This is a genomic window from Sheuella amnicola (genome assembly GCF_010499255.1).
Lineage (GTDB): Bacteria > Pseudomonadota > Gammaproteobacteria > Burkholderiales > Burkholderiaceae_B > Zwartia > Zwartia amnicola.
Genome location: NZ_JAAGRN010000011.1, coordinates 1 through 98,523, shown reverse-complemented (window position 1 = coordinate 98,523; position 98,523 = coordinate 1). Strand labels below are relative to the sequence as shown.

The following is a 98,523-nucleotide window of genomic DNA, read 5'->3' as shown; positions in this document are numbered from 1 at the left end:
TTCCGCTGAGGGAGTACGTCAGGGTCGCACCCTGATCCACATCGCTCGCCACAGCCGTATAGACCACGGTTGAAGTCGAGACGTTTTCCTCAACGGAGGCCGTGGCACCCGAGGTAAACGTCGGGGCATTATTCACAGGACTGATAGGAGTGGACTCAACCGTAGTTATAGCCTCTTGTAAAGGCACAGACGGCAAAACTAATTCAGTTGATGTAAGTTCCTGCGCAATAGCTTGAGCGATAGGTTGAACGACTGGTTCATTCTCTGATGCTAAAGGAACAGGATTTACAACATCCGGAACGGACTCCGGAATAAGCGACTTAGTAGCCGCTGCTTCGGGTGAGACTGGTTCATTATTTGTAGTTGCAGGCTCTGTCGCATTTTCTGGTGCGGCCGCAGTTGTGGCGTTTCCAGGACGCCCACTTGATGAGTTGATCGAGGGATTGATGGAACTAGCCTCGCTTGCTGATACTGACAAGTTTTCCATGTCAGATGGCGCCGTTGCAATCTCCTCACTTCCTACAACAGGAAGGGGCGTCACTACGAATTCAGTCCCGGATGTATCGACACGAGGATTGGATTTATTTCCTGTGCTGACAACCCCTTCACTGTCTATGGTTGAATCTGACCCAACCGCAGTTTGCTCCACAAACGAGTCCGTTGTCTGCGTCACGTCGTTGTATAGACTTGGACTATCTTGAGTAGGCGCATTTGGCGTAGTGACTGGCGAGTCAATACGAGCAGCATTATTCTGCGTCACCGAAGACTGTTCTGCCTCATTCGGTTGCTGCAAAGAAGTCAAATTATCAAGTGTCTGGGCATCTTGCGACTGCTGTGAACTTGAAGTGTTTGCGTCTGCCATTTCGTGCCTCTGATTTCAGCTCAAGAATCCTAAAAATGGAATCCTGCAGATACACTTTACGGGCTTGGCACAACATAAACAACACGATAAATGGTTATATAACTTTAGTATAGTAATGACCAGCAATTTAATCAGCCAGTCAATCTAAATTTTTCTTATTATGCTGGTAAAATTTATACTAAAGTTATAGCTATTAAGTGGATATATAAATGAATCAGTGCAAATAAGGATCTTTCAACACATTTTTGTAACACTGAACAAAATCACTCGCATTTTTTTTATGCTCAGAACAAATTGATGCAACTTTCGCTGTTCGCTGTACCAGTTCATTTTGATCAAGTCTATTCGGACTTTTTAGCGACTCATACTCCAAAGTTCGGTGTTCAAGATAGTTTGGGTCAAAACCAACCAACCCGTAGAACGACATCTCACGAGCACTCAATCTGTACACGCCTTTCTTTTCATGCGCTTGCATAACACGAAATAAATCTGCAGGCATACCCATTTCCGCAAAATAAAAGGCGGCGTCTCTTTCAAAATCCTTCATCATTTTCTCTGCGGCCTGATCTTTTGAAACATCGACCTCTTTGAGAACTTTAGCATCCGCATCACTGATGGTAATACGACCTCGATGTATTCCAACGGTATAGGCGGAAGCTCCTCGAACCACTCCACTTGCCAAGACATAGGTGCAAGCGCTCAGGCATTGTCCTGTTACGAATATATGAGCTTTGGACCGACGCAAAATGCGACCAATCTTCATCGCGGCATTGCCATCACCACCAGAAGAATCAAGTAAAACAATTAAACCAGCCGGGCGAGGATCTCCTTGAACCTGATCAACTGAAGCTCGAACAGACTCGAGTACTTTATTTGAAATTGATCCTTCAATCCGAATCACTAAGACCTTCTGACTTTTTGCGTTAGCACCTACTTGAGCCCAAACAGGTTCAAGGCTTGCAGACAATAACAAGAGAAAAATCAAAAGGATCGGCATTAGGTTGCAATCCACACTACGGCAAAGATAAACTTAACTTATGAATTGCCTGTGCTGTCGTCAAGTCTCTGAATTGAAAACCACCACCGGAACGAGGGGCGACCAACCCAGACATAGTCAATTCATTCAAACACATCTGAGTTTGATGATGTTTGTATTTTAATTCTTCCAGGCATTCATCTATGGCACTCTCCGGATGACTGGCAGCTAATGTAATCAGCGCACGAGATTCTACGGACAAGCTATCTATGAGCGCCTGCAAATCAACTCGAATTTGATCAGGCAAAAGATCAAGATCAGGTACTTTCATAGAAAACACACGTGACATAGGCATATTAGTTGGTCTCGGCCCAAGTAAACGAATCGTTGTTTGAGCAGTGCCTGATTCTCTTAGATTGGCAACGACAAACAGAATTCTATGCGACATCAATGAGTCAATACCGCGTTCACCAAGTAGACTGGCTAAGGCATCCAGTGCTTTGAACCCATAGACCTGAACGACCAACATTCCCTGATTAGCGCAGTCGGCAATCATGGCACCGACGCGCTCACCGCTTGTACTCTGGGAGTAGAATTTATCATCATCAACACCCAGATCCGAAGCCACAAGCTCGATCTGACAAGCCAAGCTTGAGATCAATCGATCACGACGGCCATTTGCAGGAAAGCGCAAGCGAAGCATTTTGAATTTTCTGTGGGCAGCTGCATTTCCAATTGCATCAATCAAAGAAGTTGTCGCAGCCGGCGGCCAAGATTCAACAGCAAGCCATTGTGCGACTCCGCTTTCAACTGTTTCAAAAATCTGATCAAGAAATGGCATACCCATCCAACGCGACCTAACATCAAGCAAGGGCATACCAACCTGGCCAAGTGCACAAATCCCTTGAAGGCGTTGCTGATCTACCAAGTGATTAGGAAAATTCACCTTAACATTGAGCCACGGCACACTCAGTGGAGCCAGTTTCTGTGTAGACGCATCGGCAAGAGGACGACCAATACTCCTTGCATATCTGGCAAGCATTGCCGCCATTCGAAAGGAGTCTGCAGCTAACAACTCCGTTGTTTGATCAGCAACAATCTCAGCTCGAGATGCGACGCCCAAACCAATCGGCTTTAACTCAGGGGCCTGAGGATCAGCTATGGCGTGCTCATGAAAGTATTGATCAGACCAAAGTTGCAACTTTTGAGCTAATTGAACAGCGCGATCGGCATCATCCAAGTGTGCGGATGGATGACCAAACCAGGCAAGCATTCCTCCATAAGGAAGCGAAATAAAGCGACCATCAAGTGCTTCGGTTACCTCATTCATCACTTCGCGTAAATCATAGAGATACTTATCACGTGAAACAATGACTTCAGGCTTAATTGCCGTTGAATCGGGCACAAAGACAGACACAACAGAAATCATTCGCCAAACATAACTCAATTTCTTGGCATTTAAAACGTTCTCGCGGCTTTTACCTGACTTATTCTTAAATGCATTGTCAGGGCGACTTGATTTCATCAGATGGTTCGCGGCAAGCACAGCCTTTGAGCGGCTTGTGACACCCAGTTTGCGAAATAAAACAAACAAGTGCTGCTTAACAGTTCCATACTGAACTGAAAGGTCATCGGCAATTTCCTTATTGGTTTTACCTTCCATCAAAAGACCAAGAATCTGCTCCTGCCTTGGGGTCAGACTTAAATCAGTAGCAGACGCTTTCTTAATCTTGTTAGACAATGTCATACAGACTACCTCTCGCGCATGCCTTGCTTGAAAGCAATATAAATTGGGCGTAACAAATAGCGAAGAACAGATTGCCTGTCTGTCATCACATCTGCCATCACCGTCATCCCTGGATCGATTTTCTTTGAGGAATCAACACCAACATAGTTTTTAGGAATGTTGATAATTACCTTGAAATAAGGACTCTGCTTTTCATCCATAGCGCTGTAAGGTGAAACCATCGTCACTTCGCCTTCAATCGTGCCGTAGCGCATGAAGTCATATGTTCCAACTTTTAGTCGTGCGCTTTGCCCCACTCTGATAAAACCAATATCGCTCGGTGATGCTCTAACTTCCGCTTGCAACCTGCCATCATCTGGGACCACATTCATCAACGTTCCGCCTGGAGACACGACACCACCAACCGTACGAAACTTAAGATCTTGCACAATGCCATCGATAGGTGCCAGTACTTCGACACGATCAAGACGATCTTTCAATTTATTCAATTGCTCTTCAGCTTGGGCCAGTTCGTTGGTTGAAAAATTCAACTCATCTAGAGCCGCACGACGATAACGAAGTAATTCTGCCTGGGATATACTCAAGCTCCTTTGCGCATCCAAAGCCTGTACGCGTGTGGCAAGCTTTTCTTTTGCGAGATCCGAACGAATCTCACTGACTTCAGTCAAGATTTTTATTTCCTCTTCAAGTTGTGAAATTTGAGCTCGTGAGGTCTTTAAAGTATGTTCTTGTTCTGAAACAAGTTCAGCAAACTGTTTTGGAATCCGGGAAAAATTGGCAGGACGATTACGAATCAAGGCACGTAAGCGCTCGACTTTTGCATACAGAGCCCAGTACTTAGCATTCAAGGTCTGAAACTCAGCCTGTGCTTCAGTCTCGTTTATACGAAGTAAAACCTGACCTTGCTTGACCTTTTGTCCGTCGACAACATTAATCTCGGCAATACGACCACCATCAATATGCTGAATCACCTTGACAGCCTGAACGGGCATAATTTGACCTGGTGCCATGGCAATAACATCAAGTGTCGCAAAAAATGCCCAAATCAGAAAAACCACAACTGAACATCCGGCCAACATAACGGTGGTCTTCAAATACGATGGTGGCGCAGCTTCTTCAAGGAGAATCGCCTTGGCAACATAATTATCGGTTCGACTACCCAAAACAATTGGTTGTTTGGCTTCGATTTCGTAAGGTTCAGGATTGCGCATTCAATCTACTCTCTAATCAATCTCATTTAATCTGTGACCATTAAGCTGCTGTAGGTTTTCTCAGCAAAACAGCTGGTGGTCCGGCGGCGCGCAAATAGCCTTTATCAAATACTAGGATCGTGTCGGCCAATCGAATGTGACTTGGACGATGACTGATATAAATTACTGTCGTATGTCCTTTCATCTTCATCAGCGTTTCCATGAAATACTTGTCACCAAGTTCATCCAATCCCGCACCCGGCTCATCAAACAACATGATAGGTGCACGCGTCAGATAGGCTCTGGCCAGTGAAATCTTTTGTATCAAGCTCGTTGACAACTCATTAGTGTTATCGCCGACTCGATATTGAAGACCACGAGGAAGTTGCAACACTTGATCTAACGCACCGGCCATTTCGAGTGCCTGAAAGACCTCGTTATCTGTTGCATCTGGCTTGGCAAGTCTAAGATTCTGAATGATGCTCGCACGGAACAACTGAATGTCCTGCGGAACATATCCAATCATTCGACGCAATGTCATTGGGTCCATTTGCCGGATATCGACGTTATCAATCAGGACTGCGCCGGCCTGTGGCTGATACATACCAAGAATCATTTTTAGCAAGGTTGACTTACCTCCACCATTGGCACCGGTAATAGCAACAAGCTCGCCTGGGTTGACTTTGAATTCAACACCGACTAGTGCAGGATCCACATTCATTGAATAGCGAAAGGAAACGCGGGCAAACTCAATTGATCCGTGCACTGTACGACTTGAGATAGCGGGTGTCTCATTTGGTCGTTCACCTTGAATTTTCATCAAAGCATCAATTTGACGAACTGCGCTAGCGACACGTTCAACACGAGTCATGTTCGTAAAAACAGTTTGAATAGGACCTAACACACGCCACATCAGCATCAGTGAAGCGATGAGTGCACCTGAGGATATCGCTCCCGACCAAACTGCCGGAACGGTCGAAGACACGATCGCAAGCGCGGCGCACATCATGACAAAGTACGATACGCCAACAATGATCGATGAGAGATATTCAGCTTTAAAAGATGCCATCGTTGCATCGGCAGAGATTTCCCGAAACCTTTCTAGCCAAAGGCGTTGTGCGCCGCATTCACGAATTACTCGCATTTTGGAAATCATGTCGACTAGAAAACTGTTTCGTTTTGTGGCTGTCAGGCTCACATTAGAAACACGTTGTCTGGTTGGAGCTGAAAAAATCCAATACAAGATCAGATACACGCCCACCATAATCAAAAATATCGTCAACGCAATTGGATTCATGATGGACAGCAATACAAGCAATACCAATGTAGCCGGAAATTCCAGCAACGTTGATGCAAGCGGTCCGATAAACATATCCCTAATTGCCTCAAAGCTTTGTAGGCGCGACATTTGAGAACCGACAGAAGCTCGCTCAGTGTAAATGGGCGACATTCTCAATACTTGTTGCAATATAGTTGCGCCAAATAAATATTCAATTCTTCCAGCGATATAGGCCAAAATTCGCGCCCGATGCCGCATGAAAAAATAGCCGGATAAAAGTGCGATACATGCACCGATCGACAAATACAACAAAGAATCTTTTGCACCCGACGGAATGACTGTGCTGTAAACGACTGTGAGAAATAACGGACCGGCCATCATGACTAATCCAGAAACAAGTGCCGACAGCGTGGCCTGACCAATTAAAGATGAAAACCTCAAAATCGCACGTGAAACCCAAGAGTTCGTATGAACGACCGAATAGTCGACAGCCTCGTAGAAAAAGGCACGGCCTTCCATGTTCAAATCTTTTTCAAGATGAACAACCTCGTTCTGATCATTACTAACGCGCATATAGCGACCTGAACGCGCAATGGCGACAAAGGCTAAATCATGATCAGGAACAAAAAGGCAAGGCAAGGATCTTGACTCAATGGAGCCAAGCTTACAACGCACTTCTTTCATTCGAAACCCTAGCTGTGCCATGGAGTTGTGAAAGCCGGTCAGATCCAGAGCAGATGTAAAATATGGCAAAGACTCCGCCACTTCACGAGCTGAGGCTGACGAATTCAGCAACCGCAGTAAAATTGTCAGGCAGCCAGCAAAGTCGGTATGCGACGTGAACTGACCACACACGGTTTCATGCATTTTTTCCCAACGGCCGTCTTCGAACAAATCATATTTCAGTGGAGAATCAAAAAATATATCTGCTGGGATCTGAGAGTAAGTGCCTGGTCGACTAGTGTGAACCAGAGACTGCCTGACTTCATCCTGTGTCTCAGTATTAGGCTGAGACAAAATCCGATCTAACACAGGCAACTCATTGGGGCGCATTTCAGTGAGTTTTCCGTCCCGCAAATACAGGACTCGTGATGCAAGTTTTTGATATGAAGGGCGTTGCGTCACCATGACAATGGTTACCTTGCCCTTCATTGAGTCTAAGAACTTCAAAAATAAGGCATCGCCTTCAGCGTCAATGGTAGATGTCGCATCATCAAACAAAATAATGTTTGGCTGATTAGACAAAGCACGAACAATAGCAATCCTCTGGCGATATCCTGGTGGCAACGAATCCGATGCCATATCTCCTACAATTGAATCCCAGCCACGCGGCATTTTGGCGACAAAATCGCCTAAGCCCAATGACTTAGCCGTCATTAATGCTCGATTAATTCTTGCTGGATTAAACAAGCTGGCATTATCCAGTAAAGATCCTTCAAACATTTGTGTGTTTTGAGGCAAATAGCCAATCAATTCACCAGCCTCTTCTAAATCGAGCGACTTAAGATCATCACCATCAATTAGGATTCGACCTTGATCAGGTGTCAGAATACCGGCCATTAACTGCAGCAAAGTGCTACGTCCTGATCCGCCAGCGCCAACAATAGTGACACAATCACCAGGACTAATTGTCATGGAAAAATTTTCAAAGATGGGCTGATCCGCACCAGGGAACTGGTAGCTTATATTTTCAAATTCAATTTTCGATGATCTATATGGCTTTTGAACGGAGAGATCATCCATGTAAACGTTATCTTTGCTCTGAGGTGGCAAGGGTGGTTCAGATAAAACCTTGGCAAGTTCATCCCTCAAAATATCGTCTTGTTGATGCTTGGTCCAGATTCCACCCAAACGTTGAAGCGGCGCTAAAGAACGCATCCCTAACAAAACGCATGCCGCCAACTCTCCATTTGTCATTTGATGATCAATCACCAGCCAGGCTCCCACTGCGACTGTCAGCATCGTCATCAGAGGTGAAAAAATATTACCCAACCCAGACGACATGTCCAAAGCATAGGTCATGCGAGCCATTAACCGTGCAGAATTCTCTTGTAACCGCTCATGACGCCTGAGCATCAATGACTCCATGGTCATCGACTTAAGCGTATGCACGTTATTCAAAGTTTCATTCAAAAAATTGCTACGACGTAAATCGGCATTTTTTTGTTCCTTTACCAATTCTGGAAAGTCCTGACTTTTATTCCAAGTGATTGCACTAAAAATTGAGTACCCAACAATTAGCAACAATCCAAGCCAAGGACTCATCAGCAAAACGATGAGGACATATAACACTGTAAAGGGCAAATCCATCAGCTGCTGAAAGGTCTGGCCTGAATAATGGTATTTCAAAGTCGAAATGGACTTGAATCGATCCATCAGTGCACCGGTCCCCTTCCGTTCAAACTGATGCAATGGTTCAGCCAAAAAGCGCTCAGCTACAGCCATCATGGCGCGATGTTCAAATCGAGCTGAAATCCATGCCGTTGAGTAGGAACGCGCGATGCGTAGAATTGCCTCTACGGCGACAGCAAAGGCAACCGTACCAGCAACCAGCGTCAATGTATCGATCGATTGATTTGGCAAAATTCGATCATATAACTGCAACATCAATAAAGGAAATGCCAATGCGAGCAGGTTAATCACAATACTGGCCAGCATGATGGTCGAACGTTCGCCTTTGAATGGCGAAAGAACACTCACCTTCGATTCAGCGCTTGAGCTTGACTGAAGACGATCTTTAAAGGATTTACCTGTAGTACCTTGAGGCATGAACTTTTCCAATATTCAATGTGCCCTGAAACGACACAATGATTCAATCCGTGCGGGCCACCTAAAACCTGACCCAAATGTATTAATTAAGGTTTTTTGATCGTGATTTGGGAATCCGCTTTCTCTGCAGCCGCTGTCCAGCGCGCATCCGCTTTAGGCAACTTTCCTCCCCCAAGACAAGGACTGTCATCTAGACGCACACCTCCTCCGATTGCCTTATACAAATCGACAGAGGCCCGAATCTGTTCAAAACGGCTATTGATGGCGGCATCTTCTGCAGCCAGCACCGTGCCTTGAATCTGATAAAGCTGAACGTAATCCATCCCCCCTCGCTCCACCACCACAGCACTCATATCAGCCAATTTTTGTGCTCGCTCCCGTGACAAATTCAAGGCCTCGTATTGTTTTGCAGTGAGAGCGACGCCAGACAATCCATCCTCGACATCTCGCAATGCTGAAAGCACCGTGTTAGCGTAAGCCTCGAGCAATTCAAGATTCTTTGCATCTGCGACTTTGACTTCTGCTTTTCGCTTTCCACCATCAAAAACATTCTGGACTAGGTTTGCGCTCAGAATATAAAAAAGACTCTGTGGAGCAGTGATCGTTGAAAGCAAAAAACTACCGTAACCACCTTGCGCTGAAAGCGCAAACGAAGGCAGAAGATTAGCTCGAGCCGCATACAAATCAGCTTGCGCCGCCTCGAGAGCAGCTTCGGCGCGACGAATATCTGGTCGACGGCAAAGCAAATCGGATGGCAACCCAGGGGCGACGACTGGGGTTTTAGCCTTTTCGACTGAAATCCCCTGGAGCTTGACAGATGATGGCGCTTTTCCTATCAGCAGGGCCAAACGATTCATGGCACGCTCACGCTGAAGCTTCAAGTTCGTCACTTGCGCATCGGTGTTCGTTTGAAGGATCAGTTGCTGGGAAACATCAATCAAAGTAGAGTCACCACGATTCAATCGAGTTTGAAGTCCGCGCCCAATATTACGTATTGCCGCGAGGTTGCGCTCGCCGACTTCAATTCTTTCGTTTAACGACATAACCTGAAAGTAAATAGTTACAACATCCCCAACCAGACTCAGCGCTACAGCCTCTCGGTTAAACTCGCTTGCCAGTGCTTGCGAATAAGCCGCTTTCGAGTTGAAGCCCCTCTTACCCCATATGTCAACTTCGTAATTGACCAGCAGGCCAGCTTGCCAGACCGGTTGGGAACTCCAATCGTCTGGCGTCTCGGCATAACCCACTCCTTGACCAGGTGCCTGATTCTTGTATGCGCCTGTGACATCTACGGACGGGTAACGCGCGGCGTTGACAATCTCCGCCTGCGCACGTGTTTGCGATACTCTTGCGATTGCGACACGCAAATCAAAATTATTTGTCAGTGCCGTGTCCACAATACTGTTCAACTCGTCGCTTTCGAAATCCTTCCACCACTGCTCTTTGGGCATCGGTAGGCCATCTTTCACCGGAGTCTTGTATGCGCTTGAGATCCAGCTCACATATTCTGGGCCATCAGGGGCATCTCCTGCTTCCTTCATTGGCGATGTGCAAGCGACGAGCGCGCATGATAGGAAAACACCGATAAATGAGAATGTTTGACGGAAAACGCCATTTGCATTCTTTAAATTGTCTGTTTTGCTTTCTAAACGCATGAAAATGAACCAAAAATGATCAAAACTCGTGACCAATTGAATTGTTTATTGTGTAGTTTTCGTTTATTACTACTGAGTAAGTCCAGTGATCCCGCTTTCATAAGGAAATCGAATCATCAAGATTTATCATGCGCGAATTCAAATCGTTACATGTCGTCGACGATAACGTTAGAACAGATCGTCAAGTGAACTTAACTGGAGTTATCCAAAAGTTATAGTTTCGATGATGGTTAATTCTATTTCTGCCATAGAGTTTCGTACACTAGTTATCAAATCCGTATGTATTTGTGTATATTTAGCAACGCTCATTAATAAGCATTAAATACAATACAAATCTCCTATATCCATTAGGATTATTGGATTTGTTCTAGGAATCACAATACCTTATTCAACGATTCAAAAAAATCGCTGCGGTGGTCATTAGAAAAGTTAAGCATGGCAATACCCACGCTGACTATATAACGGGGCTACCAATATTTCCGAAATATTTGAGAATACGGTGTGACAGTCGTACAAAAAAGGATATGCGCGACAACAGTGCGCCCAAACCTTTAATCCGCCATAAATCGCTGCGCAAAAACAAACAACTCCAGACGATTCGCAATACCGAGTTTTGAATATATTGAAGTCAAATGATTTCGGACGGTATTCTCGCTAATATTGAGCTGTTGCGCGGTGGCGCGCAATGTTTGACCTTCGCCGTTCACCAGGGCTTTCACTACTAGTTTTTCTTTTGCGGTCAATAATCCGATCAGTGCCTGCTCTGCGCTTTGCTCTTGCGCATGCCCGATACCACTCAGAATTCGTGAGGTGACATCGCGATTCAGCCAATATTCACCTTCACATACTTTTAGAAGCGCTTTTTCAAAGTGCTGTTCGTCCGCTGTCGGACCAAGCACACCTCGAACACCTTCTTTCACCCAACCATCAATGCTCAGCGAGTTTTCGTCATTTGAGAGAACAATTACCTTCGCTAACGTTGCACCGACAAGCCTGGTGATCGACCCCGGAGATGCTATGGACGAATCGATCAAAATCAAATCAATTGCCTCTTCAGACCCTTCAAGATATTGAACTGTCGAATCTATGGAAGCAAATGAGTTGACAACGTGACAACCATCAACCGAATCGGCAAGCTTAGTCAAAGCGATCCGAACAATACGAATAGGATGGGCAACTAATATACGCATACCGGTCTTTACCTATGCAATAGCGGATAAAACCCAAGGATCATATCATTCGGGGGACAAAGCGACATTGTTTAGTTTATTTAGATGTTCCGGCCATACCCTTTTTTGAGCCGACTCCAGTAAAACACGTCCCCAAGCCAGCCAGGCATCCCATCCAATTCGCTTATCCCAGGAATTCCCCCATGAGGAAACAAGCTGAACACCACTAGCTGCGCACTCTTGTGCCAACTCAAAGTTTCTATGAGTCAGGTGCAACTGTGCAAGTATCAATTGTGGTTCGCCCACCCATGGGTTTAATTTAATAGCTTGTTCAAGCATCGCCTGCGTCGCTTCAGAGGACATCATCGGATGCTGTTGAGAAATGACAGACCAATACAGGGATGATGCCGAGGCCTCATCGCCCGGCGCCAGCACCTGGGTTCCAGAATTAAATACGGGCGGTTGCGGCAAGCGCCCCTTCAGTCCGGGATGATGCAGATAGTTTGCCAATCTCGACATATGACCAACACGATATGTCGTGGGTCGCATCGGTCCGGGCCAAAGCGCTGATGGCCAATGCACCTGGGCGGATTGAGGTTGGTAATCAGGATAGCCCATGTAAATATCATCTTGCCAGCTGTACCATTGCTCGCAAATATCGGCCATCGTCGTCACAATAAATACCGCAACGTCTTTGGCCTCAAGCACAAATGGCTGACCGTTCAAGGTCATCGGCAAACTACCATCGTCGTTTAGTTTGCCACTAAACAACTCTCGCAAAAATTCCGTACGGGACATGACGCAGAATAAATGAATTAAACGCTCTGCTTCGACACCAACGGCTTCTTGCAACCTGCCACGCTCTGTCTTGATATCGAACTTCATCAAGTCCACATGGGCATTACCATACACGCTGTGCAACAAACCAAGCTGTCTGACATGTAGCGGCTGTTGCCAGAGTGTCAACGTACGTGTCACCCCGATCAGGTGATGACGGAAGGTACCGGCTTTGTGCCAATCCTGACCCACCCCTCTGGACAAAACCAGAGGCACTACAGGTCCTAGCTCATGGTCATCGCTAAGCCATTCATCATCCAGAAGATTGATTGCCCGTTTTAATTGCGATTCATCCAGTTTTTGCAAAATTTGGTCCATGTCTCGTCTCAATGACTTAGTTTTTGGTTGCTTGAAGTTGTCGATTTATTTTGAACTGGTCTACATCGATCGCGACAACACTCGACCAGGTCGCACACCGGTTGCTTGACCTTGATCCCAGACAATCTCGCCATTTACGACGACTGTTTCTATCCCCCGGGACAAGGCAATGGGGTTCTCGTACGTTGCAGCCGCATCCACGGTTGTTTCGTCAAAGAGTGTCAGATCGGCATATGCGCCTTCTTTCAACACTCCCCGATCGGACAGCCCGAAGTTACGCGCAGTCAATCCGGTCATTTTGTGCACTGCACTTTCAAGGGAAAACAGACCGAGTTCACGACGATAATGGCCCAATACCCTTGGAAAAGTTGCCCATAAGCGCGGATGGGGAGACGCATCATGGGGCAACCCATCTGAGCCGATCATGGTTGGGCCGAATTCAAGAATTTTTTGCACATCCTGCTCATCCATCCTGAAATAAATCGCCCCTGCCGGCAACAGTTTTTCAACAGCTTGTTCCTGCGTCACACCCATCTTTTGGGCGATCTTTTCCAGATCCTGGCCGGCATACTCTGGCAAAGACTTTGACCAAGTCACGATGACTCGTTGCGAGGTAACCGCCCGACTCCAGGATAAAACAGTCGACCCAGCAGCATATGGATAACAATCCAGACAAATAGGCTGCTTAGCCATACTCTTTTTGATAAATTCAAGCGTTTCAACCGATCGCCCGTAATTTTTCTGACCGATGACCTTGTGATGCGAAATGACTACCGGGACACCAACCTCACGACCGATCTTGAATGACTCCTCAAGTGAGTCCATGACTCCATCCGCCTCATCGCGCATGTGTGTGCAGTACAACCCGTTGAACTCTTTCAAGGGCTTACAAACCTCAATGACCTCTTCTGTCGGTGCAGCAACCGCCGGCTCATAAAACAATCCGGTTGACACTCCAATTGCTCCAGCTTGCATTGCCTCTTTGACCAGTTCTTGCATTCTGGCAATTTGATCTAGAGTTGCAGGCTTGTTTAAATCATCCAGAACAGCGACTCTTAATGTCGTATGGCCAACCAGCATCGCTCTATTCGTAGCCGATGGCGTTTTATTCAGTTCCTCAATATAAGCTGCGAAAGTAGGAAACTTAAACCATCCGCCTAAATCATCGAGCAAATTCAGTGGAGGCGTCACAGGATCAGGAATCGGTCTTGGCATAGGCGCCAGCGAAATACCGCAATTGCCGCCAATAATTGTTGTCACGCCCTGGCTGATTTTGGGTGTCATCTCCGGATCTGACAGCATCATCCGATCATCATGGGTATGAGCATCGATAAACCCTGGCGCTGCCACTTTCCCCTCTAAATCAATTTCATTTTTAGCGGAAGAAGCGGACAAGTTGCCAATTTTTGCAATCCGATCGCCGATGATGCCAATATCCGCCTCGTAACGCATGTCACCTGTTCCATCCACGACTGTCGCATTGCGAATCAGAAGATCGAATTCTGTTTTCATTGAAAGCTTTCCACAGTTTGATAAGAAGAAGCTGAAAGTCCGTTTGAAACTATATACTGACTTGCGGACTGCCCAAACAAGTTTCAACATTCAACACGATAAATCAACATGCGCATTCAATCTAGGCTATTAAACTTGCTGTCAATTTGGTCAGCTGTGATAAAAACCTATGGCGCCAAAATCGACTGATTGATTTCACCGCGACCTTCATAAGATTCGTTATTTAAAACTCTACCTATGCATACATCCCCCGATATCACCCCCTATCTGGGCAATCTAATCAAGTTTCGACGAGACCTCCACCAGAATCCGGAACTTAAGTTTGAAGAGGTTCGAACATCCGACCAGATAGCGAACTACCTTGCGTCTCTTGGTCTTGTTATACACAGAGGCTTAAGCAAAACTGGAATCGTCGCAACGCTTAAGGGTAAAGGTTCGCGTGCCTCCGATCCTGCCAGAGCGATCGGATTGCGAGCTGATATGGATGCTTTACCCATTACCGAATCAAATTCATTCGACTACGCCAGTCAAAATGTCGGTCGTATGCATGCTTGCGGACATGACGGTCACACAGCCATGTTGCTAGGTGGAGCAACATTATTGAGTGCGAAACCCGATTTCGACGGTACAGTCCATTTCATTTTTCAACCAGGAGAGGAAGGGGGCGCAGGCGCTCGCATCATGATTGAAGAGGGGCTGTTCGATCTATTTCCGGTAAAAGCCTGCTTTGCTCTCCATAACTGGCCTGCCATGCCTGCCGGAAGGATGGGCGTGCGACCGGGCCCCATCATGGCGGCAACCAACCGCTTTGAAATCAGAATCATGGGCAAAGGTGGTCATGCAGCGCAACCTCACACCACCATCGATCCGATACCAATTGCTTGCGCTCTGGTCACCCAACTGCAATCTCTCGTGTCACGAACAGTTGATCCACTCGATTCGGCGGTTTTTACGGTCGGGAGAATTGACTCGGGCACAGTGGAAAACATCATTCCCAATGAAGCGGTCATCTACGGAACATGCAGGACACTGAAAACCGAAACCCATCGCCACATACTGTCATCAATGGAGAAGATGAGCGAACTTGTTGCAGCTGCGCACGGAGCCACTGCCAAAGTCATCATCAAACCCGGATATCCAAGCACAGTCAATCATCCGGATGAAGCCACATTCATGGCCCAGGTGATGGCCGAAACAGTCGGTCATAAAAACACTAATCCAAATGTGTTGCCGGAAATGACTGCGGAAGACTTTAGTTTCATGCTCGAAAAAGTGCCCGGTGCCTATGGATTCATAGGCAATGGACATGGTGGCTTGCCAGGAATCAGTTTGCACAATGCAGCCTACGACTTTAACGACGACATACTTGGAATCGGCGCAGAGTTTTGGGATAGATTAGTTAGAAGATGGTTTGAAAAGGAAGTTTGAATATGATTTCGCGACGTACTCTGCTTGGTTTAATGTTGACATCTATTTTTTCTGTAACAGCCAACGCGCAAAGTGCCAACTGGCCAAACAAGTCCATAAAAGTCATCGTCCCGTATCCGACTGCGGGGGTCAGTGACACGATTGTTCGTATTGTTTCAGAACGCCTTTCTGCCGTGCTTGGTCAATCCATTATTGTCGAAAACAAGCCAGGCGCTGGCGGAACCTTGGGAATGGATCTTGTAGCAAAGGCTCAACCGGATGGTTACACCTTCGGTTTTGCAGCCATCAGTCCTCTCACTCTAAACCCGCATGTCATGAAAGTTCCCTACGATGCGCTCAAGGATTTTGTGCCAGTGGGATCAGTCATGTATTCGCCGATTTATTTATTGGCCTCTCCTAAATTCACAGGCAAAAGCTTTGAAGATGTCATTGCGATGAGTAAAGTTAAGCCGGGATCCATCACCATTGCGACATCCGGTTACGGTACGGTTGGGCACATTATGGTTGAGCAACTCCGCAAAAAATCCAGTACGGACCTCACTCATGTCCCTTATAAAGGCGGTGGGCAGGTTGCAACCGATGCGCTAGGTGGCCACTTCGACTTGATGCTGGCCAATCCATACGCAAACTTAAATAGCTTGATCGAGCAGGGAAAATTACGTCCCTTAGCGGTGGGGGCACCCAAGCGATTATCCAATCTACCTGATGTGAGGACTTTTGCCGAACTCAATTACCCGGAAGTAAACTTGACATCCTTGTTCGGTTTCTTCGCTCCCGCAGGGACCCCCGACACGATCATTCAACGATTCAATACCGAGTTGAACAAAGTCCTTGTCGAAGACGCGATACAAGATAGAGTGCGTAAAGCTGAAAATCTGGTGATGCCAAGCACTCCGGCCGAATTCTCGAAAACGATCAAAAGCGAATTCACAGCCAACCAAAGGATCGTGCAAGAGGCCAATATCAAGGCCGAATAAGGGAGTACTCTCAAATTCGCCGCTTAACCATAAGCGGCGAATTTTTATTGGCGATCAAGAGGCAAGCTTCGCGCCTTTTTCACCCAAATCCCAAAAAAGTCCCGCCATCAACTGCAATGACTCGCGCGCGATGGAGCCCAACATATGTTCGTTAGGCGCATGTTGCGAACATGCGGCATAAGAATGCGGAACCCATACTGTAGGTAATCCCAAAATTTTCGAAAATGCATCGTTAGGCAACGAACCACCAAGGTTTGGCAAAATATCGACATCTTTGCCCACCGAACTCTTGATCGATGCAGCAGCCATTCTGACCCAGGCATTATCAGGATCCAATCGCGTCGCTTCAGCAGCCTCGCCACGGCTGGCGTACACCTCGATATCGTCGTAACCATGCGCATCCAGATGGGCTCTAAGATGATCGATAAAGTGCTCGTTGTCGCTTCCGACAACATAGCGCAATTGACAGTAAGCGATTGCGTGGCCCGGAATTGCATTTACAGGCGCATCGGGGTTTCCAGTCTTAAAGGCAAGTGTCTCAAAAGTATTCCAGCCAAATACCTTTTCGGCCAGAGTTAAGCCCGGCTCCGCCCAGTCCGGATCAATCTCAGGGTCATTTGGGCCTCCGCCTACCTGGATTGTAGAAAGGGCGCGCTTTATGTTCTCCGGCAAGGATTTTGGAAGCAAGCCGGGAACCAGAATTTTTCCGTTCTCATTGCAAATCGAGGCAATTGCATTCGCAAGGCGAACGCCGGGGTTTTTGAGTAATCCGCCCCAATTGCCCGAGTGATGCGCTCCCTGTCTAAGATTAATCTTCAATTCGAAGTTAAACGCACCTCGCGAGCCGAGAAACAGCGTTGGACGAGTCGCACTCACCCGTGGACCATCCGAAGCCAAGAACAAATCGGACTTGAATAACTCTGCATTCTGCTCACAAACTTCCCTCAAGCCGGGAGAGCCTGTTTCCTCGCCCATTTCAATAATTAACTTTACGTCGTAACCGAGCTTGCCGTTTCTCGCGATCAGGACCTGTTCCAGCGCAGCCAAATTGATCGAATGCTGTCCTTTATTGTCTGCGGATCCACGACCGTACCAACGATCACCCTGGATATTCAATTTCCAGGGATCAAGTCCCGCGTGCCACTGAGGCGCATAGCCGCGAACGACATCACCATGACCGTAACTTAAGACAGTGAAATCAGACCCCTTCTCTGCACGATAGGCGAAAAGAAACGGGGCACCGTCTTTAATAGGATTTTCAATCAGTCTGCATTCAAAACCTAGCGGCTCAAGCACAGGAATCAATTCATCGGTCAAATAAGCCGTCAATTCTTTAAGCTTTCCGGGCTCCTGACTTTCAGTCGGCATCGCAACGCGACGACGAAGCGTGGATTCGAAAACACCTTGGTCAAAATAGGCGGTTGCTAAGTCAATTGCTTGCTGGCGGCTCATAGTCATCACTCGTCAATGTTCTAGATGCAGAAAGATTAAGCTTTTCAGGTCCTGAGCACAACTCGTTTCAAACTCTTTAATGATAAGTGATCGACTTTTTCTCTTCTTCAGAGGGCATTGCGGCCTGCGTGCTATTTACTTCCAACTTCGGCCCCAGGCCATCAAACCACTGGGTTCGTTTAGCGACATCAATCAACAACTGATATATGGCTGTGGCTAAAGCGGAGCTTAAGTTTAGATTCAAAGGTTGGGCCCCTTCAATCATGAAGGTAAAAGTCAAGCCTTCATCGGAACGAACACATCCCGCATTTAGTACCAACACCGACTCATGACCTTTTTCGAGCAAACTTCCTTCCGGCCCACGCTCTTCAAAAGGTAGGTCACGTTGGACGCCGGGTGGAAGCGACGCATGCGCCGGCTCAATCGGGTTTTCAGGCAATACAGGCTTATCAATCTCGTTTAGGTCAATAAATTCCGATTTGCGTTGAGCGGAAAAATCATTATCGATTTGAACGTTTGTGTTTGTTTTCGGCAAATCCATCTTAAGGAATGATGCCAAATTTTCGATCATGAATTTACATATGCGTCGAGTCAAAGTTAGTGCGACATGTCGATCCGCGCCTAGATTAATTCTGGCGATGATGCGATCTTGCAATTCGATATAACTGAGTTGGATCTGGGTGATTTCCATTTTTTATCGCATGACAAGAACCGACTATAAGCATGTCGAATTCTTAACGCTCCAAAGTTGCATCATAATAGTAGCGCTGTCATTTTTGCGATATATATCTCTCGAACTCATACAAATCATTAATCACCATGAGCAATTCAGCTACTAAGTCTTTCGCAAATAATCCATGGCGACGCCAGGATTTCGATTTTTTCGAAATGATCACACTACGCTGGGCTGATAACGATGCATATGGTCACATCAATAACGCCCACTATTATTCATTTTTTGACACTGCGGTAGATGGCTTTCTGCTTGGCAATGACTTGAGAAAATACCTGACGGATCCCTTTCAAACCCTCGTAGTCGCCTCCGAATGTCGCTATCACAGCCAAGTATCCGCCCCCGGAAATATACAGGTAGGGGTTCGCGTCGGAAGAGTCGGAAACAGTTCAATTTCCTATGAGGTCGCCGTTTTCACGAAAGATTCTGATCTAGCCGCAGCACAAGGTCAATTTGTGCACGTTTGTGTTGAACGTGCGACTCAACGACCAACTTCATTACCGGAAAACTTTAGGCGAGCGCTTGCCAATCTGCCAAAGAGTCCGCAAAATTAAACTCGATATCGAAAAAACAAGGTCTTTCCAGATGCAATCAGTTGTCTCAAGAGCCCAGTCTCGCGAAAGAAGACACCACTATCAACTGCCAAACGGCACCAATACGTGGATATCGTCCTATGTTGGCATCAATTCCGTCGAACGACGAACTTTAGGCATGCCTCCTCATGATCCTGTCGACTTTCCTCCCCCGCTTGAACCAATCGCATTTTTAGTTGAACAGGAAGCGAACAGTCGTTTACCTGGCCACTATCATCAGGCTGATCAGTTTCAAGTTTTTGTGGCAGGCACCGGTTTTTTTGGAACAAAACCGATAACAGGACTAACTGTTCATTATGCGATGGCCTTCACGCCCTATGCGCCTATCCAAGCGACAGAAACTCCGATTCAATATTACACATTGCGTAACGGGTGGGATCCCGGTGCACGTTGGATGCCCGAGCAAAGAGCTGGACTGATGGATCGCAAGCATCCATACCGACATGGTGTTTGTGTTTTACCCGACTTAAATGCTGATGGTCTTCTGTCATCCACGGCGAATTCTGTTGTCCAAAGCACAGTTGTTCCGTTTGCCGAAGACGGGTTGGGAGCAACGCTTTATCAAGCCCGGACAACCTCACCAATCGAAGGACCTTCACCATCCAACGGTCGTGGCCAGTACTGGCTGGTACTACGAGGCGAATGCACGATTAATGGCGAGACAGCGCATGAACAGTCGCTCATATTCGTCTCACCGGATGATCCGGCGCCATCCATTTTGAGTGATCGCAATGGAGTGGCGATACTCATGATGCAATTTCCGAAGCGCACCTAAATTACAAACTTCGTTGCAATCAGAAACCGGGGTGTCGTAATAGAGAAACCCCGGGCGTCAATCAATCGATCTTCACACCAGTATCTTTGATGACTTTATTCCACTGCACAATGTCATCCTTGATTTTCTTTTGCATTTCTTGAGGTGTCATCGGCATCGCGTCGTAGCCTTCTTTGCGAATCGCCTCAATTTGACCTGGATCCGCCAACGCCTGCTTGAAGGCCGGCACAAGTTTATCCATCACGTCTTTTGGCAAACCTGCGGGGGCGATGATTCCGTACCATATAGAAGAATCAAAGCCGGGGAACCCTGATTCGGCAAGCGTAGGCACATCGGGAAATAATCCGCTGCGTTTTAATGATGTCACAGCAAGTGGTTTCAACCGTCCCGCTTCAATATTAGTGGCTGCCGATCCCAAAGATGAGAAAAGCATTGGTATGTGTCCGCCCAGCAATTCAATTACCGCCGGCGCTCCACCTTTATAGGGGACGTGGTCTATTTTCAAACCGGTTGCAACCTTGAATTGTTCTGCAGCCAAATGAGCCACTCCACCAACTCCGGATGTACCATAACTCCAATCTTGCGGATTCTTTTTGGCCAATTCGATTAATGTTTTGACGTCCTTTGCCGGAGAACTCGGCAATGTCACAATCACAGATCCACCACCGGCCAGCATTGCGACGGGCGTAAAGTCCTTGACCGGATCATATGGAGTTTTGCGCAAGCTCGGCAAAATCGTCAATGGTCCCGAGTCAACAATATGCAAGGTGTAACCATCAGCGGGGGCTCGAGTCAATAACTCAAGCGCCACTGCCCCACCTGCCCCGGGCTTGTAATCCATGATAATTTGCTGACCGATAATCTTGGACACTCGGTCAGCAACAGGTCTGATCAATTTATCGGCTGCCCCGCCGGTCGTGTATCCGACAATCATCCTGATAGGTTTATCGGGATAATCGGCAGCTTGGCTTGTAATGGCCGAAAGAGACAAAATCGCCCCGATCAAACCCTTCAGTAAAAGTTTCGAGTTCTTCAATTATTTCTCCAACCGAGATTCTCAACCGCAGTTATAAAAATATCTAGTCAAGTCGTCTCTAAAAGCCTCAACGACCCTTGAATATTGGCTGACGCTTCTCCATGAAGGCCTTGCGCCCCTCCTTGAAATCCTCGCTGGCAAAACATGCCTCGACCATCCGCACCGCACCAGCGATATCTTGATCTTCAGGAGCAGCGCAAACTTGTCTAATGTTGTATTTGCTTGCGGCAACAGTCAAAGGAGCATTCTCTGAAATCATTTTGGTGTATTGATCTACCACCGAATCCAATTCGGCAACCGTGCAAACTTTGCTGACAAAGCCCATTCGCAAAGCGTCCGCAGAATCGAACCGCCTTGCGGTGACATAAATATCCGTAGCGTTTGCCAAGCCAATCAAGTCCGTGAATCGTTTGATTCCCACATGACCATAGCCCACACCCAACCGCGCAGCCGGCATCCTGAAAGTCGAATCTTCGGAACAAATTCGAATATCGCAAGCAGCGGCCATGCCCAACCCACCGCCGAAACAATATCCACGTATTTTTGCTATGACTGGTTTCGAACATTGAATCGGTGCGGCCAATGCCGCCGTTACCGCATTTTCATAGACTTCCTGCGTGTCTTGCGCAGCCCGCAACTCCTCGAATTGCGAAATGTCCGCTCCTGAGATGAAGGCCTTTTCACCCGAACCTGTCAAGACAATCACACGCACGTCCGGATCTCGATCAAATGCCTGAATCGCAGCCGGTACACCACCCCACATTTGAACCGTCATGGCGTTCATTTTGGTTGGATTCGAAAATGTGATGTAACCGACAGAACCCTTTTTCTCAACAATCAACTCAGCCATACAATCTCCTTTCACCCCGTGTTTTAATCATTGTTAGGCATATGTCGCCTTTTATTTTCAGACTGCTAGTATCTCTTGCAATATCACCTAAAGCAACTTATAAAAACAATCAACCCAATTCGCAGCACATCCGACTGCACTTCATATCAGCAACAATTAATTTTTTATATATAAATCAATAAATTATGTCAAAAATACAAGCCTCCACCGCTTTATCTAATCTTCGCGTCCTGGATATGTCCCGTGTGCGGGCAGGCCCGAATTGCGTGCGCCTGTTAGCCGACTTTGGCGCAGATGTCATTCGCATCGAACCACCAAAAGGTGTCGACCCCAATGAAGGCATGTTCGCCGGAAACCGCGAAGGCGGCGATTTTCAGAACTTGAACCGCAATAAACGCGCACTCACTCTTAATCTAAAGAAGCCTGGTGCACTTGAAATCATGATGCGCCTAGTCAAGACCGCTGACGTTGTGGTTGAAAACTGGCGCCCGGATATCAAAAAGAAATTAGGTGTGGATTACGAATCACTGGCAGCAGTGAATCCAAGGATCATTCTGGCGAGTATTTCCGGCTACGGTCAAACGGGCCCTTATGCTTCAAGGCCTGGTTTTGATCAGATCATGCAGGGTATGGGCGGACTGATGTCTGTTACCGGAATTCCCGGTGGCGGTCCTGTCCGGGCGGGCCTAGCAGTTGCGGATATGAGTGCCGGCCTTTACGCCGGCATCGGCATACTTGTTGCCCTCCATGAGCGCGAGCGCTCAGGCAAAGGTCAATGGGTGCAAGCGTCGTTGCTGCACTCACAGATCGCCATGATGGACTTTCAGGCGGCCCGATATCTCAATGAAGGTGATATTCCCGGACAAGCCGGCAATGATCACCCCACATCAAGTCCAATGGGATTATTTGAAGCAAGTGATGGTGTATTCAACCTGGGGGCTTCCGGACAGGGCAACTGGGTCAAACTGGCTGAGTTATGCAAAAAGCCGGAATGGATTTCCGACCCGGATTTTTCGAACGAAAAGACGCGCGCAATTAATCGCGCACGTTGCAACAAATTGCTCAACGAAGTCTTTCGCACCAATACGGTCGCTTACTGGGTCGATGCGCTGAACAAGGCGGGTGTCCCGGCGGGACAGGTTTATAACGTCCCTGAGATGTTTGAAGACGAGCACATCAAACAAGTGAATATCTCGAAAGCCGTGAACGATTCGGCCGGCAAGAAAAAACACTTCATCACTCAACCTGCTATTCTTTCACGCACACCTGCCGATGTAGTCACGACGGCTCCTTCCTGGGGTGAACATACTGACGAAGTACTCTCCGAAATTGGTTACTCATCAGCTGAAATTTCAAAATTTCATGAACAAGGTATTGTCTAATGAAAAATAGGCTCTCTTTCTCTCTGGCCGCATTCGCATGCGCACTGGGACTTCTCGGCGGTACGGCAATCGCGCAAACCTATCCAAGCAAGCCGATTAAAGCAGTCGTCCCTTTCGCTGCCGGTAGTGCAACGGATCAAATCGGGCGGGCATTTGCGGCAAAAATGTCCGAAGTGCTTGGGCAAACGATCGTGGTGGAAAATAAACCAGGCGTCAATGGCATGCTTGGAGCCGATATGGTTGCAAAAGCGGCGCCGGATGGCTACACCATACTAATTGGCACGAACAGTACAAATGCCGCGCTGAAAAGCTTGATGAAAAAGCTGCCTTACGATCAAGACACTGCGTTTGCTCCGATCGGCTTCATGGGAGCTGTACCATTGATAGTCGCGGTCAATAAGGATGTCAAGGCGCAAACGCTGAAAGAATTGATCGACATGGCCAAAGCTAAACCAGGATTTGTCACCTATGCAAGTGCCAGTACATCCCAACTGGTCTCGGGTGCAATGCTGGCAGGCATGGCGGGGGTCGACATGGTCAACGTACCTTATAAAAGTGGTCCGGCGGCCATGACTGATTTAATCGGTGGGCAGGTGATGATGTTCACGGCTGATTTTGCAGTAACGCTACCTCAAATCAAGAATGACAAAATACGCGGCCTTGCGGTTACTTCTGTCAAACGCTCCAAGGCAATTCCTGAGCTGCCGACGGTCAACGAAGCACTTGGCTTGAAAGATTACGAGCTCATCGCTTATTTTGCTGCATTCGCGCCTGCCGGAACACCCAAGGACATCGTTCTTAAGCTGAACCAAGCGTTGAATGCAGCCGCAAATGACAAAGCCATTCAGGAAAAATTCGCCACTCTCGGATTTGAAACAGATCCCGGAACACCTGAGGCATTGGCAAAGCGTACTGAGCTTGAGTCACTCAAGTGGGCAAAAGCCATTAAAGCGGCAGGGATCGAACCACAATAATTTTTAAACAAGCACAAAAAAAGGCCGCATAATGCGGCCTTTTTACATGAAAATAAAATTTATCAGGCTTCATCCTGAATCGAATTAATCAACACGCCGACCCCTTCGATATCGATTTCGATCTTGTCGCCTTGCTTCATGAATACGGGAGGCTTTCTGGCATAACCAACACCTGCCGGCGTACCAGTGATCACGACATCGCCCGGTTCGAGCGTCATGCACTCGGTAATTAACACCAGCGTATGAACGATATTGCACAGAAAGTTTTTAGTATTCGCATCTTGCATCACCTGTCCGTTTAACCTGGATTGAATCCGCAAGCCTGAAGCGCCAAGAGGCAATTCGTCAGGCGTCACCAACCAAGGGCCAAAACCACCCGTCTGGTCGAAATTTTTGCCAATAGTCCACTGACTGGACTTGCGCTGATAATCCCGAACGCTGCCATCATTAAAAGCACTGTAACCGGCGACATAGTCCAACGCGTTTGCCGAAGTCAAATGCCGCGCTTTTTTTCCGACAACGAAAGCAAGCTCAGCTTCATAATCGAATTTGTCCGAAACCCTTGGACGAATCAATGGTTGCAAATGTGCGGCAAGCGAACTCGGACCACGCATGAAAAAAGCGGGATATTCAGGAGTCGAGTGCCCCCCTTCAGCTGCATGATCGGCATAGTTCAGGCCAAGACAAATCACTTTTCCGGGACGATCGATCAAGGGAATAAAACGCACACCTTCGATTGACTTGATCACAGCAGAAGCGCTCTTGGCTAACGTCGCAATGTGACTCATCGCGTTACCGGAAGACAGGATTTCAATCAAAGTATTCGGCAACTTGGAGTCTGTTGCGGACAAGTCGATGAATTCGCTTGAATCATTTGAACGCAACAAACCCACTCTCTTTTGTTGACTTGCATCCTGATAACTGAATAAACGCATGATCTTCCTTGAATTACGATTGAATATTACGCCTGGATTCGGCGTAGTTTAAGATGTCTGATCCATTGAGTCGCAATCACAACCCCAAAACTTGCGAAACCAACCAAATCTGTGGTGACGGAAGGATAGGCAAGCGCAACGCCTCCGATAATCATGACAATTCTTTCGAACAAATTTGTCTTTTCTATAAACCAGCCCTGAAGACCTCCGGCCAGACAAATTACACCGACAACTGCAGTAAAGGAAGTCCAGCCGATCTGCATCCAATCAGCCTGCATCAATCCGTTCATTGAACCCATCAACAACAGTCCGGACCCCGACTTGTCCAGGGTGAACATGAACGGCACAAGAATGGCTGGAGCAACATACTTCCATGTCTGCATCGTCGTTTTGTAAGGATCGCCTTTACAAATCGCTGCAGCAGCAAAAGGAGACAAAGCAGTCGGTGGCGAGACCTCCGAGAGAACGGCATAGTAAAAAATGAACATATGCGCGGCAAATGCCGGTACGCCAAGATTGATCAAAGCAGGCGCCGCAATTACCGCGCAAATAATATATGAAGCAGTGACCGGCACCGCCAGCCCAACCACCCATACAACCAGACCTGTATAAATCGTTGTTAAAAGTAAGGAGCCGCCCGCATACTGGATCACGATCGAGCTGAATTTAAGGCCTAGGCCCGTCAATGTGACTGTGCCGACAATGAGGCCTGCACCGGCACAAGTCACCGCGATAGCTAAGACTCCAGTGGTGCCTGCAGCCAATGCTTTAACTAGATTGGACTGATATAAACCATTCCAAAACGGTTCTTTTCCACGCAACCAATCATATGAAATGATCGCAGTATCACGTCGCAACATGCTACTGATCGCCGAAACAACCGTTGCCCAGAAAACCGACATGATCGGAGAAAATCCATACAGCATGAAAACTACGATCGAAATAAGTGAAAAGAAATGAAACCAGTATTTCTTAGTAAGCGACCATGCACTTTCAGCAGCCTCGAAATGGATGTTTTTCATTCCATACTTGCGTACATCTATCTCGACCATGACGAACAGCCCTAGGTAGAACAGGACCGTCGGAATACATGCCATCAACAAAACATCAAGATAGGATATTTTCAAAAAATCGGCGATGAGAAATGCCGCGGCTCCAAGCACCGGAGGTGAAATAATCGCACCAAGTCCGCCTGCCGCTAATAATCCACCAGCCGCGTTTTTGTCATAGCCAACCTTATTCAGCATAGGTGCAGCAACGGATCCCACGGTAACAGTCGTTGCCACTCCGGATCCGGATGGACCGCCAAGCAAAAAGCTCGACATGACAATGGTTCGCCCCACCCCTGAGGACTTGCCGCCCATCGCGGCAAACGAGAAATCAATGAAGAATTTACCCGCGCCAGTGAATTGAAGAAACGCCCCGAAAATCGTGAACAAAATAATCAATGTCGCCGACACATCGACAGCCGTTCCAAAAATCCCTTCAAGAGTCATGTACATGTAGCCGACGAACCTATCGAGGTCGTAGCCTTTATGCGTCCAGGGAGCAGGTAAGTAATTTCCGTAAAGCGAATAAAGAATGAACAAAACCGTGACACTGAGCAAAATCATTCCATTGGTTCGTCTGACCGCTTCCAGTATCATCAGAATGAACACAATACCAACAATGACGTCCAAACGATCTGGTGAAGTATTTCGATCTGAAAAATCATCCCCGCCACTGAGAATGTAATAAACGATATAAAGCGCCGCGAGAGCGCAAAGCACATCCCACCACATCAATCTATTCTTGAATCGGTTCGCCACCGGAAAACTCAGATACACCAGAAAAAGTACTAGGCCAACATGAATGGTGCGAAGCTCCTGAGTCGGAACAATTTCGTAGGCTGCGTAAAGATGAAACACAGACAGCGCAACGGCCACAAGTGTAATAAAAACAGCCAGAGCACCGCGATAATCGTTAGAGTCGCCCTCTTCCTGCTTAATGAAAGCGTCCAACTGTTCTTGTGTCGCAGTATCGATTGATGATTGGGTCATTTTGCATCCAATTAAAAATTGAGCACACTAGTTAGTGTGCTCAACAAGACAGACTGTACGATTTACCCGTTTCAGTCGAGTTTGGCGCCCTTTTCCTTCAGATATTTCGCAGCGCCCGGATGAAAAGGAATCGGGGTCGATGCGGACTTCTGACCATCCAGTGACAAGGTGGCGTACTCTTGGTGCGTACGAACCAATTCTTCCTTATTATCGAAAACAGCCTTGACGATCTTATACGCTTCGTCATCCGGCATTTTGGCGTTAGCGACCAGAATATTCGCTACGGACGCTATCTTATTGTCCGCTGCCATGCCGCTATAAGTGGATTTTGGAATGACATCCTTAAAGTACAGGTTTCCGTACTTTTTGTTCATAGCCTCCACTTCGTTCGAATGATCAATCATGACAATCTTCATTCCGGGGCTATTGGCAAGATCTGTGACCGCGGCAGTCGGCAGACCTCCAACCCAGAAAAATGCTTCGATTTTTCTATCTTTAATCGCATTAACCGATTCAGCCACACTCAAACGTTCGCGCTTAACATCCTTGTCTTTATTAAGGCCAGCAGCTTCCAGCAATCTGAAAGCCATTACCTCGGTTGCACTACCGGGTGAGCCCGTGCTGATTCTCTTGCCTTTAAGATCCTTCATGCTTTTGATCCCTGTGCCATCAACAGTGACGACATGCATGCGATTCGGATAAAGAACCAGTAGAGTCTTCAGATCCACTTTTTTATTCTTGAACTTACCATCGCCATCCAGCGCATCCTTGGCGGCATCAGCCATGGTGAATGCTAGATAGGGCTTACCGGAATTGATGAGATTCAAATTATCGACGGATCCACCGGTAACTTCGGCGGTGGCGGACATACCAGGAACATGCTTGGATAATACCGAAGCCAATCCACCTCCCATGGGGTAATAAACACCCCCAGTACCGCCGGTAGCAATAGACAGATTTTGCGCATGAACACTTGAGAATACTGTCGCAAGCATAATAGCTAGTGATCCAATCCACTTCATGTTTTTTCTCCTATCAGTCGACTACGAACTTTAAAGCGCCTAAGTGCGTTTACCTTGGCGGCTATATTTTGTGTTTTATTTATCGGTTTTATGGTGTCAGACTACATCAGAACAGAACTTGATTCAAATTATTTTTAATTTTCAAATTGTCTGGCACGCATTCTATCGACCATCTGGGGCGCTGCTCCAAGATAATTCGCCGGATCGCACAACCGATCAATCAACGTGCGATCAAGTTTTGAGGTAATTTTTGCGTCCTCGCTCAAAACCTCCGATAGCTTTCGACCACTCGTTGCCGCGACTCTGCATGCGTCATAAACGACATCATGCGCGGTCTGCCTGCCTATATGAGGCGCCAATCCCATCATGACGGCTTCGGCCACAATCAAACCACCCGACATGTCCAGATTTTTCAGCATTCTGGTCGTGTCGACCTCTAATCCGGCCAGCATGAATTTGGCTTGCCGCAGCGCACCTGCAGTCAAAATGAAGGACTCGGGTATGGCCGACCACTCGATATGCCAGGGCCCAGTTGCACGCTCAAAGTCTTGAACCATGGCATCCAGCATGAGTCCCGCGTGTTGCCTGACTGTTTTGGATGCGCTCAGCATCAATTCGCAAGAAATGGGATTACGCTTTTGCGGCATCGTGCTTGATGCGCCTCGACCTTTTACGAAGGGCTCGAATGCTTCGGCAAGTTCATTGGTCATCATCAACATGACATCTAAAGCGATTTTCCCAAGCGAACCCGTCACAAGCGCAAGAAACTGAACCGCTTCAGTCAACCCGTCCCGAGCGACATGCCATGTCACGGGAGAAGCTCCGAGCCCCAGCTCTCGCATCAAAGCAGCATGCACAGGCAATCCTTGATCACCAAGGGATGCGAGTGTTCCTGCAGCTCCGCCAAACTGGCCTATCAAAACCCTGGGCTTGAGCTGAACGAGTCTTTCACGATGTCTACGAATCATCAATAACCAGACCGCCACCTTGTATCCGAACGTGATCGGCAACGCATGCTGCAAATGTGTGCGTCCGGCCATGGGTGCGTCGCGGTAATCATCGGAAAGTCTATCGAGAATGCTGTCCAGTTCATCAAGATCCGCCTCTATCAACTCCAAGGCTTCACGAACCTGAAGGACGGTTGCGGTATCCATGATGTCCTGTGTCGTCGCACCCCAATGCAAGTATTCGCCATCAGGTCCGCACATCTTTGAAATCTGATGGACAAGGGGCAATATCGGATAACCAACGATTTCGGTTTCCCTCTTGAGCTCAGCCATATCAAGCTTTGAACTATCTGCAAGTTCGGCGATTTTGCTTGCAGCAGATTTCGGAATAATGCCAAGTTCTGCCTGCACCTTCGCCAAAGCAATTTCTGTTTCGGTATAACGGCGAACCGTTGCTGCATCGTCAAACACGGCACGCATGGCTGCCGTACCGAACATATCTTTAAAAATAGATGATTCCAGCATTGATATCGGCATGACTCGAACTCTCTAAAATGTTTATCGCTTGTATACCCTGCGTAAGTATGCGAGGACTGTAACTAAGCGTCAATACGTTCCGGATTCATCGCCCCGTCTTCGGGATTGCGAGAGGTATTCAGGAAACTTAACCTCTTGTAAGATCCGTAAAAAGTGCGGATTCGATCATTCGAATCAAACCGCCGATTAACGGAGACCTTCATGTCCAAATTTTGCAATCCGAAACAAACGATCGGCAAGCTCGTCGGCACTCTTCTCTTGGTGACGGGCTTCTCGTGTGTATACGCGCAAGACTACCCCACGCGTACAATCACAATGGTTATGCCTTATGCACCCGGTGGCCCTGGAGACACGATTACGCGGCTATTCGCCACAGCGATGCAAAAATCACTCGGGCAACAAATTATTGTGGACAATCCGTCCGGTGCCGGTGGAAGTATCGGCACTGGCAAGGTCGCACGCTCAACCCCCGATGGCTATACGTTGCTGATGACGCATATCAGTCATGCCACAAACGTATTAATGATCAAGAACCTTTCCTACAGCCCAATCAATGACTTCGAACCCATCGGTCTTGCCACCGTGGGGCCTATGGTTGTCACTGCCCGAAAAGACTTCGCACCTAAAGACGCCAAGGAATTCATTGAATACATTAAGGCCAACTCCGGAAAAATCTCGATGGGGCACGCAGGAATCGGGTCGGCGTCTCACTTGTGCGGGCTCATGTTCAGCGAAGCCTTGGGAGTCAAAATCGACATGATCCCCTACAAAGGGGCCGCACCCGCACTCAATGATTTGATGGGTGGACAAGTCGATATCATGTGCGACCAGACTACCAGCACTGTTCCGGCAATTCAAAGCGGAAGAATCAAGCCCTACGCTGTAGCCGGAACCAAGCGTCTCGATTCGATGCCCAATCTACCCGCTCTCAGTGAAGTGGGCATCAAAGACTTCAACATCAGCATCTGGTTTGGCCTTTATGCTCCTAAAGACACGCCAAAGCCTGTCATTGAAAAGCTGTCCGCCGCATTAACGAAAGCAGTTCAAGACCCTGAACTCAAGGCAAAGCTAGAAAGCATAGGCACGTCACCCGTTTCAACCGACATGACTAACCCAGCGAAGCTTCAAACTCATCTGAAGAACGAGATCGAAACGCTCGGCCCCCTTTTAAAGCGGGCCGGGGTCACCGCAAATTGATTTTTGAGTGACAGACAAATCCGGCAAGAGGCTTACAAGGCCTCTCGCAATTTTTTGGCAATTTCCTTTTCCTGATCGTTCTTTTCGCGCAATCGTGCCAATTCTTCAGGTGAAACGCATTGCACATTCGAATAGTCCCGTTTCCACGCATAGGAATCGCTCCACTTGAGCGAAGATTGCACGGTTGTTCTCGATCCGGGAGCACTAGCCAACGTTTTCAATGCCAAATCCAATGTGAAGTATTGGGATTTGGGATCATTAGGTTTACCGGCTGCGTTACCCAGCGGAAAGTCGCTAAACAAAAAACGCGGCACCCCAACATGTTCAACGATATCCTTGGCGCAACCCATCACAATTGTTGAAATTCCGGCAGACTCAAGATAGCGCGCAGCCAAACTGCACGTCTGATGGCAGACCGGACAATTGGCCACAAACACGACCGCATCGACACCATCTTCACGACAAAGTCGTATCAGTTCGGGACAATCGACTTCAAGAGTGTGGCGCTGGCTTCGATTCGTGGGCAATCCATAGAACCGATTTGCCAGCTTGCCAATTCGACCATCGGCCTGGGCTTGACGCAAGGCCGGCAATGGAAACCACGTTCCGCTGTCTTCCATTGTCGTATGCTTACGATCGATTGCCACATGCGTAATACGAACATCATGATCTTCGCATGAAGCGCCAGTGTAGATTTGATAGAACTTTGCAGCGGCGTTATAAGGCGCACCGATTCCCTGATCCCCTTTTTCAGGATCATAAGGAGACGCAGTTGTAATCAACGCCACTGTCGCTTTCTCGATTGGCTTGATCATCGGCTGGAAAGGAACGTCCGCATAATGCGCCCAACGATATGGATTGTCGTATCCCAGTGCGAGATACCAATCGCGAGTCCTTTGCATGTAACGCGTCGGAACATCATCGTCCGATGCAAAATTCATATCTGTTTCAACGGTCATAAATCGATTCGGATTATTTAATGAATGGACAGCCGCCCTTGTCCATCGGGCGAAATGCGATATTACCCGGTGTCGTTGCGATCGTCTTGTACAAATCCCACTCTCCTTTCGACTCGGCAGGCGTCTTGACCTGGAATAAATACATGTCGCGCACCACACGACCGTCCTTTCTAAGTGTTCCGTTGGTCGTCATAAAATCATTAATCGGAGTCTCGCGCATCTGTGCCATCACCTTGTCCGAATCCTTGGAACCGACTGCCTTGACTGCCTGAAGATAATGCGTAACCGCGCCATATGTTCCAGCCTGCGTCATGGTTGGCATCACGCCATTACGTTTATAAAAACGCTGCGACCACTCACGAGTTTTATCGTTCAAGTCCCAATAAAATGCTTCCGTCAGATACAACCCCTGTGCAAGCGGCAATCCGATCGATTTAATATCCGAGAGGAATGCAAGCAAAGCCGCTACCTTTTGACCGCTTTTGCCTACGCCGAATTCCGCCGCCTGTTTGATTGCGTTACTCGTATCCTGACCACCATTAGCCAAACCAATCACTTTTGCTTTGGAGGATTGAGCTTGTAGTATGAAGGAACTGAAATCCGGAGCGCTTAGTGGATGCTTTGCCGAACCGAGCACCTTGCCACCATTCGCTTCGATAACCTGAGTGGCATCACGCTCAAGAGCCTGGCCGAATGCATAATCCGCCGACAGGAAGTACCACGTATCCCCACCAGACTTAACAACCGCTGCTGCCGTACCGACGGACATCGCGTATGTGTCATATGTCCAATGCGCTGTGTAGGGAGAACATGCTTTACCAGTCAAATCAGATGTCGCGGCGCTTGTCACCATCACGATTTTTTTCTTTTCTTCACCCAGTTTACTAACCGCCAATGCAATAGCTGATGTCGGCATATCGGTGACCATATCGACACCATCCACATCGAACCACTGCCGAGCCCTACTGGATGCGACATCGACTTTGTTTTGCGTGTCGACCGAGAGCAATTCTATGGGCTTGCCAAGAACGGATCCGCCAAAATCCTCGACAGCCATTTTGGCCGCATCCACCAGACCTTTACCGCCAATGGAGGAATAGATTGAGCTCATATCGGCAAGAACGCCAATCTTGACAGCGCCACCCGAAGACTGGGCGTGCGATGTTGTGGCAGCAAAGCCCGTTAGAGAAAGCGCAACGGCAAGAGTCAGTTTTTTCAAAATTATCTCCGATCATTTGTTTTGATTGATGTTGATTCGCACACCATCATGCATGCAAACTGATACACGCCGTATTCGGAAAAACACCAACAAATTTTCAGTTCAAGATTGTCTGACAGGCCTAGCCAAAACAATTCCACCAATAATCAACGCAGTAGCCAGCCACAGAGAGAAGGCAATTTTTTCGTCCAGAATCACTGCTGAACAAATCAGTCCCATGACAGGCACCGCAAGCAATGCCATCGATGTAATGGATGCCGGCAATCCGCGGTTAACGGTATTCATGATCCAATACGCGACAACCGTGCCAAAAATGCAACTGAAGCCAAGCAGCGATACGACCTTCAATGACCAGTCTATGCGCGGCACTCCTTCAATGGCTAATGCCAAAATGAGTTGAGTCACGCAAGCCAGCAGCATCTGCCACGGCAAGAGTTCGAACGTGGGCGTCACGAACTTATGGCCTCGACCATAAACAATGCAGATCGCCCATGAAAATGCCGCAAGCAAAATCAATCCATGACCCAACACGACGTCCCGATTCGACCAATCTATCTGATCGGGCCTGAAAATCACAGCAAGGCCCAACATTCCGATTGCCAGACCCGATGCCTGCCTCCAGCCAAAGGGCTCCCCCAGAAAGATGCGAGAAGCGGGCATAACCCATAACGGTGTCGTGTAAGCCAAGACAATTGCAAGGCCGGCAGAAAGATATTGCATTCCTACACTGGCAAGGACTGAAAATCCAACCATGTGTAACCAACCAACACTGAAAATAATGGGAAGATCGGCCTTAACCGGACGAACCAATCGGCCGCTGACGCCACACAAAATCAGCATGATCAATAACGCCGGTCCTGTCCTGAAAAAGGTCGCCCATATAGGAGGCACATAATCGAGTGTGGCTTTATTCGAGACCCAATTCAAGCCCCAGGCAAGAATCAGGGCTGCAAGCAACCAAAATGCCGTGCGTCTGGATAATGAGTCGGCAGACATGTCTAATAGGTTTAATTTTCAGTCATGCCCGCCGCTTTGACTACAGTGCCAAGCCGCTTCCTCTCAGCAGTCACAAACTCTTCGAACTTGGTTCGTGTACCTCCAACCGGTTCAATGCCGAGATTTTTCAATCTATCCGTCACTGTCGGCGCCTTCATCGCCTTGTCGACAGCATCGGCGAGTTTATCCATGATTGCGGGAGACACGCCGGCAGGGGCATGAACACCAGCCCAATGAGCAATTTGCAAATCGGTAAATCCTTGCTCGACGGCGGTAGGCAACTGCGGATAAACGTCCAGGCGCTTGGTCCAGGTCGTAGCGAGTGGTTTGAATTTATCACCGCCACGGATGTGCGGAAGCGCAACAATACTCGCTTCGGACGTGCCTTCCACGTGGCGCCCCATGACTGCAGAGGCACTTTCAGATCCGCTTTTATATGGAACAGGAATTAATTTTGCGCCATATTGAGTGTTAAGCATCTCCGCGACGAAGTGTGGTGTACTTCCCGTACCGGCTGTAGCAAAATTGAACCCACTACTCTTCTTGGAGGCATCTACAAATTCACGTAAATTGTTGTAGGGTGAATCAGCCGCAACCACGACCACCGAAGGGGATAAACCGATCATCACAACCGGAATCAAATCGGAATCTTTATAGGGATTGTTCTTCTTGATCATGCTATTGGTGATCACGCCGGCCGCGCTAATCAAAAATGTATAGCCATCCGGACTGCTCTTTGCCACATAAGCGGAACCGACATTTCCGCCCGCACCTGGTTTATTTTCGACAATAATGGGTTGCCCAAGCTCCTTGGATGCACCTTCAGCCGCAGCGCGCGCCATCAAATCGTTCGCACCGCCCGCCGAAAAAGGTACGATGAATCGAATCGGTTTTGTCGGCCAATCTTGTGCCATCACTGAGGAAGTGGATAAAACCAGTAAAGCGGCAAACGACCAGACTTTGATATTTTTCATGAGCATCCAGAATTTAATTTACTTATTTACGACAATATAAACTCAAATCTCGTCAGCCTGTTGTCGCTGCATTTGCCACATTTGCGCATACACGCCTTTAGCCTCGATCAAGTCGGCGTGCGTGCCTCGCTCGATAATGCGCCCGTGATCCATGACGAGAATCTGATCGGCATGAACAATCGTCGATAACCTATGAGCGATGATAAGAGTTGTTCGATTTCGAGCCAACCCGGATAACTCGTTTTGCAACGCACGCTCGGTTTTGGAATCCAAAGCCGAGGTTGCTTCATCGAAAATAAGCATCGACGGCTTTTTCAACAAGGTTCGCGCGATCGCTACTCTCTGCTTCTCACCTCCGGACAGCTTCAACCCTCTTTCACCAACTCGTGTTTCGTAACGGTCAGGCAGATGTTCGATAAACTGATCCATCTGGGCCGCCTTAGCTGCGGACTGAATCTGATCGAATGACGCACCCGGTCTGCCATATGCAATGTTGTACGCAATCGTATCGTTGAATAACACCGTATCCTGGGGCACGATTCCGATCGACTGGCGCAACGATGCTTGTCGGACCAAACGTAAATCCTGGCCATCAAGCAAGATTTTTCCCTGCTGAATGTCATAAAAACGATACAACAATCGCGCAAGCGTGCTTTTCCCGGCTCCGCTTCGTCCAACCACAGCTGTAGTCGTTCCAGCAGGAATCACAAAACTTACGTCCACAAGAATCTCGCGTTTCGGATCGTAATGAAAACCGACATTCTCGAAACGAACTTCGGGACCGATTGATTCATTGTTGATTTTCAGGTTCGGTGCATCTGGAGCATCCGAAACTTCCTTATCGGCTTCAAGTAACGTGAACATCCGATCCAAATCCGTCATGGACTGTTTGATTTCGCGATAAATCACGCCCAGAAAGTTCAGCGGAATATAGAGTTGAATCATCAAAGTATTCACAAGAACAAGATCGCCCAATGTCATTGTTCCGTTTGCAACCCCAATGGTTGCACGCCATAAAATCAGTACGAGACCGACCGCGATAATGGCCTGCTGACCCAGGTTCAGAAATGCCAGGGACTGCTGCGACTTGATTGCTGCAGACTGATATCGAATCAGGCTTTCATCATAACGACGAGCCTCGAATTCTTCATTGCCGAAATACTTGACTGTCTCGAAGTTCAATAAGGAGTCGATCGCTTTTTGATTTGCTCGAGAATCCATGTCGTTCATGGTTCTTCGCAAATGCGTGCGCCATTCAGTCACAACGATCGTGAATATGATGTAGACGACAAGAGCTGCTAGCGTGATTGCTGCAAACCATATGTCGTAAAAAAATGCAAAATAGCCAAGCACCAAGATGAACTCTATGATGGTGGGTAAGATGCTGTAGAGAGAAAACGAAACCAACGACTGAATCGCACGCGTGCCGCGCTCAATATCCCGACTGACGCCGCCTGTTTGCCTATTAAGATGAAATCGCAACGACAAAGCATGCAAATGCTGGAAAACCTCGAGAGCAATTTGCCTAACAGCATGCTGGGTCACCCGCGCAAACAACACCTCGCGCAACTCGGAAAACAACGATGCCGAAAACCTGAGCAGACCATAACCGACAATCAATCCCAGGGGCACGGCAAGCAAAACAGACGGCAAATTGTCTTTTAAATCCAGCGCATCGATCAACTGTTTTAATACGATCGGAATACCAAGATTGGCGAACTTGGCTGCAACCAGGCAAAGTATCGCGAAAATCACCCGAGCCTTGTATGCCAGCAAATAAGGCAACAGGTCGCGAATAATATGCCAGTCGGAGTGCGTGCGCTTAACCGGACCGCGAATGCCACTATCGTGATCAGTCGGGCGATTTGAATGATGTCTCATTGAATTCGATTGATGCAGTCATGAAAAACTATTTTGTGAAAATCAGGAACTGATCCTTCATTATTGCAGGATCGAGGGGGTAAAATCCCCCAATTCAGGATGGCACGCCCGAATTTGGATGCTTTGCCCGATTCAGTCACGTCATTTTTAACCATAAACCATACTTTACCGATTACGGGGATCTCATGAAGATATTTAACAAGATCATGCTTGGCATGGCCATCGCAACCGCGACTTTCGCCTCCGGCGCTCAGGACAACTGGCCCTCTAAACCAATCAACTTCATTGTGCCCTATGCTCCCGGCGGCCCCACGGACATCATGGCCCGCTTGCTTTCCGTTCCGCTAGGTCAAAAACTCGGCACAACCGTTATTGTTGAAAACAAGGCCGGCGCGAGCGGAAACATCGGTAGCGCCCAGGTGGCCCGGTCTAAACCTGACGGCTACACGATCCTGCTTGCCACTAGCGGCAACATGTCCGTTAATCAGACTCTCTTCAAAAATTTGAATTACGATCCGATCAAGGATTTCGCTCCAATTATTCAAATATCCAAGTTCCCGCTTGTGCTTGAAGTCAAAACGGGTTCCGACATCAAAACCCTTCAGCAATTCATCGACTACGCAAAAGCAAATCCGACTGCGGTTAGTTTCGGCTCCGCCGGCAACGGTTCACCTCAGCACCTATGCCCTGAACTGATCAAAAAAATGACCGGCGTATCGATGCAACACGTACCCTACAAAGGCGCCAGCCTGGCCGTAAACGATGTGATGGGCAGCCAGATTTTCAGTATGTGCGACATCATGGCCGGATCCATCAAATACATCCAAGGCGGGCAGTTGCAGCCTATTGCCGTCACGACAAAAAATCGCGCTCCAGCTTTGCCAGACGTGCCCACAATGAATGAATCTGGTTTGCCCGGCTTTGATTACTATGCATGGCACGGCATTGTCGCTGCTGCCGGAACACCGCCCGCCATCATTGCCAAATACAACAAGGCATTGAATGAAATCTTCGCAGACCCCGAGTTCAGAAAGCGCTGGGAAGCAATTGGTAGCGAAGTGATTGGAGGTAGTTCCGAGGACTTCACCAAGCTTATCCAATCCGAATCGGTTCGTCTTGGCGAGTTAGTCAAAAGCCTTGGGGTCCAGCTCGACTAATTAATCAATGCAATAAAGGACTCAGGCCCATGGAATGGTTTGACGCGCATACGTTAGCTCGAATGCAATTCGCCTTCACGGTGAGCTTTCATATCATTTTTCCGTCATTCTCCATTGGGCTGGCCAGCTACCTGGCCGTCCTGAATGTTTTACACCTATCTACCGGCAAACCGGTCTATCTCACCTTATTCAATTATTGGAAAAAAATCTTTGCCATCGCGTTTGGCATGGGAGTGGTTTCCGGAATTGTGATGAGTTATGAATTCGGAACGAACTGGAGCGTGTTTGCCGACAAGGTGGGCCCTGTCATAGGCCCTCTGATGGGTTATGAAGTCATGTCCGCTTTTTTTCTAGAGGCGGGATTCCTGGGGGTAATGCTTTTCGGACGTAATCGAGTCGGCCCCAAGCTCCACTGTTTTGCCACACTTATGGTCGCCGCCGGAACATTCATGTCCGCATTCTGGATCCTGTCTGTCAACAGTTGGATGCAGACACCTGCCGGTTTTGCCTACAACGACCAAGGACAATTCATCGTCAAGGATTGGATTGAAGTTATCTTCAATCCATCATTTCCTTACCGGCTGGTTCACATGGTGCTCGCAGCCTACCTGACAACGGCCTTCGTCGTTGGCGCAACCGGTGCATATCATTTGCTGAAATCAAAGAAAAGCACATCCGATGATTACAGCCCGCTATCTAAAGAGGCGGTCAAAAAAATGTTTTCGATGGCGTTATGGATGGCCGCAATTGTCGCGCCCATTCAAATGCTGGCCGGAGATCAGCATGGGCTAAACACCTTCAAACATCAGCCTCGCAAGATTGCCGCGATCGAAGGTCATTACGACACGGTTTCACGCGCTCCTCTTATTCTTTTCGGCATTCCCGATTCAAAATCCGAAAAGATGAATTATGTAGTTGAAATCCCGGTATTGGGCAGCCTGATTCTCACCCATACTATGGACGGAACAATCAAGGGACTAAAGGAGTGGCCATCCGCTGATCGGCCCCCGGTCGGAATTGTTTTCTTCGCATTTCGAGGCATGGTTGGTATCGGCATGCTTATGCTCACTCTGGGTTTGTGGAGCCTATGGCTCAGACATAAGAAAACCCTATACGATTCAACTCTCATGCATCGCTTTGCCTTGTGCATGGGTCCATCTGGATTTATCGCAGTATTGTGTGGCTGGGTTGTCACAGAGGTCGGACGCCAACCCTATACAGTCTACAACCTGCTGACGACAGTAGACTCTGCGTCACCGGTCAGTGCCGCAGCGATCAGCACGTCTTTGCTTGGTTTCATTTTTGTTTATTTTTCACTCTTTGGCACTGGCGTTTATTACATTTTGCGCACAATGTCTCGCCCTCCCAGTGCAAATTCCGACGAACTTAACCATAACGAACCGGTTCGCGCAGCAGGATTCGCACCTTCAGTCATTCGCGACTCTGACAAAGGGATAAAACCATGACTGTCGATTACGCATTAATTTGGGCTGGACTAATCGCATTTGCAGTGCTGGCGTACGTTTGTCTGGACGGATTCGATCTGGGTGTTGGCATTTTGTTTCCATTTGCAAAGACAACACAAGACCGTGATCAAATGATGAACTCCGTAGCCCCTGTTTGGGATGGCAACGAGACCTGGCTAGTGCTTGGAGGTGGAGGGTTGTTCGCGGTTTTTCCGCTCGCCTATTCAATCATCATGCCGGCGCTTTACACTCCTTTTTTCGTCATGTTGCTCGCGCTGGTTTTCAGGGGCGTTGCATTTGAGTTCCGCTGGAAAAGTCGTGAACGTCAATACTTATGGGACTGGGCATTTGCCGCAGGATCCTCTGTCGCGGCATTTGCCCAAGGTGTCGCTCTTGGAACACTCGTACAAGGCATTCAAGTCTCAGGAAGAGCATTTTCGGGCAATGAGCTCGATTGGCTATCACCTTTCAGTTTGCTTACCGGTTGCGCATTATTAATCGGTTATGCGCTGTTAGGGTCCACTTGGCTGATTCTAAAAACAGAAGGCCATCTTCAAAACATGGCATATCGCCTGGCACGCATCGCGGCCTTGGGCTTGATATTGATGATTATCGCAGTCAGCCTTTGGACTCCTTTCCTGAATCCGCACTTTCTATCCAAATGGTTTGTTTGGCCGGCAATGTTATTCGTGGCTCCTGTTCCCCTGCTCGTCCTGATCTCGACATTCATTCTGTTTCGCGGAATCAGTCTTCGCAATAGTCTAAGCCCGTTTCTGGCCGCGCAATGCCTCTTTGTTCTTTCTTATATCGGACTGGTCATAAGCTTTTTTCCTTATATCGTTCCATCCTCGGTCACCCTTTGGGATGCTGCAGCGCCAGAAAACAGTCTTAAATTTCTTCTGATTGGTGCGGTAATACTGATCCCTATTATTCTGAGCTACACCGCCTATTCATATAGGGTGTTCAAGGGCAAGGTGGGTTCTTCGCATTCGTATCATTCATAAATCACACCTGCCGGATAATCCATTCAATCCGATTAGTTCGTGCATATAACAATTCAAACCCCAGGAAGAGACATGTCTATCATTCTTGTGCGTCACGGTGAAACGCTTCTGAATGCTGCCCGAGTATTCCAGCCTCCTGAAACCGACCTCAGCCCCCGCGGCCTGGGGCAAGCTAAACTGGTCGCTAAGCGTATTGCAGAGTTTGCGCCTGTTGCGATTATCAGTAGCGATATGCCTAGGGCCTACACGACCGCAAAATCCATCGAACAAGAAACCGGTTTACCCCTGACAACAACCACTTTGTTGCATGAGCGTAATTTCGGCGACTGGCGCGGTCAAAAGCACGAAGCTGTCGGAATCGATCCCAGCACATACATTGGCAATCCGCCCGGTGGAGAGTCCTCTGAAACGTTCAACCAACGCGTGGCGCAAGCCTTCAAAAAGATCATCAGCCTACGAAAATCCTTGGATGGGCCTCTTGTCGTAGTCAGTCATGGGTTGGTTATTCAAGTTATGTTGCAAAGCTGCATTGAAAGAAATGGTCAGCCTATGCCTGCACGCATCGCAAATACATCCATCACCGTATTCGGCATGGATCAACCGCATGCGGTTCAATTGATCAATTGCAGCCGACATCTGGAAGGCACTGAGTACTCAGAGGATTCGAAAAGTCTTTCCGGTGGATGAACAGGAACTAAGGCCTTACAGCGGGCGTTTCAATATCCATTCCACGCGCCCGCCACATCAAATACAACTCAAGCTCTAGGATCTCTTTTGAGTCATCTGCGAAAGGTTGCGCCCGAACTCCGGTCAAACAGTTTCGCAATCGCCTTTCAAGCGACCCCACCGATTGCCATTCAAGACGATAAATCGGATAACCGGTGGGATGCCCTTGCGGAATCGGATTGCCCGCCAATTTCTTGCCTGCCCGCTCTGCATGACACTGCGCGCAAGAAAGATTCAGTTGACCCATCTTTTGTTCAAACAGATTTTTCCCCGATTGAAGATGCTTTTCGATCGCGGGGGATTGATCTACGGTAATGGGCATCCCCTTAGATTGAGTTCCGACAAAAGCCAATAAGGACAATAACTCTTTACTCTCGTGAGCGAAAGGCTTGCTTTGCTGCCTCTGGGTCGTGCACAGGTTGATTTGTCCTTCGAGGTTCAACAGTTTATTCTGAACCAACTTGGGAAAACTAGCCGCTACTCCTTTCATGGATTTCTCGGCCTGACCATGACATGATGCGCATGAGACACTATTTTGACCAGCCGGTCTGTTCCACAGAGCTTCACCGTCCAGCACCCAGAATGTCGCAGGGTTCTGAGTCGGATCCTGTTGCATTGCTTGGGTTTCTCTGGACATCAATCCAAATGAGGACTGGCGATCATTGCCAACATAGTCTGCTTGCGCAATGCCTGTGTAGAAACAGACTGCAAGCGAGCAACTCATCATTAGACGCAAAAACTGTCTTCTCATTCAAAGCTTCTGATCGGCGGCTTCACAAGACAGTAATTTTGCTTGTCGCAAATGCCGCATAATCGTTATCGCCAGTCCATTTGAACTCCAGTGTACCGCTTTCGACTGCGATGGTTGAAAAGACAAACATGGGATTTGCGCCAACGCCTGGATGTAAATCAGCCCTGAATACTTCCGTTCCGTTATACGTGCAGACAAACTCCCTGATAATGTCGCGATCAATCCGACGTCCTTGTTGATCGTGTCGAAAGCCGCTTTCCATATCATGTTGCACCAGCACGCGAATATCGATAATTTCGTCTTTCTTTGCCGTTTGAGGTATCGTGACCAATGTTCTGGAGGTTCTACTCATCTTTACACCTCTGTACACGCAGCAAGTGTCACAAGAGTTTCCGCATAGCCCTGCCAAAACTCGCCATCACTCATTTGCGCGATTGCCCAAACTCTCTGCGAGTCAGCCAGACGAATGCGCGTAGTCACTACCGCACGTCCGGATCTGGAGTTGAGATAAAAACTCACGATATTCGGCAATGGATTGCCCTCGGCGATGATATGGATGGCACGCACATGATCGCTTGGGGTCATCGGACTGGCGATCGAAACCCTCATTTCAACTAGATTGCCATTCTCGACCAGAGGGGGAATATCCAGCGTCACACGGCCCGAGCGGATTTTGGACGCGCCAACTATTTTCTTGATCGCCTGCGCGGCCTCTGCTTCGGTAGCGCTTAGCTTCATCCAAGGCGACAGCCCTATGATTCCCGCAAATGCCAGCATTTTTCGTCGATTGATTTTATTCATTTCAAACTCACTAAAAACGCAACTACATCCTCGATTTCCTGTGCATTTAAGATCGTTTTACCTTCGTACTGTGGGGCAATACGTGCTAGATGCTCCGTGCTGAAATAGGATGGCATGATGCTATCCGGATTAAATCTTCTAGCATCGACGATGCGTGCCCGAATCTGCCCGGAAGAAAGCTTTGAAGCACTTAACGCCAAATCCGGGGCTAGATTGCCTTGAAATCGTTCCTCGGGAAATGGGCCGCTATGACACAAAATACAAAGTCCGGCTTGACGACTCAGAACTATTTTTCGACCTCGCGCGGCGTCTCCAGTAAGATCATTTAAGGGCGCATCAATTGAATCATTATTGAAAATCGGTTGTGCGAATGCCGAACCACTTCCCACACCAAAGTTAAGAAGTATGCATACGATGTAAAGGACAATCAAGGCATGCATACATCCTAACCTCGGGTCGATCAGATCAGCGTGAATCCGCTATTTTTCAACGGAACATCACGCAAGCGCTTGCCGGTTGCCCGGAAAATCGCATTCAGAACCGCGGGGGCTGCTACGCAAATCGTAGGCTCTCCGATACCGCCCCACTCTTTACCCCCGCCTTGCAAAATGATGGTTTCCACTTTAGGCATTTGTGCGATTCGCATGGAATCGAAATCGGTAAAGTTGGTTTGCTGAATCCGACCATCCTTGACTGTGCATTCCTCCAGGAACAAGGCCGACAATCCATACACGAAAGAACCTGCAACCTGACGCTCGATCTGAGCAGGATTGACTGCATAGCCACAATCGGTCGCCGCGACGATACGGTGAATCTTGACCTTGTTGCCGTCCTTGACCGAAAGTTCGACTGCAGCCGCTACGAAACTGCCAAATGCCTTCATCTGCGACACACCCCTGAATACTCCAGGCGCAGCGGGCTTGGTCCAACCGATACGATCGGCAACCGCATTCAAAGCAGCTAGGTTTCGGGGATAGTCGCCCATGAACTTACGACGGAACTCGACCGGATCGACACCAGCTTGATCCGCCAACTCGTCCATGAAACATTCGATAAAGATCGCATTCTGATTGACGTTCACGCCTCGCCAGAATCCCGGCGGGATATGTGTGTTACGCATTGCATGATCAATCAGCAGGTTCGGAAACTTATAGCCGATTCCATGTTCACCGCCATCGAATACGCCTTGAAAGACAAGCGGATCACGGCCTTTTTGTTGCTCGACCACAGCGGGACGCACTGCGGCCAAAATCGATTGGCCAGACAAACGCATATGCAATCCGGTCAAATTCTTGTTTGCATCGAAAGTGCCGGTCAATTTGCACATCATCGCAGGATGATAGCGACCTTGTGTCATATCCTCTTCACGCGTCCAAATCAACTTGACCGGGACCCCTGGCATTGCCTTGGCGATCCTGACAGCTTGGGTCGTGTAATCCTGGAAAGCACCTCTTCTGCCAAAGCCTCCGCCCAGATTGATTTTATAAACTTCGCAATTCTCGGCCTTCAAGCCCGAAGCTGCGATCACGGCAGCCAGTGACGCCTCACCGTCCTGAGTAGGTACCCATGCCTCACAACGTTCGGGAGTCCACTTGGCAGTGGCGTTCATGGGCTCCATCGGAGCATGATTCAGGAACGGATATGAATAGGTCGATTCGATCGTTTTTGCCGCCGATGCCTTGGCAGCCTTGATATCGCCAAACTGGTTGCCGACAAAAGCCTGCTCGGCTGTCAATCCCTCGACAAAAGCAGCTTTGATTGTGTCGCTGGATACTTTAGCGTTCGGTCCAAAATCCCATTCGATAGCCACTTGATCCAAGGCTGTTTTTGCAGTCCAAAACGTATCGGCAACGACCGCCACAGCCGAGTCGCCGATTTGAAGCACCTTTTTGACGCCCTTCATTGCCGTCGCTTTGCTTGCGTCAAAGCTTTTTACTTTTCCGCCGAAAACCGGACACTCCTTAATATTGGCAACCAACATTCCGGGCAATTGCAGATCGATTCCATATACCTGCTTGCCGGTTACTTTATCGGCGAAAGTGTCGATGCGGTCCTTGGATTGACCGATCACTTTCCACTCTTTCGGATCCTTCAGTTTAATATCGGCCGGTGCGGGGACTGGTAATTTGGAGGCGGCAACGGATACGGCACCAAAGGTAGTTTTACGACCGCTTGGTTTGTGTGTAATCGTGCTGTTGGATGCAACGCACTCAGCCGCGGGGACTTTCCATTCGCTGGCGGCCGCCTCAATCAACATCATGCGGGCAGCAGCACCGCCTTTACGGACATAATCCTCGGATGTCCGTATGCCGCGACTCCCTCCGGTGGAAAAATCACCCCATACGCGCTTGCGCTTGAGGCTTTCTCCGGGGGTCGGATATTCGACAGTCACTTTATTCCAGTCGCACTCGAGCTCTTCGGCAACCATTTGGGCAAGCCCTGTAATCGTGCCCTGTCCCATTTCGGAACGGACAACGCGAACAACCACCGTATCATCCGGCTTGATCACTACCCAGGCACCAATTTCAGGCGTAGAAAGTGCTGCTTCGGCATTACCGATTGCAAAAGGGAAAGTCAGTCCAAGAGACAAACCGGCGCCGACTGCCGTAGTGCCGACGATGAAATGACGGCGTGAGAGATTGGGGACGCGTGCATTCATGAGTGGCTCCTTAACCTTTAGCAACAGAGTGAACAGCCGCACGAACCTGCTGGAACGAGCCGCAACGACAAATGTTGGTGATCGCCGCATCAATATCGGCATCAGTGGGCTTCGGATTATTTTTAAGCAAATCCGTCACGGCCATCAACATGCCTGATTGGCAATATCCACACTGAGGCACTTGATGATCTATCCAGGCTTGTTGCAACTTGGTCAGCTTTCCGTCGGTTGCCAACCCTTCGATCGTCTGGATTTTTTGCTTGCCAACCGCGCTTACGGGGTAGGCACATGATCGAACTGCTTTGCCGTCAACCATCACCGTGCAAGAGCCGCATTGGGCCACGCCACAACCATACTTGGTTCCCGTCAATCCGACTTGTTCTCGGATCACCCAAAGCAAAGGCGTATTAGGATCGACATCGACAGTATGCATCTTGCCGTTGACGTTAAGTTCTTGAGGCATGAAAGTCTCCTGAGGTTGGATTTTTTACCGATTCTAGCTGAGCGAACTGCCTACGTCACCACAACCTTGCAAGCTTATTTTTCAAATAAGCCTAATTTGAGAATTCCCCTACATATGGAAATGTTTTTTGCGGCGCAACAATGCTTCTGAAACATATATCAAAATGGGGTAAATTAGAGGACGATGAAAAGACGTATGCTTAATAGAATTTTGTTGGCCCTTCCCGTCATCCTTGTCTCAGGCTGCATTGCAGTCGGACCGGATTATGACCGAGTGAACGCCACAAAAGTCCCGAACCAGCCTGACAACTGGCAAGAGTCTCTACCCCATGCCGGAGATGCACGAACGCTCGAGAACTGGTGGGCGCAGTTCGATGATCCGCTTCTCATCGAACTGATCCATACCGCCCAACTCGAAAGCGGGTCACTTGCTGCGGCGACATTAAAAATCGCCCAGGCAAGAGCACTGAACACCGCCGCCATTTCAGCATCACTGCCCACTATCTCAGCTGCGGCAAACGAAAGTCGTGGTACGACGATCCTGGGCGGTCCGATCATCGTCGGCACAACGATTCAGGCACAGGCCCAAGCCAGTTGGGAGATTGATCTGTTCGGAGGGGTTCAGCGCAGACGAGAATCCTCGCTTGCACGGCTGGATGCGGAGATCGCCAACTGGCATGCTGCCAGAATTTCGATTGCCGCCGAGATGGGCAATCTCTACACAAATTTCAGAGGCTGCGAACAACAAATTGCGCTTTTTCAAGCGGATGTTCAGTCTCGGCTGCAAACCGCCACACTAAGTGAAAAATTAGGTGCTGCGGGATTCCAATCCAGCGCAAACGTTGCACTGGCCCGAGCAAGCGCGGCAGAGGGCTCCGCCAGACTGGTGACTCAACGGGCCGAGTGCGATATTGCGATTAAAAGCATGGTGGCTTTAACTGGTATGAAAGAAATCGAGTTGAAACAAAAGCTCGTTGAAAACCAGGCAAAACTACCCAAACCCAAACTAATCAGCGTTGAGCAAATCCCTGCTCAAGTTCTGGCTCAAAGACCGGATATCGCCGCCGCCGAGCGTGAACTGGCATCAGCTAGCGCCGAGATTGGTGTGCGCATTGCCGAGCGATTTCCAAAAATCACATTACTCGGCAATGTTGGTCCCATGAACTTCAATTCAAGTGATTTGACGATCAACGCATCATCCTGGTCATTCGGTCCGACAATTAGTCTGCCGATTTTCGACTCGGGAAAACTCGCAGCGAATGTAGAGACGGCTAGAGTCGCATATCAAACTGCGCAAACAAATTACCGTCAACGCGTTCGTGCAGCCATTAGAGAAGTCGAAGAAGCGCTTGTCAGACTCGACAGCATGGCACAACGGGAACAACAGGCCACAGTAGCCTCCGAAGGATTTCATGAATCACTCGAGGCTGCGCAAGAGCGCTGGAAAAACGGTCTGGCCAGCCAGCTCGAGCTCGAAGAAACTCGTCGACTCTCCTTTAACGCCGACCTGACTCTCGCATCCATAAGACGAGAACATGTCAATGCCTGGATTGCCCTTTACCGTGCGGTTGGCGGTGGTTGGCAATCAATGATTCAGGTCCAATGAAAATGACTAAACAAACCCTATCCGCTTGCGCACGTTCAATTGTCCTTTGCGTCATTTGGGCTATATGTATACGCCCTGCCATTGCAACCGATAAAACCGCCCCCCCCCGAGCGGGGCTTGCCATCACAGTCACACAGCCGCAAACAACCTCCATCCAAATCGGAATCAAGGCTAACGGCAATATTTCAGCATGGCAGGATGCATCGGTAGCCTCTGAAGTGGGAGGATTGCGCCTCGACGAGTTGCTAGTCAATGTTGGCGACACCGTTAAGGGAGGCGAATTGCTCGCTCGTTTTGCCACCGATACTGTCGAAGCGGATTTGGCGGTGATTCGCGCCAGCGAATCCGAGGCCCGCGCCGCTCTTGCCGAGGCCAAAACAAATGCGGCACGTGCAAACAGCCTAAAAAACTCTGGCGCCTTGTCCAGCCAGCAAATCGGGCAATACCTTACCGCCGAATTGACGGCAAAAGCAAAATTGGAAGCAGTACAGGCGCAAATCAAAGTCTTGGAGCTCCGGTTGAAAAAAACCCAAGTCCTTGCGCCGGATGATGGTGAAATCATATCCAGACAAGCCACGCTGGGCGCGGTTATTCCGATCGGAACCGAATTATTCAGAATCTTGCGCCAAAGCAGGCTCGAATGGCGTGCCGAAGTAACCTCAGAAGAGCTAGGCAAGATTAAACCCGGGATGAAAGCCCGGGTTGTACCAGCGAGCCTTACTCCCGGACAAGAGCCTCTGGTCGGTACTGTACGCATCATCGGACCCACTCTTGACCAGCAAACTAGAACCGCAATTGTCTATGTTGATCTACCGAAACAAACAACCAACGGGCCGGTAATTCGCGCCGGCATGTTCGCCAGGGGCGAATTTCTTACGGGCGATACAACCGGCTTGACCTTGCCGCAGGAATCGATCGTCACAAGAGATGGATTCACGTATGTGTTCAAAGTGGATACAAACAGAAAAGTTGATCAAATCAAAGTTGAAATCGGCCAACGAATCGGCAATCGCGTCGAGATTTTGAATGGCGTGACAAGCAATGACACTATCGCAGAGTCGGGCGCAGGATTTTTAGCAGATGGCGACGTAGTGACCGTGGTCGAACCGACTCCGGCGGATCAGCGACAAAAAGGAACAAGAAATTGAATTTCTCATCCTTTTCGATCAAGCACCCGATTCCTGCAATCCTGCTATTCATACTGTTGACTATTGCGGGGCTCTTGTCTTTTCGTGCTCTGAGCATTCAAGATTTTCCGGACATTGAACTGCCGACCGTTACAGTTGAGGCCAACCTTCCGGGGGCCGCGCCATCTACGCTCGAAACCGAGGTCGCTCGAAAAATCGAAAACTCGATCGCGACGCTTCAGGGAATCAAGAATCTCCACACCCGAATTTTGGAAGGCAGCGTCATTATCACTGTCGAGTTCGTTCTCGAAAAAGATACGATGGAAGCAGTCAACGATGTCAGGGATGCCGTGACGCGCGTTCGTGCCGACATGCCCGCCGACCTCCGGGATCCGAGCGTGCTTCGAGCGACCACCGCGGGCAGGCCTCTCATGACTTTTGCCGTCGCATCGGACAGATTGGACGAGGAGGCACTATCCTGGTTTATAGACAACACCGTGAGTAAACGTCTGCTTGCGATCAATGGTGTCGGAAAAATCAAACGGATGGGTGGACTGAGCCGCGAGGTTAGCGTCGAACTGGACCCATTACGCATGGCTGCATTGAACGTGTCAGCAGCTGAAGTTTCGAAAAGGCTACGTCAAATACAGCAAGAAGCTCCAGGTGGCCGTGGCGATGTGGGTGGCGCCGAACAATCTGTTCGCACGATCGCTACAGTTCAAACTGCGGCTGAAATCGGCAAGCTTGATATTTCGCTGTCTGATGGAAGAAGGATTCGACTAGAGCAAATCGCGACTATCCGCGACACCACTGCCGAGCGTCGATCTATGGCGCACGCCAACGGAAAACCTGTTGTTGCTTTTGAAGTCATGCGCAGCAAAGGCGCAGACGAGGTGACAGTCGCAAATAAAGTTCGAGCTGCGCTGGATACTCTCCAAAAGGAACGACCTGAGATACAAATGACCCAGGAGGTCAATAACGTTGCCGCGACCGAGGAAAACTTCGACGGCTCAATGAAATTGCTTTATGAGGGCGCCATTCTTGCCGTGATCGTCGTATGGATCTTCCTGCGCGACTGGCGCGCGACGGTTGTGTCAGCCGCGGCGCTACCTCTGTCTGTGATTCCGACATTTTTAGGTATTTATTTGTTCGGCTACACACTGAACATGGTGACCCTGCTGTCACTTGCCCTTGTTGTGGGCATTCTTGTCGATGATGCGATCGTCGAGGTCGAAAATATAGAGCGGCATCTAAACATGGGTAAAACGCCCTTTCAGGCTGCCATGGATGCCGCGGACGAAATCGGCATGGCCGTCATAGCGACTACCTTTGCACTGGTGTCAGTCTTTCTTCCCACTGCGTTCATGTCCGGCGTACCCGGAAAATTTTTCAAGCAATTCGGCTGGACTGCTGTCATTGCCATTCTTGCATCCCTCGTCGTCGCCCGACTCTTGACTCCGATGATGTCGGCCTATTTGCTTAAACCATCCAAATCGAATGCTTCGCACGTCAAGCAAGACGGGTGGATCATGCGCAATTATTTACTCGCGGTCCGTTGGTGCTTGTCGCACAGGCTTACAACGCTGATTCTTGCCACGCTATTTTTTATTGGCTCCATCGCGTTGGTTCCACTATTACCGAAAGGGTTCGTCCCTCCCGCAGATCGCGGTCAAACACTAGTGAACATTGAAAAAACTCCCGGTTCTACGCTTGCCGATACTTTGCTAGCCACCGAACGCGTGCGCGCCAAACTCGAAACGATGCCTGAAGTCGAAAGAACATTCAGTTCGGTGGGAGCCGGTGTTTCAGGTGACGTCTTTTCCGGGGGAGCTGCCGCCGAGGTCAGAAAGGCCACGATTACGGTCATGCTGACGCATCGCTCAAACCGCAAGCAAACACAACAGGAAGTCGAAACAAAGATTCGCGAATTGCTGGCTGATGAACCCGGTGTGCGCATCACTGTCGGTCCCCAGGCTACCGGGGTCAAAATGCAAATCGTTCTTCAAAGCGAAGATCCCAATGCGCTGACACTTGCTGCCCGCGCGGTAGAACGGGATTTGAGATCCCTATCCGGAATCGGTAATGTTTTATCGGGCGCAAGCTTGATTCGCCCGGAAATCATCGTCAAACCCGATTTTGCACGCGCCGCGGATCTTGGGGTCACTGCGCAATCGATCGCTGAAACATTGCGTATCGCAACAGCAGGTGATTACGACATCGGGTTGCCTAAATTGAATTTATCGGAAAGACAAGTCCCGATTCGAGTCAAGCTTCCAGACAGCAGTCGAGTCGATCTTGACTCTCTCGAACGTCTGACGGTTCCCGGGCGAAACGGACCTGTCATGCTTGGCAATGTCGCAACGATCAAAATAGATAGTGGCCCTGCTCAAATCAACCGATTGAATAGAAGCAGAAACATCACGATCGATGTTGAACTCGGGGAACGTCAACTGGGAGAGGTCTTCGCAGAGGCGCTTAAACTACCCAGTCTCAAAAATCTACCTGCTGGAGTCAAACGTACAGAGTTAGGCGATGCTCAGGAGATGCAGGCATTATTCGCCAGCTTCGGGATTGCGATGTCGATCGGCCTGCTTTGCATTTACATGGTGCTTGTATTGTTGTTTCATGACTTTGTTCAACCGATCACGATTCTTGGCGCTTTACCGCTATCGATCGGTGGAGCCTTTGTGGCGTTGCTCCTGACCGGTAAAAGCTTTTCGATGCCATCACTGATCGGCTTGTTGATGCTGATGGGCATCGTGACAAAAAACTCGATTCTGCTCGTCGAATATGCGATTGTGGCACGGCGAAACGGCATGGACAGACTCGAAGCGATTATCGATGCATGTCATAAACGTGCGCGTCCGATCATCATGACAACAATCGCAATGACCGCAGGCATGCTTCCGATTGCCATTGGACTTGGTTCAGACCCAAGCTTCAGATCCCCCATGTCAATCGCGGTGATTGGCGGGCTCATTACTTCCACACTTCTGAGCTTATTAGTGATACCCGCCTTTTACACCTATACAGATGACGCAGAACACGCCATCAAAAAACTAACTAAGCGCTTTACTTTTTAGGCAGTCGACCTAACAGATAAAACTCATCGTTGGGTCGCATAGAAATTGTATTGGCGATTCGATTCGACATACCGAAGAATGCGGTGATCGATGTGATGTCCCAGATATCTTCATCGTCAAAACCGTGACCGCGAAGTGTCTCGTAATCGACTTCTCCGATCGACTGCGAGTCCAGACAAACCTTGATCGCAAAATCCAGCATCGCTTTCTGTCTGGGAGTGATATCCGCCTTGTGGTGGTTGATCGCGACTTGATCGGCTATATGGGGATTTTTTGCGTAAATGCGCAAGATCGCACCGTGCGCCATGACGCAATATAGGCAATTGTTTTTCGCACTTGTCGCGGTTACGATCATTTCGCGGTCGGCTTTGGTGAGACTACCGGTCTCCTTGACCATCAATGCGTCATGGTAGGCAAAAAACGCACGAAACTCTTCCGGCCGTCTGGACAACGTCAGAAATACGTTGGGCACAAAGCCGGACTTTTCCTGAACCAGAAGTATTTTTTCGCGTATATCCTCGGGCACATCAGCCAAATCGGGAATAGCAAATCGCGAAACTTGCCTGGAATTTGTTTCCTGCCGGTTCATGTCTTTGGCTGCTGGATTCATTTTTGCCTGCCTTTAGGGTTTCGGTTCTTGAGTGGGCCTACTTATTTTTGAACATACTCTTTGGGGCGAATCATTTCGAACAGTTGATTCACTTCCACATAATCACCACGGTAGCCACATCTTCCGAGAGGGCGTGCAGCCGCAGTATCGAATATTCCATTTTTCAGGTATTGATCATCGATATGCACACCAACCACTTCTCCAAGCGTCAACCAGCTGTTGATCTTTTCGCCTTTGGCATTGCTGAGCTGCAAGGTATAGATCAGCTTACATTCCAGCGCGGCGATGGCTCTGGCGACCCTAGGCACTTTAACAATCGTCGAGGCAGCCGACTCCAGACCGGCCAACTTCATTTCATCGACACCCGGCGCGACTGATGCGGAAGTCAAATTCATCTCTTGAGCAAGATCGGCACTACAAAAATTAGCGACAAACTCCCCCGTCGCATCGATATTATTCACGCTGTCTTTTCGTTCACCACTGGTGCAAAAACCAATTACGGGAGGATTTTCGACAAATGCGTTGAAGAAACTGTAGGGGGCGAGATTAACCCGCCCTTGCTCATCCATGCTGGAAATCCAACCGATCGGTCGAGGCGAAACAATTGCCTTGAAAGGATTGTGCGGCAAACCATGCCCTTTGGATGGTTCGTAGAAATAATCGCTCATAGCTGCTCCTTTGTTGTATTGTCTTCATGATTCATTGAATGTAACCAATATTATGACCTCGACATCCAATCGCCAAATCATTCTTGCAAGTCGCCCGTCCGGCTGGGTATCCCCGGACAATTTCAAATTGATCGAGTCCCCCATTCCAACGCCCGGCCCGGATCAAGTCTTGATCAAAAATCTCTGGCTTTCACTTGATCCGTATATGCGCAGCCGCATTTCCGACGCAAAATCCTATGCCCAGGGCGTCAATCCCGGACAACTCATGGTCGGCGGAACAGTCGGTGAAGTCATACTCTCGAACTCAAGCCAATTCAAAGTTGGAGACATTGTTTTGGCGGCTAACGGATGGCAACTTTACACTGCGACCAACCCATCAGCGATAACCAAAATCGACACAAGCAAAATCAGTTCCACTGCCTATCTTGGCGTATTGGGCATGCCGGGTATCACTGCTTGGCGAGGCTTGATGGAAATCTGCGAACCCAAACCCGGAGAAACCGTTGTGGTCGACGCAGCCTCCGGAGCCGTTGGGTCGGTTGTGGGGCAACTGGCAAAAGCGTTGGGCTGTCGGGTTGTAGGCATTGCAGGCGGATCGGCAAAATGCGCCTACGTTGTCAACGAACTGGGATTTGATGCCTGCGTCGATCACCGCTCGCCTACTTTTGTCCAGGATCTCAACGCTGAGCTTCCCCGTGGAATCGATTGCCTGTTCGAAAACGTTGGGGGCCCGATTTTCGAGCAACTGCTCACCCTGATGAATCCGTTTTCCCGTATCGCTTTGTGCGGAATGGTGTCCGAATTCAACAAACCACCGCATGCCCACAAAACATTGCGCTCAATTCTGGTCAATCGTATCAAGCTGCAAGGATTTATTGTTTCCGATCGCATGGATCATTGGGCTGATATTCGAACCAAACTGTCCGAACTAGTGCTCAGCGGCAAATTAAAATTTCGCGAATCTATTGTGCACGGACTGGAAAACGCTCCAGCCGCGCTCGTCGGTCTGCTCAAGGGGGAAAACTTCGGCAAGCAGCTCGTCAAACTCACAGACGATTAATATCAAATATATTTTAAGCTAAGCAATATTTACATCGTAGTAGTGCGATAATCAAAGTTTGAAATCGTTTTACATCAAACCAACCGAGGCTTTTCGTTCATGGCACAACAACTTGATTTGCTGAAAATCGCCCAAGAAGAACAAAACGGCGATCTCTTCAAGCTGCTCGACAGTATTTACAAACGCTCAGCAGTTAAACCTGCAGGTAGCCCCGACGCAATCATCTGGGAAGGCGGCAACGCCACTGGTGATGTAAAGCCGGTTGCTCACGCGTTCACCGATATGTTCGCACTGAACGGCACATTGATGGCACTTGACGTGCTGGGTCTGCCTTTCCTGGGCGTCCCGATGATGGCTCAGTTTCGCCATGACACCAAGTTGGCCTCGCTGGAATGGTTCGGCAAGCTTGACTACACGGCACTGAAGTGGTCGACAGCCGGTGACTTCATGGTCAACGAAGGTGGCAAAAAAGTAGTCGTAAACGGCAAGTCCGCCAACGCACCGCTGCGCACTGCTGCTGGTGTTTACTGTAACGTCCGTCCCTATGGCGGCATCACCAGCATTCGTTTCATGCCCGGTTTGCCATACTCGCAGGACAAGAAGAAATTCAAGGTTGATGCCGAAACCGGTATCATCCATTCCGAAATGAACACACCGGGCGTACGCATGGCTTATGCCGCACGCCTGTTCCTGAAAATGGTTCACGAAACCGGCCAGATCGGACGTGTCGCCACCAAACCAACCCAGGCTCAGGAAGATGCGATTAATGCCGGCATCATGCGCTGGTTGCTTCAGGGCACAAAATTCACTCTCAAGCGCAAATACACTGTCGATGCATACGAAGAGCATCGTGCCAGCGTAGACGCCATCGTTGCCCTCTTGCCTAAGGACTTCAAAGCCGGCATGGAAAACTGGGGTGGTGATATCTACGAACACATTTCGGACACAAACTTCGGTCTGTTGTTGCACGACATGATCCGCCAGCGCAAGTGCATCGTTTACGCAACCGACCTGGATGGCGACCGCCTGACAGACTTGATGGCTGATGCCCCCGATGTCTTGCGCGACTGGGGCCAGATCGTTCTGGACAAGGTTGGCGCCAAGGTCGACATGAAAAAGCTCTGGACCGAAATGGGCTTCACCATGACCAACGGCAAAGACATGACCAGTGTCATGTACCGTGTACATGGCGCTCCTATTTACGAACAAACTCTCGGTTCGGCCGATGCGATGTTGCTGCGTCTGCTGGATGGCGATGAAACCGTTGGCGGCGAAAAGCAACCATATGATCCACGCATTCACTTCGTTCTGATCAACGAAGCTTACAAGGCGGCCAACCCGGACAACAAGAAATTGCACGACTGGCTGGATGCGCAACTGGCGATCTTCGACAAGATCTACGGTGACAAGCGTCCTCGCTATATCGATGGCTACAAGCTTCTGAAAGAGGCGATCAAGCCCTGGGGTTCTGCCTGATCCTTGTATGCCCGATAATAAAGCTGCGCAATCAAATATTGCGCAGCTTTTTTTTTAATCCATTCATTCGAGACCATTTTTCAGCATATAGAGATCGCCTTGCAAAACTCGCATCAAACTCCTAAACCGGCGGCAACCGTCATTCTCGCGCGTGATACCGAAAATGGACTTGAAGTCTTTATGATGAAGCGCACGACCAATGTCGCTTTCGCCAAAGGCATGCACGTGTTTCCGGGCGGAAGCGTGGATGAGTCGGATCACAGCGAAGAGATGCATGCGCTATGCCATGGGCTTGATGACACTCTGGCAAGCAGGCAACTCGGCATTGAAAAAGGTGGCCTATCTTATTGGGTGGCGGCGGTAAGGGAATGCTTCGAAGAAGCCGGCCTTTTTCTGGGCTATGCTTCCGGCCTTCACTCTTTCGAGCATACAGAGTCCAAAACCGACCGACTCGCAATGCATAGGGCCGCGTTAGCCGAAAACGAATTAAGCTTTGTGCAGATGTTGCAGGTTGAAAACCTAAAGGTCGCGGCTGATCAATTGATTTATTACAGTCATTGGGTAACCCAACCCGGACGACCACGTCGCTACGATACGCGTTTTTTTGTCGCGCAAGCGCCTTCTGGGCAGATTGCCATGCACGACAACTCTGAAACAGTTGCCCACTTATGGGTAAGACCCTCTGAAGCACTGGATCTTCATAAGAGGGGCGAACTGGACCTGATGTTCCCAACCATCAAAACACTTGAAAGCATGACGCACTTTCACCGCGTGCAGGATCTATTGGCTTATGCCAGATCCAAACCGCAAATACCTCTGATGGCACCAAGATCGTCAGTAGCAAAGGACGGATCGATTCGATTATTGATTCCAAGCGACTATGCTTTTGCCGAAGTTGCCAAACTCGACCCGGATGACAAGGGTACCGCCAAATCTGATATTGAGCCTGGGCATCCCGTCAAACTGGCCACTGACATATGGCGACTGACTGCTCCGAATCCGGGCATGATGACTGGACCGGGGACAAATACATATTTGATCGGGAACTCAAAGTCAGGCATTGCAGTGATCGACCCCGGTCCGGCTCTGGACGAGCATATAGAGGCGATTCTTCAACTGGCCGAAGGTCCGATCAAATGGATACTCTGCACACATACCCATCGAGACCATTCTCCTGCCGCCAAAATCCTGAAGTCAATGACCGGTGCGCAATTGATCGGTATGTCCGCGCCGATGCATGCAGGCCAAGATCAGGAATTTGTGCCGGACCTTACACCCAGACATCGCGAGGTACTTCAAATCGCAGGGACCCATCTACGCGCAATACATACTCCGGGTCACGCATCGAATCATTTCTGCTACTTGCACGAAATCGAAAAAATCATGTTTACCGGCGACCACATCATGCAAGGCTCGACGGTAGTGATCAACCCCCCAGACGGCGATATGCAGGTATATCTCGAGTCGCTGAAAATGATCGCGAATGAATCGATGGAGTACTTGGCTCCTGGTCATGGTTTTTTGATCGGCAAGCCGGTTGAAGCGATAGAAAGGTTGTTAATTCATCGACTGGATCGCGAAAACAAAGTTATTTCGGCACTAAAGGGCTCAAACCAGCCGCAAAGCATCGAGCAACTTGTCGCAATGGTCTACCAGGACACCCCCCCGCAGCGTCATGCTATGGCGATGCGATCGTTGCTTGCCCACTTGCTCAAACTAAAGCACGAAGGACGGACGATCCAAAATCCGGACGGCTGGATCCTGACCGCAGGAAATTGATTCAAATCTTTTTAATCGTTAAGTATTGATCCGATAACATCAAGCTGGAGGCACCATGAAATTAATCGAAGGTCTGGAAACACGCACAAGTATTCGCGGATTCAAGCCCACGCCGGTATCAAAAGAAACAATAAAGAAAATTTTGCATGCGGCTAGCCGAAGCCCTTCATATACGAACTCCCAGCCATGGGAGGTCGCGGTCGTCACCGGGGCTAAGCGCGATGAGCTTTCTAAAATTCTTTACGACCTGGCCGCCAGCGGCGCAAAAAGCAATGCAGATGTGCCGGCACCGAAATCATGGCCCGAGGCAATAGATAGTCGCACCAAGGTGCATGGTGCAAAAAGATTCGAAGCACTTGGAGTTGGGCGCGATGACACAGCGCGACGCAACGAATTACGCTTGCAGAACTTTAAATTTTTCGATGCACCCTGTGCGATGTTTATTTTTATGGACAAATCCCTCGGTCCATGGTCAACGATGGACATGGGAATTTTTATTCACGGCCTAACACTGGCCGCGCACGGACTTGGGCTTGGTACCTGCTTGCAAGCATCGCTCGCCAATTATCCGGACGCTGTTAGATCTGCCCTGAATATTCCGGATAATTTGCAACTTGTCGTCGGGATGTCGCTTGGATACCCTGACCACGATGCAGATCTGAACAAATATAAAAGTACCAGAGTGGACGTGGATTCTTTTACGCGCTGGTATTGATCGGGAAGTGTGGCTTGGTCATGAATACTTTCCGATCAAGCCGCCATCCACAACAATTTCGGTTCCATTGATGTAAGAAGCATCGGAAGAAGCCAGAAAAGTCGCCACAGTCGCGATTTCCCAAGGTGTACCCATTCTGCCCATCGGCACTTGTTTGTCTCGCGCTTGCCGCAACTTTTCAACATCTTCGCTTGCCGTTGAACTGGCCAAGCGCCGCACGCGGGGCGTATCGATCAGGCCGGGCACGATGGTGTTGGCGCGAATGCCTTGACAAGCGTATTGTTGCGCCAGCATCCGAATGAATTGAATCACAGCTGCTTTGGTGACGTTATAGGCCAGATGTGGAAAACCAAGATAGCGCATCCCGGCAACAGACGACACGCCGATTACGCTTCCACCGCCTTGTTTGACCATTAAAGGCAGAATCAATTTTGAGGCGATCAGAATACTTTCAACGTTGATCTTTTGAACACGCTCCCAATCCTCAAGTGAAGTCTCTTCAGGTCCGCCCACCTTACCTACACCGGCATTGATTTGCAGAATATCAATTCGGCCAAAATCGGCAACAACTGCATTCACGGCTTTTTGCATGGCCTCAAAGTTCGAGATATCCGCCTCATAAGCTATGGCCTGACCACCAAGCTTTCTGACTTCGTCGACACTTTCCTGCGCGGCTGACATATGCAAGTCCAGAGCGGCAACCTTAGCACCGGACTGGGCCATGGCGATACAACTTGCCTTTCCGATACTCATCCCCGGTGCGCTAGAACCGGCTCCCAGAATCAAAGCGACTTGCCCTGCGAGCCTTTCATCTTTTTTGACAGGCACTGAAAAATCAAAATCGCTCATGCTACGTTTCCAAGGCCGACAGTCATGCCGCCGCATACATACAAAACCTGTCCGGTGATGAACCCGGCCCGATCATCCAGTAAAGAGGCTACGGCATGGGCAATATCTTCGGGTTGCCCCATGCGTTTGACGGGAATCGCTTCGACAATTCTTTTCGTCTTTGGTGCGTCTGGCGGATTACCCGAAGTAAACAATTCGGTCGCAATCGGACCAGGACCAACAGCATTGACTGTCACGCCATGGCTGGCAGTCTCTAAAGCCCAAGTTCTGGTCATGCCAAGCAATCCGGCTTTGGTGGCCGAATAAACCGTTCGGTCTTCCTTGCCAAGAGCGGCACGGCTGGAAATATTCACGATTCGACCGAAGCCGGCTTGCTTCATCAAGGGCAATAATGCCTGCATCACGAGCAAGGGCGCACGCAAATTCAAAGCACACACTGCTTCGAAATCGGCAACGGTTGCATCCTCAAGCGCCGCTTGCCGAATAAATCCGGCGTTATTCACGGCGCGGGTCACGTTCACTTCGCCAGTGATTTTTCTCAGTATCGCCCGGGTAGCCTCTGCATCCATCAGATCGACCTGATAAAGCGCTTCACCCTCCAACAACGCTGCCGGAGCGATTTTATCCAGATTGATTACCCGGTAACCGTCGTCCAGACAGCGCTTAACGATGGCCCTTCCGATTCCACGGCTGCCTCCGGTTACCAAAACATAGGGGTGGTTCATTACTTTATCGCTCATGATTTACTAATCGCTTCTCTAATCGCGGTCTTAAGCACCTTGCCGACCGAGGACCGCGGAAGTTGATCCAGAAAATGAATTTTCTTTGGCGTGTGCACAGAGCCCAATAGTTGCTTGATGTGAGCCTTGAGAGAGTCTTCGTCACATACCACGCCAACCTGCAATTGCACAGCGGCATGAACGGCCTCGCCCCATTTTTCATCGGGCACACCAAAGACGGCGCACTCATAAACAGCTGGGTGTTGGGACAATACGTTTTCAACATCCGTCGGATAAATATTGAATCCGCCCGTAATGATCACATCACGAATCCGATCTTTCAAAAATAGATACCCTCGGTCATCGATCAGTCCGACATCCCCCGTATGCAGCCAACCATCGACAATAGTCTCTGCGGTCTTTTCAGGCAGACGCCAATAGCCTTTCATGACCAAATGGCCGCGCACCACCACCTCGCCAAGACTTCCATCCGGTAGCAGCCGACCATCCGGGGACATAATTCCGACATCCGAAAGCCAGGTACAGCGACCGACCGACCCGCTGTTGCGAGGGTCTTTGAATCCACTCGGGCGCATCATTGTGACAATTTGCGGAGCTTCTGTTTGACCATATGTTGTACCAACCACATCGCCGAAAAAAGCCCGCAGTTGATCGACCTTTTCGGTTGGCATGGGCGCGCCACCATAAATCAGATTTCGTAATTTCGGAAAATCTGCAGGCGAAACGCCCGGTTCTGCCATCACCATGTAAATCAGGGTTGGAGGCATAAAACTCATTGTGCCTCCTTCCTCGCGAAATGCTCTTATGACTGAAGCCGGATCCGTTTTATCGAGAAACAGCAACTTGGCCCCTTCGGCCAATAAGGGCAAAATATAAGTGGAAGTCCCGTGCGTCACAGGCGCAGTGACCACGAAACAATCATCCGAAGTAATTTGCCAACCACTGACCTGATTGATAATTCCCGCCGTCCATGCACGGTAGGGTTGCATCACACCCTTGGGTAAACCAGTGGTACCGCCGGTAAATTTGATTGCCTGAACGCCCTCTTCCCCAGCTTCATTAGCGGCAGGTAATTGGCCTGCGTATCTGGTTAACAACTGGTCGACATGCAAATCCCTATCATCCCCTGCCTGATCCAAACGAAGCCAAGTTGCGGAGCAAGAACCAACCAATTCCGAACCTTTCGCATCCGTGATGACGATTGTCGGTTCAATCGTATCCAGAATCCTGGCAATCTCGGACTGCGTGCTGCGAGCATTCAATGGCACCCACACCTTACCTGCAGCCAGCACCGCCAATATGGCAGCGGCATGCTGTACCGAATTCGCTGCGCAGATTGCCACGCGAGATTGTGGCTCCGGATCGACAGCTTGCATCGCCGCGGCGAATGCATTGACATGGCTTGAAAGTTGCCGATATGTCAAAGTCAACCCGGAGCTTTGCAAGGCGATATTGTCCGGATACAGCTTTGCAGCCCGAAAAAAGAAATCGATTGGATACACCTGAAAACCTTCTTGAATTGTTCGAAATGCTATTGCGACAGTGGATTAATCCACCTTGATATTGGCCTTTTTAACGACTTTGGCCCAACGTTCGACTTCACTCAACACGAATGCATTAAAAGAAGCCGGTGTATTGGGCTTTTCCGGTTCGATATAACCCGCATCGAAGTAAGCCTCCTTGATTTCCTTGGTGGCCAAAGCCTGATTAACTAACGCGTTGATCTTTGCGACAACATCTGCGGGCGTACCGGACGGGGCCATGATCGCAAACCAGGAGTTCACAGAAAAACCAGTCAAGCCTAACTCGGCAAGTGTTGGCAACTCGGGCGCAAAAGGCAGCCGTACTGCATTGGTCACACCAAGCGCGCGCAACTTACCGCTGCGAATTTGATTGACCGATGCAGGGAAATTATCAAACATCGAATCAACCTGTCCTCCCACCAGATCAGTGACCGCAGGTCCGCTTCCTTTGTAGGGAACATGCAAAATATCCGTTCCGGTTTCCATTTTGAACAGCTCGCATGACAAATGAACGGAAGATCCGCTTCCCGAGGATGCACAACTAAGTTTGCCCGGATTCGCTTTTGCAAAAGCGATATATTCGGACACCGTTTTGGCCGGGACATTCGGGTTAACCACCAAAACATTGGGCACAGAAGCCAGCATACCGACCATGGTGAAATCTTTAAGCAGGTCGTAGTTCAGCTTGGTATAAAGCGATCGGTTGATCGTATTGGCAATAGAGCCGACCATCAGCGTATAACCGTCCGGTTTTGATCGTGCCACCTGTTCTGCCGCGATGTTGCTGTTAGCACCGGGTTTATTTTCGACGATGAATGTCTGCTTGGTCTGCTCGGTCAAAACCTTGGCCATCAATCTTGCCACTCGATCCGTTGCACCACCGGGGGCATATCCCACAACAAGGGTCACCGGCTTATCTGGATAATTTGTCGACTGTGCAAACGCAAGAGAGTTAGTGAAAGCCAGTATCAGTGCGCCAATGGCATGGACGGGGTTGATGCGTCGCATCATAGTTGTCTCCTAGACCGGGAAAATAATGAAAACACATGTCCGCTTGAAAACGGATCTTTTTTGAAAGATTTGTATGACCATCAGATTACACGAAAATTTCAGGATCTTTTAAGGTCGACTTTATTTTTGGATCCCACAATATGAAAAACCACCTTTGAAAGGTGGTTTTCCGCTTCAAAAGACAGAGCACAACATCTGATGTTTTTTATTTTGGCTCATTTACAGGTGAAAATGCTTGCTCCAATATTCCAAGCAAGCCTTCAATCGTCACCTCCCTTGGGTTCGGCAATACCTGTCTGGTGTTAGTCATGCCATCACGCGCCATTAACTCGATTCCCTCACGTGGCACGCCAAGCTCATCCACATAACGTGGAATCCCGATGTCTGCAGATAACGACTCGACAGCGCGAACCGCTGCCTCAGCGGCATCACGCAAACTCAATCCGTCGACCGGCTCACCCATGGCTCGAGCAATCTGCGCAAATCGCTCTAACGAAGCGATCATATTGAATCGCATGACATGCGGTAATAACACGGCATTTGCGATGCCATGCGCAATGCCATATAACCCACCCATCGGCATCGCTAATCCATGCACCATGCCTGTAGCTGCGCTACCAAAAGCAAGTCCCGCATAGAGACTTCCGGTCAGTACATGCTCGCGCGCATCAATATCCGACCCTTGATGAACTGCCGTACGCAAGTGACGCGAGATCAGCTTGATTGCCTCAATAGCAAAATAATCAGTCAAGGGCTGGGCAAATTTTGAAACATACGCCTCGATCGCGTGAGTCAACGCATCCATTCCGGTGGCAGCAGTGATGAATCCGGGCAACCCGACCGTCAATTCAGGGTCAAGCATCGCCGTATCAGCCATTAAAAAACGACTGACGATCCCCTTTTTGGTTTTCAGGGACTTCAGGCTCAGCACGGCGACATTCGTCACCTCGCTTCCGGTTCCCGCAGTGGTCGGGATAAATATCTTGGGCAATCCAGGCAACGGGACTTTTTCAATTCCAAGATAATCTTCCGTTTTGCCGCCATTGGTTGCGATGATCGATGCGCATTTGGCAGTATCGATCGGACTTCCACCTCCCAAGCCAATCAAGAGATCAATTTTTTTCTCGACAACGACACGAGCACAAGCATCTACACTTTCGACGCTTGGATCCGATTCGACATCCGAATAGACAAACACCTCGCAACCTACAATCGAAGCGGCCACGGCATCGGGGATGCCTGTCTTGACCAAACCTGTATCGGTGACGATCATCACCCGACGACCTCTTAGTCGGGCGACCTCATCTGATAGCGTTGCGATGCAGCCTCGTCCTTGAACAAGTCTGTTGATGTTGTTGAATACACGGCTAGGCTGCATGATTCCCAAGTTCGTCCAAGGTATTCGGACGCTTTTTATTTATTCGAAATAGTTATTTTTTGTAATTGTTGATGACTGCGGCATCATCCAATCGCCCCATTCCATGTCCGCTTGCCTCTATAAACTGCAGGAAAGCGGCATGAGCCATCGGGGCCGCAAAAGTGCTTTGACGCGCTGCGTCCAGAACCAATCCCAGATCCTTAACGAAAATATCGACAGCGGATAAAACATCATCATATTTCTCGGTCACCATGCGCGGGCCGCGATCACCTAGCATCCAGGAAGATGCAGCGCCGCTTTTGAGGATTTCCAAGGTAGTTTCCATGGGAAGACCATTTTCCCGTGCCATCGCAAGCGCTTCAGCCGCAGCAGCAATGTGTACACCACACAGCAACTGATTGATTACCTTCATCTGGCTGCCTTTTCCATGCTCGGTGCCAAGAAAGAACAATCTCGCACCGAATGTGGACAACACGGGTTTGACGCGTTCGAAAATCGCCTCTTCACCTGCAACCATCACTGTAAGCGTGCCTTTTTCGGCACCAACTTTTCCGCCAGTCACCGGGGAGTCGATCAAATGAATCTTCTTCTCAGCCAAGCGTGCGCCAAGCTCTTTCACATACTGGGGGGGCAATGTGCTACAGGCAATGAAAACCGAATCAGGCCGCATGACCGCAGCCAAACCATTTTCGCCAAAGAGAACTTCCTCCGTCTGCTTATCGTTGACAACGAAGCTGACGATGACTTGGCACATATCAGCCATCTCACGCGCTTGCTGACCTGAACTCCCACCGACGGATTCGAGCCATTTCAAAGCATCGGGGTTGACGTCACGACCGACAACCGCAAATCCTTTGGCTAATAGGTTTTGTGCAATTCCGCGCCCCATGGCGCCTAAGCCGATCAATCCGACAGAAGTCTTGGCAGTGCCCGATACATTTTGCATTTCAGCTCTCTACATTCGCAAAGTCATCGCCGGTACGAAGCTAAACAGCATCAGAATACCAATGGCGACGAAATAAAAAGGAATCAGTTCGATGACAACCTTGCCCATCTTCACCTTGGCAATAGAGCTGGTGATGAATAGTGTGGTCCCCACAGGAGGATGATACAGGCCAATCGAAAGGTTGATGATCATCATAATCCCGAGTTGAACCGTGTCCATGCCAATCGCATCTGCCAACGGAACAAACATCGGCGTCAACAACAGCACGGCGGCGGGCAAATCAATGAACATGCCAACCGCAAGCATAATCACGTTCATTGCAAGAATAATCATCCAGGGATGACCGAGCGAGTTCTGGGCAAATTCGACAAAAGTCGCGGGTAATTGCTCGAATGTAAGAATCCAGCCAATAACACTTGAAGCCATAATAATCAGCATCACAACCGATGTGGCCAAGCCGGCATCGATAATGGAATGCTTAAGGCGGGCAAGCGTCAAATCGCGGTAGATCGTCAACGAAACGATCAGGGCGTACAAGGTGGACATCACGCTGACTTCAGTCGGCGTCGCAATGCCAAATCGCAAAAAGATGATGATCAGAATCGGCAATGCCAACGCTGGCATGGAATAAAAGAGTTGTGCATTGAAACTTTTCCAATTGAAAGGGGTGTTATCTCTTGGAAAATTGCGACGTCGGCCTTGGATATAGCAAACCAGCATGAAGCCTACGCACATGATGATACCCGGCAAAATACCGGCAACGAACAAGGCGCCGATCGATGCGTTCGAAACCAGAGAATAGATAATCATCGGAATCGAGGGCGGAATCAAAATATCGATCGTCGCGGCTGCTGCTAATGTACCGGCGGAAAATGCCGAGGGATACCCTAGCTTTTTTAACCATGGAATCAACAAAGAACCAATTGCCGAAGCATCCGCAACTGCGGAGCCGGAAACGCCACCGAAAATCGTCGACGAAAGTACGCCAACCTGAGCAGGACCGCCATGAAACCTTCCCATCAGCGTGGTCAACAAATCGATCAAGTGCTGCCCAAGCTTTCCGCCGACCATCAGTGAGCCAGTCAACATGAAAAATGGAATCGCGATCAGAGGAAAGCTCTGGGTCTGCGTCACCAGCTGCGTGACGATGAATTCAACTCCAAGACGATCCGAAGGAAGCAAACCAAGCTCGGCGCCGACGATCAGTGCGTGCGCAATCGGTAGGCCCAGCAAGGCAAGCGCGAGGAATGCGACAAAAGTAATAGTTGATAGCACGATTTATCCTTTAGTCTCAAACCGCTTCAGAAATATTCATCGCAGGAGGCGCAGGTGCTTTTGAAACGAACAACCTCGCCATCTGGGTAAGCGATGTGACAACAAGAAAGACAAATGCAATCAGCATGCATGAATAAGTGACGGAAGAAGGCACTTTCAAAACCTGTGTTCTTTCGTCGCTGACAATTGGCATAAGCGTATATGTGCCCCACGCCAACGCGCTATACGCTGCGACCAAAATTGCGCAATTCAAAACGGCAACTACTTTGCGCATCGAATCGGTTAATTTGTCGACGAACCATGAAATGGCGATGTGCGAGCCATGCTGAGCAGCCAGCACCACTCCCGCCATCACCAGCCAGGGGAATATCAATTCAGGGATTTCACCCGCCGAACTCAAGCTATTTCCAAGCAAGTAACGCAAAAACACGTTGATCGTCAGCACCAGAAAAAGCACAACAGTCGTCGCATACAAAACGATCCGACAGATTTTTTGGATGACTGTATCGATGACATCGCAAGTTTTAAGCAATACGTTCATAGGGTGAAATCCTGGCTGAATTAATTACCGCGCGCCTGCTTGGCAGCGTCAACCACTTGCTTGACAAACTTGCCTTGAGGGCCTGCGATCCACTTGTCGGTGACCGAAGCGGTCGCGGCATTGAACGGAGCGAGGTCCGGACGATTGATCGCCACACCCTTGGCTTTCAATTCACCCTCCAGCTTGTTATCCGACTCCAATGACAGTTGACGGTTGTACTTGGTCGCCTCCGCTGCCGCTTCGCGAATCATCTTGCGATCAGCTTCCGACATTTTGTCGTAAGTCCGCTTCGACATGACAAAAGGAGTCATCTCGTATTTGTGCGCAGTCATCGAAATGTTTTTCTGGACTTCGTACAACTTTGACGACCAAATGTTCATCAACGGATTTTCCTGTCCATTTACGACACCCTGCTGCAAAGCGACATACAGTTCAGAAAACTTGATCTGCTCAGGCTCGCCACCAAGCGCCTTGATGATGTCGATCGTCACGGCATCGGGCGGTGTGCGGATTTTCAATCCTTTCAAGTCGGCAGGAGCATTGATCGGCCGGGTATTGTTAGAGATATGACGGATGCCATTATCCCAATATCCCAGAACAACCATGCCTTTGCCTTCGGTGGCTTTCGCCAGTTCGGCTCCAACCGGGCCATCGAGAACCTTCCATGCGGTGGGCAAATTCGGGAACAGGAACGGCATGCCAAAAGCGGCATATTCGGGAACAACGGTCGATATAGAGCCTTGCGAGTTCGCGGCAAAATCCACGCTACCGTTACGCAACGAAGTCAGGATCGGCACATCGTCGCCAAGCTGAGCGGCCGGCGCGACCTGAACGACATATTTGCCGTTGCTTTTCTGATTGACCAGTTCGGCAAACTTCACCGAGGCTTCGTGTTTAGGATTGCCGACGGCGGCATTGTGGCCCAACGTCAGTTTGGTTTGCGCTTGCGCACCCCATGCTGCTAGAACCAATGACGTCAGGGCAACGGATTTGCTGAAGGATTTCATTCTTTGTCTCCTCGGTTGAAATAAATAATCCAGTTTGTTTGAAAACTAGAACCTACGATGCACATAAAACACGCGCATCAAAGCTTGCTCTTGATGAAAGTGACGATCGATGCAGTCGAAATTCCGTAACGATCATGCAAGGTTGGTAATGCGCCCGCATCCAAAAAGCGATCAGGCAATCCGATTTGATGAAACTCAGGGCTGATGCGCGCACGCATGAGCGCCCCGGCGACTGCCTCGCCAAGCCCACCGATTACCGAATGATTTTCGGCAACAATGACCATCCGTCCGGAGCGAGACGCCTCGCGCAAAATTGTGTCCGTATCCAGTGGCTTGATTGTCGGGACATGCAAGACAGCCACTTCGGCGGCGCCTCCGGCCATTTCATTGGCGACTTCCAGCGCTCGCATCGTCATGATGCCGCTGGAAATAATCAACACATCCTTTCCGTCACGCAGCATCTTGGCGCGACCAATCTCGAACTTATAGTCGTATTCATCCAGAACCAGAGGCACTTGGCCTCTGAGCAAACGCATATAGACCGGGCCTTTGTGTTCGATCGCCGCGGGTACCATTTGCTCGACATCCAATGCATCGCATGGATCGATGATCGTCAAATTGGGGATGCCGCGCATCATCGCGATATCTTCTGTCGCCTGGTGACTCGGTCCATAACCGGAAGTCAGTCCGGGCAACGCGCAAGCCAACTTGACGTTCAAATTCTCTTCCGCGATCACTTGATGAACAAAATCATATGCGCGTCGAGATGCGAACACCGCATACGTCGTGGCAAACGGAATGAACCCTTCCTTGGCCATTCCCCCTGCAGCCCCCATCAACAATTGCTCTGCCATTCCCATCTGGAAGAACCGATCGGGATACGCTTGGGCGAACAGATGCAAGTCGGTGTATTTCGCAAGATCAGCGGTCATTCCGACGACTTCAGGGCGATCTGCGGCATACTCCACAAGCGCTTTGCCAAAAGGCGCTGCGCGCACGCGCTGACCTTCACTGGCAATGGACGCAATCATCGCAGAAGTGGTCAAACGTGGTTTGACAGTTTTTTGATCTGCGCTCATTTCGAAACTCCCTGATTTGCGGCATCCAGAATCGAAATGGCACTTTGCCATTCGCCTGCATCCACTCTAATAAAGTGATTCTTTTCCCGCTGCTCCAGAAAAGGAACGCCCTTACCCATCAAGGTATCGAACAAAATCACGCGAGGCTGATTCACCTTGGTTTGCCTAGCCTCGTCAAAAGCATTCAGTACCGCCTTGATATCGTTGCCATCCACGCGCTGAACATGCCAACCAAAAGCCAGCCATTTGTCTGCAATCGGTTCGAAACGCAGTATCTGGTTCGAATTTCCATCCGCTTGCTGATTATTGATATCAACCAGCACGATCAGGTTCGACAAATTATGATGGGCAGCAGACATGGCTGCCTCCCAAGTCGAACCTTCATCAAGCTCGCCGTCGGACATGGAGTTGTAAATGAACGCCGGATTACGCTTCTGACGCAAACCCAACGCCATCCCCACTCCGATACTCAACCCTTGTCCAAGCGATCCGCCGGAAATCTCCATCCCGGGGGTATAGGTCGCCATGCCTGACATCGGGAGACGGCTATCATCGCAGCCATAAGTCTCCAACTCCTCTTCGTCGATAATGCCGGCCTCGATTAAGGCGGCATAATGGGCGATGGCATAGTGACCATGCGACAAAAGAAAGCGGTCACGCCCTTCCCAATGCGGATCCTTGGGCTCGAATCGCATGGCGTGGCCATATGCAACGGCCAGAATATCAGCCATGCCAAGCGCTTGACCGATATAGCCCTGCCCTTGCACTTCACCCATCCTTAAGGCAAAGCGACGGATGCGATAAGCGCGCGCCTTGAGCGATTCAATCAATTCAGTCATAGGTTGGAATAAATATCTGTTTTAGAGTGAGATAAATCAGGAAGACGATCAATTCTTAGACACAGGAAAAACCCTCTGCCCGTCTCCAATTGATTTTTTGAATTTCCAGCATTATTGTGAGATGCAGTGAAGTCGACAAGGCGGTATGGTTCAACTTTATTTGAAAAAAATTATTATTCGGGTTTACCCATGCGTCTGCCACCTTTTAAAAGTATCCTTGCCCTGGAGGTCGTTGCCAGACTAGGCAGCATTAGCAAAGCGGCCGAAGAATTGAATCTGACGGTATCTGCAGTCAGCCATCAGATTACGAATCTTGAGACCTTTGTCGGTTGTACATTGTTCGAAAGATCACACTCGGGGCTACGACTGACGCCCGCGGGAGCCCGTTTCCAACGCGAAATTTCCGGAGCGCTGGATGTCATTGCCAACGCAGCCCAACAAGCGCGATCAGCTGAAACTGTCGAAGTGCTTCGATTGCACTCCAGTCCCTCTTTTGCCTCGGTCTGGCTGATGCCCCGATTATCGGCTTTTCGGGCTTTGCACCCGGACATTCGCGTACAACTTTCATCCTCGCACCTTGAATCGGACTTCACCCGAGCTGAAATCGATGTCGATATCCGTTATGGTCTGGCCCATTGGCCAAGCCTTCATGTCGAAAGCCTGTTTCCGGAGGAAATCATCCCTCTGATCAGCCCCGCACTGAAAAGCAATCTCTCAATAGAAACTCCGGAAGACCTGCTCAAAGAGGATCTGATATTTTCGGATGTGAATATTGTTCAATGGCCACGATGGTTCGCAGCCCACGGGGTTCCAAACACGCCAAGTCGCTATGCATTGAGTTTCGATCGGGCCTACATGGTGATTGAAGCCGCTGTCCAAGGCCTGGGAATCGCCCTTGATAGCAGTAAGATGGCCGAGGGGGCGATCAAGCGCGGGGAACTTGTTCCTGTTTTTCCGGATCGCAAGCCTATTACAGTTCATGCGCATCACATCGTTTATCCCAAACAACACAGCCAATGGCCTAGAGTCGTGCGCTTCACTGAGTGGCTGAAAAACGAAGCCAGGCAGGGTTAACACTTAGTTCCGTTTTATTTTCCCCGTCATTGAAAATTATTCAACGGGAGTTGAGCTTTTCTGCATTGCACGCCGTTTTAAAAAAATCAACAATCTGCCCCTTATTCATCACAGAGTGGAGCAGACAAAATGCTGTTAAAGAACAAGGTTGCCCTGGTGACCGGCGGTGCTGGTTTAAATGGTCTTGGTTTTGCCAGTGCGCGCATGATGGCTGCGAACGGCGCACGAGTCATCATCATGGACCTGGAAGCGGCTGATCCTGCCGCGGCCGCCGCACGCCTCGGTCCAGAGCACATAGGCGTTGTCGGCGATGTCACCAAAAAAGCCTCAGTCGAAAAGGCCGTAGCCGAAGCGCTCGCTAAAACGGGACGCATTGATGTACTGCTGAATAATGCCGGCATTACCCAACCTCGCAGAACGCTAGACATTACCGAAGAAGATTACGACGCTGTGCTTGATGTCAACCTGCGCGGTACGCTGCTTGTATCGCAAGCTGTATTGCCCGGCATGATCAAACAGGGTAGCGGATCAATTATCTGCATTTCTTCGGTTTCCGCGCAACGTGGTGGCGGCATTCTGGGCGGCCCACACTACTCTGCAGCCAAAGGTGGCATCCTAGGCTTGGCTCGCGCCATCGCGCGTGATTATGGCGGCAACGGTGTTCGCGTGAATTGCGTCACCCCCGGTCTGATTGCAACCGACATTAACAAGGGAAAAATCCCTGCAGACCGCCATCAAGCCATCCTCGATGGTATTCCATTGGGTCGCATTGGAGAGCCTGACGATGTCGCAGGCTGCGTGACTTTCCTGGCTAGCGATCTGTCGAAATACTGCACCGGCATCACGCTGGACTGCAATGGTGGAATGCTCATCCACTAAATCTCGATCTGCATTTTTAAAGGCATTTTATGCACCCCATTCTTTCGTCCGCCATCAGAGATAACGCTGGAGAGCGTATTGTTTCGATTTCCGGCGCACCTTATGACGGTTACAGTTTTCCGGCCATGCTGGAAAGCCTGAAAAAAATCGGTGCAACTCACGTAGAACCCGCTTTCATCGTCGGCTACACGGAACCGTTCGATGAAAGCACTTTCACTGAAAAAAATGCCACTCAATACGCCACATGGTTGAAAGATCACGGCATCAGCTGCTTTGCTTTCTCTTCGCACATCGATCTCGGCCGGGAAGATGCAATTGAAGTGTTTAAGGGCAGAATGGATTTCGCTCGGCGCATCGGCGCTCGCGTAATCAATACCAACGCTTCCGCACGTGCGACTGAAAATCGATTTTATGAAAACATCGCAGTTCTGGCGGCTCATGCAGACGAACTGGACATGCTGATCGGGTTGGAAAATCCGGGCGATGGATCGGACAATCTTCTCAACACAGCGGCAGATGCCGAGCAACTTCTTGCTCAAATTAATCATCCGCGCGTCGGCCTGAACTACGATGCAGGCAACACGATTTCACATCGTCCATCAGTCGATCCGACCCAAGACGCACTAGACGCAATGCAGCACTGCTTGCACACGCATATTAAAAACGTTCAAGTCCGACCCGAAGGTTATTTCTTTTCACCCTTAAACGCTGGTGTTGCCGATTGCGCAGCGATTGTGCAAGCAGTTAAACCCACGAATTTGTCGCTTTCGATTGAAATGCCGTTGCGATTGCACCGCAAATCCGATTCCAAACCGAATCGGTCTGCCGAGCGTGTTCCGCTTGAAACGATCGAGTCGGCCCTGAAATACGCCATGCAATTTGTTTCTCAGCAACTTGGCCAATAATTCCATCCCGGCACGGAGAAGCCATGTCCATGAATCGCGTCATCAATCATCCCGACCTCGTGGTCGAAGATATGTTGAAAGGGTGGTTGTTAGCCCATCAGGACTCGTTAAGCCCCACAGACAATCCTCGAGTCATTAAGCGCAAATCCTCCCCGCAGCAAGGCAAGGTTGGAATAATCACCGGAGGGGGATCCGGTCATGAACCCGCATTTTTAGGATATGTCGGCGATGGCATGGTGGATGCTGTCGCAATCGGAGAAATTTTTTCCTCCCCAACCGCAAAAAGTTTTCTCGATGCCATGCGGGCAGCGGATGGAGGTGCGGGAGTAGCCTGTCTTTACGGCAACTATGCCGGCGACAATATGAACGTCAAAATGGCCATCGAAATGGCTGCCCGTGAAAACATAACGGTCAAAACCGTCGTTGCCAACGATGATGTACCCTCCGCCCCTAGGGGTGATGAAGCCAAGCGTCGTGGTGTAGCGGGAGAAATCCTGATGTGGAAAGTCGGCGCAGCAAAAGCCGATGCCGGAGGCACTTTGGATGAAGTGATCGCCATTGCGCAGAAGGCAATCAATGCCACGCGCAGCATCGGTATCGGCCTGTCCGCCTGTGTGATTCCGGCGGTTGGCAAAGCGAATTTTTCGATCGAAATTGGCACAATGGAAGTCGGTATCGGACATCACGGCGAGCCAGGCATCAATGTGCAAAAAACCGTCAGCGCCTCCGAAATGGCGCAACAAATGCTGGACGCTCTGCTGCCGGACCTGCCTTTCATCAGCGGAGATCGTGTCGCCGTTCTGATTTCGGGACTTGGCGCTACGCCTTTGATGGAACAATACATCCTTTATGGTGAAGTCGCGCAGCGCTTGCAAAGCAAAGGTTTCAATATCGCTTTCAAATTAGTCGGCAATCTCTTTACGTCCTTGGAAATGATGGGCGTGACTTTGTCGCTCATGAAGCTCGACGATGAACTTCTCGCCTGCCTGAATCATCCGTGCCAAAGCGTTGGCGTCACCATCGGCGGGGCTAAATTGCCTCAGGTCGAATTCAAGACGGTGCAGTCCAGAATAACAACAACAACCGCTGACGAGAAAATAAACAAACAGACCCTTCGCGAATTAAGTGGCCCAACGATTGATTTAAACACTTGCGGAAATATCGTACGGGAAATGATCAAGACCATCGTCGCCAACCGTCAGTATCTGAGTGAAATCGACGGACTGATTGGAGATGGGGATCATGGCATCAACATGGCGAAAGGATTCAACGGCTGTGCAATACGATTGGATGCGATGGGCAACGAAGCGCTACGCTTGCCATCTGCGTTGACACAGTTATCCGAAGCATTGATGGATGACATCGGAGGCTCAATGGGACCTCTGTACGGGAATTTTTTCAATGGATTCGTCGAAGTCCTTTCACCCTACAGACAGATGGATGCCGCACTCTTCGGAGAGGCCTTGTCGCAAGCCGTCAAGCGGGTGCAACAAATGGGTCATGCCACAGTAGGCGATAAGACCTTGATCGATACTCTGGCGCCGGCACTCAGTGCCTACAACGAACAGATTAAAGCGAATGCAACTTTCGAAGATGCCCTGCAAGCCATGTCCCGAGCAGCCGAAAAAGGTAAAGATTCGACTTTCAGCATGCAAGCACGCATCGGCCGGTCCGCTCGACTGGGCGAACGTTCGATCGGCGTTCTCGACGCCGGCGCCACGTCCTGCTTTCTCATCCTGAACGCCATGGCCCAAGGTTTGCTTGAGCACCTCTCGACAACCTCATCGATGAAGAACTAATTTGTCAAGGAAACAAAAACATGAAACTCGCAATCGGCTGCGACGAAGCAGCATATGATCTAAAAGAAACACTCAAAAAGCACATTCAGGATGCCGGACACGAAGTAACCGACTTCGGCACTCATGATGCCAAGCCAGTTCTCTATCCAAATGTTGCTTTCGGTTTGGCCGAACAAGTAGCAGCCGGAAAATTCGAACGCGGATTACTTTTGTGCGGAACCGGAATCGGCATGGCCATTTCGGCCAACAAGGTCCCGGGCATCCGTGCGGCCCAGTGTCACGACACTTATTCAGCCGAGCGAGCCAGTCGAAGCAACGATGCCCAGATCATTACGATTGGCGCACGCGTAGTCGGTCCTGAGTTGGCAAAAGCGATTGTGGACAGCTGGTTGAAAAGTACGTTCGACGGAGGACGCTCACAACCCAAAGTCGACCTGATCAACGCTTACCAACCTAAAGCTTGCTGCTGAAATATCCGCAGATGACGCACCGCCCCGAATTAAATGGCGGTGCAATAAGTTACTCCCTTGCGCGGCAAAGTAAGTGAAATTGCCGCCGCCATAAACAGCAATCCACCCGAAAGCCCGAATGCGATCCAATGGGTACCAAAAGTCTCATAGCCCCAACCGCCTAGCCATGAACTGATCATCGCCCCGATCTGATGTCCCAGATAAGCCCATCCATAAAGAAAACCAACCAGTCTAATGCCGTAAATGTCAGCAAGTATCGCGGAAGACATCGCGATGCTCCCGGCCCAGACCAGTCCACCGATCGCCGCCGCGCCATAGAGCTCAAAATGGGTACCGACAATCAGCAAGGCGAAAAAACCAAGTCCACGGACAAAGTAAATAAAAGCCAAAATTTTGCGACGCTCAATCTTGTCGGCAATTCGCCCCAATACTAACGTCCCAAAAATGGCAACCACGCCGATCAGTCCGATACCGACGGAGCTGGTCGTCGCATCGAAACCATGATCCATTAGCATCGGCATACCGTGCGTTCCCAGTAAATTCATGCTGAAACCACAAGCAAACAATCCCAGACAAATTTTCCAGAAAGGAACAGTCCTGATCGCATCCGCAAATGAGAGTGTGGACAAAGGAATTGAAGGTTTGGATACCGCAACTGACTTTTGATCAGGTAATAAATCGGTTCCCTCTGGCGCATTCTCCCTGATCACAAAGATGGCAACCGGCACTGTCATCAACACAAACAAAGCGGCAAACCACAGCATTGTGGCCTGCCAGCCGATGGCTTGTATTGCCCAAGTCAAAATCGGTGTCACTACAGCGATACCCGCCATTGATCCAGTAGACAGAAAAAAAAGCGCCATCCCGCGCTGCCTCGTGAACCATCGACTAATCACCGGAGTCACTGCCACAGGACTCGTAAATGCCAGTCCAGTCGACATCAGTACGCCAAAAGCAAGGAAAAAGCTCAACGGCGTTCTTGCATTCACTGTCCATATCACCGAAACCGCAACGATGAATGTTCCAAGCAACAAAACGAATCTGGTTCCGAACTTTGCGACCAGATAACCCGCAAGCGGCATTCCGATGCCATAACAAAGCATCCCGATCGCGATAATTCCCGAAAGAAGGCTTCTACTAAACCCCAAATCCTCCAGCATCGGTAAAAAGAAGGGGCCGATCCCCAAGCGCATCCCAACGGTCATCAGCGTCAAAAGCGAAGCTGCCGCCACAATATTCCAACCAAAATACCAATTACCAGTCTGCCGCCGAACCATTCAATATCCCCACTTTGGTCTGCAAAAACACCCCTGCGGGTGTCATTGTTTATCTATTTATATAACCATAGATTACTACGCGCTACTTTAAGACGCAGATTTTGCATAATTGATCCCATCTTTCCGACATCTCATTCGCCCCCTGAAGGTGCAGCGCATGCACTAAAAATGTGCAATAAAAAATTATCGCGCTTAAAACAACAGAACCACGCGACCCAAATCCCTTGAGCCAAAACTGGCACGGATTTTGCTTGAAGTCATCATGCGAAACCACCGATCAAGGATGAGAAATGAAATCATTACGACACTCCCTACTCGCGATATCCCTTTTAGGAACGTCCATAACAGCCATATCGCCATTGACTTCGGTCTTCGCCGAGGAATCCCCTGCCAATTCGAATGCAACAGCTGAGCCGGGACCACTCACGGCGAATATCACCCTCACCAACGACTATCGGTATCGCGGCATTTCACAATCAAACTTTCTGCCTGCGATTCAAGGCGGGTTCGATTATGCCCATTCGAGCGGTTTTTATATCGGCAACTGGAACTCTTCGATTAACTGGATATCCGATGCGGCATCACTTGGAGCTAAAAGCGCTTCCGCACCGATCGAAATGGATTTTTATGCTGGCTACAAGCACGACTGGTCAACAGGTTTTATCGCCGATATCGGTGTATTGCAGTATTACTACCCGACGTCGGGTTCTACGGGCTTTATTCAAAATCCGAATACCACTGAGTTGTATCTTGCCCAGAACTTCACATTCAATGCGATCACAGGGTATTTAAAGTTTTCTTACGCAGTCACACCTATTTTCGGCACGCCCAACAGCTCAGGATCCAACTACACGGATCTGACGGTTAACTACGACACCGGGGTCTGGGGGCTTTCGCTCAATGCGCACGCTGGCTATCAATACGTTGCCGGCAACCTTGTCGACTCAAGCGCTTCGAACAATTCGATCTTCTCTTATGCCGACTGGAAGCTCGGGATCACCAAGGATTTTGGCTATGGCTTGACCGGTTCAATGGCCTATGTTGGTACGAACGCGAAGAACTACGCATACGTCAATCCCAAAGGAACAAACCTGGGACGCGACGGTTTCCTGATTTCGCTTACTAAAACTTTCTAATCACTGCGCGAGAACCATTATGAAGCTCATCACCGCAATCATTAAAAACTTCAAACTCGATGAAGTACGCGCCGCACTTTCAGATGTGGGCGTATCAGGAATTACGGTCACGGAAGTCAAAGGCTTCGGTCGACAAAAGGGTCACACGGAACTTTATCGAGGTGCCGAGTATGTAGTGGACTTCCTGCCAAAACTGAAAATCGAAACTGCTGTCAGCGATGAAATTCTCGAACGAGCCGTTGATGCAATTCAATCTGCCGCTCATACGGGAAAAATCGGGGACGGCAAAATTTTTGTTTCAGATCTCGAACAGGTTATCCGTATCCGGACCGGTGAAACCGGCCCTTCCGCCATTTAATTAAGGATCAGTCATGTCTATTTTGCTTAAACGAATCCTGTCCTTGCTATTCATGGCGATGACAATCTGCGTCAGCAACGTCGCAATGGCTGCGCAAGCACCCGAACCCAACAAAGGCGATACTACCTGGATGTTGATATCAACCGCGCTTGTATTGTTGATGACGCTGCCGGGACTGTCTCTTTTTTATGGCGGTCTCACTCGCAGTAAAAACATTCTGTCAGTCATGATGCAATGTATTGTGATTTTTTCACTCATCACAATTTTATGGGTGACCTATGGATACAGTCTCGCATTTACCGAAGGTAGCGCATTTATAGGAAAATTCGATCGACTGTTTCTCTTGGGCATGACGCCCGACACACATGCGGCGACATTCAGCAAGGGCGTTGTGATCCCGGAATATGTTTTCGTTATGTTCCAGGCGGCCTTTGCAACCATCACATGCTGTCTAATTGTCGGTGCCTTTGCAGAACGCGCGAAGTTCTCGGCCGTATTATGTTTCATGGTGCTCTGGTTCACCTTCTGCTACTTGCCAATTGCCCATATGGTCTGGTTTTGGCCTGGCCCGGATGAGGTCAAAGATGCGGATTCACTTGCTGCGATGACCGCCAAGGCAGGCTGGCTATTCCAGAAAGGTGTGCTTGACTTCGCAGGCGGTACAGTCGTTCATATTAATGCCGCCGTAGCCGGACTCGTAGGATCGTTTGTCATCGGAAAGCGTCTGGGATACGGAAAAGAACCCTTAAAACCCCACAATCTGGTACACGTCATGACTGGTGCCGCATTGCTCTGGTTTGGCTGGTTCGGTTTCAATGCAGGTTCGGCACTTGAAGCAAACGGAACCGCTGCACTGGCATTCGTCAACACATTCATCGCTGCCGCTGCCGGTGTCCTAAGCTGGACGTTCGTCGAATGGATGAGCAAAAACAAACCCTCTGGACTGGGTGCGGCATCAGGATGCGTGGCGGGTCTTGTTGCAATTACACCTGCTGCCGGCTTTGTCGGTCCGATGGGTAGCATAGCGATCGGTTTGTTAGCCGGCATCTGCGGCCTGTGGGGGGTCACAAGCCTCAAGCGCATGCTCGGTTCAGACGACTCGCTCGATGTGTTTGGCATTCACGGCGTCGCTGGCATACTTGGTGCAATCCTGACCGGCGTATTTGCTTCACCAGCGCTAGGAGGTTCAGGTATTTTCGACTATGTCGCGAATGCAGCCGCTACTGAATACTCTATTCTCGATCAAGTCTGGTTGCAGTGTCAGGGCGTGCTAACCACCGTTGTCTGGTCAGGCATTGTGTCTTACATTCTTTTCAAACTTATCGATATGGTGATTGGCCTGCGTGTGCCGGAAGACCAAGAGCGTGAGGGTCTAGATATAACTTCACACGGCGAATCTGCGTATGAAGTCTGATACTGTCTAATAAGTCTTATATTGACGCCCGACGTGAAAAAGCCCGTTCGAAATTTTCGGCGGGCTTTTTCAGTTCTATTAGAACCTGTAAGAGACGCCAAGTCCGACAGATAGAGGATTCAAGTTCAATGTTCCTGCCTTGTCTCCACCAACATAGACGTTTGTCGCCATCTGAATGTATTTCAGATCAACGTTGACTCCCCAGTTCTTATCTATCATGTAATCAAAACCAAGCTGACCCACAACGCCAACGCTGGAATTGCTGACACTGGCGGCACCACCCAGAATATTGTCGCGCTTGTAAAACAAGGTGTAGTTGACACCGACTCCCACATAGGGCTTGAAAGCACCCAAATCGGTAAAGTGGTATTGAAGCATCAGCGACGGTGGCAATGCGGAAATGGTGCCCGCCTTGCTGCCTCCAACATTGACATTGATATCCTGAGGGTAAGTCAGTACCAACTCGGTCGCAATATTCTTGGTAAAGAAGTATGTAAGATCAATCTCGGGAATCCACAAATTCTGCGCCGTCACCTTGGTGTCACCACCTAAAGGCAAACCACCGCCTTGTCCATTTTCCCATCCAAGATACACGGCGCGGGCGCGTACCATAAACGGTCCGGGATCGGCAGCTTGTGCCTGAACATTAGCGACGGACAACATTCCGACGGACATTAACGCGGCTGCGAGCACTTTCTTACACATATTGATTCCTCTTTGTTAGTGTGTAAGAAAATCGTAAGTCTAAGAATGATGAATCGACTTGATATAACTCAAGTCCTTAGGCGGTAGAGCTTGAGGTAAATCAACTGAATGAAAATGAAATACAAATCAGGTCGACGGCTCGGGAACTTTTCCCTTTCTAGTCATCACGATTAACAAAATCAGTGCGCACACGGTGCTAAATACATAAAGCATTTCTGCTCCTGCAAACCGCATTAAAGCACCAGCGATGATAGGACCCAGACATGCGCCGATTCCATAGGCCATCAAGAATACAGCGGCAAGACTCACGCGATGCTCTGATGCCATTCCATCATTTGCCAATCCGGATGCCAACGCATACAACGTAAACTGAAACACTCCAAGCCCTGCAGCCAACAGTAACAAGAACCAGAATGGCCAGGTCATCCACCCCCACATTGAAGTTGTTAAGAGAATCAGAACCGATGCGTTGATCCTGACAATGTTTCTACGGTTGAATCGATCAGCAAGCCATCCCATCGGCCATTGCGAGACCAAACCCGCTATTACGGATGTCGCGGTAAAAATGGCAACCTGCGCAGTCGTCAGATTTTGCTTGACAGCATAAACAGCGGATAAACCATAGAAAGAGCCACTTATACATCCGGCGAGAAATACCGTCAGTAAGGCATGCGGCACCATTTTCCAAAAATATTCAAAATCCAGTGGAGCTGGCATGGGAGCCGCAGGGTGCGTCTGTCTGGTCAGCACAATCGGAAACAAGCTAAGCGCCTGACAAATCGCGACAAATACAAGGGGCCTTAAGTCGAGTGATGGATACAAAGTAATTGCCAGTTGTCCCAACGCGGTCCCTGTTCCCGACATGATCAGATAGACAGACATCACACGGCCTCGACGGTTGTTTTCAGCCTGCTCATTCAGCCAACTCTCGATCACCACATATTGCGTGACGAGAGAGAGGCCAGCCACTGCGCGTAAGATCAACCAGACCCAGTGGGAGTCGAGCAACATCTGCGCCAAAACCATGCATATCGACAATACCGCTGCAGCTGCAAACGCTCGAATGTGGCCGACTCGAATGATCAGCCTATGACTGACTCGCGCGCCCAACACCAAACCAAGATAATAGGCAGCGATCAGTGCGCCGATCCAAACTTCACTCACACCATCGGCGGAAAGCCGAAGCGCCATATACGTATTGAACAGCCCTGTTGACACTAGGATCAACAGGGTCGATAAATACAGGGCGGGAAAATTGGCGATCGTTGAAATCATGCTAAAGAGCGGCGAATCAAACAGAGTCTAGAAGTAACACATCCCGCCCCTACTATCCATTGATCCGCCGCACAGGATGAAAGTGTTAAATCAGATCGCCTTGAGCATCGATGCTGCGTCGCTTACCTCGTACTTGCCGGGACCTTCGACGTGAAGAACTTTGACCACGCCGTCGACAATGTAAGCAGCATAACGCTGCGACCTGATTCCCATGCCTCTGGCATCAAGGTCTAGTTGCAAACCCAATGCCTTGGTCCAGTGGGCAGAACCGTCAGCCATCATGCGGACTTTATTACCAACCTTTTGGTCACGTCCCCAAGCACCCATCACAAAAGCGTCATTGACTGCAACGCACCATATTTCATCCACGCCTTTTGCCTTAAGTGCGTCATAATGCTCCACGTAGCTGGGAACATGCTTAGCCGAACAAGTCGGGGTAAACGCGCCAGGCAATGCAAACATCAGTATCTTTTTACCCTTTACCAAATCTGCAACCTGAAAGGCATTCGGACCTAAACTGCAACCGGCGGTTTCTGTCTCGATGAATTCTGTAAGCGTGCCATCAGGCACACGATCGCCAACTTTAATTGTCATGGTTTTCTCCAGGAGTATCACGGGCAGCGATGGCTGCCGCACTTGAATCCTTCCACTCGACTATCATAAGCGAGATAAGATTCATTCGCATCTACATTTTGAACAATATTTATGCAAAGCACTGAGTCCTTTTTGAACAGAATTTTCGGCTCATGGATCGGAATCATCAACCGAGAAACACTTCGGGCTGATTCGATCGCTGCTCTTCTAGGAGCAGTCCTGGTTCTGCCTCAAGCCATCGCGTTCGCAACGCTGGCGGGTTTGCCTGCCGAATACGGTTTATACACGGCCATTATTCCCTGCGCAGTTGCAGCCTTATTTGGTTCAAGCAGGCATGTCATGTCAGGGCCAACCAACGCCAATTCCCTTGCACTGTATGCCATGCTGATTCCAATGGCGGCAGCCGGTTCGGGTCGCTTTATCGAATTGGCTTTAACGGTGACCATTCTGGTGGGTCTGATTCAGTTAACTGTTGCATTGTTACGGCTTGGAACCCTGGCAAATTTTATTTCCCCCTCAGCACTCATGGGATTTACCAGCGGAGCCGCTTTATTGATCGCCCTTTACGCACTAAAAGACGCACTCGGTTTGGTGATGCCTGATGTTCACGGCAGCATTCCGACACTGGTGTATATCAGTCAACATCTCTCTGATACGCAATCCGGCCCGCTGCTGGTCGCTAGTGTGACACTTGTTTGCGCGCTGCTATTTAAAAAATTAAACCGCAAGCTTCCTTTCATGTTGATTGGAATCATTGCGGGTACGGTTTGCGCCTATTTCATCAATAATTCCACATCGAGTCTTGGCATACCTAAAGTTCCACAAGTAGGTGCGATACCAGCCCCATGGCCCGAATTCCACTTGCCAACCATTCCCTGGTCTGAAGCGGCTGATCTACTGGGTATCGCGGTTGCATTAAGCATCATTGCTCTGGGTCAATCCATTTCGATAGCAAAAGCCGTGGCGGCAAAATCCGGGCAACACATTGATCCGAATCGTGAATTTTTGGGTCAAGGCCTATCCAACCTGACCGGCGGTTTTTTCTCTTGCTATCTGTCATGCGGCTCGCTGAACCGCTCATTGCCGAATTTTGAATCGGGCGCAAAGACGCCGCTAGCTGCGGTCTTCAGCGCGATATTTCTCATGATTCTTGTTGCCATCAGTGCGCCGGTTTTATCTCAAATACCCATGGCGGGAATATCTGGCCTACTTTTGTTAGTGGCCTGGTCGTTGCTTGACGTTCCAAGATGGATTCGTCTCATCAAGTCGCATCGACGAGAGTTCGGCATCAGCGCGATCACCATGCTGGCGACCATTCTGCTCCGGCTAGAAATGGCAATTCTGCTTGGAACATTGCTTTCGCTACTTTCATATCTGCATCGCACATCGAAACCGGCAATGCGGATCATGGGTTTTTTGACACGACAACCCGATCGGCCGCTTGAACCACTGACAGTCACGCAGCAAAAACAAATACCGCAGTGCCCTCAAATACTCATGCTTAGAATGGAGGGATCCATTTATTTCGGTGCGACCCAGCATGTATCCCAAACATTGTTGAAACTGCGTGAACAGGGAAACGCCCCCACGCACCTGCTGGTCATGGCTCGGAGTATGAACTTTATCGACCTTTCGGGAGCCGAACTGTGGGAGCAAGAATTACAGGCAAGACGCGCAGCGGGGGGCGATTTATACTTTCATCGCCCTCGCCCCGAGGTGATGGAAATGTGGCAACGCACCGGATTTCTTGATCGACTCGGTCATGATCACATCTTCCAAACAAAGGAAGATGCGATCAAGGGCATTTTTGATCGACTGGATCGTGCGATATGCAAAACCTGTCAAGTACGCATCTTCAAAGAGTGCGCAGAGATCTAATCCTTGACTCGATAAACCAGCACGGGCGTATGTGTCAGCGACAACACTTTAGTTGTCACACTGCCCAGCAGCACGCGCGACAATCCACTTCTACCGTGGCTACCGATAAAAATCATGTCGCAATGCTTGTCCTTGGCCGCCTGAACAATTCCCTCGGCCACGTTAAAGTTGGAAACAGCGTGTGAGCTTGCCTTGACTCCTGCAGTCGTTGCGCGATCAACGATCATTTGCAGGTATTTCTGAGCTTGCTCAGCCGTTGCTTTGTCATAATCCTCATCGCTGATGGCATAGGCCGCAGCCATACCGTCAAAACCGATTGTCGACGCAAACGGCTGAGTAACATACAAGGCCACAATTTCTGCACCAGTTGTTCTTGCAAACGAAATTCCGGCATTAGCCGATTGAGCCGACAGAGCAGAACCATCGGTTGGAATTAGAATTTTATTAAACATTTTTTAACCCCTATAAAGCACTGTACCGCAATGCGATCATCCTAGTACAAATATGGTTCGCACAGAACCTCTTGTGCGCCCCAATTGATTCAAATCAATTTGTTCCCGTCGCAGCACGATACAGAACCGTGCATCGGGTTCCCGTTCGGCAATAGGCCAAGATCGGGGTGGGTAACGTCTTGAGCAACTCGGCAAAACGTTCGACATCGGCAGGCGTCATTCCGCCACTGACTACCGGCTGGTAAACAACCTGCAATCCTGCAGCGCGCGCAGCGGCAGCAACGGTCTCTGCGGTCGGTTGGTCAGCCCCGCCTTCAAAATCAGGGCGATTGATAATGACACTTTTGTACCCGGCGGCCGCAACAGCGGCCATATCCTCTGATCCAAGCTGGGGAGCAACGGCAAAGTTATTATTCAATGGATTTATCGGGGTCGACACTTCAAGCTCCAGAAATTTTGATCAAACTCCAGTATACGCATCGAAATCCCCTAAAAACCACATTAATTTGAGGGGTTGTACGGCATCATTGGAATCAAAGCATTGGGATAGGGGATGAGTAGTGTTTGAAAAAGTTGGGCAACGCAAGGTTTTTCACGGTTGGTGGATGGTTTGGGGCTGCATGCTTGTCGCTATCGTAGCTTGGTCGTTCGCACTTTACGGTCCAAGTGTCTACGTACCTACACTGAGCAAAATCCATGGTTGGTCAGTTGGTACAGTCTCTTCTGCCTTGACGCTTTCGTTTCTGGTCAATGCAACCGTGCTGAGTTTTGTCGGAAGCACGATTCAGAGAATTGGACCGACTCCGGTCATGCTGACCGGTTCAGCGATCATGGCAACCGGACTGGCCAGCATGGGGCGGGTCAACGAGATTTGGCAAGTGTATGTCGCCTTCGCTTTGATGGGGCTGGGATGGTCATGCGTATCGACAACCGCAATCACCTCTTCGCTCGCACCCTGGTTCGAACGTCATCAGGGTCGTGCCGTCTCGACAGCGTTACTTGGGGCAAGCATTGGCGGCATGGTCGGGGTTCCGGTGCTTCTTGCCCTTATTCATGCATTCGGCTTTGCACATGCAATGATGGTTGTAGCCATATTAATGGTCACCATCGTCTGGAGCATCGGCTTATTAGTCATGAGACATCGTCCCCAGGACATGGGGCTTGAACCGGATGGACTTACCCCACGATCTGACGATGCTTCACACAAAGCGCATACATGGACTCGCAGGCAAGCGCTTGGAACAATTAAGCTCCAAACAGTCATGCTGGCTTTCGGTTTGGCATTGATGGTTCAAATCGGATTTCTGACCCATCAGGTCTCACTCCTGTTGCCAAAAATAGGCGAATCATCCACTGCGCTTTGTGTTACGGCGTCAGCGATGTTCGCATTCGGAGGTCGGATATTACTGGCCAAGTTTTCAGATCGATTCGATGTGCGCCTAATTGCATTAGGGGTTTTGATTCAAGCCGCAATTTCATTGTCCGTAAGCTACTTTTTTTTAGATCACGCATGGGGACTGATCGCCGGCGTGCTTTTGTACGGAATGACTGCAGGCAACATTACGACCTTGCCCCCGTTGATCGTACGGCGTGAATTCGGTTCCGCCTCCTTCGGTGTCGTCTTCGGTCTTTGTGCGACCCTTATGCAGATCATGTCCGCGATGGGGCCGGGATTTTTCGGCATACTCTACGACCTGGACAACAACTATGCCTTACCTTTGGTGCTATCCATCTTGATTAATCTGATCGCGGCAGTGATCATCATTTCGGGGCGGACCAAGTCGGCAAGCTGAATCACCAGGGCATTTTCTGCATCAATGGATGCATGCCTGTTTTGCGAATGATTGGCGCAGCCTCTTCAGAAGCAAAAAATCCGATTAGCTCCTGTGCAATTTGTCTTTTTTGAGTTTGTTTGACGATACCTGCAGAAAATGGGATTGTCTGTTGCACCTGCGGGGGCAACTCGCCAATGAAATCCACACCCTCTATCGAAAACAATTCACTCAACTGCTGAAAACCAAGTTCGGCATCTCCTCGCGCCACGACCGTAGCAACCCGCTCACTGTAAATTTTTCGGGCCGTATCTTTCAACTGATCAGCGATGCCAAGCTTGGGAAAGACTTCCGCAGACAAATAGGTTCCGCTCGCGCTTGCCGAATATGCAATCGACTTTGCTTGCAGAAGGGTGTTTCTAAGCGCATCCACAGTACTAATATCAGGTTTGGGAGCCCCTTTGCGAACAACAGCACCAATTGTCGAGTTAGCCAGATCGACGCGCGTACCATCCAGAACAACCCCCTGATCGATAAAGATTGCAAGTGCCGGCCCCGCCAGAATCAACACATCAAAAGCTTCACCCCGGCCAAGTCTTGTGGGAATCGAGTCAGGCGCGGAACCCATTGATGCGCCAAAAAACATATTTACCTGATGACCGGTCTTTTGCTCAAAGATCGGAACGAGCTGCTTGAATGCCACCGAAAAAGCGCCTGATGTAATGACATTAATTTGCTCCGCCCCCACGTTGCAAATCATGCCAATCATGACAGCAATCGCAACCATCAGGCTACGAAGCAATGACAATAAATCAAACATTAAAGTTCTCCGAATGATTCAATACGACAAGCAAGTTGACTTTGCCTCGATATAGAAGGCACTATTTCAGGCACAATTGTGAGATAACTCAGTAAAAAAAGACAACAAATTAATTCGGGAGACCAAAGTTATGCCATTAGCGAAAACCAACGACAATTACAATCTTTACTATGAGCAGGCCGGTACCGGCACCCCCATAGTATTTGTACACGAGTTTGCCGGGGATTGGCGTGCCTGGGAACCGCAGATGCGCCACTTTTCCCGCCGGCATCGCTGCATAACATATTCGGCGCGAGGCTATCCTCCTTCGGACATTCCTCGTGAAGCATCATCCTACTCCCAAGCCCAGGCCGTTCAAGATATCATTTCCGTTATGGATGCAGCCAAAATCGAAAAGGCCCATATTGTCGGCTTGTCGATGGGAGGATTTGCCACCATTCATTTTGGAATGACTGCACCCGACCGTGCGCTGTCGCTAACGGTAGCCGGCGCCGGCTACGCTGCCGCAAAAGATACCCAGGAACATTATCGCGCCTTGTCACGGGCAACTGCAGAGCAGTTTGATCGCATAGGCGCAAAAGAGCTTGCTAAAACCTATGCGCTGGGTTCCACGCGGGTTCAACTTCAAAATAAAGACCCCCGCGGCTGGCAAGAGTTTGCAACACGCTTGGGAGAACACGACTCGTTGGGATCTGCCAACACCATGCGCGGCGTTCAGGCATCCCGTCCTTCGATTTATGATTTCGAAGAGCAACTCAAAGTGATGAAAGTGCCTACACTCGTGATCAACGGGGATGAAGACGATCAATGCATCGCTCCCGGCATCTTTCTGAAAAAAGTACTGCCTGCCTGTGGTCTACTGATGCTACCCAAGACTGGCCACACGATCAATCTTGAGGAGCCGGACTATTTCAATCTATTTCTGGCTGATTTTATTGCGACCGTTGAAGCCGGTCGCTGGGTTGATCGAGACCCAAGATCATTGGCCGGACACTAACATCAAAAGCTGATCCAATGAATCAAGACTCGCAAACGGAAAAAAGGCTAACAGAGCTCGAAATCAAACTCGGGCTAGCGGATGATTTACTGGATCAGCTAAACCAAGCAGTATTTCGGCAGCAGCGACAAATCGAAGCATTGTCTCGTGAAATCATCGCATTAAGACAATTTATACCCGAGGAACGGAGCACACAACAACCTAGCTTGCGAGATGAACTACCGCCACATTATTAGCCTGAACCGGAGGTCGAAACCATGCTTTTAAGAATTACCTTTCTAGTCTTGATTCTGACAGGATCCGGCAATGCAATGGCCAATGCCTCGAACTGCTATTCGATACAAAATAACGACCGCAAGAACTTTTGCCTTGCGAATGCAAAAAATCAGAAATCATATTGCTACTCGATTCACGAGGCCGACACTAAAAACTTTTGCCTGGCAAAAGTGGGGCAACAAAAGAGTTCCTGTTACAGCATCCGTTCAAGCGACGTGAAGAACCAGTGCCTGGCTCTGTTTAAATAATTTTTAAGATTCGATCTGAACTACACTGGCAGCTTAATAACCATCTCCTATTAACAATATCAGGATCAGTACAGTGAGCGAATTGCAAAAAATCGATACAACCGTCGGTAACGGCCAGGAAGCCACTCCCGGTAAATACGTCTCTGTCCATTACACAGGTTGGCTTTTTGACCCGTCAGCAGCCGACAACAAAGGCAGCAAATTCGACAGCTCCAAAGATCGCGGACAGTTATTCGACTTTCCTCTTGGCGCAGGCCACGTAATACGTGGTTGGGATGAAGGCGTCGCCGGCATGAAAATCGGTGGCGTAAGAACGCTCGTTATACCGCCCGAGATGGGTTACGGCGCTCGTGGCGCCGGTGGCGTCATTCCACCCAATGCCACGTTGATTTTTGAAGTTGAACTTCACGACATTCATTAATACAGCTCAATCAAGCGACTACTGCAACGCCTGCGAATCATACGTTTTGAAAGTCAGCGTAGATTCCGGGCTTGCGCCGTCAAATACGACATAGGATAAGGTTAAGCCTTCATTTGGCCGAACCTCAAGCAAAATATGCTGTCCGGCAGCATACTCAGCCTCTTGGCCCCTGTAAACGCTGTCGCTAAGACAAAGCACCGGATGTTGGGCATGTTCGGGCTTCAGCAATTCAAACGTTCTAGTGCCTCCCCCGATCAATTGTCCTGACTGATCGAAAATAGCCTTTTTAAATAGACAGAATTTCGTACCGATCTCTATCTGATCAGGAAATGCCATTCTTTCGCGAACAGCGCCTCGTTCATTCAATGTATTGATCGTCTCGATTGTCTCAAGCTTGTCATTCAGTCTTTCGCAATTGTTGCCTTCCTGTCGCTCATCGTCTAAGGTCAACCCGAAAGGCGACTGCAACGTCAAATAGGTTTCACCCTTCGCACTGGTTTCATTCAATAGATAACGCTTCAACCACATTTCACCCATGCTGTTCTCGTCCCTCCCTTTTACCGGCTGATAACTCAGCTTATAAATCCGGGACGATTTTAGAAAGTCCATATAGAGTTCTGCGAATTTAATCTTCATCGTAAATGTGTATGTTCTTATCCGTATGCTTTGATCCAATCATTACTGTCCCGTCGATTTGGAACCGGCAGTCCTCAAGGCTCTTAACACGCGTTGACCCGCGCGACCATCGACAGGCAGTCCAACGGATGTCTGAAATTCACTAATCGCGGTTCGCGTTTTGGCGCCTATCAATCCATCAACATCGCCGATATCGAATCCCCTATCGACCAGACGTTGTTGAATCTCTCGGCGCTCTGCACGACTCGTTCCCGCATCATCAGTTGGCCATGCCGTAGTGAAAGTCGACCCACCTTGAATTCGGTCTGACAAATGCGCAATGGACAATGCATAAGATTCCGCCGCGTTATAACTGTAGATCGCATTAAAATTGCGAAATACGAGAAAAGCTGGTCCCTTAGCACCGGACGGCAAGATCAAGGCGGCTTGTGCTGAATCGGGCATCTGCTTCTTCATGACCGAATTCACGGGCTCAATGCGCTTTATTCCAAGGCTCTTCCATTGCGCCAAACTCTGTTTGGTCGTGCGACCGGAAGGACCATTATAGTTTTCCGGCAATTTAACCTCGTATCCCCACGGCTCGCCCTCAGCCCAACCGGCTCTGTGCAGATAGTTAGCAGTCGAACCAAGTGCGTCAGGCACCGACTGCACAATATCCCTGCGTCCGTCCCCGTCGAAATCAACCGCTAACCGTTGATAAGTTGATGGCATGAACTGGGTTTGTCCGAATGCGCCTGCCCAGGACCCAACTAAAAACTCTTGCGCAATATCGCCCGATTGAAGAATCTTCAAAGTGGCCATCAACTCCCCACGAAAGAATGTCTGGCGTTTATTTGCGCAAACAAGCGTAGCTAGCGATCGAATCAATTCACGCTTGCCTTGAATGCGCCCAAAGTTCGACTCCACGCCCCAGACAGCAACGATCACATTCTTATCGACACCATATTGTTGTTCTGCCTGATCCAAAATCTTGGACCATTGCTTCATCATTGCCCGACCATCAGCAACGCGCTCATCATCGACCAAGCCAGCCACATAATCCCAGATCGGGATTCTGAACTCGGGTTGATAATCAAATGATTTCAATACTTCCGGATCCGGCTCGATCCCCTTGAAGGCTTTGTCGAATGTGTTCTGGGAAATGCCTTGATTCATTGCAGTTTGGCGCAACCCATTGACACACGAATCGAAGGATTGCGCCATGGCTTGCGACGCAAAAATACCTGACATCAGTAAAGAGGCAACCACACTTTTAAATCGGATTTGAAAACAATACATCATTAATCTCTTCGTTAGAAATAGCTGCTTGATTCTGATACCAGCATGATCAAAAGAACTCTCATCACCGCAAAACAAACACTTTTAGACACTTTTTACCCATCTTATGAGTGTGAATAAACGTTACCAGATTTAGTGCTTTATAAATTGACCATGCAAACCCAGATCGTTGTTTAGACCGTTCGATCCCAGCAATTTATGAAATTTTCTTCAAAAACCTAGGGTTATTGATATACATCTCGATCAAATCCAAAAGCTAAACTCAGCGTCACAACTAAATAAACACATTAATTTGCCATTTATTTGGAGACAAACGCATGAATCGGCCAAGCCTTGTAAATCAAATCAAAAAAATGGGCCTTTGGGCTCTTGCCCTTTGTAGCGCCATGACATCTTTGGGCGCTCAAGCTCAAGATTATCCGAACAGACCTATTCGATTTGTCGTTCCCTACTCTGCCGGCACGACTACCGATGTCATTGCCCGAATTTATGCACAAAAGCTCAGCGAAGAACTCGGGCAGTCAGTCGTTGTGGACAATAAAGCCGGAGCGGGCGGCAATATTGCCGCCGAGACAGTCGCCCGTGCGGCACCGGATGGTTACACACTTACATTTTCCACTAGTGCTACGCATGCAACCAATCCGGCGCTTTATTCCAAAGTCCCATTTGATCCAATTAAAGACTTTACTCACATCACGCTGATGGTATCGGCACCGAATATGCTGGTCATCAATCCTAAAGTGCCAGCCAACAATATGGCCGAGCTCATCGCCTATGCCAAAGCCAACCCCGGTAAATTGACCTATATTTCTGCCGGCTCTGGCACATCGCCTCACATGGCGGGCGAACTTCTTAAAACAATGGCGGACATCGACATTCAACATGTGCCATATAAAAACATTACCCAAGGATTAACCGATCTGTTGTCCGGCGAAGTCACCATGACGTTCTATCATGTGCCCGTTATTTATCCACACGTTAAGTCAGGTCAGCTTAAAGCCATGGGTGTGGCGACAGCCGAACGCAATCCGATTGCACCTGAGGTTCCGCCGATCGGCGATACAGTGAAAGGCTATGAACTCAGACCTTGGTGGGGATTATCCGGACCTGCTGGCATGCCAAAAGATGTTGTCGACAAACTTTACAAAGCGACAACAAAAATCATGACTGATCCCGATGTTCAAAAGAGATTCACCGAACTTGGCATGATCATTACTCCCATGCCGACTCAGGAATTCAATGAATTCACAGTGACTGAACTAGCGAAATGGGGCAAGATTGTTCGCGACTCCGGTGCAAAAGCCAATTAATGTTGATCTAAAAACGTGTCATGACCATCAAATCCGGAACCCGTATCCTGCCAACCACGGTGGTTGGCAGTTACCCCCAACCCGACTGGCTTGTAGATCGGGAAATGTTATCCAAAGGCGTGCCTAGGACACGCCTGCATTCGCTCTGGCGGGTTTCGAACGAATACCTGCAACAAGCCCAAGACGACGCAACGATTCTTGCCATTCGCGACATGGAACGTGCAGGCATCGACATCATCACCGATGGTGAAATTCGCAGAGAAAGTTATTCCAATCTTTTTGCAAACTCGCTTGAAGGTATTGATGACAAACAGCCTGCAATTGTTATTTCGAAAGCAGGCATCGAAACGCCCATTCCTCGCGTGGTCGGGAAGATTGTCAGAACACATGCAGTTGAAGTCAGGGACTTGCAATTTCTGAAGGCCAATACTGACTTGCCTTGCAAAATCACCTTGCCGGGCCCGTTTACGCTTGGCAAACAAGCCAAGGACGAATACTACCGTGACGATGAGGAAATGGTCATGGACTTTGCCGCCGCGGTCAACGAAGAAGCACTTGCCCTGCAAGCTGCAGGGGCAGATATCATTCAATTCGATGAGCCTTGGCTTAGACAGGATCCAGAGGCGGCCAACCGCTATGCGGTTAAAGCCATCAACCGAGCATTGCAAGGATTAACCATTCCTACAGCAGTGCATTTATGCTTTGGTTACGCGGCTGTGGTGAAAGGTCAAAAGCCAACCGGATACTCATTTTTATCCGGCTTGAGCGATTCGATCGCACAGCAAATCTCGATAGAAGCAGCGCAACCAAAGCTTGATCTTGGTGTACTGAGTGATCTATCGGGAAAAAAAATCATGTTGGGCGTGCTTGACCTTAGTTCCCATAGCATTGAAGATCCGGGTCTTGTTGCCGACCGAATTCGCTCAGGCTTGAAATACGTCCGTGCCGAAAACCTGATCCCGGCGCCCGACTGCGGCATGAAATATCTTCCGAGGCACGTAGCCTTCGGCAAGCTTCAAGCACTTGCTCAAGGCGCGCAGATTGTCAGGAACGAATTGGGTTAACTCTACGGGCTTCGCTTAGCTGCCTTTCACAAGAACGGATATTGATCATTGCGGCAATCCAAAACTGATTTTGATTGCAATCACAATTCCTGTGACCGCAAGGCTAGTCAAAATCAGTCCGAACACTCGACCAATTGTTTCGATTCCGGTATGCCCGATATATTTTTTAATGTATCCGGCAAGTGAAAATGATATGAAATGCAGGCTCAGGCAAAGAATCAACAGCACCGTTGTTTGAGCTTGCTCGGCAACAGTTCTCGTATCGTTATTGGTTAACATCACAACAGTCAGAATCGATCCGGACCCGGCAATGACCGGCATGGCTAGCGGATAGGCCGCACGCTGAACAAGAGACCGTCCATCCGCGCTGTTGTCGGTTGGCTCAACTAGTTTTCCTTTGATCATGGCCATGCCAAGCGTGAATAAAATGATCGATCCAGCCAACTGAAACGAGGCCATCGGAATCTTGAGCGTAGAGAGGAATATCTGGCCAAAGACGATGAAGAACAACAAGATAAAAAAAGCAATGCAAAGACTATAGAACCCGACGCGCAAAGCTTCTTTTCTCTCCAAACCTTGAGTGACCGCCATAAATACAGGAACAGTCGCGATGGGATCCAACACGACGACTAAAGTAGAAAATTCATACAACAGATCGCTCGGAAATGTCAGGCCCATTGGATTGCTCATTGATTATCGTACGGGTTTGATCGCCTTCGTACAGTACACAAGGATTGCGCTAAATACAATGCTAGCAGCGAGAAAATCCAGGCCTCCCGACAGACTTCCGGTCATATCCTTGATCCAGCCAACTATAAATGGGCTAACGAAACCGGAAAGGTTGCCAATCGAATTCACCATTGCGATTCCTGCTGCCGCGGCCGTTCCCGTCAGATAAGCGGTGGGAAGTGTCCATGACAATGAAATGGATGAAAGAACACCAGCCGTTGCGATCGTAATTCCGATCAATGCTATTGTCAGGTCAGTCGCATACACTCCGCTAAGCCAAAATCCGGTTCCACCGATCACTGAAGAAATGATTAGATGCCAATGTCGTTCTCCGGTGCGATCCGAACTTTTACCGACCAGTACCATTGCAACCGCAGCGACAAAATAAGGGATGGCCGACAAGAACCCATTATGCAAAACATTCGTCACACCCGCATTTTTAATGATGTTGGGCAGCCAGAAACCCACACCATACAACCCCATCACCATAAAGAAGTAAATACCGCTGAACAACAACACACGCAAGTCGGTGAAGATTTTTGCAACCGGGAGATGAACCTTCTCCTTGACGTCCGCATCGATACGAGCCTGCAAGAAGGTTTTTTCTTCACTTGTTAACCACTTGGACTTGGCAATCGAATCGTCCAAGTAGAAAAAAGTGATGACGCCCAGCACAACCGATGGCAATCCTTCCAGCAGAAATAGCCACTGCCATCCGGCGATACCATATTGGCCGGAAAAAGTATCCAGGATCCAACCGGATAAAGGTCCGCCAATGACACCGGAAAAGGCAACGGCGGTCATGAATAATGCAACGATTCGACCGCGACGATCCTGAGGATACCAATAGGTCAAATACAAAATAATTCCAGGAAAAAAGCCCGCCTCGGCAACACCGAGCATGAAGCGCAGGACGTAATAGGTCACCTCGCTACTGACAAACATCATGCATGAGGAAAGCACACCCCAGGTCACCATGATTCTGGCGATCCAGACTCTTGGTCCAATTTTTTCAAGCAGAATGTTGCTAGGCACTTCAAAAATGAAATATCCAATAAAAAATATTCCAGCACCCAAGCCATAGACTGTTTCGCTAAATTTCAAGTCGGATAGCATTTGAAGTTTGGCGAAACCGACGTTGACTCGATCCAGATAGGCTGCGAGATAGCAAATAAATAAAAACGGAATAAGTCTTAATGTCACCTTTTTGTAGGCTTCATCTGCCGACGCAGTGTGAATCATGGTAAACCTCTAAAGCATTCAATCAGATAGGAAGATAGGGGCGATTATAGGTTTGCCCAATTAAAAAATATTGACGTCGTGCTTCCGTGCAATTGTGTAGATCGCAATAAACACTGCTAACGCGCAAAAGTAGGCAATCGATCTGACCAATTTTGTTCGGCCTCGCTTTAATGCAATGGAGCCAAGGACGATGTAACAAATCAAAAGAATCAGCTTTGCACTGACCCATGGAGTGGTGATCGGATTTATTTTCAAAGCGATCAACAGCAATATCGCCGCTATCAGCAAAAGGGAATCTATCAAATACGTGAAGTATTTGATAGCCGGCCTCATCCCGTTTGACGACCCGGTGATCATCATTAAGCCGCGAACCGCAAATAAAAAAAAGCTGAATTGAACCAAAAAGATATGCGTGGCTTTAATCTGTAAGTAATGTTCAATAAGCATATGAATTTGGTGGGCGGTACAAGGTTCGAACTTGTGACTTCCACCGTGTGAAGGCCAGTCTATTGTTGAATAACTGCATGATTTTAAACAACTAATCACTAAAAAACTATCGCTCGACCCACTCCTGACCCACAGGAGTTATAAATGGCGCAAATACGCAAGCGCGGCGAGAAGTGGCAAGCAAGAGTTCGACTCAAAGGATACCCAACGACCGAAAAATCATTCTCCACAAAAATAGATGCCGAGTCTTGGGCAAAAATTACCGAAGCGGAAATGATACGCGGTCTTTACATCAACCGATCAAACGCTGAACGCACCACACTTTTAGAAGCGCTAAAACGCTATGAAGTGGAAATCACACCAACAAAACGCGGTGTCGCCACAGAGGTATACAGGATAAATGCTTGGAAAAAATCAAAGCTCGCCAAATTAAGTTTGGCTTCATTACGCGGAAGTGATTTTGCCAACTGGCGAGATGAGCGTCTAAAGCAAGTCGCCGCAGGAACAGTAAAACGCGAGCTCGGAACGGTATGCCATCTATTCAATATCGCGAGAAAGGAATGGGGGTACGAAGGCCTAATAAACCCCATTGAATCAATACGACTACCAAGGGAACCTAACGGTAGAGAACGTATTTTCTTTCCACAGGAGGAAGGCTACTTATTAGCTGCGCTTGAAAAGCCAAAATCAAGCACTGGTAGAGAAAGATCAGGACGAATCAATCCATGGCTAAAGCCGATTGTGTTACTTGCACTAGAAACGGCCATGAGACGAGGAGAGATTTTATCTTTGCGCTGGGAAAATATTCGCTTAGCTGATCAAGTAGCTTTGCTACCTATGACAAAAAATGGGCTATCAAGGAATGTACCTTTAAGCAAAAAGGCTGTCGAAATCTTAAATTCGATACCTAGGTGTTTGTATGGTCCGGTATTTCCGATCACAGCGAACTGCCTAAAGCTTGGATTTGTTCGATCCATAAAACGGGCGAGAGCCAAATATGTCGAAAACGGGGGAACAGATGTTCGAGTACTGACGAATCTAAGATTTCACGATCTCAGACATATCGCTATCACGCGGCTTGCGGACAAACTACCCAACATCGTTGAACTCGCATCAGTTAGTGGTCACTCAGATGTACGTATGTTGAAACGGTACTATCACCCAACAGCAGAGTCATTGGCGAAAAAATTAGGCTAAGAGCATTGAATTATGATTTACCAGTTGCTACAATAATACCCAGTGTTGCTAACGTCATTCAGGTAGTCGTGGTGTAAATCGAACTAGTTACATCAATAAGCCCTGACCCTAACCGACCCACACAAGAAACACCAGCTGCATTGGCTGGCATGTAACTTGTCCGGTCGGTTTATTTATTAGTACCGGACTTTATGGAAAAATCATATGGCTCCGGACATCAAAAGCAACACTCTACTTTCCCCTATCGACGCTGCTCGATTACTAAATATTCACCCAGTCACACTACGAAAAACCAGAATTAACGGCACTATTCCCTTGCCTTTCGTTCGCATTGGTAGGTCGATACGCTATCGCGAAGAGGACATCCTCAGCTTCATTCGTGCAAACACGCATACTGGAGAGCTGTCGAGATGAATTCAATCTTCCTTGCACCTAACTTCAATTCAATACCCACCGATCTAAAGAAGCATTATTGGGGCGTATGGAAAGCGGAGCCTCGCGAAGGGAAACCGGACAAGTTCAACAAAGCGCCTAGATGTCCGACAACAGGCAGAAAGATCGGAGCTAATCAACCTGAAAAATTCGGAACGTTTGATGAAGCAAAAACTGCATATGAATCGGGCTCTTACACTGGTGTCGGTGTATTACTTAATGGAACCGGCATTGTTGGCGTGGATATTGACGACTATGCGGATGTTTTTACTCTAAGGCCTGAAGTAAAGCTTTGGGTACAAGAGGCAATAAAGCAAGGTGTTTATTGCGAAAAGTCTCCAAGCGGTAAAGGTCTTAGGCTGTTCATGATAGGTAAATTACCTGCGAACGGTAGAAAATCTGCAGGTCTTGAGATCTATGACAACAGACGTTTTTTAACAGTCACAGGTCATGTCGTTCTTTCTGATGAGGTGGCTTAATGAATGGTCAACTCATCCAAGGGCAAGAGCTTATAAATCAATTCGTGGACTTCCTACCGACAACGAATCAGGCACCTGTTAATACCCCAATATTATTAAATATTCAACCACGAACAGGCCCACTCGACAAAAAGGACATTTCCGCACACATCAAAAATAAACTGCCTGAGTTGTTCACCGACATTCCCATGTTAATGGGTGAAAAATGGCGTGATTTATACAACGGAGACATTTCAGCATACGACAACGATGATTCACGAGCTGATATTGCACTGGCAGGATATTTAGCACGGCGGGGGTTGAATCCAGATGAAATAGATCAGGTCATGCGAACGTCCCCCCGGTATCGACCTAAATGGGAAGAATCCCGGGAACATTCAAACTGGTTGCATGAAACAATCGCTAAAGTTTTTAATCAAACGGATAAATTAGAAGTGAAAATTCATAACACTTTTAATAATCCGAATCGACCTGAAATTGAATATGACATAGAGCAATACAAACCCACCTATTTTGCTGGCGGTATGCCGCCGCGCACCTTTGCAGGACCAACAATTCACGGAAGCTTGAAGCTATATCCATTACGAGCTCTTACAGCTGTTGTTGCGTTAGGTGCCGTTGGTAAAACATCCTTACTGATCGGACATGCTTGCCATATCGCAGCTGGTAAGCCTTGGAATAATCAACCGATAGTACAAAGAAAGGTCATCTACTTCTCAGTGGAAGAAACAAAGGAGGAGCTCACACGAAAATTCAGTGCTATCACTCAAAACTGGTCTGATGAAGAGCGACAACGTGTCTCTGAAAACTTACTTTTAGTCCCACTGCTTGGACAAGATGCAAGGCTAGTTACTAATGAGCGTGGTAGTTACCAAGGCTCCGGAATGGCCGAAAGGATGATCGGCATTGCTCGCGAATTTGACCTTAAAGACGGCGTGATCATTCTGGATCATATGCAAGGCTTTGCCAGCGGCGACTTGAACTCATCAGAAACTGCAACAGCAATCTGTCGAGAAGCAAACAAAATTGCTGAAAAAACAGGGGCAGCAGTTGTCTTTGCCGCACATATCAGTAAGGCAAACATTAAGGCTACCAGCATAGAGCAAGGATTTGCAGTTGGATCATTAGCGTTTGAAAACGCCCTACGGCAGATGGTTGGGATAATTACGATGAGTGAGGAAGATGCTAAAAAATACGGAATAACACAAGATCATCGTCAATACTCAAGGCTCGAAGTACCAAAAAACAGCTATGGTCCCAGCGACGGCGGGATTTTGTCATCGGCAACTGTAAATTGATACAGGTCGGCAGGTGAAAATTGATACACCTCGACAAAGGGATAATCGTCGTTTTTTGAGCGGCGATGGTTTCATACGAGGAATACATGCAAATCAAGATCAT

The 98,523-nt window shown here is 49.0% G+C and carries 91 protein-coding genes; 38 read left to right on the top strand and 53 right to left on the bottom strand.

Annotated features, from left to right (window positions below):
- The 9 genes from G3I67_RS14175 to G3I67_RS14135 form a co-directional block, all read right to left on the bottom strand.
- On the bottom strand, positions 1-862 hold an 862-nt coding region (locus tag G3I67_RS14175; RefSeq protein ID WP_163656193.1), incomplete at its 3' end, for a hypothetical protein.
- Between the two features lie 214 nt (positions 863-1,076).
- Positions 1,077-1,859 carry a hypothetical protein gene (locus G3I67_RS14170; RefSeq protein ID WP_163656192.1) on the bottom strand — a complete coding sequence of 261 codons (783 nt, stop codon included), beginning with the start codon at positions 1,857-1,859 and terminating at the stop codon, positions 1,077-1,079.
- A gap of 16 nt (positions 1,860-1,875) precedes the next feature.
- Positions 1,876-3,585 carry a LuxR C-terminal-related transcriptional regulator gene (locus G3I67_RS14165; RefSeq protein ID WP_163656191.1) on the bottom strand — a complete coding sequence of 570 codons (1,710 nt, stop codon included), beginning with the start codon at positions 3,583-3,585 and terminating at the stop codon, positions 1,876-1,878.
- A gap of 5 nt (positions 3,586-3,590) precedes the next feature.
- Complete coding sequence (locus tag G3I67_RS14160) at positions 3,591-4,796, bottom strand: beta-barrel domain-containing protein (RefSeq protein WP_163656190.1); 1,206 nt, start codon at positions 4,794-4,796, stop codon at positions 3,591-3,593.
- A 40-nt stretch (positions 4,797-4,836) separates the two neighbouring features.
- Positions 4,837-8,823, bottom strand: a complete 3,987-nt coding sequence (locus G3I67_RS14155; protein ID WP_163656189.1) for a peptidase domain-containing ABC transporter — start codon at positions 8,821-8,823, stop codon at positions 4,837-4,839.
- Between the two features lie 86 nt (positions 8,824-8,909).
- The gene (locus G3I67_RS14150) at positions 8,910-10,478 is read right to left on the bottom strand and encodes a TolC family protein (RefSeq protein WP_163656188.1); all 1,569 of its coding nucleotides are present in this window, start codon (positions 10,476-10,478) and stop codon (positions 8,910-8,912) included.
- 551 nt (positions 10,479-11,029) lie between these two features.
- Complete coding sequence (locus G3I67_RS14145; RefSeq protein WP_163656187.1) at positions 11,030-11,668, bottom strand: response regulator transcription factor; 639 nt, start codon at positions 11,666-11,668, stop codon at positions 11,030-11,032.
- A gap of 45 nt (positions 11,669-11,713) precedes the next feature.
- On the bottom strand, positions 11,714-12,802 hold the full coding sequence (locus G3I67_RS14140; protein ID WP_163656186.1) for a DUF6817 domain-containing protein: 1,089 nt from the start codon (positions 12,800-12,802) through the stop codon (positions 11,714-11,716).
- A 60-nt stretch (positions 12,803-12,862) separates the two neighbouring features.
- Entirely contained in the window at positions 12,863-14,314 is a 1,452-nt protein-coding gene (locus G3I67_RS14135) for an N-acyl-D-amino-acid deacylase family protein (protein ID WP_163656185.1), read from the bottom strand.
- Positions 14,315-14,551: 237 nt separating this feature from the next.
- Here G3I67_RS14135 and G3I67_RS14130 point away from each other — a divergent pair, with 237 nt between their 5' ends.
- Both G3I67_RS14130 and G3I67_RS14125 read left to right on the top strand, forming a co-directional pair.
- A complete protein-coding gene (locus tag G3I67_RS14130) occupies positions 14,552-15,742 on the top strand; it encodes a M20 aminoacylase family protein (RefSeq protein WP_163656184.1) in 1,191 nt (396 codons plus the stop codon).
- 2 nt (positions 15,743-15,744) lie between these two features.
- Positions 15,745-16,719 carry a Bug family tripartite tricarboxylate transporter substrate binding protein gene (locus tag G3I67_RS14125; protein WP_163656183.1) on the top strand — a complete coding sequence of 325 codons (975 nt, stop codon included), beginning with the start codon at positions 15,745-15,747 and terminating at the stop codon, positions 16,717-16,719.
- A gap of 54 nt (positions 16,720-16,773) precedes the next feature.
- Here the strand turns inward: G3I67_RS14125 and G3I67_RS14120 are convergent, their stop codons facing one another.
- Together G3I67_RS14120 and G3I67_RS14115 are read right to left on the bottom strand one after the other, a co-directional pair.
- Positions 16,774-18,171, bottom strand: coding sequence for a M20 family metallopeptidase (locus G3I67_RS14120; RefSeq protein WP_163656182.1), 1,398 nt, complete (start codon positions 18,169-18,171; stop codon positions 16,774-16,776).
- 76 nt (positions 18,172-18,247) lie between these two features.
- Positions 18,248-18,742: a hypothetical protein gene (locus G3I67_RS14115; RefSeq protein ID WP_163656181.1), complete on the bottom strand. Its 495-nt coding sequence runs from the start codon at positions 18,740-18,742 to the stop codon at positions 18,248-18,250.
- A gap of 248 nt (positions 18,743-18,990) precedes the next feature.
- Here G3I67_RS14115 and G3I67_RS14110 point away from each other — a divergent pair, with 248 nt between their 5' ends.
- Both G3I67_RS14110 and G3I67_RS14105 read left to right on the top strand, forming a co-directional pair.
- On the top strand, positions 18,991-19,458 hold the full coding sequence (locus G3I67_RS14110) for an acyl-CoA thioesterase (protein WP_163656180.1): 468 nt from the start codon (positions 18,991-18,993) through the stop codon (positions 19,456-19,458).
- 31 nt (positions 19,459-19,489) lie between these two features.
- Positions 19,490-20,272: a hypothetical protein gene (locus tag G3I67_RS14105; protein ID WP_163656179.1), complete on the top strand. Its 783-nt coding sequence runs from the start codon at positions 19,490-19,492 to the stop codon at positions 20,270-20,272.
- A gap of 61 nt (positions 20,273-20,333) precedes the next feature.
- On the opposite strand, the gene G3I67_RS14100 is transcribed toward G3I67_RS14105, so the two are convergent.
- Positions 20,334-21,308, bottom strand: a complete 975-nt coding sequence (locus G3I67_RS14100; RefSeq protein ID WP_163656178.1) for a Bug family tripartite tricarboxylate transporter substrate binding protein — start codon at positions 21,306-21,308, stop codon at positions 20,334-20,336.
- 67 nt (positions 21,309-21,375) lie between these two features.
- A complete protein-coding gene (locus G3I67_RS14095; protein WP_163656177.1) occupies positions 21,376-22,158 on the bottom strand; it encodes an enoyl-CoA hydratase in 783 nt (260 codons plus the stop codon).
- A gap of 185 nt (positions 22,159-22,343) precedes the next feature.
- Between G3I67_RS14095 and G3I67_RS14090 the strand changes: the two genes are divergently transcribed.
- Together G3I67_RS14090 and G3I67_RS14085 are read left to right on the top strand one after the other, a co-directional pair.
- Positions 22,344-23,540: a CaiB/BaiF CoA transferase family protein gene (locus G3I67_RS14090; protein WP_163656176.1), complete on the top strand. Its 1,197-nt coding sequence runs from the start codon at positions 22,344-22,346 to the stop codon at positions 23,538-23,540.
- A complete protein-coding gene (locus G3I67_RS14085) occupies positions 23,540-24,514 on the top strand; it encodes a Bug family tripartite tricarboxylate transporter substrate binding protein (RefSeq protein WP_163656175.1) in 975 nt (324 codons plus the stop codon). Before G3I67_RS14090 ends, G3I67_RS14085 begins: the two co-directional genes overlap by 1 nt.
- Positions 24,515-24,576: 62 nt before the next feature.
- On the opposite strand, the gene G3I67_RS14080 is transcribed toward G3I67_RS14085, so the two are convergent.
- The 4 genes from G3I67_RS14080 to G3I67_RS14065 all read right to left on the bottom strand — a co-directional run bounded on the left by G3I67_RS14080 (position 24,577) and on the right by G3I67_RS14065 (position 29,994).
- Positions 24,577-25,449: a fumarylacetoacetate hydrolase family protein gene (locus tag G3I67_RS14080; protein ID WP_163656174.1), complete on the bottom strand. Its 873-nt coding sequence runs from the start codon at positions 25,447-25,449 to the stop codon at positions 24,577-24,579.
- A 26-nt stretch (positions 25,450-25,475) separates the two neighbouring features.
- The gene (locus G3I67_RS14075) at positions 25,476-27,488 is read right to left on the bottom strand and encodes a TRAP transporter permease (protein WP_163656173.1); all 2,013 of its coding nucleotides are present in this window, start codon (positions 27,486-27,488) and stop codon (positions 25,476-25,478) included.
- 71 nt (positions 27,489-27,559) lie between these two features.
- Positions 27,560-28,510, bottom strand: coding sequence for a TAXI family TRAP transporter solute-binding subunit (locus G3I67_RS14070; protein WP_163656172.1), 951 nt, complete (start codon positions 28,508-28,510; stop codon positions 27,560-27,562).
- Positions 28,511-28,644: 134 nt separating this feature from the next.
- A complete protein-coding gene (locus tag G3I67_RS14065) occupies positions 28,645-29,994 on the bottom strand; it encodes a class-II fumarase/aspartase family protein (protein WP_163656171.1) in 1,350 nt (449 codons plus the stop codon).
- A 201-nt stretch (positions 29,995-30,195) separates the two neighbouring features.
- Here G3I67_RS14065 and G3I67_RS14060 point away from each other — a divergent pair, with 201 nt between their 5' ends.
- Complete coding sequence (locus G3I67_RS14060) at positions 30,196-31,191, top strand: Bug family tripartite tricarboxylate transporter substrate binding protein (protein WP_163656170.1); 996 nt, start codon at positions 30,196-30,198, stop codon at positions 31,189-31,191.
- 32 nt (positions 31,192-31,223) lie between these two features.
- Here G3I67_RS14060 and G3I67_RS14055 read toward each other — a convergent pair whose 3' ends face one another.
- The 5 genes from G3I67_RS14055 to G3I67_RS14035 form a co-directional block, all read right to left on the bottom strand.
- Positions 31,224-32,132, bottom strand: a complete 909-nt coding sequence (locus G3I67_RS14055; RefSeq protein ID WP_203583677.1) for a glycine/sarcosine/betaine reductase selenoprotein B family protein — start codon at positions 32,130-32,132, stop codon at positions 31,224-31,226.
- Positions 32,133-32,163: 31 nt separating this feature from the next.
- The gene (locus G3I67_RS14050) at positions 32,164-33,372 is read right to left on the bottom strand and encodes an ABC transporter substrate-binding protein (RefSeq protein WP_375539327.1); all 1,209 of its coding nucleotides are present in this window, start codon (positions 33,370-33,372) and stop codon (positions 32,164-32,166) included.
- A gap of 99 nt (positions 33,373-33,471) precedes the next feature.
- A complete protein-coding gene (locus tag G3I67_RS14045; protein WP_163656168.1) occupies positions 33,472-34,365 on the bottom strand; it encodes a DMT family transporter in 894 nt (297 codons plus the stop codon).
- Between the two features lie 11 nt (positions 34,366-34,376).
- Positions 34,377-35,279 carry a Bug family tripartite tricarboxylate transporter substrate binding protein gene (locus G3I67_RS14040; protein ID WP_235931949.1) on the bottom strand — a complete coding sequence of 301 codons (903 nt, stop codon included), beginning with the start codon at positions 35,277-35,279 and terminating at the stop codon, positions 34,377-34,379.
- 102 nt (positions 35,280-35,381) lie between these two features.
- Positions 35,382-37,220, bottom strand: coding sequence for an ABCB family ABC transporter ATP-binding protein/permease (locus G3I67_RS14035; RefSeq protein WP_163656166.1), 1,839 nt, complete (start codon positions 37,218-37,220; stop codon positions 35,382-35,384).
- A 185-nt stretch (positions 37,221-37,405) separates the two neighbouring features.
- On the opposite strand from G3I67_RS14035, the gene G3I67_RS14030 reads away from it, so the two are divergent.
- The 4 genes from G3I67_RS14030 to G3I67_RS14015 all read left to right on the top strand — a co-directional run bounded on the left by G3I67_RS14030 (position 37,406) and on the right by G3I67_RS14015 (position 41,534).
- Positions 37,406-38,377 carry a Bug family tripartite tricarboxylate transporter substrate binding protein gene (locus G3I67_RS14030; protein ID WP_163656165.1) on the top strand — a complete coding sequence of 324 codons (972 nt, stop codon included), beginning with the start codon at positions 37,406-37,408 and terminating at the stop codon, positions 38,375-38,377.
- Between the two features lie 29 nt (positions 38,378-38,406).
- Positions 38,407-39,843 (top strand): cytochrome ubiquinol oxidase subunit I, encoded by a 1,437-nt coding sequence (locus G3I67_RS14025; protein ID WP_163656164.1) that lies wholly within the window; start codon positions 38,407-38,409, stop codon positions 39,841-39,843.
- On the top strand, positions 39,840-40,847 hold the full coding sequence (gene cydB / locus G3I67_RS14020) for a cytochrome d ubiquinol oxidase subunit II (RefSeq protein ID WP_163656163.1): 1,008 nt from the start codon (positions 39,840-39,842) through the stop codon (positions 40,845-40,847). The genes G3I67_RS14025 and cydB overlap by 4 nt, the downstream gene beginning before the upstream one ends.
- A gap of 72 nt (positions 40,848-40,919) precedes the next feature.
- Positions 40,920-41,534 carry a histidine phosphatase family protein gene (locus G3I67_RS14015; protein WP_163656162.1) on the top strand — a complete coding sequence of 205 codons (615 nt, stop codon included), beginning with the start codon at positions 40,920-40,922 and terminating at the stop codon, positions 41,532-41,534.
- A 7-nt stretch (positions 41,535-41,541) separates the two neighbouring features.
- On the opposite strand, the gene soxA is transcribed toward G3I67_RS14015, so the two are convergent.
- The 6 genes from soxA to G3I67_RS13985 are packed head-to-tail and all read right to left on the bottom strand — an operon-like array spanning position 41,542 to position 46,247.
- On the bottom strand, positions 41,542-42,324 hold the full coding sequence (gene soxA, locus G3I67_RS14010) for a sulfur oxidation c-type cytochrome SoxA (protein ID WP_163656161.1): 783 nt from the start codon (positions 42,322-42,324) through the stop codon (positions 41,542-41,544).
- Between the two features lie 22 nt (positions 42,325-42,346).
- Positions 42,347-42,676: a thiosulfate oxidation carrier complex protein SoxZ gene (soxZ, locus tag G3I67_RS14005; RefSeq protein WP_163656160.1), complete on the bottom strand. Its 330-nt coding sequence runs from the start codon at positions 42,674-42,676 to the stop codon at positions 42,347-42,349.
- A 2-nt stretch (positions 42,677-42,678) separates the two neighbouring features.
- On the bottom strand, positions 42,679-43,125 hold the full coding sequence (locus G3I67_RS14000) for a SoxY-related AACIE arm protein (protein ID WP_163656159.1): 447 nt from the start codon (positions 43,123-43,125) through the stop codon (positions 42,679-42,681).
- The gene (gene soxX / locus G3I67_RS13995; protein WP_163656158.1) at positions 43,122-43,565 is read right to left on the bottom strand and encodes a sulfur oxidation c-type cytochrome SoxX; all 444 of its coding nucleotides are present in this window, start codon (positions 43,563-43,565) and stop codon (positions 43,122-43,124) included. The genes G3I67_RS14000 and soxX overlap by 4 nt, the downstream gene beginning before the upstream one ends.
- 20 nt (positions 43,566-43,585) lie before the next feature.
- Positions 43,586-45,784 (bottom strand): xanthine dehydrogenase family protein molybdopterin-binding subunit, encoded by a 2,199-nt coding sequence (locus tag G3I67_RS13990; RefSeq protein ID WP_163656157.1) that lies wholly within the window; start codon positions 45,782-45,784, stop codon positions 43,586-43,588.
- Positions 45,785-45,794: 10 nt separating this feature from the next.
- A complete protein-coding gene (locus G3I67_RS13985; RefSeq protein WP_163656156.1) occupies positions 45,795-46,247 on the bottom strand; it encodes a (2Fe-2S)-binding protein in 453 nt (150 codons plus the stop codon).
- Positions 46,248-46,442: 195 nt separating this feature from the next.
- Here G3I67_RS13985 and G3I67_RS13980 point away from each other — a divergent pair, with 195 nt between their 5' ends.
- Genes G3I67_RS13980 through G3I67_RS13970 form a run of 3 tightly spaced genes read left to right on the top strand, consistent with a single transcriptional unit; the run spans position 46,443 to position 52,062 of the window.
- Positions 46,443-47,852: an efflux transporter outer membrane subunit gene (locus G3I67_RS13980; RefSeq protein WP_163656155.1), complete on the top strand. Its 1,410-nt coding sequence runs from the start codon at positions 46,443-46,445 to the stop codon at positions 47,850-47,852.
- A 2-nt stretch (positions 47,853-47,854) separates the two neighbouring features.
- Positions 47,855-49,000, top strand: coding sequence for an efflux RND transporter periplasmic adaptor subunit (locus G3I67_RS13975; RefSeq protein WP_163656154.1), 1,146 nt, complete (start codon positions 47,855-47,857; stop codon positions 48,998-49,000).
- A complete protein-coding gene (locus G3I67_RS13970; protein WP_163656153.1) occupies positions 48,997-52,062 on the top strand; it encodes an efflux RND transporter permease subunit in 3,066 nt (1,021 codons plus the stop codon). Before G3I67_RS13975 ends, G3I67_RS13970 begins: the two co-directional genes overlap by 4 nt.
- Here G3I67_RS13970 and G3I67_RS13965 read toward each other — a convergent pair.
- Entirely contained in the window at positions 52,052-52,672 is a 621-nt protein-coding gene (locus tag G3I67_RS13965) for a peroxidase-related enzyme (RefSeq protein WP_235931944.1), read from the bottom strand. The genes G3I67_RS13970 and G3I67_RS13965 overlap by 11 nt on opposite strands.
- 41 nt (positions 52,673-52,713) lie before the next feature.
- Complete coding sequence (locus tag G3I67_RS13960; RefSeq protein WP_163656152.1) at positions 52,714-53,340, bottom strand: flavin reductase family protein; 627 nt, start codon at positions 53,338-53,340, stop codon at positions 52,714-52,716.
- 52 nt (positions 53,341-53,392) lie between these two features.
- On the opposite strand from G3I67_RS13960, the gene G3I67_RS13955 reads away from it, so the two are divergent.
- From G3I67_RS13955 to G3I67_RS13940, 4 genes are all read left to right on the top strand, one after another.
- A complete protein-coding gene (locus G3I67_RS13955; RefSeq protein WP_163656151.1) occupies positions 53,393-54,400 on the top strand; it encodes an NADP-dependent oxidoreductase in 1,008 nt (335 codons plus the stop codon).
- Positions 54,401-54,499: 99 nt separating this feature from the next.
- Positions 54,500-55,876: a hypothetical protein gene (locus G3I67_RS13950; RefSeq protein WP_163656150.1), complete on the top strand. Its 1,377-nt coding sequence runs from the start codon at positions 54,500-54,502 to the stop codon at positions 55,874-55,876.
- Positions 55,877-55,975: 99 nt separating this feature from the next.
- Positions 55,976-57,655 (top strand): MBL fold metallo-hydrolase, encoded by a 1,680-nt coding sequence (locus tag G3I67_RS13945; protein WP_163656149.1) that lies wholly within the window; start codon positions 55,976-55,978, stop codon positions 57,653-57,655.
- Between the two features lie 55 nt (positions 57,656-57,710).
- Complete coding sequence (locus G3I67_RS13940; RefSeq protein ID WP_163656148.1) at positions 57,711-58,370, top strand: nitroreductase; 660 nt, start codon at positions 57,711-57,713, stop codon at positions 58,368-58,370.
- Positions 58,371-58,388: 18 nt separating this feature from the next.
- Here G3I67_RS13940 and G3I67_RS13935 read toward each other — a convergent pair whose 3' ends face one another.
- From G3I67_RS13935 to G3I67_RS13885, 11 genes are all read right to left on the bottom strand, one after another.
- On the bottom strand, positions 58,389-59,219 hold the full coding sequence (locus G3I67_RS13935; RefSeq protein ID WP_235931942.1) for an SDR family NAD(P)-dependent oxidoreductase: 831 nt from the start codon (positions 59,217-59,219) through the stop codon (positions 58,389-58,391).
- Positions 59,216-59,944, bottom strand: coding sequence for an SDR family oxidoreductase (locus tag G3I67_RS13930; RefSeq protein ID WP_163656198.1), 729 nt, complete (start codon positions 59,942-59,944; stop codon positions 59,216-59,218). The genes G3I67_RS13935 and G3I67_RS13930 overlap by 4 nt, the downstream gene beginning before the upstream one ends.
- A gap of 11 nt (positions 59,945-59,955) precedes the next feature.
- The gene (locus tag G3I67_RS13925) at positions 59,956-61,461 is read right to left on the bottom strand and encodes a class I adenylate-forming enzyme family protein (RefSeq protein ID WP_163656146.1); all 1,506 of its coding nucleotides are present in this window, start codon (positions 61,459-61,461) and stop codon (positions 59,956-59,958) included.
- Positions 61,462-61,506: 45 nt separating this feature from the next.
- Complete coding sequence (locus tag G3I67_RS13920) at positions 61,507-62,490, bottom strand: Bug family tripartite tricarboxylate transporter substrate binding protein (protein ID WP_163656197.1); 984 nt, start codon at positions 62,488-62,490, stop codon at positions 61,507-61,509.
- Positions 62,491-62,698: 208 nt separating this feature from the next.
- Positions 62,699-63,871: an iron-containing alcohol dehydrogenase gene (locus G3I67_RS13915; protein WP_163656145.1), complete on the bottom strand. Its 1,173-nt coding sequence runs from the start codon at positions 63,869-63,871 to the stop codon at positions 62,699-62,701.
- A 52-nt stretch (positions 63,872-63,923) separates the two neighbouring features.
- Positions 63,924-64,817: an NAD(P)-dependent oxidoreductase gene (locus G3I67_RS13910; protein ID WP_163656144.1), complete on the bottom strand. Its 894-nt coding sequence runs from the start codon at positions 64,815-64,817 to the stop codon at positions 63,924-63,926.
- Between the two features lie 9 nt (positions 64,818-64,826).
- The gene (locus G3I67_RS13905) at positions 64,827-66,092 is read right to left on the bottom strand and encodes a TRAP transporter large permease (protein WP_311197131.1); all 1,266 of its coding nucleotides are present in this window, start codon (positions 66,090-66,092) and stop codon (positions 64,827-64,829) included.
- 16 nt (positions 66,093-66,108) lie between these two features.
- Positions 66,109-66,633, bottom strand: coding sequence for a TRAP transporter small permease (locus tag G3I67_RS13900; protein ID WP_163656143.1), 525 nt, complete (start codon positions 66,631-66,633; stop codon positions 66,109-66,111).
- A gap of 20 nt (positions 66,634-66,653) precedes the next feature.
- Entirely contained in the window at positions 66,654-67,640 is a 987-nt protein-coding gene (locus tag G3I67_RS13895; protein WP_163656142.1) for a TRAP transporter substrate-binding protein, read from the bottom strand.
- Positions 67,641-67,717: 77 nt separating this feature from the next.
- On the bottom strand, positions 67,718-68,719 hold the full coding sequence (locus G3I67_RS13890) for a transketolase family protein (RefSeq protein ID WP_163656141.1): 1,002 nt from the start codon (positions 68,717-68,719) through the stop codon (positions 67,718-67,720).
- The gene (locus G3I67_RS13885) at positions 68,716-69,558 is read right to left on the bottom strand and encodes a transketolase (RefSeq protein ID WP_163656140.1); all 843 of its coding nucleotides are present in this window, start codon (positions 69,556-69,558) and stop codon (positions 68,716-68,718) included. The genes G3I67_RS13890 and G3I67_RS13885 overlap by 4 nt, the downstream gene beginning before the upstream one ends.
- Positions 69,559-69,747: 189 nt before the next feature.
- On the opposite strand from G3I67_RS13885, the gene G3I67_RS13880 reads away from it, so the two are divergent.
- The 5 genes from G3I67_RS13880 (at position 69,748) to rpiB (ending at position 74,685) form a co-directional block, all read left to right on the top strand.
- Positions 69,748-70,632: a LysR substrate-binding domain-containing protein gene (locus G3I67_RS13880; RefSeq protein ID WP_163656139.1), complete on the top strand. Its 885-nt coding sequence runs from the start codon at positions 69,748-69,750 to the stop codon at positions 70,630-70,632.
- Positions 70,633-70,761: 129 nt separating this feature from the next.
- Complete coding sequence (locus tag G3I67_RS13875) at positions 70,762-71,511, top strand: SDR family NAD(P)-dependent oxidoreductase (protein ID WP_163656138.1); 750 nt, start codon at positions 70,762-70,764, stop codon at positions 71,509-71,511.
- A gap of 29 nt (positions 71,512-71,540) precedes the next feature.
- Entirely contained in the window at positions 71,541-72,416 is an 876-nt protein-coding gene (locus tag G3I67_RS13870) for a sugar phosphate isomerase/epimerase family protein (protein ID WP_163656137.1), read from the top strand.
- Between the two features lie 23 nt (positions 72,417-72,439).
- Positions 72,440-74,215 carry a dihydroxyacetone kinase subunit DhaL gene (dhaL, locus tag G3I67_RS13865; RefSeq protein ID WP_163656136.1) on the top strand — a complete coding sequence of 592 codons (1,776 nt, stop codon included), beginning with the start codon at positions 72,440-72,442 and terminating at the stop codon, positions 74,213-74,215.
- Between the two features lie 20 nt (positions 74,216-74,235).
- On the top strand, positions 74,236-74,685 hold the full coding sequence (gene rpiB / locus G3I67_RS13860) for a ribose 5-phosphate isomerase B (RefSeq protein WP_163656135.1): 450 nt from the start codon (positions 74,236-74,238) through the stop codon (positions 74,683-74,685).
- Between the two features lie 29 nt (positions 74,686-74,714).
- On the opposite strand, the gene G3I67_RS13855 is transcribed toward rpiB, so the two are convergent.
- Positions 74,715-75,962: an MFS transporter gene (locus G3I67_RS13855; RefSeq protein ID WP_163656134.1), complete on the bottom strand. Its 1,248-nt coding sequence runs from the start codon at positions 75,960-75,962 to the stop codon at positions 74,715-74,717.
- A gap of 290 nt (positions 75,963-76,252) precedes the next feature.
- On the opposite strand from G3I67_RS13855, the gene G3I67_RS13850 reads away from it, so the two are divergent.
- The 3 genes from G3I67_RS13850 to G3I67_RS13840 are packed head-to-tail and all read left to right on the top strand — an operon-like array spanning position 76,253 to position 78,870.
- Positions 76,253-77,098 (top strand): TorF family putative porin, encoded by an 846-nt coding sequence (locus tag G3I67_RS13850; RefSeq protein WP_163656133.1) that lies wholly within the window; start codon positions 76,253-76,255, stop codon positions 77,096-77,098.
- Between the two features lie 19 nt (positions 77,099-77,117).
- Complete coding sequence (locus G3I67_RS13845) at positions 77,118-77,456, top strand: P-II family nitrogen regulator (protein WP_163656132.1); 339 nt, start codon at positions 77,118-77,120, stop codon at positions 77,454-77,456.
- 52 nt (positions 77,457-77,508) lie between these two features.
- Positions 77,509-78,870 carry an ammonium transporter gene (locus G3I67_RS13840; protein WP_235931948.1) on the top strand — a complete coding sequence of 454 codons (1,362 nt, stop codon included), beginning with the start codon at positions 77,509-77,511 and terminating at the stop codon, positions 78,868-78,870.
- Positions 78,871-78,948: 78 nt separating this feature from the next.
- Here G3I67_RS13840 and G3I67_RS13835 read toward each other — a convergent pair whose 3' ends face one another.
- The 3 genes from G3I67_RS13835 to G3I67_RS13825 form a co-directional block, all read right to left on the bottom strand.
- Positions 78,949-79,575 (bottom strand): OmpW/AlkL family protein, encoded by a 627-nt coding sequence (locus G3I67_RS13835; protein WP_163656130.1) that lies wholly within the window; start codon positions 79,573-79,575, stop codon positions 78,949-78,951.
- 126 nt (positions 79,576-79,701) lie between these two features.
- Positions 79,702-80,850: an MFS transporter gene (locus tag G3I67_RS13830; RefSeq protein ID WP_163656129.1), complete on the bottom strand. Its 1,149-nt coding sequence runs from the start codon at positions 80,848-80,850 to the stop codon at positions 79,702-79,704.
- 90 nt (positions 80,851-80,940) lie between these two features.
- Positions 80,941-81,444, bottom strand: a complete 504-nt coding sequence (locus G3I67_RS13825) for a peroxiredoxin (RefSeq protein ID WP_163656128.1) — start codon at positions 81,442-81,444, stop codon at positions 80,941-80,943.
- A gap of 111 nt (positions 81,445-81,555) precedes the next feature.
- Here G3I67_RS13825 and G3I67_RS13820 point away from each other — a divergent pair, with 111 nt between their 5' ends.
- The gene (locus G3I67_RS13820) at positions 81,556-83,322 is read left to right on the top strand and encodes a SulP family inorganic anion transporter (protein WP_163656127.1); all 1,767 of its coding nucleotides are present in this window, start codon (positions 81,556-81,558) and stop codon (positions 83,320-83,322) included.
- On the opposite strand, the gene G3I67_RS13815 is transcribed toward G3I67_RS13820, so the two are convergent.
- Both G3I67_RS13815 and G3I67_RS13810 read right to left on the bottom strand, forming a co-directional pair.
- A complete protein-coding gene (locus tag G3I67_RS13815; RefSeq protein WP_163656126.1) occupies positions 83,319-83,774 on the bottom strand; it encodes a universal stress protein in 456 nt (151 codons plus the stop codon). The genes G3I67_RS13820 and G3I67_RS13815 overlap by 4 nt on opposite strands.
- 94 nt (positions 83,775-83,868) lie before the next feature.
- The gene (locus tag G3I67_RS13810; protein WP_163656125.1) at positions 83,869-84,213 is read right to left on the bottom strand and encodes a protein tyrosine phosphatase family protein; all 345 of its coding nucleotides are present in this window, start codon (positions 84,211-84,213) and stop codon (positions 83,869-83,871) included.
- Positions 84,214-84,334: 121 nt separating this feature from the next.
- On the opposite strand from G3I67_RS13810, the gene G3I67_RS13805 reads away from it, so the two are divergent.
- Positions 84,335-85,567: an MFS transporter gene (locus G3I67_RS13805; RefSeq protein ID WP_163656124.1), complete on the top strand. Its 1,233-nt coding sequence runs from the start codon at positions 84,335-84,337 to the stop codon at positions 85,565-85,567.
- 1 nt (position 85,568) lies between these two features.
- On the opposite strand, the gene G3I67_RS13800 is transcribed toward G3I67_RS13805, so the two are convergent.
- Entirely contained in the window at positions 85,569-86,366 is a 798-nt protein-coding gene (locus G3I67_RS13800; RefSeq protein ID WP_163656123.1) for a substrate-binding domain-containing protein, read from the bottom strand.
- 130 nt (positions 86,367-86,496) lie between these two features.
- Between G3I67_RS13800 and G3I67_RS13795 the strand changes: the two genes are divergently transcribed.
- From G3I67_RS13795 to G3I67_RS13780, 4 genes are all read left to right on the top strand, one after another.
- Complete coding sequence (locus tag G3I67_RS13795; RefSeq protein WP_163656122.1) at positions 86,497-87,363, top strand: alpha/beta fold hydrolase; 867 nt, start codon at positions 86,497-86,499, stop codon at positions 87,361-87,363.
- A 17-nt stretch (positions 87,364-87,380) separates the two neighbouring features.
- On the top strand, positions 87,381-87,599 hold the full coding sequence (locus G3I67_RS13790; RefSeq protein WP_163656121.1) for a SlyX family protein: 219 nt from the start codon (positions 87,381-87,383) through the stop codon (positions 87,597-87,599).
- 21 nt (positions 87,600-87,620) lie between these two features.
- Complete coding sequence (locus G3I67_RS13785; RefSeq protein ID WP_163656120.1) at positions 87,621-87,887, top strand: hypothetical protein; 267 nt, start codon at positions 87,621-87,623, stop codon at positions 87,885-87,887.
- 73 nt (positions 87,888-87,960) lie between these two features.
- Complete coding sequence (locus G3I67_RS13780; protein ID WP_163656119.1) at positions 87,961-88,308, top strand: FKBP-type peptidyl-prolyl cis-trans isomerase; 348 nt, start codon at positions 87,961-87,963, stop codon at positions 88,306-88,308.
- Positions 88,309-88,326: 18 nt separating this feature from the next.
- Here the strand turns inward: G3I67_RS13780 and G3I67_RS13775 are convergent, their stop codons facing one another.
- Together G3I67_RS13775 and G3I67_RS13770 are read right to left on the bottom strand one after the other, a co-directional pair.
- On the bottom strand, positions 88,327-88,845 hold the full coding sequence (locus G3I67_RS13775; RefSeq protein ID WP_163656118.1) for a hypothetical protein: 519 nt from the start codon (positions 88,843-88,845) through the stop codon (positions 88,327-88,329).
- Positions 88,846-88,986: 141 nt separating this feature from the next.
- The gene (locus G3I67_RS13770; RefSeq protein ID WP_203583675.1) at positions 88,987-90,225 is read right to left on the bottom strand and encodes a lytic murein transglycosylase; all 1,239 of its coding nucleotides are present in this window, start codon (positions 90,223-90,225) and stop codon (positions 88,987-88,989) included.
- A 314-nt stretch (positions 90,226-90,539) separates the two neighbouring features.
- On the opposite strand from G3I67_RS13770, the gene G3I67_RS13765 reads away from it, so the two are divergent.
- Both G3I67_RS13765 and G3I67_RS13760 read left to right on the top strand, forming a co-directional pair.
- On the top strand, positions 90,540-91,532 hold the full coding sequence (locus G3I67_RS13765) for a Bug family tripartite tricarboxylate transporter substrate binding protein (protein WP_235931940.1): 993 nt from the start codon (positions 90,540-90,542) through the stop codon (positions 91,530-91,532).
- Positions 91,533-91,552: 20 nt separating this feature from the next.
- Entirely contained in the window at positions 91,553-92,596 is a 1,044-nt protein-coding gene (locus tag G3I67_RS13760; RefSeq protein ID WP_163656117.1) for a uroporphyrinogen decarboxylase/cobalamine-independent methonine synthase family protein, read from the top strand.
- Between the two features lie 45 nt (positions 92,597-92,641).
- Here G3I67_RS13760 and G3I67_RS13755 read toward each other — a convergent pair whose 3' ends face one another.
- The 3 genes from G3I67_RS13755 to G3I67_RS15190 are packed head-to-tail and all read right to left on the bottom strand — an operon-like array spanning position 92,642 to position 95,014.
- Positions 92,642-93,286 carry a MarC family protein gene (locus G3I67_RS13755; RefSeq protein ID WP_163656116.1) on the bottom strand — a complete coding sequence of 215 codons (645 nt, stop codon included), beginning with the start codon at positions 93,284-93,286 and terminating at the stop codon, positions 92,642-92,644.
- Positions 93,287-93,289: 3 nt separating this feature from the next.
- Positions 93,290-94,567, bottom strand: a complete 1,278-nt coding sequence (locus G3I67_RS13750; protein WP_163656115.1) for an MFS transporter — start codon at positions 94,565-94,567, stop codon at positions 93,290-93,292.
- Between the two features lie 60 nt (positions 94,568-94,627).
- A complete protein-coding gene (locus G3I67_RS15190) occupies positions 94,628-95,014 on the bottom strand; it encodes a SirB2 family protein (protein ID WP_163656114.1) in 387 nt (128 codons plus the stop codon).
- A 144-nt stretch (positions 95,015-95,158) separates the two neighbouring features.
- Here G3I67_RS15190 and G3I67_RS13740 point away from each other — a divergent pair, with 144 nt between their 5' ends.
- From G3I67_RS13740 to G3I67_RS13725, 4 genes are all read left to right on the top strand, one after another.
- Complete coding sequence (locus tag G3I67_RS13740) at positions 95,159-96,211, top strand: site-specific integrase (protein WP_163656113.1); 1,053 nt, start codon at positions 95,159-95,161, stop codon at positions 96,209-96,211.
- 204 nt (positions 96,212-96,415) lie between these two features.
- Positions 96,416-96,625, top strand: a complete 210-nt coding sequence (locus G3I67_RS15185) for a helix-turn-helix domain-containing protein (protein WP_163656112.1) — start codon at positions 96,416-96,418, stop codon at positions 96,623-96,625.
- Positions 96,622-97,122 carry a hypothetical protein gene (locus G3I67_RS13730; RefSeq protein ID WP_163656111.1) on the top strand — a complete coding sequence of 167 codons (501 nt, stop codon included), beginning with the start codon at positions 96,622-96,624 and terminating at the stop codon, positions 97,120-97,122. The genes G3I67_RS15185 and G3I67_RS13730 overlap by 4 nt, the downstream gene beginning before the upstream one ends.
- A complete protein-coding gene (locus G3I67_RS13725) occupies positions 97,122-98,420 on the top strand; it encodes a phage NrS-1 polymerase family protein (RefSeq protein WP_163656110.1) in 1,299 nt (432 codons plus the stop codon). Before G3I67_RS13730 ends, G3I67_RS13725 begins: the two co-directional genes overlap by 1 nt.
- Positions 98,421-98,523 lie beyond the last annotated feature (103 nt).

What these genes read in the sequence shown, in the direction of transcription:
- G3I67_RS14170 (WP_163656192.1), bottom strand. Translation starts at nt 1,859, where the DNA reads ATGCCGATCCTTTTGATTTTTCTCTTGTTATTGTCTGCAAGCCTTGAA.
- G3I67_RS14165 (WP_163656191.1), bottom strand. Translation starts at nt 3,585, where the DNA reads ATGACATTGTCTAACAAGATTAAGAAAGCGTCTGCTACTGATTTAAGT.
- G3I67_RS14160 (WP_163656190.1), bottom strand. Translation starts at nt 4,796, where the DNA reads ATGCGCAATCCTGAACCTTACGAAATCGAAGCCAAACAACCAATTGTT.
- G3I67_RS14155 (WP_163656189.1), bottom strand. Translation starts at nt 8,823, where the DNA reads ATGCCTCAAGGTACTACAGGTAAATCCTTTAAAGATCGTCTTCAGTCA.
- G3I67_RS14150 (WP_163656188.1), bottom strand. Translation starts at nt 10,478, where the DNA reads ATGCGTTTAGAAAGCAAAACAGACAATTTAAAGAATGCAAATGGCGTT.
- G3I67_RS14145 (WP_163656187.1), bottom strand. Translation starts at nt 11,668, where the DNA reads ATGCGTATATTAGTTGCCCATCCTATTCGTATTGTTCGGATCGCTTTG.
- G3I67_RS14140 (WP_163656186.1), bottom strand. Translation starts at nt 12,802, where the DNA reads ATGGACCAAATTTTGCAAAAACTGGATGAATCGCAATTAAAACGGGCA.
- G3I67_RS14135 (WP_163656185.1), bottom strand. Translation starts at nt 14,314, where the DNA reads ATGAAAACAGAATTCGATCTTCTGATTCGCAATGCGACAGTCGTGGAT.
- G3I67_RS14130 (WP_163656184.1), top strand. Translation starts at nt 14,552, where the DNA reads ATGCATACATCCCCCGATATCACCCCCTATCTGGGCAATCTAATCAAG.
- G3I67_RS14125 (WP_163656183.1), top strand. Translation starts at nt 15,745, where the DNA reads ATGATTTCGCGACGTACTCTGCTTGGTTTAATGTTGACATCTATTTTT.
- G3I67_RS14120 (WP_163656182.1), bottom strand. Translation starts at nt 18,171, where the DNA reads ATGAGCCGCCAGCAAGCAATTGACTTAGCAACCGCCTATTTTGACCAA.
- G3I67_RS14115 (WP_163656181.1), bottom strand. Translation starts at nt 18,742, where the DNA reads ATGATCGAAAATTTGGCATCATTCCTTAAGATGGATTTGCCGAAAACA.
- G3I67_RS14110 (WP_163656180.1), top strand. Translation starts at nt 18,991, where the DNA reads ATGAGCAATTCAGCTACTAAGTCTTTCGCAAATAATCCATGGCGACGC.
- G3I67_RS14105 (WP_163656179.1), top strand. Translation starts at nt 19,490, where the DNA reads ATGCAATCAGTTGTCTCAAGAGCCCAGTCTCGCGAAAGAAGACACCAC.
- G3I67_RS14095 (WP_163656177.1), bottom strand. Translation starts at nt 22,158, where the DNA reads ATGGCTGAGTTGATTGTTGAGAAAAAGGGTTCTGTCGGTTACATCACA.
- G3I67_RS14090 (WP_163656176.1), top strand. Translation starts at nt 22,344, where the DNA reads ATGTCAAAAATACAAGCCTCCACCGCTTTATCTAATCTTCGCGTCCTG.
- G3I67_RS14085 (WP_163656175.1), top strand. Translation starts at nt 23,540, where the DNA reads ATGAAAAATAGGCTCTCTTTCTCTCTGGCCGCATTCGCATGCGCACTG.
- G3I67_RS14080 (WP_163656174.1), bottom strand. Translation starts at nt 25,449, where the DNA reads ATGCGTTTATTCAGTTATCAGGATGCAAGTCAACAAAAGAGAGTGGGT.
- G3I67_RS14075 (WP_163656173.1), bottom strand. Translation starts at nt 27,488, where the DNA reads ATGACCCAATCATCAATCGATACTGCGACACAAGAACAGTTGGACGCT.
- G3I67_RS14070 (WP_163656172.1), bottom strand. Translation starts at nt 28,510, where the DNA reads ATGAAGTGGATTGGATCACTAGCTATTATGCTTGCGACAGTATTCTCA.
- G3I67_RS14065 (WP_163656171.1), bottom strand. Translation starts at nt 29,994, where the DNA reads ATGCCGATATCAATGCTGGAATCATCTATTTTTAAAGATATGTTCGGT.
- G3I67_RS14060 (WP_163656170.1), top strand. Translation starts at nt 30,196, where the DNA reads ATGTCCAAATTTTGCAATCCGAAACAAACGATCGGCAAGCTCGTCGGC.
- G3I67_RS14055 (WP_203583677.1), bottom strand. Translation starts at nt 32,132, where the DNA reads ATGAATTTTGCATCGGACGATGATGTTCCGACGCGTTACATGCAAAGG.
- G3I67_RS14045 (WP_163656168.1), bottom strand. Translation starts at nt 34,365, where the DNA reads ATGTCTGCCGACTCATTATCCAGACGCACGGCATTTTGGTTGCTTGCA.
- G3I67_RS14040 (WP_235931949.1), bottom strand. Translation starts at nt 35,279, where the DNA reads ATGGCACAAGATTGGCCGACAAAACCGATTCGATTCATCGTACCTTTT.
- G3I67_RS14035 (WP_163656166.1), bottom strand. Translation starts at nt 37,220, where the DNA reads ATGAGACATCATTCAAATCGCCCGACTGATCACGATAGTGGCATTCGC.
- G3I67_RS14030 (WP_163656165.1), top strand. Translation starts at nt 37,406, where the DNA reads ATGAAGATATTTAACAAGATCATGCTTGGCATGGCCATCGCAACCGCG.
- G3I67_RS14025 (WP_163656164.1), top strand. Translation starts at nt 38,407, where the DNA reads ATGGAATGGTTTGACGCGCATACGTTAGCTCGAATGCAATTCGCCTTC.
- cydB (WP_163656163.1), top strand. Translation starts at nt 39,840, where the DNA reads ATGACTGTCGATTACGCATTAATTTGGGCTGGACTAATCGCATTTGCA.
- G3I67_RS14015 (WP_163656162.1), top strand. Translation starts at nt 40,920, where the DNA reads ATGTCTATCATTCTTGTGCGTCACGGTGAAACGCTTCTGAATGCTGCC.
- soxA (WP_163656161.1), bottom strand. Translation starts at nt 42,324, where the DNA reads ATGAGAAGACAGTTTTTGCGTCTAATGATGAGTTGCTCGCTTGCAGTC.
- soxZ (WP_163656160.1), bottom strand. Translation starts at nt 42,676, where the DNA reads ATGAGTAGAACCTCCAGAACATTGGTCACGATACCTCAAACGGCAAAG.
- G3I67_RS14000 (WP_163656159.1), bottom strand. Translation starts at nt 43,125, where the DNA reads ATGAATAAAATCAATCGACGAAAAATGCTGGCATTTGCGGGAATCATA.
- soxX (WP_163656158.1), bottom strand. Translation starts at nt 43,565, where the DNA reads ATGCATGCCTTGATTGTCCTTTACATCGTATGCATACTTCTTAACTTT.
- G3I67_RS13990 (WP_163656157.1), bottom strand. Translation starts at nt 45,784, where the DNA reads ATGAATGCACGCGTCCCCAATCTCTCACGCCGTCATTTCATCGTCGGC.
- G3I67_RS13985 (WP_163656156.1), bottom strand. Translation starts at nt 46,247, where the DNA reads ATGCCTCAAGAACTTAACGTCAACGGCAAGATGCATACTGTCGATGTC.
- G3I67_RS13980 (WP_163656155.1), top strand. Translation starts at nt 46,443, where the DNA reads ATGCTTAATAGAATTTTGTTGGCCCTTCCCGTCATCCTTGTCTCAGGC.
- G3I67_RS13975 (WP_163656154.1), top strand. Translation starts at nt 47,855, where the DNA reads ATGACTAAACAAACCCTATCCGCTTGCGCACGTTCAATTGTCCTTTGC.
- G3I67_RS13965 (WP_235931944.1), bottom strand. Translation starts at nt 52,672, where the DNA reads ATGAATCCAGCAGCCAAAGACATGAACCGGCAGGAAACAAATTCCAGG.
- G3I67_RS13960 (WP_163656152.1), bottom strand. Translation starts at nt 53,340, where the DNA reads ATGAGCGATTATTTCTACGAACCATCCAAAGGGCATGGTTTGCCGCAC.
- G3I67_RS13955 (WP_163656151.1), top strand. Translation starts at nt 53,393, where the DNA reads ATGACCTCGACATCCAATCGCCAAATCATTCTTGCAAGTCGCCCGTCC.
- G3I67_RS13950 (WP_163656150.1), top strand. Translation starts at nt 54,500, where the DNA reads ATGGCACAACAACTTGATTTGCTGAAAATCGCCCAAGAAGAACAAAAC.
- G3I67_RS13940 (WP_163656148.1), top strand. Translation starts at nt 57,711, where the DNA reads ATGAAATTAATCGAAGGTCTGGAAACACGCACAAGTATTCGCGGATTC.
- G3I67_RS13935 (WP_235931942.1), bottom strand. Translation starts at nt 59,219, where the DNA reads ATGAGCGATTTTGATTTTTCAGTGCCTGTCAAAAAAGATGAAAGGCTC.
- G3I67_RS13930 (WP_163656198.1), bottom strand. Translation starts at nt 59,944, where the DNA reads ATGAACCACCCCTATGTTTTGGTAACCGGAGGCAGCCGTGGAATCGGA.
- G3I67_RS13920 (WP_163656197.1), bottom strand. Translation starts at nt 62,490, where the DNA reads ATGCGACGCATCAACCCCGTCCATGCCATTGGCGCACTGATACTGGCT.
- G3I67_RS13915 (WP_163656145.1), bottom strand. Translation starts at nt 63,871, where the DNA reads ATGCAGCCTAGCCGTGTATTCAACAACATCAACAGACTTGTTCAAGGA.
- G3I67_RS13910 (WP_163656144.1), bottom strand. Translation starts at nt 64,817, where the DNA reads ATGCAAAATGTATCGGGCACTGCCAAGACTTCTGTCGGATTGATCGGC.
- G3I67_RS13900 (WP_163656143.1), bottom strand. Translation starts at nt 66,633, where the DNA reads ATGAACGTATTGCTTAAAACTTGCGATGTCATCGATACAGTCATCCAA.
- G3I67_RS13895 (WP_163656142.1), bottom strand. Translation starts at nt 67,640, where the DNA reads ATGAAATCCTTCAGCAAATCCGTTGCCCTGACGTCATTGGTTCTAGCA.
- G3I67_RS13890 (WP_163656141.1), bottom strand. Translation starts at nt 68,719, where the DNA reads ATGAGCGCAGATCAAAAAACTGTCAAACCACGTTTGACCACTTCTGCG.
- G3I67_RS13885 (WP_163656140.1), bottom strand. Translation starts at nt 69,558, where the DNA reads ATGACTGAATTGATTGAATCGCTCAAGGCGCGCGCTTATCGCATCCGT.
- G3I67_RS13880 (WP_163656139.1), top strand. Translation starts at nt 69,748, where the DNA reads ATGCGTCTGCCACCTTTTAAAAGTATCCTTGCCCTGGAGGTCGTTGCC.
- G3I67_RS13875 (WP_163656138.1), top strand. Translation starts at nt 70,762, where the DNA reads ATGCTGTTAAAGAACAAGGTTGCCCTGGTGACCGGCGGTGCTGGTTTA.
- G3I67_RS13870 (WP_163656137.1), top strand. Translation starts at nt 71,541, where the DNA reads ATGCACCCCATTCTTTCGTCCGCCATCAGAGATAACGCTGGAGAGCGT.
- dhaL (WP_163656136.1), top strand. Translation starts at nt 72,440, where the DNA reads ATGTCCATGAATCGCGTCATCAATCATCCCGACCTCGTGGTCGAAGAT.
- rpiB (WP_163656135.1), top strand. Translation starts at nt 74,236, where the DNA reads ATGAAACTCGCAATCGGCTGCGACGAAGCAGCATATGATCTAAAAGAA.
- G3I67_RS13855 (WP_163656134.1), bottom strand. Translation starts at nt 75,962, where the DNA reads ATGGTTCGGCGGCAGACTGGTAATTGGTATTTTGGTTGGAATATTGTG.
- G3I67_RS13850 (WP_163656133.1), top strand. Translation starts at nt 76,253, where the DNA reads ATGAAATCATTACGACACTCCCTACTCGCGATATCCCTTTTAGGAACG.
- G3I67_RS13845 (WP_163656132.1), top strand. Translation starts at nt 77,118, where the DNA reads ATGAAGCTCATCACCGCAATCATTAAAAACTTCAAACTCGATGAAGTA.
- G3I67_RS13840 (WP_235931948.1), top strand. Translation starts at nt 77,509, where the DNA reads ATGGCGATGACAATCTGCGTCAGCAACGTCGCAATGGCTGCGCAAGCA.
- G3I67_RS13835 (WP_163656130.1), bottom strand. Translation starts at nt 79,575, where the DNA reads ATGTGTAAGAAAGTGCTCGCAGCCGCGTTAATGTCCGTCGGAATGTTG.
- G3I67_RS13830 (WP_163656129.1), bottom strand. Translation starts at nt 80,850, where the DNA reads ATGATTTCAACGATCGCCAATTTTCCCGCCCTGTATTTATCGACCCTG.
- G3I67_RS13825 (WP_163656128.1), bottom strand. Translation starts at nt 81,444, where the DNA reads ATGACAATTAAAGTTGGCGATCGTGTGCCTGATGGCACGCTTACAGAA.
- G3I67_RS13820 (WP_163656127.1), top strand. Translation starts at nt 81,556, where the DNA reads ATGCAAAGCACTGAGTCCTTTTTGAACAGAATTTTCGGCTCATGGATC.
- G3I67_RS13815 (WP_163656126.1), bottom strand. Translation starts at nt 83,774, where the DNA reads ATGTTTAATAAAATTCTAATTCCAACCGATGGTTCTGCTCTGTCGGCT.
- G3I67_RS13800 (WP_163656123.1), bottom strand. Translation starts at nt 86,366, where the DNA reads ATGTTTGATTTATTGTCATTGCTTCGTAGCCTGATGGTTGCGATTGCT.
- G3I67_RS13795 (WP_163656122.1), top strand. Translation starts at nt 86,497, where the DNA reads ATGCCATTAGCGAAAACCAACGACAATTACAATCTTTACTATGAGCAG.
- G3I67_RS13790 (WP_163656121.1), top strand. Translation starts at nt 87,381, where the DNA reads ATGAATCAAGACTCGCAAACGGAAAAAAGGCTAACAGAGCTCGAAATC.
- G3I67_RS13785 (WP_163656120.1), top strand. Translation starts at nt 87,621, where the DNA reads ATGCTTTTAAGAATTACCTTTCTAGTCTTGATTCTGACAGGATCCGGC.
- G3I67_RS13775 (WP_163656118.1), bottom strand. Translation starts at nt 88,845, where the DNA reads ATGGGTGAAATGTGGTTGAAGCGTTATCTATTGAATGAAACCAGTGCG.
- G3I67_RS13770 (WP_203583675.1), bottom strand. Translation starts at nt 90,225, where the DNA reads ATGATGTATTGTTTTCAAATCCGATTTAAAAGTGTGGTTGCCTCTTTA.
- G3I67_RS13765 (WP_235931940.1), top strand. Translation starts at nt 90,540, where the DNA reads ATGAATCGGCCAAGCCTTGTAAATCAAATCAAAAAAATGGGCCTTTGG.
- G3I67_RS13760 (WP_163656117.1), top strand. Translation starts at nt 91,553, where the DNA reads ATGACCATCAAATCCGGAACCCGTATCCTGCCAACCACGGTGGTTGGC.
- G3I67_RS13755 (WP_163656116.1), bottom strand. Translation starts at nt 93,286, where the DNA reads ATGAGCAATCCAATGGGCCTGACATTTCCGAGCGATCTGTTGTATGAA.
- G3I67_RS13750 (WP_163656115.1), bottom strand. Translation starts at nt 94,567, where the DNA reads ATGATTCACACTGCGTCGGCAGATGAAGCCTACAAAAAGGTGACATTA.
- G3I67_RS15190 (WP_163656114.1), bottom strand. Translation starts at nt 95,014, where the DNA reads ATGCTTATTGAACATTACTTACAGATTAAAGCCACGCATATCTTTTTG.
- G3I67_RS13740 (WP_163656113.1), top strand. Translation starts at nt 95,159, where the DNA reads ATGGCGCAAATACGCAAGCGCGGCGAGAAGTGGCAAGCAAGAGTTCGA.
- G3I67_RS15185 (WP_163656112.1), top strand. Translation starts at nt 96,416, where the DNA reads ATGGCTCCGGACATCAAAAGCAACACTCTACTTTCCCCTATCGACGCT.
- G3I67_RS13730 (WP_163656111.1), top strand. Translation starts at nt 96,622, where the DNA reads ATGAATTCAATCTTCCTTGCACCTAACTTCAATTCAATACCCACCGAT.
- G3I67_RS13725 (WP_163656110.1), top strand. Translation starts at nt 97,122, where the DNA reads ATGAATGGTCAACTCATCCAAGGGCAAGAGCTTATAAATCAATTCGTG.